Genomic DNA, 111439 nt, shown 5'->3' on the forward strand with positions numbered 1-111439 from the left:
GGTTGACGGTGGCGAGCACGACGGCATCCGCGACGCCGCTGAAGGCGGACACCGGATAGACCGCCATCACGGTCGGCGACGGCACGGGCCGTGACATGATGAAGTCGCTCAGCACGAAGCGGCCGGTTTCCTGCGCCTGCTGAAAGTAGGGTCGGTCGCTGAGGTCGAGGCCGACATACATGTTGTTGGTGGCGCACTGAATGCGCCCGTCCTGGCCGGCGATCAAAAGCGTGCGGATCCACGGCAGGTTCGACGGCAGGCTCGCGCGCAGCACGTCGCAGCTCTTGCTGATGCCGCCGGCGGAGGCGCGGATGAAGGCTTCCGATTTCAGGATGGTCTCGACCGAGGAGATCACCTCGCGCTGTGCATCGGCGCTGTGCCTTGCAATGGTGGTGAATTCGGCCGCAGCCTGCGCGATCTGCTTGGCGCGCGTGTCTTCGAGCGAGCGGATGCGCTCGAACATCAAGGGCGTCACCAGAATCACCGCGAGCAAGGCGAGCCGCGCCCGGATCCCGAGAAGCTGCTTGAGTTTCGCTCGTTTGCGGTTGAAACTGACGTTTGCCATCTTCGCTGCCCACCCCGCGGGCAAGGTAAAGCGAAGGGTTCAAAAACTCTTTCTTGAACTCGGTAAAATTGGACTTACCTCCCGTACGTTCACGGTCAATCGACGTCATGACAGCACACAACGACGCGCCGGTAACCGGCCATTCACCAAGCGCGCTCGCCGCGGTCGAAGCCGAGATTGCACGCGCCTGCAGGGATGCGCAGCGCGATCGCGCCTCGGTGACGCTGATCGCGGTGTCGAAGACGTTCGCCGCGGATGCAATTACACCGGTTATCGACGCCGGACAGCGCGTATTTGGCGAGAATCGCGTGCAGGAGGCCAAGGGCAAGTGGCCCGCGTTAACGTCTGTTTACCCCGATATCGCGCTGCACCTGATCGGACCGCTGCAATCCAACAAGGCGAAAGAGGCCGTTGCGCTGTTCGATGCCATCCATTCGGTTGACCGCCCGAGCATTTGCCAAGCGTTAGCCAAGGAAATCGAATCCCAGAAAAAGCACCCGCAGCTGTTCGTCCAGATCAACACCGGCGAGGAGCCGCAGAAGGCCGGCGTCGCCCCCGGCGAGGCGGACGCCTTCCTCGCGAGCTGCCGCGACACCTATGGGCTGACGATCTCCGGCCTGATGTGCATCCCGCCGGTCGACGAGCCGCCGGCGGCGCATTTCGCGCTCACCGCCAAGATAGCCGCGCGCAATGGGTTGAAGAATCTCTCGATGGGCATGAGCGCGGATTTCGCGACGGCCATCATGTTGGGCGCCACCCATGTTCGCGTGGGCAGCGCGATCTTCGGGCACCGGTGATCGCCGCTGGCGAGGCCTCGCGCAGCAACGGCTCTCGAATTCGTCATTGCGAGCGCAGCGAAGCAATCCAGAATCTTTCCGCGGAGGATTCTGGATTGCTTCGTCGCAAGTGCTCCTCGCAATGACGAGTGGAGAGAGTTGGGCTCGCAATGACGGCAAAGCGTGGAACGCCTACACAAACCCCACCGACACCTTCCCCAGCACACCAAACTCCACCGCAAAATGATCGCCGGCCTGGATCGGCAGCGGCGGATGGCAGGTGCCTGTCGTCACCACCTCCCCTGCCCGCAATGTAAGGCCGAGCGCGCGCAGCTCGTTGGCGAGCCAGGTGAGGGCAACGCGGGGATCGCCGAGTACGTTCTTGCCGTGGCCGGTGTAGTGCTGGCCGCGCAGCGTGATCTGTGGCCGCTCCTCGACGAGATCCATCGCGCGCCAGTTCGCTGACGTCGCCGCGCCCAGCACGAACAGATGCGCGCAGGCATTGTCGGCGATCAGCTGCGCCTCGCCGGCGCTGGCGAAATCGGCAAAGCGCGAATCGGGAATCTCGATCGCAGGATGCAGGGTCTCGACGGCGGCGAGCACCTCGTCGACGCTGTAGGGCGCGGCGCGCGGCGGCAGCTCGCGTCCCATGCGGAAGGCGAATTCCGGCTCGCCGACGCGCATCTCGTTGCCCTTCATCGACGCGGTGCCGCCGTCGGCGATCACCGTGTCGCTCATGATGCGGCCGGCCTGCGGTCCCGCGACGTTGATGTGCTTCTGCCCGGCCTCGCTGGTTGCTGCGATCTTCCAGCCGAACAGCTTTCCGAGCGACTGCGTTTCGAGCGCCGCCTGGATGGCATAGCCGTCAGTGCGGCTCTGTGGCCGCAGGCGCGCCTCCAGCGCGTCGAGCTTGGTGCCGTCGCGCCAATGTCTGACCAGGACCTGTGAAGCGGCGGCGATTTGATCCCTGTCCAGCATGCGTCCTCACCCGATGATGATTTTTGTTTTTGGTCCGAGCCGTCGCAGCAATTGCAGCATCGCCGCCTTGGTCATGGAGACGCAGCCTGCGGTCGGCCCGAAATTGTCGCGCACGAGATGCAGGAAGACGGCGCTGCCGCGGCCGGCGATGCGCGGCCTTGTATTGTGGTCGATCTCGATGATGAAGTCGTAGAGATGGTCGTCCCGCTTGAGCCGGTCGCCACCCTCGCCCTGCCCGCGCCGGATCCATTGGTTGTAATGGCGGTCGCCGGGATCTTCGCACCAGGCGTCCGCGCCGGTGATGGTCCGGGCCGGAAGGAAGGTCTTGGGGCGGCTGTGCCGGTCGGCTCGCCACCACAATTGCCTGGGACGGAAACTGCCCCTGGGGGTGGCGCCGTCGCCCTCGCGCTTGTTGGCGAGAATGCCGCCCCGCCCCAGCGCCACCGGAATGGTCAGCGCGCCGGCGGTCAGCCAGCCCCGGCGCGGATTGCCGGCGGCGGGCCTGACGCGGATCGCAGCCAGCGGTCCGGAGCGCCGATTTCCGGTGTAACTAGCTGACATAGCTTTGTTTTTCCTGTGACCGTGCAATGTCGAATTCATTACAGGACATTCATCAAATCGCCCTGCTATTCTGCGTTAGAGTGGTTCTGGCTTGAGAATCGGTAACAGCCCACTACTTCAACACGAACAACAATAATAACGGCGACCCCCTAACTTTCCCTCGCGGCTGGGTGCAGCATGCATGCGCGTCGAGCCGGACTCCAAAAGGATGACCCCCTATGGCCAATGCCCGCAAGATCCTGATCGTGGATGACGATACCGATCTGCGCGATACGTTGGTGGAGCAATTATCGCTGCACGAAGAATTCGAAGCCTCCGCCGTCGATACCGGCGCCAAGGGTGCGAGCGCCGCAAAGGCCAATTCCCCCGATCTGGTCCTGATGGATGTCGGCCTGCCCGACACCGACGGGCGCGAAGTGGTCCGCTCCTTGCGCAAGGGCGGCTTCAAGGCCCCGATCATCATGCTGACCGGGCATGACACAGATTCCGACACGATTTTGGGGCTGGAATCCGGCGCCAACGACTATGTCGCAAAGCCCTTCCGTTTCGCCGTGCTGCTGGCCCGCATCCGCGCCCAGCTTCGCCAGCACGAGGCCAGCGAGGACGCGGTGTTCTCGGTCGGCCCCTACTCCTTCCGCCCCGGCTCGAAAATGCTCACCGCGGCCAATGCCCGCAAGGTGCGGCTGACGGAAAAGGAAACCGCCATCCTCCGCTTCCTCTATCGGGCCGGCCAGATGCCGGTCTCGCGCGAGACCCTGCTCCAGGAGGTCTGGGGCTACAATTCCGGCGTCACCACGCACACGCTGGAAACCCACATCTACCGCCTGCGCCAGAAGATCGAGAAGGACGCCGCCAACCCGGAGATCCTGGTCACGGAAGCCGGTGGCTACAAACTGGTGCCGTGATACGCTTCGGGGGCGCGCGAATCGTTTTAGATATCGTGCCCTTGAGCCTCGGACCTGAATGTCAATCGACGACGACGTAGCGCTTCTCGAGCGTGTCCCGACCCTGCGCCTGTTGGGAGACGCCTCGTTGCGCATGCTGGCGATCGGCTCCGAGCAGCGCAACTTCGTCCGCGGCGACGTCTTGTTCAATCTCGGCGACGAGGCCGATGCCGGCTTCGTGGTCCAGCGCGGCGCCTTCCGGGTCGATGACGGCGCCGGTGCCGAGATGATCGCAGGCCCCGGCGCGCTGATCGGCGAGCTTGCGCTGGTGGTGCCGATGAAGCGGCCGTCGAGCGCGATCGCGCTCGAGCACGCCTCCGTCATCCGCGTCGCGCGCAGCCTGTTCCAGCGTGTGCTCGAAAGCGATCCGGCTGCGGCCGTCCGCCTGCGCGACGAGTTCGCGGTGCGCTCGAGCCAGATCGCCAGCGACATCCTGATGGCGGGCGCGAAGCTGACATCGTAGCTCTCTCCATCCGTCATTCCGGGGCGCGCGTAGCGCGAGCCCGGAATGACGGTAGGAGTTTACACCTCCAGCGTCACCGTCACCGGGACATGGTCCGACGGACGCTCCCAGCTCCGCGCGTCGCGCAGGATCTTGAAATCACTGACCGCATCCTTCAGCGCGCGCGACACCCAGATGTGGTCGAGCCGGCGGCCGCGGTCGCCGACGGTCCAGTCGGCGGAGCGGTAGCTCCACCACGTATAGACCTTTTCCGACATCGGAATGCGGTCGCGCGCGACGTCGATCCATTCGCCGGCTGCGAGTGCCGCCTTGAGCTTCTCGGTTTCGACAGGCGTGTGCGAGACCACTTTGAGAAGCTGCTTGTGCGACCACACGTCGTTCTCGTGCGGGGCGACGTTGAGATCGCCGACCAGGATGTGCCTGTCATCACCGCGCGGATGCAGCGGCTCGCAGGCCGTCATCTCGTCGAGGAAGCGCAGCTTGTGATCGAACTTCTCGTTCAGCGCCGGATCGGGAATGTCGCCGCCGGCGGGCACGTAGAAATTATGCAGCACCAGCGGCTTTGCGATGTTGGCCTTCTCGCCGAACGACACCGAGATATGACGCGAATCCAACTTGTCACAGAAGGTGCGGATGTCTTTCGACTCGAATGGAAGCTTCGAGACGATGGCGACGCCGTGATAGCCCTTCTGCCCGTTCAGCGCGACATGCTCATAGCCGAGCCGCTTGAAGCGCTTCAGCGGAAAGGCATCGTCGATGCACTTGGTTTCCTGCAGGCACAGCACGTCTGGCCGCGCGCTCTTGAGGAATTTCGCGACCAGGTCGATGCGCAGCCGCACCGAATTGATGTTCCAGGTTGTCAGGGAAAGACGCATGGGAACGATCTAACAAACTCCATCCGTCATGGCCGGGCTTGACCCGGCCATCCACGCCTTTTTGTGGGCCCAAAAACGTGGATGCCCGGGACAAGCCCGGGCATGACGATCATCGGCGCAGCCATCAGGTCTCAGCCCGGCGCGGGGCCGTAATTGGTGAAATCGATCTTGAACATGCCGGGGTCGAGCTTCTTGCTCGAATCCAGATTGTAGACCGCGATGGTGGTGTCGTAGCCCTGCGGGTCGGTGACGGTCCATTGCTTGAGCTGGCCGTCCTTGGCGCCGAACATCAGCAGCAAGCGGCTAGTGCCGACCAGCGCCTGTTTCTCCTCGATGGTCACACTGACGAAGAGGTCGTCGGCCGTGACGTTGACGACATTGGTGTCCTTCATCAGGTCGATGCGGTCGGACAACAGGAAGCGCAGCGGCGTCTGCGACAGCGGATAGACGTCCTGGGTCGCCAGCTTGCGGTCGCGCACCACCAGCGAGGATCCGTCAGCGACGATGTCGATCGGGCTCGGCGCGTCATATTCGAAGCGCACCTTGCCGGGCTTCTGGATGTAGAAGTCGCCTTGCGTCTTGCTGCCGTCGGGGCCAACCTGCACGAAATTCCCGACCAGCGTCTGAAGCGAGGACAGATAGGCGCTGACCTTGGCGGCTTGCGCCTTCTGCCTGTCGTCGAAGGTCTGGAAGATGCTGCTCGGCACGTTGCGGCGCGGATCCGGGATGACCGGATTCGGCGGCGTCTGGGTCGCGCCGGTGACCGCGGGCCCGCCGGCGGATGCTCCGCCATCGCGGCCCTTCGGCGCAGGCTTCGGCACGGGGACGTTCTGCGCGAGCGACGCAGTGGTCACCATCGCGGCGGTGATGAGAAGCGCGCCGGCCATGCGCACGCTTCGCGCGGCGATGCTGGCAGCGAATCGAGTGTCCGGATGTCTGATCAACGCTTCGTCCTGTGTGGCTGGGCGTCTTTTAGCGTGATTTCGGGCAAAAGCAGATATCGATTCTACGTGAAATTTCGTTCAGAGGCGGCTGCCTCACATGTGGCTGTCTTCTTCCTCGACCAGAATCTCGCGCTTTCCGGCGTGGTTGGCGGGTCCGACGATGCCTTCCAGTTCCATGCGCTCCATCAGCGACGCGGCGCGGTTATAGCCGATCTGCAGGCGGCGCTGAATGTAGCTGGTCGAGGCCTTGCGGTCGCGTTTGACGATCGCAACGGCCTGCGCAAACAGGTCGCCGCCGCCGTCTGCGCCCATGCCGGTGGCGTCGAACACCGCGCCATCCTCGTCCTCGGTCGGCTCTTCCGCGGTAACCGCTTCGAGGTATTCCGGCTGGCCCTGCGTCTTGAGGTGACGCACCACCTTCTCGACTTCCTCGTCGGAGGCGAACGGTCCATGCACGCGGCTGATGCGGCCGCCGCCCGCCATGTAGAGCATGTCGCCCTGGCCGAGCAGCTGCTCGGCGCCCATCTCGCCGAGGATGGTGCGGCTGTCGATCTTCGACGTCACCTGGAAGGCGATGCGGGTCGGGAAGTTGGCCTTGATGGTGCCGGTGATGACGTCGACCGACGGGCGCTGCGTCGCCAGGATCACGTGCAGGCCGGCGGCGCGCGCCATCTGCGCGAGGCGCTGCACCGCGCCTTCGATGTCCTTGCCCGCGACCATCATCAGGTCGGCCATTTCGTCGACGATGATGACGATGTAGGGCAGCGGATCGAGCGAGAGCTTCTCTTCCTCGTAGATCGCCTTGCCGGTCTCCTTGTCGAAGCCGGTATGCACCGTGCGCGTCGGCTCCTCGCCCTTGGCTTTCAGCTCGAGCAGGCGCGTGTTGTAGCCGTCGATGTTGCGCACGCCGAGCTTGGCCATGTTCTTGTAGCGCTCTTCCATCTCGCGCACGGCCCATTTCAGCGCGACCACCGCCTTCTTCGGATCGGTCACGACAGGCGTGAGCAGATGGGGAATGCCGTCATAGACGGACAGTTCGAGCATCTTCGGATCGACCATGATCAGGCGGCACTGATCGGGGCGTAGCCGGTAGACCAGGCTGAGGATCATGGTGTTGATCGCGACCGACTTGCCGGAGCCGGTGGTACCGGCGATCAGCATGTGCGGCGTGCGCGCGAGGTCGATGATGACGGGATCGCCGCCGATGGTCTTGCCGAGGCAGAGCGGCAGCTTTGCCACCGTCTCGGTCGCTTCCTTCGCGACCAGCAGTTCGCGCAGGTAAACCTTTTCGCGATGCGCGTTCGGCAGCTCGATGCCGATCGCATTGCGGCCGGGCACGACGGCGACGCGCGCCGACAGCGCGCTCATCGAGCGGGCGATGTCGTCGGCTAGACCAATCACGCGCGAGGACTTGATGCCGGGCGCCGGTTCCAGCTCGTACAGCGTGACGACGGGCCCCGGATTGGCCTTCACGATCTCGCCGCGCACACCGAAATCCTGCAGCACGCCTTCGAGCGAGCGCGAATTGGTTTCCAGCTCGGCCTTGCTGAGCGGCTGGCGATCGCCGGCCTTCGGTGCGGCCAGCATGGAGACGGAGGGAAGATCGAACTTGTCGGAGCTCTTCTTGGCCGCCGCCTTCGGCGCGGCCTTCTTGCGCGGGGCGCGCGCAGCCGGCTCCTCCTCTTCTTCCTCTTCCTCCTCGCCTTCCTCTTCGTCCTCCTCGTGCTCGTCCTCGTCGTCCTCGTCCTCGGACTGCGGCGAGATCGAGGGCGCAGCGCGGCCGCCGCCGAGATTCGGCTCCTGGCGGCTGAACGCGACGGCCTTGGTCTTGGGTCCGCTCGAGACCAGCGAGCGATAGGCTGCGCCAAGCAGCCAGATCAGCCGCGCTTTCGTGCTCATCAGCGCATGGAACAGCCAGCCCAGCGAGACCGAGCCGCGGTCGCTCTCCTCGTCCTCGTCGAGCGGCTTGTCGTCATCCTCGATCTCCGCGAGCTCGTCGTCGTGCTCGCGTGCGCCGAGGCCGCAGGCGATCAGGAAGGTCGCGGTCATGGCTGCGAACAGGATCGTACCAAGGATCATGCGGTAGATCGTGCCGGCGGGTCCGAAAATCACCGCGGGCGCGCGCACCAGCGCGTCGCCGACCACGCCGCCGAGGCCGGTCGGCAGCGGCCAGGCGCCGCCATGCGGCCAGCAGCTGACGAAGCCCGCCGCGATCACGGTGCAAAGGATCCAGGAGCCGAGCCGCAGCGCTTCGCGGTCGAACGGGCGATGCGTCATCATGCGCCAGCCCCAGACCGCGACGGTCAGGATCAGCATGATGGCGCCGAGCCCGAGGATCTGCATCGCAAGGTCGGCGCCGATCGCGCCAGCATAGCCGAGGATGTTGCGGATCGGTCGCGAGGTCGCGTGGCTGAGGCTGGGATCCTGCACCGACCAGGTCATCAGCGCGGCCGAGGCCACGCCCGCGAGCGCGACCATGCCGAGGCCGGTGAGCTCGCGCATGCGCCGTGCCAGACCCTCGCGGATCGAGGGCGGCAGATGGCCGACCAGTGGAATGACACGTTCGATTGCCGACATGCTCATGGGCCCCGCCTAACCCAGAGTCTCGACCAGCCGGTGCAGCGCCTGCGCCGTGGTCTCGCTATCCTGCACCAGCGCCAAGCGAATGTAGCCGGCACCGGGATTGAAGCCGTCAGGTTGAAGCCGCGCCAGATAGGAGCCGGGCACCACGCGCACGCCGGCTTCCTTAAACAGCTTCAGCGTCACCGAGACGTCGTCACCGATCTCGGACGTGTTGAGCCAGACGCAGAAGCCGGCGTCGGGCCGGCGATAGCCGTAGCGATTGCCGATGATCTGGTCGGCGAGATCGAACTTGATCCGGTAGAGCCTGCGGTTCTCCTCGACATGCGCCTCGTCGCCATAGGCAACGGTCGCGACATGCTGCAGCGGCACCGGCACCTGGGGCGCCGCGATGTTGCGCAACTCCAGGAACATGCCGATGAACTTCTTGTCGCCGGCGGCGAAGCCGACGCGCAGGCCGGGCAAATTGGAGCGCTTCGACAGCGACTGGAACGCAGCCACGCGGGTGAAGTCGGCACCCGCGCATTCGAGCGCGCTGCCCGGCGCCTCGCGGGTGTAGATCTCCGAATAGCACTCGTCGCTGAGGATCATGAAGTTGTAGCGGTCGGCGAGTTGCTTCAGCCGCCTGAAATAATCGGGCTTGGCGACCGAACCCTGCGGATTGGCAGGCGACGCCAGATAGAACGCCACGGTGCGCGCCAGCGTCGCTTCGTCGATGGCGTCGAGATCGGGCAGGAAGCCGTTCTCGACGGTGGTCGGCAGATAGACCGGCTCGCAGGCTGCGGCGCCCGCGCCGGCGCCATAGACCGGATAGAACGGGTTCGGCATCAGGATCGCCGGCTTGCCGGGCTTCGGGCCGACATAGCGCGCCGCTGCGATCGCAGCGAGGAACAGCCCTTCCCGGCTGCCATTGAGGACGAGAATTTCGGTCTTGGGGTCGAGCGCGCGCGGCAGCTTGAAGCGCGACGACAGCCAGGCGCTCGCAGCGTTGCGGAACGGCTCGGTGCCCTGGTTCATCGGGTAACGGCCGAAATCGGCGATGTGCTTTGCCAGGACTGGGCCGACGAAGTCAGGCACCGGATGCTGCGGCTCGCCGACCGCGAGCGAAATCAAGGGCTTGCCGGGTTGATGCGGCGCCAGAAGCTCGTTGAGCCGGACGAAGGGCGAGCGTGCGGAATCGGAGCTACCACCGCCCTGCGGCGCACGGGATGAAGCGGTCAGAGCCATTCGTTGGGCGCCAGTACTCTTGGAACAGCCGGTCGCACGAAAGCGCCGACGGGAAGCGGTTCAGTTCACCATAGATAGGGCGAGGTTAAGACGCGATTAACCATCGGCCGCCGCCTCCGTCCAGAGCGGGAATAATGAGACCGGATAACAACGGGATGCATTGCCGGCTCCCAGGCGGTTTTCGGAGCTTGATCATGCTCTTGCCAGGGACGTGAATGTTTCAGCGACGTCATGGCCGGGCCTGTCCCGGCCATCCACGGCCTTTCCGGTGGCGTCCAAGAACGTGGATGCCCGGGACAAGCCCGGGCGTGACGAGCTTTGCGATGTCGGAGCATTTAATGCCCCGGCAGCTTCTCGAATGTCTTCATGCCTGCGGGGATCGCGTGGAACTCCTGCTTGTCGCAGGTGTAGATCGCCATCTGCGGTTGGAACTGGGCGGGCTCGTCCAGGGTGCCGACCTTCAGGACCGCGGCGGGCAGGCCCGGCACGCTGGTCACCAGATGCGTGCCGCATTCGGCGCAGAATTCGCGCGTCACGGCGTGCTCGAGGTCCTTGCGCGTGAACTGCTTGGGCTCTCCGGTGATGTAGTGGAAGCCGGCCGCCGGCATCGCGATGAAGGTGTTGGGCGCCCCGCCCGAGATGTACTGGCACTCGCGGCAATGACATTGGGCCTGCATCATCGGATCGCCCTCGGCCACATAGCGCACTTCGCCGCAATAGCATCCGCCTTCCAAACGCATGACGACCTCCCGGCTTGTTGTTTGTTGTGGTCGATATTTCTGCGCCGGCAATCCGGAATGGCAATCCTTTTCTTTTGCGCGCCTGCCAAAAAGAATGCGCGGAAAGACAAAAAGAAAGGGGCTCCAACTTGCGCTGGAGCCCCTCAACGGTCGGGGCATTGCCGGGTATGTGCCCAAACCGTAGTTGTGGGCGCGGTCCCCGAGGAGGCCGCGCCCGGGAGGAGAGGTTACATGTTGTAGGCGCGCTCGGTGTGCTCGGTGATGTCGAGGCCTTCGCGCTCGCTCTCGACATTGGCGCGGAGGCCAACGATCACGTCGACGACCTTGTAGAGGATCGCCGAACCGACGCCCGACCACACCAGCGTGGTGCAGACGCCCCAGGCCTGCGAGAGCATCTGCGCCGCGAAGTCGTAATCGGCAACCTTCGGCGGGATCGCGGTGTAGTCGATGATGCCGGCGCCGCCGAGAGCGGGGTTGACGAGGATGCCGGTGCCGAGAGCGCCGACGATGCCGCCGATGCAGTGCACGCCGAACACGTCGAGGCTGTCATCGTAGCCGATCGCGTTCTTCACGACGGTGCAGAAGAACAGGCAGACCACGCCGACCACGAGACCGAGGACGATCGCGCCCATGACGCCGGAGTAGCCGGCGGCAGGCGTGACGGCCACGAGGCCCGCGACAGCGCCGGAGATGACGCCGAGCACCGACGGGTGACCCTTCACGATCCACTCCGCGAACATCCACGACAGCGCGGCGGCTGCGGTGGCGACGAAGGAGTTGGTCATGGCGAGGGCGGCGCCGCCGTTGGCTTCGAGGTTGGAGCCGGCGTTGAAGCCGAACCAGCCGACCCAGAGCAGCGAGGCGCCGATCATCGACATGGTCAGCGAGTGCGGAGCCATCAGCTCCTTGCCGTAGCCGACGCGCTTGCCGATCAGGAGAGCGCCGACGAGACCTGCGATGCCCGCGTTGATGTGCACCACGGTGCCGCCCGCGAAGTCGATGGCGCCCTTCTTGAAGATCCAGCCAGCATCGGCGTTGATCTCGTCGAGCTTGGCCTGCGCCGCGGTCTTCGCCGCCGCGTCACCCGCAGCAGCAAGAGCCTTGGCCGCATCCTGGATCGCGTCCGGGCCGGGCCAGTACCAGACCATGTGCGCGATCGGGAAGTAGATCAGCGTGACCCAGAGCGGGATGAAGAGCGCGATCGCCGAGAACTTCATGCGCTCGGCGAAGGCGCCGACGATGAGGGCGGGCGTGATCGCCGCGAAGGTCATCTGGAAGCACATGTAGATGAGCTCCGAGATGTTGGCGTCGACCGAGAAGGTCGCGGCCTTCGAGTCGGTGGTGACACCCATCATGAAGGCCTTGGAGAAGCCGCCGATGAAGTCGGACCCGCCGGTGAAGGCGAGGCTGTAGCCGTACACGGCCCAGATCACGGTGACGACGCAGACGGTGTAGAACACCTGCATCAGCACCGAGAGCATGTTCTTGGAACGGACGAGACCGCCGTAGAACAGCGCGAGGCCGGGGATCGTCATCAACAGCACCAACACTGTCGATGTCAGCATCCAGGCGTTGTCTCCCTTGTTGACCGTTGGCTCGGCGTAGGCTGCGGTCGCAGCGAACAGGCCGACTGCGAGAGCCGCCAATCCCGCGCCATAGGGACGCTTAAACGTCATTTTATTCACTCCTGATTCGATAAGGTTGAGCGCGAAATCAAAGGGCCGCGGCGTCGGCCTCGCCGGTGCGGATGCGAACCGCATGGTCGAGACTGATGACGAAGATCTTGCCGTCGCCGATCTGTCCGGTTTTCGCCGCGGACGTGATGGCGTCGATGGTCTTGTCGACCTGGTCGGACGCGACAGCGACCTCGATCTTGATCTTGGGCAGGAAGCTCACGGCATATTCGGCCCCGCGATAGATTTCCGTATGGCCCTTCTGACGGCCATATCCCTTGACTTCCGTCACCGTGAGTCCGTGAACGCCAATGGCGGTCAGGGCGTCACGGACTTCTTCCAGCTTGAATGGCTTGATAATCGCCATAACAATTTTCATGGGTCCTATCCCCGCTTGAGCCCGGTCCGGACGTGGCCGGGCGTTTCTCGACTGGTTCGCCACGAGGGAGAAGTTTCACTACGCGGGCACAGCCGGGACCCTTAGAATCAAATGCCGTGCCAGATCGGGCGCATTGCCTAACGGACTATGAAAGCGGGTGTTTTCGCGCTCGACGCGTATTGCGCTGCAGTGCGCTATTACGTCGCGCTCAAAACGTGGTCAGGTCTGCTCAAAATGCGAGCACGACAGGCTGCCGACACAATGTTGCTCACGTGTCGGGCAGCCGAAAGGTATCAGCTTAGGGGGTCAGGGGTCGCCCTCGGCCGCAAAATATCGAGCCTTTGGCGCTGGTGCCCACGGGATACGCGTAACCGATCATGCAGTTGAGCGGCCGCGGGCGGAGCGTCAGGCCGCATCGCGCGCTGCAAAAACCCGATCGATCAATCCCCATTCGACGCCTTGCTGCGCGGTCATGAAGTGATCGCGGTCCAGGGTCCGTTCCACCTCCGCCTCGGAGCGTCCACAATGCTGCGCATAGAGCCGGATGAGGCGCCGCTTGGTTTCCTGCATCTCGTTGGCATGGATCAGGACGTCGGACGCCTGGCCCTGAAAGCCGCCGAGCGGCTGATGCACGTGAAGGCTTGCGTTGGGCAAGGCGGCGCGGTGACCGGGTTCGCCGGCCATCAGCAGGAACGAGCCCATCGAGCGCGCGGTGCCCATGCACAGCGTATGGACCGGCGCCTTGATGAACTGCATGGTGTCGTACATCGCAAGTCCAGAGGTGACCACGCCGCCGTAGGAGTTGATGTAGAGATTGATCGGCCGGCTCGGATTCTCCGCCTCCAGGAACAGCAGCTGCGCGCAGACGAGGCCCGACATCGCGTCATTGACCTCGCCGTTGAGGAAGATGATGCGCTCACGCAGCAGCCGCGAATAGATGTCGAAGGATCGTTCGCCGCGCGCGGATTGTTCGACGACCATAGGGACGAGCTGAAGCATGTCGCGCATCGGCGACCTCCGTGTCTGCAGGTGATGAAGTGGTTGTTGGTGTCAGGCCGCCGCGCGCATCAGGCAGCAATTGCTGTTGGCCGGCTGCGGCAGCTTGATGCGATCGTCGCAGGCCTGCTGGATGATGCGAAAGCGGGTGCCGCCGTCCTCGTTCGGTTCGATCCGGAAAATGACGTGGCTTTCGCGAAACGGCGGTTCGGAATCGCGAAGCCGGTAGCGCACCTCTTCGCCAGGGATCGCTGATTCCGGCTCGGCGCCCGCAAGGTCGCAATCCGGCAGCCAGCGCTCGCGCAATTCAGGAATGGTGACGGCGCGCCAGACCTTTGCCGGCGGCGCATCGAAATCATATTCGAGCACGAGCTTTGCGTCGGGACGATCAGGCTTCACGGCGTCGCTCATTGATCCAGGTCCTTATTGATCCAGGTCCTTATTGGTCCAGGTTCTATTGATCCAAGTCTTTATTGATCCATGTCCTTCAAGAGATCGGCGAGTACTTCCATGCGCTTCGGCCAGTAGGCGCGGTAGCGCGCGAGCCATGTCCCGATGGCGGCGATCCCGTCCGGATCGACTTCGTAGTTCACAAAGCGGCCTTGCCGCTGCTCGCGGACGAGCCCTGCCGCACGCAGCACCGAAAGATGCTGCGACATCGCCGGCTGGCTGATCTCCAATCCGTCGCGCAAAGCGCTGGCATTGAGGCTTCCGCCGGCGAGTTTCTCAAAGACCTTGCGGCGGGTCGGGTCGGCCAGCGCCTTGAAGATGTCGGCTTCGATCATGGCAACACATAAGCATTTACTTATGTGTTGCGCAAGCCCGGATTACTGCAAAGCTTCGCCGTGCTGGGTGATGTCGAGACCCTCGAGCTCCTGCTCACGCGACACGCGCAGGGGCACGAACAGGGCGACCAGCTTGAGCAGGACGAAGCTCACGCCGGCCGCCCAGACGAAGGTGACCGCGACGCCGTAGAGCTGGATCAGCAGCTGCTGCGGATGGCCCTCGATCAGGCCGGCGGTGCCGCCGATCGCGCTGGTCGCGAACACGCCGGCGAGCAGAGTGCCGGTCAGTCCGCCGATGCCGTGGACGCCGAACACGTCGAGGGAGTCGTCATAGTTGAAGCGGTGCTTGAGCCAGGTGCAGGCCCAATAGCAAATCGCGCCGGCGGCGATGCCGATGACGATGCCGTGCCACGGCGCGACGAAGCCGGAGGCCGGCGTGATGGTGCCGAGGCCCGCGACCGCGCCAGAGATCATGCCGAGCACTGAGGGCTTGCGCCGGGTCGACCATTCGATCGCGCCCCAGGTCAGCGCGCCGGAGCAGGCAGCAAGATGCGTCGCGATGATCGCCATCACCGCGCGCGAATTGGCTGCGCCCGCCGAGCCGCCGTTGAAACCGAACCAGCCGACCCACAACAGGCCGGTGCCCATCACCGCGAGCGACAGATCGAACGGCGAGAGATTTTCGCTGCCGTAGCCGTGGCGGCGTCCCATCACCTTGGCGGCGACGAGGCCGGCGGTGCCGGCCGACAGATGCACAACGAGGCCGCCGGCGAAATCCAGCACGCCCATGCTGTTGAGGAAGCCGCCGCCCCAGATCCAATGCGCGAGCGGAATGTAGACGAAGATGAACCAGGCAACGGAGAACATCAGATAAGCGGAGAACCGCATGCGGTCGGCGACCGAGCCCGCGACCAGCGCCACCGTGATGATCGCGAACGTCATCTGGTACAGCATGAACAGCGATTCCGGGATCGTCTTTGCGGCTGGATTGACGCTGTCCATGGTCATGCCGGCGAGGAACCAGCGGTCGAGCGAGCCGATCCACGGGCCGTCGCCTACGAAGCACAGCGAATAGCCGAACGCGACCCAGAGAATGGAGATCAGCGTCACCGCGGCGAGGCTCTGCGCCATGGTCGCGAGCACGTTCTTCTTGCGCACCATGCCGGAGTAGAACAGCGCCAGCCCCGGGATCGTCATCATCAGCACCAGCGCGGTGGCGACGATCATCCAGGCGGTGTCGGCGGTGTTGATCTCGGAGCTTGCCGCATGTGCCGGCGCAGCCAAAGCGGACACAAATCCCATCGGCGCAGCCAAAGTGGCTGCGCGGCGCAACAATCCCGCCATGTCATTTCCCCCGGCATCAAATTGGCGTCGCACGCTGTGGCGTCGTTGCCCGGTGCGATCGAAGAAGGTTCAAAGCGTTTTCAAGCGAAGTGGATACCGGTTCGCGTGAAGAAAACGCGTCAAAACAAAAATCTTAAAGCGCGTCGCTGTCGGTCTCGCCGGTGCGGATGCGCAGCGCATGGTCGATCGGCGTGACGAAGATCTTGCCGTCGCCGATCTGACCCGTGCGCGCGGACGCGGTGATGACGCCGACCGCCTTGTCGGCGATGTCGGAGGCGACCGCGATCTCGATCCGCAGCTTCGGCAGGAAGTTCACGACATATTCGGCGCCGCGATAGATCTCGGTGTGGCCTTTCTGGCGGCCGTAGCCCTTCACCTCGGTGACAGTCATGCCGTGGACGCCGATCGCCGTCAGGGCCTGGCGGACCTCATCGAGCTTGAAGGGTTTGATAATCGCGACGACGAGTTTCATGGTCAGGCCTATTCCCCGGGATGCGCCGCGCCGTATGTCCCCGGCGCTGCGTCAATCTGGCATCTTTCCGGGCAAATGGCATAAAAAAGTTGCAGATTGAAGCGGAAAAACGTTTGGCCATGTGAACGGCCGCCTCTGTACAGGGCAGCCGTTCATAATTCACAATGCATTTTGGGCATGGATGCGGTGAACCTGCGCCTGTCGAGCGGTACATAAGTATTTTGGGGGGACGCTTCATGGCGAGTTGGTTTTACGCGGCCGAGGGCAAGCAGCAGGGGCCCTTTCCGGAGGGCCAATTCCGCGATCTGATCGCGCAAGGCGTCGTGCGCCCGGACACGCTGGTTTGGTCCGAGGGCATGGCCGGCTGGCAGAAGGCCGCCGAAATTCCCGGCATCATCGGCGGCGGCGGTGCGCCGCCGATGATGCCGGCCGGCGGACCGCCGATGATGGGTGGCGGAGCTTATGCTGGCGGCGGCGCCGGCGCCGGCGGAGCACTCGCGGTCGATTTCGGCATCCTCGAGTTCACCTGGCGAACGATCGTGATGGTGATCGCCTCGTGCTTCATCATCCCGATCCCGTGGGTGTTCGTCTGGTACACGAAATGGATCGTGTCCTGCGTGAAGGTCCCGGGACGTCCGAACCTCAGCTTCACCGGCAACGCGATGACGCTGGTGCCATGGTTCTTCGGCTTCATCGTGCTGGCGATCGTGATCGGCTACATCGGCAGCCAGCTCTTGAGCAATTTGCTGTTCATCGCGCAGATCGTGCTCTACTGGCTCCTGATCAAATGGATGGTCGCGAACCTCGCCTCCAACGGGCAGCCGCTCGGTCTCAGCTTCTCCGGCTCGGTCTGGGCCTATATCGGCTGGAATCTGCTGTTTGCGATCTCGATCATCACCATCATCGGCTGGGCCTGGGTCGCCGCGGCCCAGATGCGCTGGTTCTGCCGCAGCGTCGAAGGCACGCGCCGCGAGATCGTCTTCAAGGGCAGCGGCCTCGGGATCCTCTGGCGCGGAATCGTGGCAGCGATCCTGTGCAGCCTCATCATCCCGATCCCGTGGGTGTATCGCTGGATCATGAACTGGTTCGCATCGCAGACCGAGCTGGTGCCGCGCGGGTCGCTCGGAGCCTGATCCGAAAAGCTCCAGGCGCGGTTCACCGCGTCTGGAGCTGTCAGCTCCTCCGCTCGCGCACCGAGCCTTCCTGCGCGACGGAGGCCACCAGCGTGCCGTCCGGCTTGAAGATCGAGCCCCGGGTCAGGCCGCGGCCTGATTGCGCGCTCGGCGAATCCTGGGCGTAGAGCAGCCATTCGTCGGCGCGGAACGGGCGGTGAAACCACATCGCGTGATCGAGGCTCGCCGGCATCATGCGTTTGTCGAACAGCGTGCGGCCATAGCGCGCCATGATCGCATCCAGCAGCGAGAAGTCGGACGCATAGGCGAGCGCGCACATGTGCAGCGCCGGATCGTCCGGCAGCTTCGCCGCGGTCCTGATCCAGACGTGGATGCGGCCGTCCTCGATCTTCTGGCCGAAATAACGGCCGAGCTCGACCGGGCGCAGCTCGATCGGACGATCGGATTCGTAGTAGCGGCGGATGAACTCCGGCATCTCGCGGAACATCGGCTGTTTCGCCACCTCCTCCGCCGTGAGCTTCTCCGGCGGCGGCACCTCGGGCATCTTGTCCTGATGATCGAAGGTGGTCTCTTCATCGGTATGGAACGAGACCATGATCGAGAAGATCGCGTTGCCGTGCTGGATCGCGGTGACGCGCCGCGTCGAATAGCTCTTGCCGTCGCGCAGGCGTTCGACCTGGTAGATGATCGGAATCTGCGGGTCGCCCGGCAGGATGAAATAGCAATGCAGCGAGTGCGGCAGCCGCCCCTCGACGGTGCGGCAGGCCGCGACCATCGCCTGCCCGATCACCTGGCCGCCGAACACCCGCTGCCAGCTCGTCTTCGGGCTGTTGCCCCGGAACAGATTTACCTCGAGCTGTTCGAGGTCGAGGATCGAGATCAGGTCGATCAGGCTCTTGGACATGCACACAACTCTCTCAAATCGTCATTCCGGGATGCGCTGGAACGGCGCAGGCCCGGAATCCATAACCCCGGCTCGTGGTTATGGATTCCGGGCTCGCGACTTCGTCGCGCCCCGGAATGACACAGTCGGGCCGTTCCGCCCTCGTTTCACCGCACTGTTTCGCCCAGCTCAAGTCTGCTAGCAAGGCCAAGGTTTAAGCCGGGAATTTCGTATGTCGGTACAGGGTAGCATTGTCATTGGCGGCGGCGCGTTTGCGGGCCTTGCGCTGGCGCTGGCGCTGCGCCAGGGGCTCGGGCCGGAAATCCCCGTCATCGTCGCCGACCCCGCGCTCAGCACGCGGCCGAGCCGCGATCCCCGCGCGACCGCGATCGTGGCGGCCTGCCGCCGCCTGTTCGAGGTGATCGGCGCCTGGGACGACGTCCGGGCCGAGGCCCAGCCGATCCTGGACATGGTGGTCACCGATTCCAAGCTGGAAGACGCCACCCGTCCGGTGTTCCTGAATTTCGTCGGCGATGTCGCGCCGGGCGAGCCGTTTGCGCATATGGTCGAGAACCGCCGGCTGATCGATGCGCTGGTGGTGCGCGCCGAGGCCGAGGGCATTGATCTGCGCGCCACCACGGTGTCGTCCTACGACGCGCGTCCCGATGGCATCGACGTCACGCTCGGCGACGGCAGCGTCATCGCCGCCAGCCTCCTCGTCGCCGCCGATGGCGCAAGATCGAAGTTGCGCGAGCGCGCCGGCATCGCCACCCATGGCTGGGAGTATGACCAGTCCGGCATCGTCGTCACCGTCGGTCACGAGCGCGACCACGAGGGCCGCGCCGAAGAGCACTTCCTGCCCGCGGGCCCCTTCGCGATCCTGCCGCTCTCGGGCAAGCGATCGTCGCTGGTGTGGACCGAGCGCCGAGCTGAGGCTGCGCGCATCATCGCGCTCAGCGATGAGGAATTCCACGCCGAGCTCGAGCAGCGCTTTGGCCTGCATCTCGGCGAGGTCAAGGCGCTCGACAAGCCGCGCGCGTTTCCGCTGTCTTATTTCGTCGCGCGCTCCTTCATCGCCGAGCGCCTCGCGCTGGTCGGCGATTCCGCCCATGTCATCCACCCCATTGCGGGCCAGGGTCTCAACATGGGGCTGAAGGATGTCGCCGCGCTGGCCGAGGTCGTCGTCGATGCCGCACGGCTCGGCATGGATCTCGGCGGCGGTGACGTGCTCGAGCGTTACCAGCGCTGGCGCCGCTTCGACACCATGGCGATGGGCGTTGCCACCAACTCGCTGAACTTCCTGTTCTCCAACCAGTCGACGCTGTTGCGCACCGTGCGCGACATCGGCCTCGGCCTCGTCGATCGCGCTCCGCCGCTGAAGAACCTCTTCATCCGCCAGGCCGCCGGCCTGACGGGCGAGGTGCCGCGGCTGTTGAAGGGCGAGGCGTTGTAGCGGCATGCTCCGCTGTCGTCCCGGACAAGCGAAGCGCAGATCCGGGACCCATACGCCGCAGCATTAGTTTTGCGAAGACCCGGAGTGACCAGTCCGCCCCAAACCACTTCCTGTGGTTATGGGTCCCCGCCTTCGCGGGGACGACACCGAGTGTGTGGCGCGGCCATCGCGCCATCCGAGCCACGCGCGCTACAAAATCTTCAATCGATCTTCCGCGCCTCTTCCGGCAGCATGATCGGGATGCCGTCGCGGATCGGATAAGCGAGCTTGGCGCTGCGCGAGATCAGTTCCTGCTTTGCGGCGTCAAACTCCAGCGGACCCTTGGTCAGCGGGCAGACCAGGATCTCCAGCAATTTGGGATCGACACTGGCTTCGGGGCGTTCGGTGGGCGCGTTCATTTCGGTCTCCGGCGGTCGGTTGCCTCTAGCACAGAAATTCGTCACCGCCCATCGCGTCCGCCAGAGCGTTTTCGACCAAAGTGGGAACCGGTTCGCGTCAAGAAACGCGTCAAAATAACAATCTACGCGGAGACCATCAGCAGCAGCTCGTCGATCAGGACCTGGATCCGCGTCGCCGGCACCGGCGTGCCTGACAGCGCAAAGCCGAGAAAGGTCCAGTACAGGATCTGCGCGCGCGCCTGCGCTGTCGGCGGTGCGAGGGCGCGCTTTCCGAGCAACGCCTCGATGTAGTCGATCCTGCGGCGGTCGATCGCGCGGACCGCGCCTTGTGCCGCCGCATCGAACGCGGCCCAGTTGCGCACGGCGCGCTCCAGGTCGAGCCGTGCGCCAAAGGACCTGCGCAGCAGCGCCTTGAGCGGCTCGTCCGCGGCAGCCTCGACATCGGCGATGATCTGCTCCGCCGCGATCTCGCGCCAGCGCTTCAGAACGGCCGCGTGGAACGCGCCGAGATCGGCAAAATGCCAATAGAAGCTGCCGCGCGACACGCCCATGGCCCGCGCCAGCGGGTCAGCCTTCAGCGCGGTGAAACCGCTCCTGGCCAGCGCCTTGAGGCCCTGATCGATCCAGTCGTCGGCGGAGAGCTGCTCGGTCATGTCTGGGTTCCGAAAAAGCTACCATACACTAGTGTATTGACAGGCGGCGGGCCAGCGCCTAATCAACCATACACGACTGTATGGAGGCATCGATGCGTGATCTCTTGCTCCAGTGTGCCGGCGTCCTGACCATTGCCGTGGCCCTCATTCACGGCTTTCTTGGTGAAGCCAAGGTCTTTCCCCGCGCCCGGATCGAGCCGGAACGGCTGCGCATCCTGATCCGCCTGGTCTGGCAGGCCTCGACCGTCGCCTGGATCGGCGGCGGCGTGCTGTTGATCGCGACGCCCTGGATGGGCTCGGAGTCCGCACGCCACTGGATCGTCGTCACCATGGCCTGCGTGTTCGGCTTTTCGGCTTGCGCCAACGCATGGGCGACGCGCGGCCGGCATTTCGGCTGGATGATGCTCAGCGCGGTCGTCGCGCTGGCGGTTGCGGGCTATTGAGGTGCGCAGCGGATGGAGCTTCAGGCATGACGCTGACACTCGTCACCGGAGGCACCGGCCACCTTGGCCGGGATATCGTCGATCGTCTCGTTCGCGACGGACGCCCTGTCCGGGTGCTTGCGCGATCGCGAGGCACGCGATCTGATGTCGAATGGGCGATCGGCGACCTCGCCACCGGCGCGGGGCTGCGGGAAGCGCTGCATGATGCGGACACCGTGATCAACGCGGCGACCTATTCGCCGATCGCGCGGCGGGGGTGGCGTTCGTCCGATCGACTTCTTCACGTCGCCCTCCGCCGTCGATCTCGAGGGCACCGAGCGTCTGTTGTCGCTCAGCGGTAAGGCTGCGGTGAGGCACTTCCTTCACGTCTCGATCGTCGGCCTCGACGAGGCAACTCTGCCCTATGCACGGGTCAAGCTCGCCGGCGAGCGGCTGGTGCGGGCATCCGCGCTGTCGTGGTCCGTCGTTCGCGCGATGCCGTTCTACTATCTGCTTGAAAAATTGCTCGCAGGCCTTGCCTGGCTCCCGGTGTGGCCGATGCCGGCAACGCTGCTCAATCCCGTCGATACATCTGACGTCGCTGAACACGTGGTGTCCTGTGCGTTTGACGGGCAGTACGGCGACCGCGCGGAGATTGGCGGCCCCGAGGACCTCGATCTCGTCACCCTCGCACGACAGTATCAGGACGCGCGGAGGCTGCGCCGAAAGATACTGCCGATCGGTCTTTCGCAGACGAAGGCGCGCGGCATGGGTTTCGTCGTCAGCCAGGGCGTCCGCGGACGCCTTACCTGGGCCGACTGGCTCCAGCACGACGATCCGGGAATGCGAAATGCGGCCTGACGAAACTGGCGAGGCCGACCATTCATCCTGAAACGTGAGGCGTAAGGCCGCAGCAGCCCGCCGAGCGTGGTCTGGCTACAGAGAGCGCTGATGTTTTTCGGATCGTTAGAATAACTCTAAAGCCGGGACGCCCCGAACCGGATTGACTTCATCATCTCCTTTGCTTCCTTCGGTCCCGCTTCGCGGTCCGCGCAGCGCCCACGACAAAGGAGGAGACGTTCGTGAAGGTCATTCGTGTTGTTGCCATTGCACTGACGGTCGGGATTGGCATGAGCTCGGCGGCGATGGCCGACGGTTTCAAGAACTGCACCAAGATCGACAAGGCGTCGTGGAAGCCGGCCAGCGAAGCCGAAGCCAAGGCCAAGGCGGCCGGCTACGAGGTGCGGCGCTCCAAGGTCGAAGGCTCGTGCTATGAGGTCTACGGCGTCAAGGAAGGCAAGCTCTACGAGCTGTTCTACAGCCCGGAAGATCTCAGCCTGAAGCACACGATCGCCAAGTAAGATCGCCAAGTAATAGGCGTCAAGTAAGGTTTAGGGATAGTCCCGACTTGATCGACGAAGCGGTGCCAAAAACGCGCGGGGCGTCCGACAGGACCCCCGCGGATCGGACTGCATCGCGGACGGTCGCGGTCTGGGACCTCCCGCTTCGCCTCTGGCATTGGGCTTTCGCAGCCAGCATCCTGATCGCGTGGTTCACGCCCACCGTCTACGACAGAGTTCATCGCATTGTCGGCTATACGGTGCTTGGGCTGCTCGCCTTCCGTCTGGTCTGGGGGGTCTGGGGAAGCCGCTATTCGCGCTTCCGCATGGTCGGCGTCAGGCTCCGTGCCGCCCCGCGCTATCTCTGGAATCTGCGCCGCGGCATCACCGGCCGCTATATCGGTCTAAATCCCGCCGGCACCTTGATGCTGGTGGCGCTGCTGCTGTCGCTCGCCGTCTCGACGATCACGGGCGCGATGTCGGTGACGGTCACCTTCTTCGGCGTCTGGTGGGTGGAGGACACCCATCACTATTCATCGGACGCAGTCATCGTGCTGGTCGTGCTCCATGTATTGGGCGTGGTGCTGATGGGCCTCCTCCAACGCGAGAACCTGATCCGCGCGATGTTCACCGGCCGCAAGCGCATCCGGCATCATCAGTGAAGTTGAGTTGGAGCGATCGGGCCGCGGGCTCGCCTCTCCCGCTTGCGGGAGAGGCCGACGCGCTCGAAGAGCGCGGCGGGTGAGGGCTTTCTCCTCTTGGGGGCTCTCGCGTGCGGAGAGACCCTCTCCCCAGCCCTCCCCCGCAGGCGGGGGAGGGAGCGCACCACCTTTGCGGAAGCTCAGCCGCCCCTCACTGCAACGGCGGATCGCCGCTGGTGCGCTTCTTGGCGAGGTCCATCTCGGTGACCGCGATCAAGATCTCGGCACGGGTCTTGAGGTCCGGCGCCTCCAGCATGGCCTGCTTTTCCGCGGGGCCATAGGGCGACATCATCGCCAGCGCGTTGACCAGCGCTTCGTTGGGCGCGCTTTCGACGCCTTCCCAGTCGACCTTGAGGTTGTTGGCTTTCAAGAAATCCGCCAGCACGGACAGCAGCGCCTCGCGGTCGACGTCCTCTTCGCCCATGCGCGCGGTGAAGTCGTCGACGAAGGCGAAGAAATCCACCTTGCATTGCCGGTAGGCGGTCAGCACTTCCAGCTCCGCGACCACCTTGAAGCGCGAGACGCCGGTGAGCTCGAGGATGTAGCGGCCGTCGCCGGATTCGGCGAGCTGGGTGATGCGGCCGACGCAGCCGACGCGGAACAGCGCCGGCTTGTCCGAATTCTTCGGCGAATGTGCGACGTCAGGCTGGATCATGCCGATCAGGCGATGGCCGTCGCGGAACGCATCGTCGACCATCGCGAGATAGCGCGGCTCGAAGATGTTGAGCGGCATCTGGCCGCGGGGCAGCAGCAGCGCGCCCGGCAACGGAAACACCGGAATGATCTCCGGAAGGTCGGCGGGCCCGCGATATTCGATGTTGATCGGCATCTGGTCCCCGCTGATCTCGCTAGAGGATGATCCGGACCCGAAGGACCGCGTCAGCGCGAAGTGTGAAGCGGTTTTCCGACAAGATCATGCTCCAACAATAATCGCGCCTTACGAGAACAGGATCGTCGACAAGCGCTTGCGTCCCTCGACGGTTGCATCATCCGTGCCGCCCCAGGCCTCGAAGAACTGCACCAGCTGCTTGCGGGCGCCGTCATCGTTCCACTTGCGGTCGCGCTTGACGATCTCGAGCAGCTGCTCGGTGGCCGCAGTGCGGTTGCCTTGGGCGTTGAGCGCGGTCGCAAGGTCGAACCGCGCCTGATGATCGAGCGGGTTTGCGGCGACTTTCTGTTCGAGCTCGGCGACCGGGCCGAGCTGCTCCGCCTGTTCGGCGAGCTCGATCGTGGTCTGCACGGCCTTCACCGCGGGGTCGTTGCGCTTGGATTCCGGCACCATGGCCAGCGTCTGCTTGGCCTGCTCCATCGCGCCCGACGTGGCGTAGCATTTGGCGAGACCGGCAAGGGCGGGGATGTTGGTCGAATCGTACTGCAGCACTTCGGCGTAGATCTGCGCGGCCGCTGCGGCGTCGCCCTCGGCGAGCACAGCCTCGGCTTCCTGCAGGATCTCGGCGATGTTGGGCTCGCCCGGCGCAGTGACGCCCTTGGTCAGCTTCTCGATGAAGGCGTTGACCTGGCTTTCCGGCACCGCGCCCATGAAGCCGTCCGCGGGCTGGCCGTTGACGAAGGCGATCACGGCCGGGATCGACTGGATGCCCATCTGGCCCGGAATCGCCGGGTGCTGGTCGATGTTCATCTTGACCAGCTTGACCTTGCCCCTGGCGGCCTTGACCGCCTTTTCCAGCACGGGGGTGAGCTGCTTGCAGGGACCGCACCACTCCGCCCAGAAGTCGATCAGCACCGGCTGGCGCTTCGATTCCTCGATGACGTCCTTCACGAAGGTCTGGGTGGTGGTGTCCTTGATCAGATCGGCCGCAGCCGGGCCCGCCGCTCCGTTACCCTGGTCGATGATCGTCACGGGATTCCCTCGTCTGATGTCTGGAATGGCGGGTCTTTAGCACGTCGCCGATTCTTATGCTGTGGTGTCGGCGCTAAAATTGGGCCGGGACGGCCGAATTTCAATCCATCGCGGTCGATTCGGCGGTTCCGGGCCGTTTTCGGTCGATTTGCCTCACATTCGGCTCCATATGGGGCCTCAAGATAGCAATCTATGCCGCGGGTAGCTGTTGCATTCCCCTCCCGCTTTTGGCATACGACAGCCGTTGCCGGCGCGTCACGCGGCCGACACAGGATGCGGGTGTAGCTCAGTGGTAGAGCACGACCTTGCCAAGGTCGGGGTCGAGGGTTCGAGCCCCTTCGCCCGCTCCAATTTTTCCCAGAGCATCCAGCCAAACCGGGTCGGGACGCGGTTTTCCATGCCGCTGGCGGCTTTATTGGGTCTCACATGACAATTCTGGTTACGGGCAGCGCGGGTCACCTCGGAGAGGCGATCCTCCGGACGCTCCGTGGGCGCGGTTCCTCGGCGCGTGGGATCGATCTGAAGCCATCACCATTCACCGATGCGGTCGGCTCGATCGTCGATCCCGACTTCGCGCGAGAGCAGATGGACGGCGTCACCGCGGTGATCCACGCCGCGACGCTGCACAAGCCGCATGTGGGGACCCACAGCAAGCAGGATTTCATCGATACCAACGTCACCGGCACCCTCAACCTGCTCGAAGCAGCGGCTGCCACCGGCGTGCGCAGCTTCGTCTTCACCAGTACCACCAGCGCGTTCGGCTCACAGCTTCGCCCCGAAGCCGGGCAGGCGGCGGTGTGGGTCACCGAGGATCTGCCGCCGGTGGTGAAGAACATTTACGGCACGACCAAGCTGATGGCCGAGAACCTCTGCGAGTTGTTCTTCCGCGAGCACGGTCTGCCGGTCGTGGTATTGCGGGCCTCGCGCTTCTTTCCGGAGGACGACGACGATCCGGCGCTGCGGTCGGCTTACGCGCTGGACAACGCGCAGGCCAATGAGCTGCTCTATCGCCGGCTGGATATAGCGGACGCGGTGAGTGCCCATCTGCTCGCCGTCGAGCGCACGCCCAAGATCGGCTTTGCCCGCTACATCGTCTCCGCCACGAGCCCGTTCGACGAGCGCCATCTCGCGGCGCTGGCGCGCGACGCGGCCGGCGTCGTGCGCGAGCTCTATCCGGATTGCGCACAGCTCTATGCCGCGCGCGGCTGGCGCCTGCTTCCGCAGATCGACCGCGTCTATGTCAATGAGCGCGCGCGGCGCGAGCTCGGCTGGCGGCCGGAAGTCGACTTTGCCCATATGCTGCGCAGCCTTCGTGATGGCCGCGATTTTCGCAGCGCGCTGGCGCGCGAGGTGGGATCGAAGGGCTATCATGACGTGGTGTTCGACGACGGGCCCTACCCTGTCGCCTCATAAGCGCCGCGTTCGTCATTTTGCCCGATGCATCAAGTGTCTGCACGGCGTCGCCGGCAGCAAGCCGGCCTCAACCGTTCTACTGTGCATGGGGTGGTTTTCGCAGTTTTTGTTTGGTGCCCCTTCGTGCAGTCGGAAGATCGGACGCGCGATCTTGATTCCGCGTTGCAGCGAGAGCGCGGGGGCGCGTTCATTGACATTCCGTCTCAATTTTTATTGAGCACAACCGCAGCAGCCGTAGCGCGCTTCTCAGCGCTGGCAGATGTGCTAACCTTTTTGCGTCTGCCGCTCGGCAGATTCCAAACTTCGCCTCTCGACTAGCCATAACAAAATCAAAGTGCGGCCTCGACGGCTGCCTTAGGGGAGTGACGCGATGACATCGATGTTCCATCGATCCGTGTTGGCGCTTGCGGCCGTGGCCCTTCTTGCGGGGACCAGCGCCGGCAATGCGCAACAGCAGGACAAGAATCGGACGTTGAAGAAATACGAATCCGGCACCAAGGAATTCTGGACCCATCCGCCGGATGACTGGTTCCTGGGCGATGAGACCGAAGCGCAGAAGGGCCTCGCGCCGCCCTCGGGTCCGCCGACCGGCGCCTCCGACGCCGAGCTCGCCAACATCGTCAAGAAGGTCAAGCTGCCGCCGGGCTTCAAGATGGAGGTCTACGCCTCCGGCGTGCTGGCCGCGCGGCAGATGGCCTGGGGCGACAAGGGCACGCTGTTCGTCGGCTCGTTTGGCCTCGGCAACGTCTATGCCATCAAGGACAACAACGGGAAGAAAGAGGTCAAGACCATCCTCAAGGGGCTGAACATGCCCACCGGTCTCGCCGTCAAGGACGGCGCGCTCTACGTCATCGCGGTCGACAAGCTGATCCGCTACGACGACATCGAGAACAAGCTCGACAATCCCGGCGAGGGCAAGGTCGTCTATGACGACATGCCCTCCTATGCGGCGCATGGCTGGAAGTATATCGCGGTCGACAAGGAAGGCTGGTTCTTCCTGCCTTTCGGACCGCCTTTCAACGTCGGCGTTCCCCCGACCAGCGTCTCGCAGATCCGCCGTGTCGATCCCAAGACCGGCAACGCCGAGATCTACGCGCTCGGCGTTCGCAACTCGGTCGGCGGGGACGTTGATCCGCGCACCGGCAAATATTGGTTCACCGAGAACGCCCGCGACTGGATCAGCGATGATCTACCTAGCGACAAGCTGAACATGATCAGCAAGATCGGCGAGCATTTCGGCTATCCCTATTGCCATCAGGGCGACCTGCCCGATCCGAAGTTCGCGATGGGTCACAAATGCTCCGAGTTCACGCCGCCCGTGCTGAATCTCGGCGCGCATGTCGCTCCGCTCGGCATGAAGTTCTACACCGGCGATCAATTCCCGCCGGAGTACAAGAACAACATCCTGATCGCCGAGCACGGCTCCTGGAATCGTCACAAGTACCAGGGCGGCCGCATCATGCGCGTGATCGTCGGGCCCGACGGCAAGAACGCCAAGCAGGAGGTGTTCGCCTCCGGCTGGATCGAGGGCGACCAGGGCTATCTCGGCCGTCCTGATGACATCATCCTCGCCAAGGATGGCTCGATCCTCGTCGCCGACGACTGGGCCGGCGCGATCTATCGCATCAGCTACAGCAAGAAGTAGCGCGACACGAACGGAGGCTGCGGTGGCCGAGAGGCGGCCGCAGCCTTTTTCATTTCAGCCCACGCCGTCGTTCCGGATTGCGCGTCTCTTGCGCGCAAGTCCGGAACCGATAACCCCGAGTCGTGGTTATGGATTCCGGGCTCGTGCTCCGCACGCCCCGGAATGACGAGCTCGATAGATCGGAATCCCCCATCATGCGTCGGCAGTTCATCTCGTACGCAATCAGCGCGGTTGCGATCCTCGTGCTCGGCCTCTTCCGCGCAGGCGCCGCCGACAACGCCGCGATCAAGGAGAAGGCCGCCGTCTGCTCCGGCTGCCATGGCGAGAACGGCATCTCGCAGACGGAGAACATTCCCTCGCTGGCTGGCCAGCCCGATCAGTTCATCCAGTGGCAGCTCGTGTTCTTCCGCGCCGGCTCGCGCAAGAACGACCAGATGCAGCCGATCGTGGAAGAGATCACCAACGAGGACATCCGCAATTTCGGCGCCTACTTCTCGCAAATGACGCCGCCGAAAGCAGCGGAGGACACCGATCCCGATCTGTCGAAGAAGGGCGCGCAAGTCGCTGTCGGCCGCCGCTGCGCCTCATGTCATACGGACAGCTTTGCCGGCACCAAGGCCGTCGCACGGCTCGCGGGCCAGCGCGAGGAATATCTCGTCAAAGCGCTGCACGACTACAAAGCGGGTGCGCGCGTCGGCGGCGGCGTCGCAGCAATGGCCGACGTCGCCTATCACATGAGTGACGAGGAGATCACGGCCGTGTCGCACTATCTCGCGTATTTCAAGTAGCGCGCCGCGATCGCGGCAAACACAGCTCGTCGTCCCGGGGCGCGACGAAGTCGCGAGTCCGGGACCCATAGCCACAGGATCAAGTTTGACAAAGATTCGTAGTGCGAGCTCGCGCCATAACCACTCCCTGTGGTTATGGGTCCCAGGCTCGCGCAGCGCGCGCCCCGGGATGACAGCCTAGTGTGAGGTTAGCTCGCCCGCTGCTTCTCATACGCCTTCAAATGCGTGTATGCGATCCGCAGCTTCGGCACCGGCACCTTGGCGGCGTCGGCGCGCGCGATGAGGTCGCCGATCACGTGATCGGCTTCGACCGGCAGGCCCGCCTTGATGTCGCGGAACATCGAGGCGGTCATCGGCGAGCCTTCGGTCGTCAGATTCCCCTTCACGCGCTCGAAGAACGGGCCGCCCGGCGCGTAGCCTGACGCGGTCGCGATGGCGCTGGTCTCGTCCAGCATGCCGAGCAGAAAGTCCCTGCCGCCGGGCGCGGCCAGGATGTTGCCGACGGAGGTGCGCATCAGGCTGGTGCTGGCGGCGAGCGAGGACAGGAACACCCATTTCTCCCACATGTCCTGCATGATGTTCTGGCTGGCGGCGGCGCCATTGATGCCGCTCTTGAAAGCCTCGTCGATCGCCTTGACGCGATCCGACAGCTTGCCGTCGCGCTCGCCGTAATTGAGCGACTGCATCGGCTGGAGCTGCACCACCTCGCGCTTCTCGTTCAGCGTCGCGGCGATGGCGCAGAGGCCGCCGAGCACGCGCTCCTTGCCGAACTTCGCATCGAGCGTGTCGAGATGCTTCATGCCGTTGAGCATTGGGATGATCGCCGTGTTCGGCCCGACCGCCGGGGCAAACGACTTGATGGCGTCATCGAGGTCGAACGCCTTGCAGCTGAGCAGAACGACGTCGAACTTGTCCTTGAGCGCGTCGGCCTGCACGGTCGGCGGATTTTTCAGGGTCACGTCGCCATTCGGGCTCTTGATGACGAGGCCGGCGCTCGCGAGCTCGCCGGCGCGGCGCGGCCGGACCAGGAAGGTGACGTCGCGGCCGGCCTGCAACAGCCTGCCACCAAAATAGCCGCCGATGGCGCCGGCGCCGACCACGAGAATGCGCATGGGATATTCCTTTTTGTTGCTATTGGCGGTCCATCTATAGTCGTCATTGCGAGCGAAGCGAAGCAATCCAGAATGCTATCGCGATCACATTCTGTCGCCGGAGATTGGGGGGACTACGTCCCCGACACCATCTCCTCGACCTCGCGCAGCTGCTCCTTGCCGAAGAACATTTCGTTGCCGACGAAGAAGGTTGGCGAGCCGAAGGCGCCGCGGGCGACCGCCTCCTCGGTGTTCTTGATCAGCTTGCCCTTGACCTCGGGCTCCTGGGCGCGGGCAAACAGCTTTTGCGCATCGAGACCGGAGGACGCCAGCGCCTTCGCCGCGATTTCAGGATCGTCCATCTTCTTCGGCTCGCGCCACATGTGGTGGAAGGCGGCGTCCACGTATTTCTCGAAGACGCCCTCGAGCTGCGCGGCGATGGCCACGCGCATCAGGTTCAGCGTATTGACCGGGAAGTGCGGATTGAAGACATAGGGCTGGACCTTGAAGCGCTTGACGAAGCGCTCGGTCTCGACCTCTTGGAATTCGCGCTTGTTCTTGATGCCGGCGAGCGTCTCGGCCGGCGACTTGTTGTTGGTCGATTTGAAGATGCCACCGAGCAGGATCGGCACATATTCGAACTTGACGCCGATGCGCTGCTCGATCGCGGGGATGGCGAGGTGGCTGAGATAGGCGTTCGGGCTGCCGAAATCGAACAGGAATTGCGGGGCTGTACGGGTCAAGATCGATCTCCCTGATATCGCTTTTTACCCATTGTGGCGCAGCGCGCGCCACGGGTCCACCGTTTAATGACGGTCATAATACTTTGATGATTAGACCAGTCTGCGGATGGCGCGCCTGCGCCAGACCAGCAGGTAATAGCCCATCTGCAAAACGAGCATGGCGCAGAACACGATCGGATAGGCCGCCCACACGCCCGCAAGGCCGATCGTGCGGCTCAGGATCACCGCCGACGGCAGCTCGATCGCGACAATGGCGAAGATCGAGAGCAGCATCGGTGTCAGCGCCACGCCGGCCGCACGCATCGCACCGGAGAATACGGTGGCGAGGCCGAACGGCACCGAACTCCACAGGGCGATAGTGAGCAGTCCCTTGGCCAGATCGAGCACGGCGCCGTCGGTAATGAAGAGGCCGAGCACGGCGCGCGGCACGAGATAAATCAGCACCACCAGCCCGCCAGTCAGCACGAGGTTGAACGCGAGCCCGGTACGCACGATACCGTCTAGTTCAGCCCTGTCGCCGCGGCCGATCGCCTGCGCGCCCAGGATCGAGACCGCGATCGAGATCGACATCGCCGTGAACTGGGTATAGCCCATCACCTGGTTGACCGCGCCATAGGCGGCTGTGGCGTCGGATCCAAAACCGTTGACGAGGCCGAGCAGCACCAGCTCGGCGATCGCCATCACCACCATGCCGATGGCGCTCGGCAGCCCAATGCCGAGGATTTTTCCGAGCACGGCGCGATTGAGCCGGAGATGACGCAGCAGTCTGCTGTCTGGCGCGAGCGCATGTTTTGTCCGCAGCAGATAGATGGCCAGCGCGATCAGCGTCAGCACGTTGGCGATCGCAGCCGCCCAGGCCGGGCTGGTGATGCCTGCGGCGGGCAATCCGAGCGAGCCGCGGATCAGCATCGGCGTCAGGATCAGGCCGATCGCCGTTGACAACGCCAGCGCCAGCAGCGGCGTGAGCGCATCGCCGACGCCGCGGATCATCGCCGTCATCAGCAGGAAGACGAAGCCGAGCGGCATCGTCAACAGCATGATGCGCGCATAGGCGCTGGCCTGATCGAGAATGTCGGCGGGCGTTGCGAGCGCCATCATCAATTGCCGGCTCAAGAGCCCACCGATCAATGCGACGGAAATCGAGAGCAGGAGCCCGACCGCGAGTGTCGTTCCGACGACGCTTCTGATTTTATTGTGTTCGCCGGCGCCAAAGGCCTGGCCGATCAGAACGGTGGCGCCGGTGCTGAGGCCCATGACGAAGGCGAACAGGAAGAACATCACCGGAAAGAACGTCGACACCGCCGCGAGCGCATCGACGCCGATCAGCTGGCCGAGATAGACGTTGCTGATTGTGCCGAACAGCGATTGCAACGCGTTGCTCAGCATCAGCGGTGCGAGGAAGCGAAGGAAGGTGGTCCAGAGTGGCGTGGGCGTGGACATGGATGTGCCTTTCGTCAGGGCGCGCAAAACCGTTGCCGCGCAATGCGCGGCTCGGCCGTCGATGGGGTTGGGAGGAACGCCGCGCCTTAAGCGCGGTCGCTGTAGGCGAGCTTCACGATGTGGTCGCGGATGTCGGTCGGCCAGTCGGCGATCAGGCCGGTGAAACGTCGCCGGTCATCCGCGAACAGGGCGCGTGAGGCTTCCTCGAACTGCGGCAGATTGCCGGCCATGGTGGACATGAAGTGATAGGCCGCATCGCGTGCCTGCCGCTCGCGGTCCTTGTCGCCGCTCGCGCGCCGTGCCTCATCGACGAGCTTGCGCAACGCGACCGAGGCGCCGCCTGCTTGCGCGTTGAGCCACTCCCAGTGCCGCGGCAACAGCGTCACCTCGCGCGCGACCACGCCGAGCTTTGGCCGGCCGCGCCCGCGCGGCTCGCTTGGTGGTGCGGTCTCCTCAATCGGGGGCGGGATCAGCTTCGCCAACCGCGCCAGCACCTCGCGATCTCCGCCGCGCAGATCGAAGTCGATCGATCGGCCCGTGGCGTCCTCGAAGATGACGATGGGCTCGTCCGGCCGCGGCGCCACGCGCTTGACGACCAGCGCGACCTCTCCGGCCGGCCCGGACACCAGGCGATGCGGGCCCTGGAAAGCGGTGAAAATCTTCTGCATTGGAATCATTGCCATATTTGAGCAGCGTTGGCGACTTAATACCCGGGTAAATTATATCCGTCAATATACCCGGGCGAAAATATCCATACCGACCGCTCGACATTGTGATCCCGGGCTGGCACCAACAGCGCGGCCGATCGACCACGCCTAGCCTGGGGACTCCACCAATGCTGACCGTTCACCACCTCAACAATTCCCGCTCGCAGCGCGTGCTGTGGCTGCTCGAGGAGTTGGGCGTGCCCTACGAGATCGTGCGCTATCAGCGCCAGCCGGACATGCGCGCGCCGAAGGAGCTGCGCGCGATCCATCCGCTTGGCAAGTCGCCTGTGATCACCGACAACGGCAACACCATCGCCGAGTCAGGCGCGATCATCGAATATATCGTCGCGACCTACGGCAACGGCCGTCTGATCCCGCCGCCGAACACGCCGGAGCGGCTGCGCTTCACCTATTGGCTGCACTACGCCGAGGGATCCGCGATGTCGCCGCTGCTGTTAAAACTGCTGTTCACGCTGATGCCGAAGCGCGCGCCTGCGCTGCTTCGCCCGCTGGTGCGAAAGGTCTCGAACCAGGCGCTCACCGCGCTCGTCAATCCGCAGCTCAAGCAGCATATGGATTACTGGGAAGGCGAGCTTGCCAAGAGCGAGTGGTTTGCCGGCAACGAGTTCACTGCGGCCGATATCCAGATGAGCTTCCCGCTCGAAGCTGCGCAAGCGCGCGGCGGACTGGAGCAGGGCCATCCCAAGGCGATGGCGTTCCTGGAGCGCATCCATGCGCGGCCGGCTTACGCGCGCGCGCTGGAGAAGGGCGGGCCGTATCAGGTGGGGCGGTAAGCCACCCTCCCGTCATTCCGGGGCACGCGAAGCGTGAACCCGGAATCTCGAGATCCCGGGTTCGGTGCTGCGCACCGCCCCGGAATGACCAGTCAATCCGCGTGCAGCACGCGCCCGCGCGTCTCGGGCAGCGCAAACGCCGCGATGAAGAACACCACATAGGCCACCACAGCGAAGATCGCGATGGCATTCGCAAGCGACGTCGTCGCCGACAATGCGCCGACGAGGAACGGAAACAGTGCGCCGATGCCGCGGCCGAAATTGTAGCAGAAGCCCTGCCCCGAGCCGCGCAGCCGCGTCGGATAGAGCTCGGTCAGGAACGCGCCGATCCCCGAGAAATAGCCCGAGGCGAAGAAGCCCAGCGGGAAGCCGAGCACCCAGAGGATCTCGTTGGTGAGCGGCAGCTGCGTGTAGAGCAGCACCACGGCCATGGCTCCGATCGAGAAGATCAGGAACAGATTGCGCCGTCCGATCCGGTCGGCGAGCCAGGCGCCGGTGAGATAGCCGATGAAGGAGCCGATGATCAGCGTCGAGAGATAGCCGGTCGAGCCGACGATCGACAGATGCCGCTCCTTGGTCAAAAACTGCGGCACCCAGAAGGTGATGGCGTAGTACCCGCCCTGGCAGCCCGTCGCCATCAGCGACGCCAGGATCGTGGTCTTCAGGATCGGGCCTGAGAAGATCTCCCAGAGCGCCGGCCGATCGCCGCTCGCCGCCTGCCTGGCGCGCGCCTCCGCCGCGATCTCCGGCTCGGTGACGGAGCGGCGGATGTAGAACACCAGCAGCGCCGGCAGCGCGCCGATTACGAACATCCAGCGCCACGCCGTCTCCGCCGGCATCAGCGAGAACAGGATCGCCTGCGACAGCACCGCAAGGCCCCATCCGACCGCCCAGCCCGACTGCACCGAGCCGACCGCGCGTCCGCGATATTGCGGCCGGATCGCCTCGCCCATCAGCACCGCGCCGGCGGCCCATTCGCCGCCGAAGCCGAGGCCGAGCACGGCGCGCGCGATCAGGAGCTGGTCGAAATTCTGCACGACGGCGCAGACCAGCGAGAAGAACGAGAACCAGATGATGGTGATCTGGAGTGTCCTGACCCGGCCGATATGGTCGGAGAGATAGCCGCCGAGCCAGCCGCCGATCGCGGATGCGAGCAACGTCACCGTGCCGGCAAGACCGGCCGAGGCCGCGTCGACCTTCCACAGCGCGATGATGGTGCCGATCACCAGCGGATAGATCATGAAGTCCATGCCGTCGAGCGCCCAGCCCGCCGCGCAGGCCCAGAAGGTCCGGCGTTCGGCGACGTTCATGTCGCGATAGAAGGCGAGTAGGCTGGTGTCCTCGATCTCGGCGCGTTCGATGCGCTGGTTCGGATCGGCGATGGTCATGTGCGTTTCCCGGCAGTTTCTTTGGCCGGGCGGTGGTAGCACGCGCGGCGGCTTGCGCAAGCCGCAGCAGCGCTTTGCGCCATGCAGGGCAGAATTACTGCCCTGCCGCCTCTGCGCCGCGCGTGCGCGGATCGGGTGCGCCGAACGGCCCGTTGGGCGCGACGAGGATGGAGTTGGCCGATGTCTGTCCCATCGGCACGACGATATGGTGATCCATCGCGCTCAGCGCGGACAGCACGTCGTCAGGGAAGCCGCGCTCGACGCGCACCTCGTCCGGCAACCATTGGTGATGCAGCCGCGGGGCTGCAACGGCGGCGGCGACATCCATCTTGTAGTCGAGGACGTTGACGATCACCTGGAGCACGGTCGAGATGATGAAGCTGCCGCCCGGCGATCCCGTCACCAGCACCGGCTTGCCGTCCTTCAGCACGATGGTCGGCGACATCGAGGATAGCGGCCGCTTGCCGGGACCGGGCAGGTTGGCCTCGAAGCCGACGAGGCCATAGGCGTTGGCGGCGCCGACCGCCGCGGTGAAATCGTCGAGCTCGTTGTTGAGCAGCACGCCGGTGCCGTCGGCAACGAGGCCGACGCCGTAGCTGAAGTTCAGCGTATAGGTGTTGCTGACGGCGTTGCCGTAGCTATCGACGACGGAGAAGTGCGTTGTGTTGGTGCCCTCGCGCGGCACGGGTGGCAAGGAGGCGAGATCCTTCGACGGCGTGGCGCGATCGGCAGAGATGCCCGCGCGCAGCTTGGCGGCGTAGTCCTTCGCGATGAGCGTCTCGATTGGCGCGGTGGCGAAGGCGGGATCGCCGAGATGGCGCGCGCGGTCCGCATAGGCGCGCTTCATGGCCTCGATCAACAGATGCAGCGATGCCGCCGAGCCATGCTTCAAACCGGCGAGCTGATAGCCCTCGAGGATGTTGAGTGTCTCCACCAGAACCACGCCACCGGAGGACGGCAGCGGCATCGAGACGATGTCGTAGCCGCGATAGGTGCCGCGCACCGGCGTGCGGATCACCGCCTGATAGGATTTCAGATCCGCCGCCGTCATGATGCCGCCGGCATCGGTGACGGCCTTGGCGAGCTTTTCCGCAACCGGCCCTTCGTAAAAGCCGCGCGGACCCTGCGTCGCGATCGCCGCCAGCGTGTCGGCGAGGTCGCTTTGCACCAGCCTGTCGCCTTCACCGAGCGAGGTGCCGTCGGGGCGCGAGAAGATCTTCGTCGAGGACGGCCAGCGCACGAAACGCCGGTGCCAGCCCGGGAGCGTGTCGGCGAGGTCGTCGGTGATGACGAAGCCGTCGCGCGCGAGCGCGATCGCAGGCTCGAGCAGTTGCGCCAGCGTGAACTTGCCCGAGCCATATTTCTCAAGTGCCAGGGAAAGACCGGCAACGGTACCGGGGACGCCGATGCCCAGTGCGGAGTCACGCGACTTCGTGACATCAGGCTTGCCGTCCGTGCCAAGGAAGATCTGCGGCGTGGTCGCTGCTGGCGCCGTCTCGCGATAGTCGATCGTGACGTCTTCGTTACGCTCGGCCGAATGGATCACCATGAAGCCGCCGCCGCCGATATTGCCGGCGCGGGGATAGGTCACGGCCATTGCAAAGCCGGTGGCGACCGCGGCATCGACCGCATTGCCGCCGCGTCGCAGGATATCGGCGCCGACACGCGCAGAGATATTCTCCTGCGCCACCACCATGCCGTGCTCGGCGGAGATCGCGTGCACGGTGTCGAGCGCCGGAGGAACGTAGGGTTTCCGCGCATCCTGTGCGGTCGCGGGCGCAAGGCCAAACGCCAAGGTGGCGATGACCGCGATAAATGTGCGCCGTGTCGAATATGACGACATCATCAAACTCTCGCTACGCCCCGGAGCCAATTCACATGCGTCCCTGTCATGCTATACGGGTTGCGCCGTGGACGAGGCAAACTGTTCGTGATGGGGATTTGATGATGACGACGATTGCCTCGGATGCGCGTCTGGATGCGCAGCGGACCTACCCGCCGCGCGCCGCCGTCGTCAGCTGGATCTTCTTTGATTGGGCCGCGCAACCTTATTTCACGTTGATCACGACTTTCGTGTTCGCGCCCTATTTCGCCACCAGCGTTGCGCCAACTGCTGCCACGGGCCAATCGCTGTGGGGCTTTGCGATGGCCGCCGCGGGCCTCGCGATCGCGCTGCTGTCGCCGGTGCTGGGCGCCATCGCCGATGCGTCCGGCCGCAGGAAGCCGTGGATTGCGGGATTCGGTGCCGTGCTGGTGCTGGCATCCTGCACGCTGTGGATCGGCAAGCCCGGCGATCCCTCGATCATTCCGCCGCTGCTCACCGCGGTGGCGCTCGCCAGCGTCGGCGCGGAATTCGCCACCGTGTTCAACAATGCGATGATGCCGACCTTGGTGCCGCCGGATCGGATCGGCCGGCTCTCCGGCACCGGCTGGGCTACGGGTTACATCGGCGGCATCGTCAGCCTGATCGTCGTGCTCGGCTTCCTCGCTGCGAATCCCGAGACCGGACTCACGTTGCTCGGCTTCAAGCCGCTGTTCGGGCTTGATCCCGCAACCCACCAGGGCGACCGCGCCGCCGGGCCTTTGACCGGGATATGGTTCATCATCTTCGTGATGCCGATGTTCCTGTTCACGCCGGACTATCCGGCAAAGCGGCCGGTGCGCGAGGCGCTGCGCGAAGGACTATCAGAGCTGAGGCAATCGATCAGGAGCCTGCCGCAACAGAAATCGCTCGCGGCGTTCCTGCTTGCCAACATGATCTACACCGACGGCCTGGTGTCGCTGTTCGCGTTCGGCGGCATCTATGCCGCGGGCACGTTCGGCTGGCACACGATCCAGATCGGCACCTTCGGCATCATGCTCGCGATCGCCGGCACGTTCGGCGCGTGGCTTGGCGGCAAGCTGGATGATCGTCTCGGACCGAAGCGCGTCATCGCCGGCAGCCTGCTGATCCTGCTGCTGGCGGTGGCGGCGATCCTCCTGGTCGACAAGGACAGCGTGCTGTTCGTGAAGGTGACGCCGCCGCAAGCAGGCGCTCCCTTGTTCTCGAGCGCGGCCGAGCGCGCCTATCTCGTGCTGGGCTGTCTCATCGGCGCCGCCGGCGGCCCGCTTCAGGCCGCCTCGCGCACGCTGCTGATCCACCTCGCGCCGAAGGACCGCATCGCGCAGTATTTTGGTCTGTTCGCGCTGACTGGAAAGGTGACGTCCTTCATCGGCCCGCTGCTGATCGGGATGATCACCGCAGCAACGGCGAGCCAGAAGGCCGGCATGGCCGTGCTGGTGGTGTTTTTCGTTACGGGGCTGGGGTTGTTGATGCGGGTGCGGGAGAATTAGCTCCGCTGTCGTCCCGGACAAGCGCAGCGAAGCGGAGCGCAGAGCCGGGACCCATAACCACAGGGCGTGATTTGGCGACGACTCGTAGTTACCAGCTCGCGCTGCGATTTCTCCCTGGGGTTATGGGTCCCCGCGTTCGCGGAGACGACCCGTTGAGAGTTCGGTGCACGACGGCGGGGGCCTCAATGCCTGAAATGCCGGGTCCCCGTGAACACCATGGCGATGCCGTGCTCGTCGGCGGCCCTGATCACCTCGTCGTCGCGCATCGAGCCGCCGGGCTGCACCACGGCGGTGGCGCCGGCTTCGATGCAGGCGAGCATGCCGTCGGCGAACGGGAAGAACGCATCCGACGCCACGACCGACCCCTTGGTAAGCGGCTCGGCGAGCTTCAGCTCGTTCGCGGCATCCTGCGCCTTGCGCGCGGCGATGCGGGCTGAATCGACGCGGCTCATCTGGCCCGCGCCGATGCCGACGGTGGCGAGATCCTTGGCATAGATGATGGTGTTGGACTTGACGTGCTTGGCGACGCGGAACGCGAACTTCAGGTCGCGCATCTCGGCATCGGTCGGCGCGCGCTTGGTCACGACCTTGAACGTCATGTCGTCGACCACGGCGTTGTCGCGGCTCTGGACCAGGAGGCCGCCGGCGACCGTCTTGGCCGTGAGGCCGGGCGCGCGCGGATCGGGCAGGCTGCCGGCGAGCAGCAGGCGCAGGTTCTTCTTCCCGCCGATGATGGCGATCGCCTCCTCGCTCGCATCGGGCGCGATGATCACCTCGGTGAAGATCTTCGTGATCTCACGCGCGGTGTCGGCGTCGAGCGGACGGTTCATCGCGATGATGCCGCCGAACGCCGAGGTGGAATCGCAGGCCAGCGCCCTGCGATAGGCCTCGACGAGATTCGCGCCTTCGGCGACGCCGCAAGGATTGGCGTGCTTGACGATGACGCAGGCCGCGGTGCGCTTGGCGTCGAACTCGCCGATGCATTCATAAGCCGCATCGGTGTCGTTGATGTTGTTGTAGGAGAGCTCCTTGCCCTGCAGCTGCCGCGCGGTCGACACGCCCGGGCGCTTGTCCGGCGTGGCATAGAACGCGGCGGTCTGGTGCGGGTTCTCGCCATAGCGCAGCGACTGGATCAGTCTGCCGCCGAAGGCGCGGAAGTCGGGTGCGTCGATCTCGAGCTGGCGGTTGAACCAGTTCGAGATCGCAGCGTCATAGGCCGCGGTGCGCGCATAGGCCTTTGCGGCCAGCCGCCGGCGCAGCTTCAGCGTGGTCGCGCCCTTGTTGGCGGCGAGCTCGTCGAGCACAGCCTTGTAGTCGTCGGCCTCGACCACGACGGCGACGTCGTCATGGTTCTTGGCCGCGGCGCGGATCATCGCGGGGCCGCCGATGTCGATGTTCTCGATGCAATCCTCGAAGCCCGCACCCTTCTCGACGGTGGCCTCGAACGGATAGAGATTGACGACGAGCAGGTCGATCGGCGCGATGCCATGCGCCTTCATCGCCTCCGCATGCTCCTTGTTGTCGCGGATCGCGAGCAGGCCGCCATGCACCTTCGGATGCAGCGTCTTGACGCGGCCGTCCATCATCTCGGGGAAGCCGGTGAGGTCGGCGACGTCCTTCACCTTGAGGCCGGCCGCGGCGATCGCTTTCGCAGTGCCGCCGGTCGAGACCAGCTCGACATCGTGCGCGGCAAGCGCTTTGGCGAACTCGATCAGGCCGGTCTTGTCGGAAACGGAGAGAAGGGCGCGGGTGACGCGGCGGGGATGGTCAGTCATGAGCAAGATCCTCTGTTCAGGGAGTGTCTATGCCCAGGCGCGCGGCAGATATGTGTCGCGCTTCCCGATGGTGCTCCATCCAAGGTCGCCAGTCGCGCGAGCGAGGGCTCGATAGCAGCTTTTGGCGCGTGTCTCAACGGGTAGAGCCATTTCCGTTCCGATGGAATCGGAACGGGGCTCTACGTTCTTGTTTTGACGCGTTTTCTTTACGCGAACCGGTATCCACTTCGCTCGAAAACGCTTTGGATAGGACCGGATCGCGCCGGTTTACAGCGGAAGTTCCGGCTCCCGGCGAGCGTTGCGGCGGGCATTGGTGACCGTCGGCGAGGCGGTGGAGCGGACAAAGCTCCAACGGATCGAGGGCGCTTGCCGCGCGTCCTGGCGGATCACGATCTGGGCGGTGCGGCGGGGGCCGTCATTGCCGGCCAGGAACACGCTGTCTTCGAGATCGACCTTGTCGTCCAATGCCTCAAAGGTCCAGACGTCGCGGTTCGGCAGCACCAGCATGACGCCGCGCGCATCCGATAGCCGGCTCGCCTTGACGGCCGGATGCAGATGGAAGCGCAGCGCGAAATCGGCGTCCGCGCCCTTGAAGCGCCCGCCCTGCGGCGGCGACAGCGTGTCCTCGCCGTCGATGCGCGCGCCGTCATTGGCGATCATCAGCACGCGGCGATGGATCGCGCCGAATTTAGAGAGATAGCCGTCATGCGAGGTCGTCAGCAGCGTGCCGTTCTGCACCACCTCGCGATAGCTCTCGACCTCGACCGGCCCGCTGGTGACGGGCGAGCCGTGCAGCAGCCGCTTCATCGCCGACATCTCGACGAACTGGCATGAGGACGTGTCGTGATAGGTCAGCGTCGAATGCGCCGCGGTGCCGCGCGCGAACGGTCGCCAATTGTCACGGCCCGTAGTCGGCATGCCGCAATTGGTGACGATGCGGCTGATGCCGGAGGACAATTCGAACGACAGGCAGCCGGCGTGGGCGTCGTGGCTGACGCCGGCCGGCGGCGGCGGGCCGGTGTCGATGATCACAGTGGTCTGGCCGGCATCGAGGCGCTGGAAGCCGGTGTGCGGCATGTTCGCCATCGGCGCGCCGTGGGTGTCGTCATAGGCGAGCAGTGTCGCGAGCAGGTCCGAGGGCGTCGCGCTCATGCCGTTGAACAGCGCGAAATTGCCGTCGCCGTGGCGGAAGAAGCGCAGCATCGGCATCATGCGGTCGATCGCATTGAGCAGCGCCGGCGGCGGCGCAATGTTGCGCGCGGCGAAAGTCTGCCGCAGCGGCAACAGGTCGATCAAGAGCTCGATCAGCGCGCCCGGGTTGCGCGAGATGTGTCCGCCATCGGGCAGGATCTGCCGCTGCAACTCGTCCGAGAGTTTTTTCGAGACGCTGCGGATGTGACGCGCCTGATTGGCGAGGCACAGTGCCGTGTAGCACAGCGCGATCAGCACCTGGAGCTTCGGCACCCCGTCGGGGATGTCGACCATGCTGTAACGCAGCAAGCGGATCTCGCGCGCGAGCGCGCGCAAGTAACGGCGATAGAATTTGTTGTCGGTGTCGCCCAGCACCAGCGGCGCCTGCGACAATAGCGAGATCACGCGCCGCGCCAGCACGTCCGCGCGCCGTGCGACCGGGCGGCGCTTGTTGGCGGGGTTTGCGATCCAGTCCTCGACCAGCGCGCGCGCATTGGCCCGCGTCAGCGCGGTGTCGGCGGCACGCAAATGGCGCAGCCAGCCGAAGCCGAGCAGCGCGACCTCCCAATCCTCCGACGGCGGCTCGAGATCAAAGATCGAGCGGCCATGGCAATTGACGATCTTGCCGGCGAACACAAAGCGGCCGGCATAGATCTCCGCGGCGCGGGTCGCATCCGCGGTACGCAGATCATGCGGCGCGATGATGAGCCGGTCGGTACGGCCGGGCCAGACCCGCGACAGCGCAACGGGGCCGCCGGTCGCGCGCGCGAGCATGTTCCGCGCGAAGCGGTTCATCACCAGCGTCGAGATACGTCTGCGTTGAGCGACCGACACGCCTTGCCTTGGAGGGGAGAGGATTCCGACGAATCCTTATTAATCCCAAAATCGGACGGCTGACACCACCTTGAACGGTCCGAATCAGGATCGTGGTGGCAAAATCCGGTGCAAAATCAGGATTTAACGAGCCGGGCCGCGTAAAATCCGTCGAGCCCGCCGAGCTTGGGATCGGGGTTCGGCAGATGGCTGGGCAGGGTGCGGAGGTCGCCCTCGGAGGTGACGATCTCGCTCAGTCCCGACACCTCGGAAGCTTCGATCGGCACGCGCCGCAGGCCGGACTCGGCCTGGAGCAGGGCAGCGATCGCCTGCTCGCCCTCCTCCGGTTCCAGCGAGCAGGTGCAGTAGACCAGCGTCCCGCCGGGCTTCAGCAGCGAGATGGATTTCTTCAGCAACCGCTGTTGGAGCGCGGCCAGCGTCGCGATATCGGATTCCTGCCGGAGCCACGCGACATCGGGATGACGGCGGATCGTGCCGGTCGAGGTGCAGGGCGCATCGATCAGGATGCCGTCAAAACCTTCTGACGGGCCGGCCCATTCCACGGCGTCGGCGACGATAGTCTCGGCCTGGAGCGACAGCCGCGCCAGATTCTCGCGCAGCCGCGCCACCCGGGCCGGCGAGCGGTCGATCGCGGTGACCTGCGCGCCTGATAGCGCCAGCTGAGCGGTCTTGCCGCCGGGCGCGGCGCAGAGATCGGCAATGGACTTGCCCTTGGTGTCGCCGAACAGCCGCGCCGGCAGCGCGGCGGCGGCATCCTGCACCCACCATTGTCCTTCGGCAAAGCCCGGCAGCATCGTCACCGAGCCGTGCAGCAGCATCCGCACCGTCCCGGTCGGCAGCGTCTCGCCATGCAGCCGGCTCGCCCATTGCGCGGCGTCCGACTTGACGGTGAGATCGAGCGAGGGCTCGTGGCCGAGCGCCAGCGCCATCTCCCTCGCGGTCGCCTCGCCGTAATGCGCGCTCCAGCGCGCGAGCAGCCAGGGCGGCAGATCCAGCGATTGATTGGCGACTTCTTCGACCAGCGCCTTGCCCTCGCGCGCGCAGCGGCGCAGCACGGCATTGACGAGACCTGCATAGCGCGCGGCGCGGCGATCTGATTGCACGAGACGCACGGAGAGATCGACCGCGGCGTGATCGGGCACGTCCATCCAGAGGATCTGTGCGGCGCCGATCAAGAGCGCGCTCTGCGCGCGCGGCGCATCGGAAGGAATGCCCTTGTCGAGCAGGCGGGACAGCACATGGCCGAGTGTGCCGAGCCGGCGCAGCACGGTCGCGACCAGGCGGCGCATCAGCGCGCGGTCGCGGTCGGCCAGTGTCTTCAGTCCAGGGTGAGCGCCGCCGCCGTCGAGCTGGTCGTCAAGCGTGCGATGCTTGTGCAGCACGCCGTCCAGGATGTCGGCGGCAATCCGCCGTGCCGCAAGACCAGGCACTTCGGACGGAGGGGCGAAACGTTGAGATGGCATGCGGAAGCAAGGTTCTGAGCGAGCGGCAGTTCCGCCGCGATGGGCGCATGCCTTAACGAATCCACATCTGGCACGCGAATATGCCAAATGTAAGAATGGCATCTCGCCTTTGCAGCCGGCTATCACCATTTCAGCAATGCGATATTGGACCTCGCGCGTCCTGTGATCCTGCGCTAGGAACCGTCCACGATGAGTGACCAGCCCTCCGCTCCCGATCGCAAGCAGCTTTCGCCGGCCGCCCGGCGCGCGCTGGCCGAAGCCGAAGCGCGCCGGCAGGCTGCGGCTAAGGCGCATGCCGAAGCGGCGCCCAAGGAATTGCAGGGACCGAAGGGGCCTGAACCCACCCGCTACGGCGATTGGGAGCGCAAAGGGATCGCCTCGGATTTTTAAGGCATCTTGCCGGTTCAGCCGACTCAGCCCTAGCGTGCGCAGATGTCGCGCTTCGACCCCAATCATCCCTACCGGCGCTCATACAGCGGCTCGCCGTTCAGCCGCCGCTTCTCCGGATTGCTGCCGTGGATGTTCGTGGTCGGCGTCGTGACGGCGATTGTGCTCGGCTTCCGCCAAGGCACGATCTGGCCCATTCCGCATGCGGATGACGGACAGTCGCGCGATGCCAAAATCATTTTGCAGCAGTCCGGCAATTCCGACACGCGCCTGGCGGTCGATGTCATCAGGACCGTCGACGGCGATACTTTCCTCGCGCGCGTGCATCAGCAGGGTGGCCGCGATCTCGTCGCGCGCGTCCGTCTGCGCGGCATCGACGCGCCCGAGATGAAAGCATCCTGTCAGGACGAGCTGGATAAGGCCGAGGCCGCCAGCGACGCGCTGCGCAACCTGCTCGGCCAGGGCGGTGTGACGATCTACAATCTTGGCCAGGACAAGTACGGTCGCGTGCTTGCCGACGTCGCGACCAGGCGAACCGCCAACGTTTCAGCGGCGCTGCTCGCCGGCGGTTACGCGCGCAGCTACAATGGTGGCCATCGCGACGGCTGGTGCGCCCGCAGCTGGCGCTTCTGGTAGCAAAAAAGCCGCGTCGGATGACGCGGCTTTCTGTGTCCTGTCCTGATCTGTTCGATCAGCGCGTCACGACCACCGTCGTGCCGACCGAGACACGGCCGTAGAGATCGGTGATGTCGTCGTTGAGCATGCGGATGCATCCGTAGGAGACGAAGCCGCCGACCGAGCCCGGCACGTTGGTGCCGTGGATGGCGTATTCGCCGCCGGCCAGCGTCATCGCCGCAACGCCCATCGGATTGCGCGGCGAGCCGCCCGGAATCACGTCCGGCATGTTCGGCTTGTCGCGCTTGACCTCGGCGGGCGGCGACCAGGCCGGATTGCGATACTTTCCGTCGATGCGGGTGGTGCCGGCCCACTGCTTGCCGGACCTGCCGACGCCGACCGGGTAGCGCACGGCGTGGCCGTTATCGAGGATGAGATAGAGCCGCCGCTCGCTGGTTTTGACCACGATGGTGCCCGGCGAATAGTCGGCGAGATGCGCTCCCACCATTTCCGGCCGCGCCTCGGCCGCCGTCGACATCAAGACCCCTGCTCCGATGGTGGCGGCCAACGCCACCGCAATCCTCATCGACATCGAATTTCCCCTTGAACGGATTCGTCGAAATCTACGCACAACCGGCAATCGCCAGCATGCCCAGACAATCTTAACCGCGCGCGTTAACCGGATGGTTTCCACGCGCGGCCGCCAAGGGCCCGCCAGCGGGGGGAACAAAGGAAATGTTCAAAATAAAGTAAATGACAAGAAAACAACACTCGACCGGAAAGATGCGGCCATGCCGGCTCGCGCCCTGACAAGAGCGTGAGCGTGTGAACCGCCGTCACTCCGGGTTCGGTCCTGCGGACCGCCCCGGAATGACGACGTGTTGTGACCTTTACGCCGACTTCTTGTTCTGCCGGTTCTTGACGAGGTCGTCGACCACGGCAGGATCGGCCAGGGTCGAGGTGTCGCCCAAGCTGCCCGGCTCGTCCTCGGCGATCTTGCGCAGGATGCGGCGCATGATCTTGCCCGAGCGCGTCTTGGGCAGGCTTGGCGCGAACTGGATCTGGTCGGGCGAGGCGATCGGGCCGATCTCCTTGCGCACCCAGGTCACGAGTTCCTTGCGCAGGTCGTCGGTCGGCTCGACGCCGGCCATCAGCGTGACATAGGCGTAGATGCCCTGGCCCTTGATGTCGTGCGGGAAGCCGACCACGGCGGCCTCCGAGACCTTGTCATGTGCGACCAGCGCGCTCTCGACTTCCGCGGTGCCCATCCGATGGCCGGAGACGTTGATGACGTCGTCGACACGGCCGGTGATCCAGTAATAGCCGTCGGCATCGCGCCGGCAGCCGTCGCCGGTGAAGTATTTGCCCTTGTAGGTCGAGAAATAGGTCTGCTCGAAGCGGGCGTGGTCGCCATAGACCGTGCGCATCTGGCCGGGCCAGGAGCGCGTCAGGCAGAGATTGCCGGTGGTTTCGCCCTCCAGCACCTTGCCGTCGGCATCGACGATTTCGGGCACGACGCCGAAGAACGGCTGTGTCGCCGAGCCCGGCTTCAGCTTGGTCGCGCCCGGCAGCGGCGTGATCAGGATGCCGCCGGTCTCGGTCTGCCACCAGGTGTCGACGATCGGGCAGCGATCGTCGCCGACGACGCGGTAATACCACTCCCAGGCTTCGGGATTGATGGGCTCGCCGACCGAGCCGAGCAGGCGCAGGCTCGCGCGCGAGGTCTTCTTCACGGGCTCGTCGCCCGACTGCATCAAGGCGCGGATCGCTGTCGGCGCGGTGTAGAAGATGTTGACCTTGTGCTTGTCGATGACGCTCCAGAACCGCGAATTGTCCGGATAGTTCGGCACGCCTTCGAACATCAGCGTGGTCGCGCCGTTGGCCAGCGGTCCATAGAGAATGTAGCTGTGGCCGGTGACCCAGCCGACGTCGGCGGTGCACCAGTAGATGTCGCCGTCGTGATAGTCGAAGACGTATTGATGCGTCATCGAGGCGAACACGAGATAGCCGCCAGTGGTGTGCAGCACGCCCTTGGGCTGGCCGGTCGAACCTGAGGTGTAGAGGATGAACAGCGGGTCCTCGGCGTGCATGTGCTCGGCTGGGCATTCCGTCGTCACCATCTTGGCGGCGTCGTGATACCAGAGATCGCGCGACGGATTCATCTCGACCTGACCGCCGGTGCGCTTGACCACGACGACCCAGTCGACGCCGTCGGCCTTGGTGAGCGCCGCGTCGACATTGGCCTTCAGCGGCACCTTCTTGCCCCCGCGCAGGCCTTCATCGGCGGTGATGATGACCTTGGATTGGCAATCGTTGATGCGCTGGGCGAGTGAGTCCGGCGAGAAGCCTGCGAACACCACCGAGTGGATCGCACCGATCCGCGCGCAGGCCAGCATCGCATAGGCCGCTTCCGGGATCATCGGCAGATAGATGGTGACGCGGTCGCCTTTCTTGACGTTGCGGGTGCGCAGGATGTTGGCCATCCGGCAGACCTCGTCATGCAGCTCCTTGTAGGTGATGTGCCTGGACTGCGAGGGATCGTCGCCTTCCCAGATGATCGCGGTCTGGTTGGCGCGGGTGTGCAGGTGCCGGTCGATGCAGTTCCAGGCGACGTTGAGGACGCCATCCTCGAACCATTTGATCGAGATGTTGCCGGGCGCGAAGGAGACGTTCTCGATTTTCGTCGGCGCCTTCATCCAGTCGATGCGCTTGGCCTGTTCGGCCCAGAATGCGTTCGGGTCCGAGATCGAGCGGGCGTACATCTCCTTGTACTTGGCCTGGTCGACCCAGGCGCGCTTGGCCCACTCCGCCGGGACGTCGTAAATCTTCTCGGACATGTTTCCCTCCACCTACGCCAAGCCGAACGCATGCGACTGGCAAGCCGACCTGATCGTTGAATCGATTATGCGTCGGGCTAACCGGCCCCGACAAGCCGCACAAGCTGGACCTTCGGCGAGCGGCCCGCCATACGGCGGATCAAGCTGCGCGGGCCGGCTGTCGCAAATCTGAAACAGGCCGGAGCGGCGGCTTACGGCTCTTTACCCAAATCTCCGGAATAGGCCCCGCGCAGGGCGCCCATGCGCCTGATGGAGGTATTTAGGAACCGTCTGTCACTGATTCGGGACTCGCAATACGGTTCGGAACACCCTAAGTGGCTAACCCGGGTCCAAAAGAGACCCTAGGGAACAAAAATCAGAACAGCGGCATTGAACGACAACAAACAGGGTCAAGGCATAACACTATGATGGATCAGCAGAATCTCGGGACGATGCGGCCCGCTTCAGCCGATCCTGCCGCTATTGCGCTGGCTAAGGCCCTTGGACAATGGCCGAAACCGGCCGGTTCCGCCCGCCCCAGCCCGAAAAAAGTCTTCGACCAGGCGCCTGCGGCGACGGTCGAGGCCCTCGCGAGGGAGCTGGGCCTGCGGCTCGGCGACCAGAATGAGCTCACCATCCGCCGTATCAGGCGCGGCAAAGGCTATTCCTTCGTCCGTCCCAACGGCGCCCATATCCGCGACGCCCGCACCATCCGCCGTCTGCACGCCATGGCGGTGCCGCCGGCCTATCGCGAAGTGCGCTACTCCGCCGATCCGAACTCGCATCTCCAGGCCGTGGGACGCGATGCCGCGGGGCGGCTGCAATATCGCTATCACGCCGACTGGGAAAAGGTCCGCGAGCACCGCAAGGCGCATCGCCTGGAAAAGCTCGTCGGTGCGCTGCCAAAGATCCGGCGCAAGGTCTCGGCGTTCCTGTCGGGCGAGGAGCCGACGCGCGAATTCGCGCTCTCGGCCGTGATCGAGCTGATCGCGCGCACCGCGATCCGCCCCGGCAATGAATCCTATGCCCGCCTCAACGGCACCCGCGGCGCCACCACCCTGCTGAAGTCCAACGTCACGCTGGAAGACGACTGCTTCGTGCTGACCTTCAAGGCGAAGGGCGGCAAGGCGGTGCGGAAAGAGTGCGACGCGGCCAAGCTGGTCCGCGCCATCGGCATTTTGCAGGGGGTCCCCGGCAAGCGCATGTTCCAGTATCGCGATGCCTACGGCATCGTGCGCGCGGTCAACACCACGCAGGTGAACGCGTTCCTGCGCGAGATCGCCGGTATCAAGATTTCGCTGAAGGATTTTCGCACGCTGATGGCCTCTGCCGTCGTCGTGGAATCGCTCTCGCGGATCACGCCGGCGACCAGCCAGCGCGGCCGCAAGAAGCAGGTGCTGGATGCGATCCGCGCCGCCGCCGACAAGCTCTCCAACACGCCGGCGATCTGCCGCAAGAGCTACGTCCACGACACCATCGTCACGGCCTTCGAGGAGGGCATCCTCGAGCGTTTTGCGGCGACGATGAAAGGCCAGCGTTCGCAGGCGCGGCGCGAGCAGCTGCTGGCGCAGGTGGTGGCGACCGCGGCGGTTTAAGTCGTGCTGCCGCAGCTGTCGTAGGGTGGGCAAAGGCGCAAAGCGCCGTGCCCACCATCTCTCCGTGATCGCAAAAGTGAGCGGGCACGCGGAGCCCGTCATCGGGCGCGCGTTCGCGCGACCCGGTGGCTTTGCCCACCCTACGAGAGCTACGCCTTGGTTGATACACCCATGTCCGGGCCGGGATCGCCGCCCGCGGCCGCAGTGGTGAGCCGTCCCAGATAATGGGCCCACCCCGTCGCGTGCGCGGCCGCCTGCTCCTCGGTCGGCAGGCCGCTATGGGTCATGCGCAGCAGGGTGCCGCCGTCGCGTTCGATCAGGTCGATCTCGATCAGGCTCGAGCCGGGCGGCACTTCCTGTCCGCCCTCCCAGCCGAACGTGTAGGCGAGGCGGTGCACCGGCACGACCTCGCGGAAGGCGCCGCGGCCGACGCCGCCGCGCGGGCCGATGCCCCTCAGCAGATAGAGCCCGCCGGGATGCGGCTCGGTGGTCGCATCCGAGCCCATCCAGCTCAGGATCTTCTCGGGGTCGGTCAAATAGGCAAAGACGGTGGCGCGGGGGGCTGCGATCTGGGTCTCGCGTCGCACTACGAAGGACTCGGTCATCGGCGATCATCCATGGTCTTGCCTTGGGCTGACGATGGGACATGGCGGCGCCACGGGGCTCCGTCAAGGATTGCTCGTGACAAAGTCGGTCTCGCTTCGCCATCATCGGATCATGCAGCTCTCCCCTACCCTCGCCTGGCTCGTCGACGCCGCCTCGGACAGTCCCGGGGCCGACCGCCTGCTGGCGGAACTCGGCGCGCATCTGGTCGCCGACGGCCTGCCGCTTGCGGCCGGCAGCCTGACGCTGGAGGTGCCGGATCCCTTGATCGCGAAACGGACCTGGCTGTGGCGTGCCGACACCGGCCGGGTGATCGAAGCGCTCGGCTTTGCACCCGGCGGCCTCGCGCCCGACCTACCCAACGATGCCGGCCGCCGCTGGCTGCGCGACATCGCGGCCGGCGAGGTGCACGAAGACGTCGTCGGACGGCAAGATGGCCCGCTGCTCGGCTGGATCGGACCGCGGCCGTTCACATCGGGCGAAATCGCGCAATTGCGCGAAGCGGCGCGCTTTGCCGCGACGCCGCTTGCCGTGCTCGCCGCCCGCGCCACCTTGCGCGCGACGCTGGAGGCCTATCTCGGCAAGCGCAGCGCGGCGCGCGTGCTGGCCGCGCCGCTGCGGCGCGATCTCGGCGAGACCATCCAGGCGGCGCTGCTCTATGCGGATCTGCGCAATTTCACAACCTTGTCGGAGACCACACCACCTGCCGATGTCATCGCGGCGCTCGATGCCTGGTTCGATCGCATCGCCGGCGCGGTCCATGCCTTTGGCGGTGAGGTGCTGAAATTCATCGGCGATGGCGTGCTTGCGATCTTTCCGGTGGTCGAGGCGTCACCGCGCCATGCCTGCGATGCCGCGCTGCGTGCCGCAGGCGCGGCCGAAGCCGGCATGGCGTATCTCAACGCGGAGCGCAGCGCGCAAGGACTGCCGCCGCTGTGGTTCGGCGCCGCGCTTCATCTCGGCGAGATCCTGTGGGGGAATATCGGCGCCGCCAACCGGCTCGACTTCACCGCGATTGGTCCCGCCGTCAATCTCGCCAGCAGGCTCGAGGGATTGTGCAAGCCGCTGGGCAGGACCGTGCTGGTGTCGGGCGCGCTTGCGGCGGAGACGGAGATGCAGCTGATCGCGCTCGGACTGCACAAGCTGCGCGGCATTGCCTCGCCGTGCGAGGTGCTCGCGCTGCCGGAGACGCAAGCGCGGATTCCGTAGGGTGGGCATGCTTCGCTTTGCCCACCCTACAATTCGTGGCGGATTAGACCCCGCCCATCTTGCAGACCAGCTTCCACTCCTCCGCCGTGACCGGCTGCACCGACAGGCGCGAATATTTCACCAGTGCCATGTCTGCGAGCTTCTTCTCGGCCTTGATCGCGGCCATCGTCACCGGCGTCTTCAAGGGCTTGTCAGCCTTGATGTCGACGCAGACGAACTTCTCGGTCTTGTCGGTCGGATCAGGGTAGGCCTCCTTGATGATCTCCGCGATGCCGACGATCTCCTTGCCCTCGTTGGAATGATAGAAGAACGCCTTGTCGCCCTTCTTCATGTTCACGAGGTTCTGGCGCGCGGTGTAATTGCGTACGCCGGTCCAGGCTTCGCCCTTGGCGCCCTTCGCGACCTGCTGGTCCCAGGACCACACCGAGGGTTCGGATTTCACCAGCCAGTAGTTCATCGCAATCTGCCCCGTTCCTGGATACGCCGGTGCGATGTTTAGGGCACGCGGATGCCCGCGACAAGCGCGGGCATCCGCGGGTCCATCGCAGCCCTCACTCCTTCAGATATCGATCGAAGAACTTTGCGATGTCGGTGAAGGCTTCCTTCGTCTCGGGCACGTTGATGTTGAACTGGTACTGCGCGTGAGACTGGCCCTCATAGACGTTGAGATCAGCGATCACGCCGGCGCGCCGCAATTTTCGATGCGTGCGAACCGTGTTGCTGAGGAACAGATCGCGCGTGCCCGATGTCAGGATGGTCGGCGGAAAGCCCTTGAAGTCGCCGTAGATCGGCGAGATGTAGGGATTCTTCAGGTCCGTCCCGTTGGCATAGAGCTTTGCGGCGCGGCCGAGCCAGCCGTCCCAGGTCACCAGCACGTTGTCGACCCACTCGTTGCTGGCATAGGTGTCGCCGACCTTGTCGATGTCGGACCACGGCGTGCCCGGCGCGATCGCCGCCGGCCTCGGTAGCTTCTCGTCCCTGGCCCGCAGCACCATCGCGAGCGTCATCGCGCCGCCCGTCGACGTGCCGAAGATCGCCATGCGGCGGGAGTCGTGGTCCCTGGTGACCTCCTTCCAGACCGCCATCGCATCGTCCATCGCGGCGGGATAGGGAAAATCGGGCGGCATACGGTAGTCGACCGAGATGACCTTGAAGCCGCCAAAGCCCGCCATCATGATCGCCTCCGGCAACGCGGCTTCACCCGGCCCGAACACATAACCGCCGCCATGGACGTGGACCAGGAGGCGCCGCCGGTTCTCGGGCGGGATCTTGCTGGGCGTGACGATAAAACAATGCACGCCGGCAATCTTGGTCTCCTCGACCTTGACGCCGAGCTTCTCCTTCATCGTCGGAACGTTCGCGATCGACAGCTTTGCGCGCCGCTCGATCAGCTCCTTCCACTCCGCCGGGGTTTTGGGATCTGCATTGAAGTGCGGCGGAAATGGCGCGCCGATCATGGCCTGCATGTCGGAGCTGACGTCATTGGAGGGATTGGCGATGGATTTGACGGGCGCGACCCGCTTGCCGTTTTCGGCATTGGCGGCCGCCTCGTTCTTGGCGAGCTCGTCATAGGAGATCGCGGCCTCGGTGTAGGCCATGGTCGGTAAGGAAATGGCGGCAAGTGTAACGATGGCGATCGAAACGATCGCGTGCTGCGGTTTGCGCATGCGGTTTCCCCTGGGATCCGTTTGATTATTGTTGGACCGGGATCCTGCGGTGTACCGCCAGGCTAGACCAGCGTGCACAGGCCGTGAAGTGCCACCCGACGCTCGGGTGCTATTCCTCGGCCTTGAAGGGGCGCGTCAGCAATCCCTCGATCGCAGCGTCGATCGTCAATCTGCCGTCCAGGATGGCGGCGACCGCCTGCGAGACCGGCATGTCGACGTTCCGCGCCGCTGCGAGCTCGACCAGCACCGGCGCGGTGAACGCACCTTCCGCCAGCTTGCCCGCCGGCGCGGCCTCGCCGCGGCCGAGCGCGATACCGAGCGCGAAATTGCGCGATTGCGCGGTCGAGCAGCTCAGCAAGAGGTCGCCGAGGCCGGAGAGGCCCGAGAGCGTTTCCGTGCGCGCGCCGCAGGCGCGCCCAAACCGCGCCAACTCGCTGAAGCCGCGCGTAGTCAGCGCGGCGAGTGCGGAAGCGCCGAGGTTGCGGCCGACCACGATGCCGGCGGCAATCGCCAGCACGTTCTTGGCGGCGCCGCCGATCTCGACACCGCGGATGTCGGTGGAGTGATAGGGCCGGAACGTCGGCGAGCCCAGCGCCTGCACCAGCGCGCTCGCCAAGGCTTCGTCCTTCGCTGCAAGCGTCACCGCCGTGGGCAGGCCGCGCGCGACGTCGTCGGCAAAGCTCGGGCCCGACAGGATCGCCGGCTGCGCGTGCGGCGCGGCTTCCGCGATGACATCAGTCATGAATTTGTGGGTGCCGTGCTCGATACCCTTGGCGCAGGCAATGATCGGCGCCGGCTTCGCCAGATGCGAGGCGAGCATGTTGACCGCACCGCGCAGATGCTGAGCCGGAGTTGCGATCAGGATCATGTCGGCACGTGCGGCGCCGGCAAGCTCGTGCGTGACGGCGATCTCAGGCGCCAGCCGTACGCCGGGCAGCCGCGGATTCACGCGGGTCGATGCGATCCGCGCCGCGTGCTCCGCTGTGCGCGCCCACAGCGTCACGTTCCGCCCGGCGCGCGCCGCCACGGTCGCCAGCGCCGTGCCCCAGGCGCCGGCCCCGATCACAGCGACGGACTGGAACGCGGTCATGGCTCGATCTCTCCACTCCCTCTCCCCGCTTGCGGGGAGAGGGCTGGGGTGAGGGGGAGGCTCCGCGGGGACGGTGACAGAGAGACTCGCGGAGAGTCCCCCTCACACGGATTGCATCTGCGATGCAATCCGACCTCTCCCCGCACGCGGGGCGAGGTGAAGCTGAGCTCGTGGCGACACCAGACCATTCAGTATCCCGCCCGCGTCTTGCCGTAGCCCGCCGGCGCCGTCGCGTTGGCATCGAGCAGCCAGCGTGCGCGCGGCTGGGCTTCCATCGTGTCGGTCAGGCCGAGCGCGAGGCGTTCGGCGCCGGCCCAGGCGATCATCGCGCCATTGTCGGTGCAGAGCGCGGGCGGCGGCATGATCAGCTGCGTTCCAGCCTGCCGCGCGACGTCATCCAGCGCGCCGCGGATCGCCTGATTGGCGGCGACGCCGCCGGCCGCCACCAGCGCGCGCGGCGCGCCGAACTGCTCGCGAAAGAGCTTCAGGCCAACACTCAACCGGTCGGCAGTCGAATCGAGCACTGCGGCCTGGAAGCTGGCGCAGAGATCGCTGATGTCCTGCGGCGTGATTTTGCCGAGCCGGCTCGCCTCGGTGCGCACCGCGGTCTTCAATCCCGACAGCGAGAAATTGGCGTCGGGGCGCCCCTGCATCGGCCGCGGAAACGCAAACCGCGTAGCATCGCCGTTCGCCGCCGCGCGCTCGACCTGTGGGCCGCCCGGATAGGGCAGACCCAGCATCTTCGCGACCTTGTCGAAGGCCTCGCCGATCGCATCGTCGACAGTGGTGCCGAGCCGCACATATTGGCCGACGCCGGTGACCGCGACGATCTGGGTATGGCCGCCGGAGGCGAGGAAGAGGCAATAGGGAAATTCGATCCCATCGGTGAGGCGCGGCGTCAGCGCATGCGCCTCCAGATGGTTCACCGCGACCAGCGGCGTGTCATGCACCATCGCGATCGCCTTCGCGGTGGTGAGCCCGACGATGACGCCGCCGATCAGGCCCGGTCCCGCGGCCGCCGCGACACCGTCGAGCTCGGCGAAGCCGATGCCGGCCTCGCTCATGGCGCGGTCGATGATGCCGTCGAGCAGGTCGACATGCGCGCGTGCGGCGATCTCCGGAACGACGCCGCCGAAGCGGGCGTGTTCCTCGACCTGCGACCGCACGATGTTGGACAGGATCCTGCCGGCACCGTCAGGCGCGCGCTCGATCACGGCCGCGGCGGTCTCGTCGCAGGTGGTTTCGATGCCCAATACCAGCATTGGCGAATTGTTATCCAATTTGCGCCCTTGCGCTCATCCGGAAAGCAGAGTTCTGGTAACGCGGTAGCATTCCGGGGTCGGCTTGCGCAATCGTCACGCGCGGCCGTCCTCGTCAATGCGTCGTGCCCGGGAACACCAGCGATGTCCATTCTTGTCACACGGCCGCATCCTGACAATGAGGCGACCGCCGACAATCTGCGTGCGCGGGGCCATGCGGTGCTGCTCGCGCCGGTGCTCAAGTTCGAGCCGGTCGCTTTCCATGACGAGAGCGAGGCGGGCTATGGCGCCATCATCGTGACGTCCGCCAATGCGATCCGCGCCGTGGCGCCGCAGTTGCGGGATCTCGGGCTTGTGGAGCTGCCGCTGTTTGCCGTCGGCGAGCATACGGCCGCTGTTGCGCGCGAGACCGGCTTCACGAATGTGATCGTCGCCGGCGGCGATGCCGCTTCCTTGCGCGACAAGGTGATGCAGAGCGCGCGCGAGAAGCTGCTAGAGGCAAAAAGCACGCTGCTTTATCTCGCGGGTGCGGATCTGTCGCGCGATCTCGGCGGCGAGCTCGGTGCGGAAGGATTCAGCGTGGTGACGCAGACGACCTATCGCATGGCGCCGGTCAAAATTCTTCCGCGCGAGGTCTGCGACGGATTCGCTGCTCAAGGGATCGAGGCGGTGCTGCATTACTCCCGGCGCAGCGCGCGGGCGTTCCTGGATGCGGCGCGCGATGAAGGCGTTGAAATTTCGGCATTGGCGATCCCACAATGCTGCCTGTCCGAGAACGTGGCCGCTGTGCTGCGCGAGGCCGGTGCGTCGCAGGTTCTGGTGGCTGCAACGCCAGACGAAAATGCCTTATTTGATACCTTGGAGCGTGCTTTGAGGACCCGTTTGGCGTAAGAGGTCGGGCCGAATCCGACGCAATCGGGTCCGCTCTGGTATGGAAGTGTGAGGAACCGTCACGATGGCCGACGACAAGCCTGAAGGTACAGGATTGGCCCCCGAGTCCGGCCGTGCCAAGCGGACACCGCCGACCATCGACCTCGAGGCGACTGATGTCTCGACCCAGCCGCAGGAGACGGCGGGTGAGCCTGAAGCTCCGCCGGAGCCCGCCGAGCCCGAGCAGGCAAAATCCGAGCCGGCCACTGCCGAGCCGGAGCACGTCGAGGAGCAGGCCGCGGCCGCGCCCGCTCCCGCCTCGCCACCGGTTTCGCCCTGGGTCATTGCGCCGTTCGCCGGTGCCGTCGCTGCCGCGCTCGTCATCGCCGTCGGCTGGCTGCTGGGCTGGCCTGCCGTGCAGGCGCCGCCTGCCGAGCCGCAAGTGACGAGCGCGACCGTCGATGCGCTCGCCGGTCGCGTCGCCGCGGTCGAAGCCAAGGCGGGCAGGCCCGCCGCCGATCCCGCTATGGCGGCGCGGATCGACGCGCTGGAAAAATCCGCAAGCTCCTTGCGCAGCGACATCGCCAATCTGCGCGCGCAGTCCGACAAGACCGCGAGCGCCCTGAACGACGCGAAACCCGCACCAAGCATTGTCGCGCCCGATCTTGCCGCTCTCAACGAGCGCGTCGCGCAACTCGAGCGCGCCAGCAGGACCGAGAGGGCCGAGCTCGCGCAGCAGGGCGAGAAGATCGCCAATGCCAAGCCAGTGGACGACAAGCCGCTGCGCCATGTGGTGGCAGCGGCCCTGCTCGACGTCGCCGTTCGCCACGGCGATCCCTATCAGTCGCAGCTGTCCGCAGCGCGGTCGTTCGCAGCCAAGCCCGACATGCTCAAGCCGCTCGATGCGTTTGCGGCGGCGGGCATCCCGACGCCGGTCGCGCTGAGCCGCGAGCTGCTCAACATCGTGCCCAAGCTCTCGCCGCCGGCGGAAACGCCGGCCGCGGGTGCCGGCATCGTCGAGCGTCTTCAGGCCGGAGCGTCGAAGCTCGTCCGCATCGAGCGCACCGACGGGGTCGGCAACGATCGCGGCGCGATTGTTGCGCGGGTCACGGCTGCGGCGCTGCGCAACGATTTCGTCGAGGCGCGGCGCGAGCTGAAGACGCTGACGGAAGCCGATCGCGCGCCGGCGCAGGCCTGGCTCGACAAGGCCGATGCGCGCGACGCCGCGCTCGCCGCCTCACGCAAATTCGCAGACGACGCCATGGCGGATCTCGCCAAGCCTGTTCAATAAGGTTCGCGCAATAATCAGCGCGTATAGGGATCGCCATGCTTCGCATCGTCCTCTTCCTTGTCCTGATTGCGCTGGCAGCGGCCGGCGCGGCCTGGGTTGCCGATCAGCCTGGCGATCTCGTCCTGACCGCAGGCGGTTTCCGCGCCTCGACGACGTTGCCGAGGTTCGTGTTCCTGCTTGGCGTCTTTGCCGCTGTTGTCGTGCTGGTCTGGAGCATCGTGACGATGGTCTGGCGCGCACCCGGGCGCTTGCGCCGCCGCAGCCGCGAGAAGCGCCACGCACGCGGCCGCCACGCCATCACCCACGGCCTGCTCGCGATCGGCCATGGCGATATCGGGCTTGCGCGCCGTCATGCCGAATCTGCCCGGCGGCTTGCGCCGAACGATCCGCTGGCGCTGCTGCTGCACGCGCAGTCGGCCCAGCTCGAAGGCAACCGCGACGAGGCCCAGCGCGTCTTCCGCGCCATGGCCGAGCGCGAGGATACCCGCCTGCTCGGCCTGCGCGGCCTGTTCATCGAGGCGCAGCGCGCCGACGATGCGGTCGGTGCCGTCATGATCGCGGAAGAAGCGATCAAGCTGTCGCCGTCCTCGACCTGGGCCTCGCATGCCGTGCTCGGCTTCCGCTGCGCGCGCGGCGACTGGAGCGGCGCGCTCGCGATTCTCGATTCCAATCTCGCCGCGGGCCTGATCGACAAGAAGGCCTATCGGCGGCAGCGCGGCGTGCTGCTCACCGCACGCTCGCTGGAACTGGAGACCATGGACCGCGACGTGGCGCGCGAGAGCGTGATGGAGGCGATCAAGCTCGCGCCGACTTTGGTGCCGGCCGCGGTGCTTGCCGCGAAATTCGAGAGCGAGGCGCATCAGGTGCGCCGTGCCATGAAGCTGGTCGAGGCCGCCTGGCTCGCCAATCCGCATCCCGATCTCGCCGATGCCTATGCGCATGTGAAGCTCGGCGATTCCGCGCGGCAGCGCCTGCAGCGGGTCGAGACGCTCGCAGCCAAGACGCCCGCCGACAAGCCCGGCCATGTCGAGGGCCAGCTCGCGATCGCGCGTGCCGCGATCGATGCGTCCGAATTCGCGCGGGCGCGCGAGGTGCTGGCGCCTTACGTCAACGATCCGACCCAGCGTGTCGCGCTGCTGATGGCCGAGCTCGAGCGCGCCGAGCATGGCGACAGCGGCCGGGCCCGCGCCTGGACATTGCGCGCGGTGCGTGCCCGCCACGATCCGGCCTGGACCGCGGACGGCTATGTCAGCGACCGCTGGCGGCCGGTCTCCCCGGTCACCGGCCGGCTCGACGCCTTCCAGTGGCACACGCCGGTCGCAAGCCTTCCCTCCGACAAGGGCACCACGATCGAATCCTCGGCCTTCGAGGAGGCCATGCTGGCCGCCCCGCCGCCGAAGCGGGTGACGGCGGCGCCGACCGAAACCCCGGTGGAACCGCCCGCGGCCACGCCCGTTCCGGCGCCGGCCGCCCAGGACAATTCGCCTCCCGAGGCCAAGGAGGTCGTCGACGAGCCCATCAAGGAAACCGTCAAGGAAGCTCCCAAGGAGGCTTCCAAGGAAGCTTCGAAGGAAGTCGCCAAGGAGGAGCCGGCCGCCCCGCCCGCCGAGCCGGTCAAATCGGCTGCCGAAATCGCCGAATCATCGCCGGTTGCGGCAACCCCGGTGTTCCGGACCCGCGCCGACCTCGGCATGCCTGCTTCCGTGCCGATCCAGGCCGTCATTCCGATCGTCCGCGCCCCCGACGATCCCGGGATCGACGATGACGGCCCGAGCGATGAATTCACGGAACAAATCGGCACGCCCAAGGGCCACGCCAAGGCCCAGCTCGGCGGCTGGCGCGGATTCTGGTCCCGCTGGGGCGCGTGAGGCGCATTTCGCCTCCCGCTTGTCCTTGCCAATTCGGGCCATGCCCGATATCAGGAGCGCGCGTATCGGGACCGGCATCGCCGAGATCCCGGCAGGGTTCGCCGCAATAGCTCAGTCGGTAGAGCACGTCATTCGTAATGACGGGGTCGGGGGTTCGAATCCCTCTTGCGGCACCAGCGCCTAGTTTGTCCGGCCCGGAGACATAGGTCACGGATCGTACCTAAGAGATGGGTGACAACCTCGTGCCGAACGGGTTGTCGAGGGTTGCAGGGTTTTCTGCTCCAGGTCGAAATATCCCAAATCATAGTGCATGAAGCTGACGAGCCAAATGCCGTCGTCGACCTCCTTGATGCCGGGCTTGACCCGGGCATCCACGTCTTCGGCCTTGCTCCAAGAACGTGGATGGCCGGGACGAGCCCGGCCATGACGCAAGAGATCTGCAGCTGATCGGTCTCGTTACTGCGAAACCGTCTGCACCACGCTCGAGATCGGGCGCGTGTTCGTGCCCGCGGTCGGCACCTTCATGTCCTTCATCAGCGCCTCGTCATATTCCGGCAGCGTCTGAAGCGTCGTCTTGGCTTTCATCTGCACGACCTTGTAGCCGCCGGCCTTCAGCCGCGCGAGCAGCGCCGGCAGCGCTTCGCCGGTATGCTTCTGGAAGTCGTGCATCAGGATGATGCCCTTGCCGAGCTTGTCGAGCCGCGTCATCACCGTCTCGATGATCTTCTCCGGCGTCGCGCCCTTCCGGAAATCGAAGGAGTCGATATCGGTCGAGAACATCGCGACGTTGCGGGTGCCGAAATAGCTCACGATCGCCGGATTGTGCTGAAGCTGCGGGAAGCGGAAGAACGGCGCGGGGTTGGCACCGAGCGCGAATTTCACCGCGCTGATGCCCTTTTCGACCTCGTCCTTGGCCATCTGCTCGGTCATCTTCTTGCCGTTCAGATTGACGTGCGACCAGGTGTGAGTGCCGACCGTATGGCCCTGGGCCAGCACCTGGCGCAGGATTTCGGGATGATAGGTCGCATGCTTGCCGACCGAGAAGAACAGGCCCTTGGTGCATTCATCCGCGAGCGCCTTCAGCACCGCGGGCGTGTTCACCGGCCAGGGACCGTCGTCGAAGGTCAGCACGACCTCCTTGTCGGTGAGGAAGTCGAACTGCTTGAAATGATCGAAGCCGAAGCCGGGGCCGCCGGTGGTGTCGATCTCGACCACGCGGGAGACGCCCAGCGCGTTCGGATTGGCGCAGGCCTGTTTCGGCTGCATCGGCATGGCCGGGGCGGGCGCGGGTGCCTGGGCAAATGCCGTCGGCCTGGCCGCGACCGTGGCGGTGGTCTCGACGTCGTCCCTGGCGGCGAGCCTCGCCGGTGCCGGGAGCGGATCGGCGGCACGGGCGGCAACTGTTTTGGGAGCGCCCTGGTCGGCGCGCGCGGAATAATAAAACCAACCGCCGGCGGCGATCACGACCGCGGCAACTACACTGGCCAGCATCAGGCCCAACGCATTACGCATCGCTACTCTTTCCAATTACGCAACCAAACCGGCGGAATCCCCCGCGCGACGAGCCATTAATGCGAAGGAACAGTTAACGTGACACCAACACGACAGCGGATGCGGTGGAATTTCAGCGGGGTGCGCCAAAGTGACCGATGTCACAGAGGAGGGGGCGCCCGTGACCGTCATCACAGTGGAAACTGTTTTGGCGGAGCATCGTAGTTCCCATCAACAACGGGCCCGCCGTTCGCGGCGCCATTGGGAGCTTCAAATGACCAAGTCCTTCTCGGCCAAGTCCTTGAGTAGCAAGATTCGCGACACCGGCCTGGCGCTGGGCTTTGCCGCCATCGTCTCGATCGTGTCGACGACCTCGAGCTTCGCCTTCTCGGCCGAAGCGCAGCAGATGTGCACGGGCGATGCCTTCCGCCTCTGCTCGTCGGAAATTCCCAACATCCCGAAGATCACCGCATGCATGATGAAGCATCGCTCGGATCTGAGCGCCGGCTGCCGCGCGGTGATGGACAAGGACCTCGCCAAGGGCGCCTCACGCAAGGTCGCTGACGCTCAGGACAGTCATTAAGAGAACTTGCAACGCCGCAAGCGTCGCGATCTGCGAGGTCCCCACGCGATGTGCCCCGGCGTCAAGCCGGAGCCACGCGGCAGCGACGGTGTCTGCTGCCAATAAAGCCGTTGCGGCTGAGAGATCGTCGCACTAGCTTCGCCCCACCTTCTTTCGGGTAAAGGCATTGCGCGATGACCAGATTTCTTTTCACTGTTTCTTTGCTTCTGTGCGCATCGGCTGCGTCCGCGCAACAGCAGCCCGGTCACGATGCCTGTGCGCGTGATGTCAGCCGTCACTGCCGCGCCGTGATGAACAATGGCGATGGCGCCGTGCTCGCCTGCCTGAAGCAGAACCGCTCCCGCCTCAGCAAGGCCTGCGACAAGGTGCTGACCGACCACGGGCAGTGACTGTCATTCCGGGGCGCGCGAAGCGCGAACCCGGAATCCACCGAGTGGCATATGCGTTGGGAAATGGATTCTCTGATGCGCAATTGCGCATCATAGTTCGTGCCTGATGGTCCGTCCCGGAATGACGCGGCTTACGTGCTGCTCCCCGCCGCAGTCGCGACCACCGGCAGCACCTCCTTGCTGCCGCGGTCCGGCGTCTCTTCCTTCCAGCGCACCGAGCCGAACGGCCGTTCCAGCATGCGGCGGACGCGTACCGGCTCGGGGCCGATGTGGAAATCGATCGCCTGTTGATGCAGCGCGCGTTCGGACAGCGTCGAGCGGTTGCGCTGGCGTAGGTAATCGAACCAGGTCGGGCAGTGATAGCGCTCGGTCCACAATTCGGGATCGGCGATGTCGCGCGCGATCGACCAGCCATAGGCGCCGTTGCGCTGCCTCGAGAGCTGCACGTCCTGCATCACATTGTGAAAGGCGCGCGCATTCTCCTGGGACACGCGATATTCGATCTCGACCACCAGCGGCCCGCTGCGCCCGGTGATCGACAGCTTCACCTCGGGATCGGCCAGCACGTCGGCGTCCTCGTTGCGGGCGCCGACGCGCGGCATCGTGAGCCAGATCCCGAGCAGCGGCGAGATCAGCATCAGGCCGGCAGCAACCAGCAGCGCGACCTCGACGCCGGCATAGTCGGTGAGATGGCCCCAGCCCCAGGCGCCGATCGCGATGCCGCCGGAGATCGAGGCCTGGAACGCCGCGAGCGAGCGGCCGGCGACCCAGCGCGGCGCCGAGAGCTGCACGCCGATGTTGAACAGCGCCACCGCCGCCATCCAGACCGCGCCGGCGAGCACCAGCGCGGTTGCGGTCAGCACCGGCTCGGTGCTCACGGCAAGGGCGGCCATCGCGAACGCCATCGAGATGGTGCAGGCGCGGATCGCGGCCTCGCCGCTCATGCGCTTGCGCAATTCGTGGATGTTGAGCGCACCGACCACGGCGCCCATGCCGAACGCGCCGAGCATGATGCCGTAAGTCTGCGCGCCGCCATGCAACAGGTCGCGCGCGACCAGCGGCATCAGCGCCATGATGGCGCCGCCGATCAGGCCCATCACCAGCGTGCGCAGCAGCACGATCTTGATCGGCGGCGAATTGGTGATGTAGCGGAAGCCCGAGACCATGGCGCGGTTGAGCTTCTCCCGCGGCAGGCGCGACGGCTCCACCGAGCGGCGCCAGAGCAGCAGCACCACCAGCAGCGGCAGATAGAGGATCGCATTGCAGGCGAACGCGGCGACGGCGCCGAGTGCGGCGACGATGACGCCGCCGACCGCGGGACCGAAGCTGCGCGCGATGTTGTAGCTGATGCCGTTCAGCGCGACGGCCGAGGGCAATGCTTCGGGCGGCACCTGCTCGCTGACCGAGGATTGCCAGGCCGGCCCGAACAGCGCGTTGCCGCTGCCGACGACGAAGCAGAAGGCGAGCAGCGTCTCCGGCGTGATCAGTTTGAGCCCGGCCAGGATCGTCAGCGCGGACGCGCCGGTCAGCGCGATCGCGAGCGAGACCAGGGTCACGATGCGGCGGTCATACATGTCGGCGATGGCGCCAGCCGGCATCGAGATCAGCATGATCGGCAGCATCAGGGCGGTCTGCACCAGCGCCACCTGGTCGGCGGAAGCCGACATCTGCGTCATCGCCCAGGCCGCGCCCACGCCCTGGATGAGGAGGCCGAGATTGGAGAGCAGGCTGGCGAGCCAGATGCGCCGGAACACGGTGAACCGCAGCGGCGCGGTGATGCCGTCGGCGGCCAATTTCTGACGGTTCGGCTGCTCGGTCATATCCCCTTCCATATGGGCTGGCAGAAGTGGGCTTGGAGTGGTTTTCGGGTGATTCCGGCAAAGTCAGTGATGCCCGCGAAAGTCCTTCGCTGTCCAGTGGTTAGGCCGGTATAAGCGGTGCAAAGATGGTTTTGCCGGGGAGGAACAGATGAGGCTGTCGCGACGGACGATCCTGCTGGGGGCGGGCAGTTTGCCTTTCGCGGTTGCGAGCCTGCGGACGGGCGCGCTGGCACAATCGGCACCGATAGCGGCGCAGCTTCCGGAGATACCTCCGATCCTGTTCGTCCATGGCAATGGCGACTATGACGCGCTCTGGATGACGACGCTTTGGCGGATGGAATCCAACGGCATCGCGCGTGATCGCATGATGGCGATCAATTTCACGGATCCCCTGGCGCGCAGCGACGACACGGTCGAGCAGGCCGGTCGCTCCTCGATCGAGGACCAGCGCCGCGAGCTTGCCGCCGCCATCGCGGACCTGAAGCGCCGAACTGGCGCTCCGCGCGTGGCGCTGGTCGGCAGCTCGCGCGGTGGCAATGCGATCCGCAACGTCATCAGAAGCGGCGGGGCCGGCGACGTCAGCCACGCCGTCTTGTGCGGCACGCCCAATCACGGCGTGTTCGCGACTGACGATCAGCCCAACAACGAGTTCAATGGCCGCGGCCCGTTCCTGCGCGGCCTGAACGAGGGCGAGAGTGAGGTGACGCCGGGCGTTGCCTTCCTGACCTTGCGCAGCGACGGCATGGACAAATATGCGCAAGCCGACGGCCGCTTCATCGGCAAGCCCGGCACGCCGACCAATGTGACCAACGAGGGGCCGGAGCTGAAAGGCGCCACCAATCTCGTGCTCGGCGCGCTCGACCATCGCGAGGTGGCCTTCCACCCGCGCGCCTTCCGGGAGATCTACAAGTTCATCGCGGGACGCGAGCCCGCGCGGATCGCGATCGTGCCGGAGCAGAGCGTCAGGCTGAGCGGCCTCGTCACGGGCACCCCGGGCGGCGCGCCAACCAATCGTCCGGTCGCGGGCGCTACCGTCGATGTCTTCCGCGTCGATCCCCAGACCGGCGAGCGCATTGGCAATGCGGTGCACAGCGCGAAGACCGGAATCGACGGCCGTTGGGGCGTGGTGCAGGTCGATCCTTCATGGTCGCTCGAATTCGTCCTGACATCGTCGGAGGCGCCGACGACGCACATCTACCGCTCGCCGTTCCCGCGCTCGTCCGATCTCGTGCATCTCAGGCCTGCGCGCCCGCTCGGCCCCGCAGACAAGGATGCCGGCGCGGTCGTGATCATGTCGCGCCCGCGCGGCTATTTGGGCCTGCCGCGGGACGTGGTGCTGTTCGACGGCAAGGAGCCGGCCGACGTCAAGCCGGGCGTGCCCACGGATGCGGCGGCAACCTTGCGTCTGCCCGCCAGCGAGGTCGGGCGTAACATCGTGGCCCAGTTCGGCGAAGAACGGATTGTGGCACGGCTCTGGCCTGCCGCCGAGAACAGGATTGCGATTGCCGAGCTGACTTACTAGCTATTGACCTGCGCCATATCTCTCGGGAGGGAGCCATGAATATCGCCAGTGTGCGTCGGCCCATCGTCCCCCCGGCCCCGCCGCGCGCGCCCGACGACATGTCGTTCCTCGGCCGCGTCGCGGTAATCAGGCGCAACATGATCGCAACCTGGGGCCAGCGTGCCTACGAGGAAGAGGTCATCAAGGGCCGCTTCTTCCTCCGCAACAGTTTCATCCTGAACCAGCCGGATGCGATCCGGCACGTGCTGCTCAGCAATTACGAGAATTACACGCGCACGCCGGCCGGCATCCGCATGCTGCGTCCCGTGCTCGGCGACGGCCTTCTGATCGCGGAAGGCCATTCCTGGACGTTTCAGCGCCGCACGCTCGCGCCGGCCTTCACGCCGCGCGCGACCGCGAATCTGGTTCCGCACATGACCGCGGTGCTCGACGAGACCATTGCGAAGCTCGAAACGCGCACGAGCGAGCCGGTCGATCTGCGCGAGATCTTGCAGCGCATGACGCTGGAGATCGCCGGGCGGACGATGTTCTCGTTCGGGATGGATCGGCACGGGCCGACCTTGCGCAATTTCGTCATGGAGTACGGCGAGCGGTTGGGACGGCCGTATTTCCTCGACATGCTGTTGCCGGTGTCCTGGCCGACCCCGATGGATTTCGCCCGCGCCCGCTTCCGCGAGCGCTGGACCGAATTCGTCGCGATGCTGATCGCCGAGCGGCGCAAGATGGGCAAGAAGGACGGCGCGCCGCCGCGCGACCTGTTCGATCTCATGGACGCCGCACGCGATCCCGAGACCGGCAAGGGCTTTTCCGACGAGCAGCTCGTCGACGAGGTCGCGACCATGATCCTCGCTGGTCACGAGACCACCGCGACCGCGCTGTTCTGGGCGCTCTATCTGCTCGCGCTCGATCCGGAGACGCAGGAGGAGGTGGCGCTCGAGACAAGCGGCGAGCATCTCGACAGCATGGCCGACATCGACCGGCAGAAATTCACCCGCGCGGTGATCGAGGAGACGATGCGGCTCTATCCGCCCGCTTTCCTGGTCGCGCGTGCGGCGCGCGAGAAGGACAATGCGGCCGGCGTCGAGATCGGCAAGGGCGACATCATCATGATCGCGCCCTGGCTGCTGCACCGGCACGAGAAGCTGTGGGACCAGCCGAATGCGTTCATTCCAAAACGATTCATGTCGGCGGAGGCGCCCGATCGCTTCACCTATCTGCCGTTCGGCGCGGGGCCGCGCGTCTGCGTCGGCGCGCCGTTCGCACAGGCCGAATCGGTGCTGGCGCTGGCGCGCCTGATCGGCGCGTTCCGCGTCGAGCTCGCCGATACGACGAATCCAGTGATTCCGCTCGGCGTCGTCACGACCCAGCCGGACCACTCACCCATGTTCCGCATCACGCGTCGGTGACAGGCGATGGCCTGGCCGATGGCGTGACCCAAGAGAGATAGAGTTGCGCCATGAGCGACATCCAGGCCCAGTTTTCCGTTCTGAAGCAGACCGCCGACGCCAAGGTGGTCGATGCGATCGCGCGGATGATCGCGGACGGCGAGGATCACGAACTCAACCGCGTCAATGTGCTCGACTTCGCGAGGCACCATGGCGTCGACGAAGAGCACGCGATCTCCACCTTCCTGCACGCGGCGCGGCTCGGATTGTTCGATCTCGGCTGGAACGTGTTGTGCCCCGGCTGCGGCGGCGTGCTGGGCGCCCACACGACGCTGAAGGCGCTCAAGCCGGACGATTACCACTGCGCGCTCTGCGCCTGCGGCTACAAGGCTTCGGTCGACGATCAGGTCGAGGTCTCCTTCACCGTGAATCCGCGTGTCCGGCGCATCGCCGCGCATGACCCCGATACGCTGCCGGTGTGGGAGTATTTCAAGCAGGTGTTCTGGAGCTCGGGCGTCGACTTCAACAAGGAATCGTTTGCGACGCTGGCTAACGAGGTGACGCTGGATACGATGGAGCTGCCGGCCGGCGAGAAGGCGACGATGTCGCTGCAGCTGCCGAACGACTTCATCATCATCTTCGAGCCGGTGACGCACGCCGCCCAGTTCATCGACGTCCAGGGCGAGCCGACCAAGGATCGCCAGCAGCTCGCCATCATGTACAACAAGGTGCAGGCGCCGACCGGGACCACGACGATGCGGCCGGGTCCGCTGCGGCTGTCGCTGGAGAACCAGGCCGGCGTGCGCGTGCTGCCGTCTGTGTTCATCGCGGCCGAGGCGCTTCATCATCTCATCGGCAAGCGCAAGCCGTTCCTCACCGCCAAGCGCATGCTGTCGAACCAGACCTTTCGCGACGTGTTCAAGGCGGACAATCTCAGCCTCGATCAGCGACTCCAGATCACCTCCCTCACCTTCCTGTTCACCGACCTGAAGGGCTCGACCGCGCTCTACGAGCGCGTCGGCGATCTCGCCGCCTTCGATCTCGTGCGCGCGCATTTCCACGCGTTGCTCGAGATCATCTCCTCCGAGAAGGGCGCGGTGGTGAAGACCATCGGCGATGCCGTGATGGCGACCTTCGTCCGTCCCGAGCACGCGATCGTTGCCGGCCTGCGGATGCGCGCGGCGATGGACGAGCTCAACAGGCAGCGCGGCACCGCCGACCTCATCGTCAAGATCGGCATCCACGAAGGGCCGTGTCTCGCGGTGATGCTGAACGAGCGGCAGGATTATTTCGGCCAGACCGTCAACATCGCCGCGCGCGTGCAGAGCCTGTCGACCGCGCAGGAGATCCACATCACGGGCCCGGTGCTCGATGCTCCCGCGGTCGCCGAGGTGCTCGAGCGTCGCGCGATCAAGCCGATCCAGAAGCAGGCCGCGCTGCGCGGCATCGCCGACAAGATGGTGGTGTACGAGATACCGTGAGTGATGGTCGCGGTCCCACACACTCTCCGTCATTGCGAGGAGCACTTGCGACGAAGCAATCCAGAATCTCTCCGTGGCGGCAGTCTGGATTGCTTCGCTACGCTCGCAATGACGACGTGGAGATGGATGCGCACTACACTTTCCTTCGTCATGCCCGGGCTTGATCGGGGCATCCACTTCTTTGCTAGCGGATATACGTGGATGGCCGGGACAAGCCCGGCCATGACGGTGAATGCGGCAGCCCAGATTGCCGAAACGTAATGGCGCGCGCAACTGACGCACATTGCGCCGGTTGGGTTTCCCGCTCATATAATGCTGGTCACGGCCGCGCTTGTTGCGGCGTCATCGATTTCGGTAGGACCTTATATGCTCGACGGCCTGCGCCAGTTCATCGCCGACATTGTCGCCCCGCATGACCAGAATCGCGCCTTCGACGACGGCGATTATCGCCTGGCCGCGACCGCGCTGCTGGTCCACGTGGTGTCGCTGGATGGCCAGCCGACGGCAGCCGAGCAGCGCAAGCTGCACAGCCTGATTGAAAGCCATTTCGGGCTCGATCGCGGCACCGCGGACCGGCTGATCGCGGATGCGACCCAGGTCGAGGGCGAGGCGGTCGATCTGTATCATTTCACCAGCGTCATCATGCGCTCGCTCGACGAAGAGGGCCGCAAGCGCATCGTCCGGATGATGTGGGAGCTGGTCTATGCGGACGGCCAGGTCACCGAGTTCGAGGACAACGTCGTCTGGCGCGCCTCCGATCTGCTCGGGATCTCCCAGCGCGACCGCATCGACTTGAAGCATGCCATTGCCGAGCGCGCCGGTGGCCAAAACGGTAGCCAGGTCAAGGACGACGCCATCGGCGGCTGAGCCGATTCGGCCCGGCGGCCTGCCGGTTGTACCGACCACATGACGAAACTTTAATGTAGCCGCCGCAGCGCCGGTATCGGCTTCACCCGCAAATTCCGCGGTTTTCCTGCGCGCCCTGTCGCCGGTTCAAGCGGCCATGCTGACAGCACCGCTTGCCTGCCACGCATGGCCTATGCTCTCGTTCCGGCATTGCGGGGCAAAAACTTCAATTCAAGAGACGTCGATCGTGACTGAGCGGGTAACGTTGATCACCGGTGCCTCGGCGGGGATAGGTACGGAGCTGGCGCGCGTGTTCGCCGCCAATGGTCACCGTCTCGCATTGACGGCGCGACGGGCGGACCGGCTTGAGGCGCTCGCGAACGAGCTGTCCACCAAGTGCGGCAAGAAGCCGATCGTGATCGCCTGCGATCTTCAGGACACCGACGCCGGCGAGAGGATCGCTGCGGCGCTTGCGGCCGAAGGTGTCGAGCTCGACCATCTTGTCAACAACGCCGGCTTCGGCGTGTTCGGCGATGCCATCGAGCGCGACCGCGACGAGCAGGTCGGCATCGTCGACGTCAACGTCAGGGCGCTGACCGATCTGTCGCTGCGCTTTGCCGATCAGCTGATCCGGAACAAGGGCGGCCTTCTCAATGTCGGGTCGGTCGCGGGTTTCCTGCCCGGCCCCGGCATGGCCGTCTACTACGCCTCCAAAGCCTATGTGATTTCCCTGACCGAAGCGCTGCGGGCGGAGCTTGCGCCGCGCGGCGTTCGCGTCACCGTGCTTTGCCCGGGTCCGGTGCCGACCGAATTCCAGGCACGCGCCGGCGTCGGCTCCGGACATGATACGGCGCTGCTCAATGTGTCGGCCACGGCGGTTGCGCGTGAGGCCTATCGCGGCCTGATGGCCAACAAACGGGCAGTGCTGCCCGGCCTCGGCATCAAGATCGTGCCCTTCGCGCTGCGATTCTTTCCGCGCGGCTTCATCCTGTCCGCCACCAGCCGGTTTCAGCGGCAGCGGCGCTGAATTTGTTGTTTTGACGCGTTTTCGAGCGAACCGGTATCCGCTTCGCTCGAAAACGCTTTGAGCGCCCCCGTAGTGGCCCGGAGCTTGCTTTAATCTCGAGGCGTGTGTGCGCGAACTCACACGATGTTAACCTTCGCTTAGCTATGCTGGCGAACTGAACCGATAGCACTCGCAGAGGCCATGTCGTTCCGGACGGACAGGTTTGGTGGCGCAGAACTGGTACCCTTCCGAAAGAGGGCGCCGGGCGCCGCCGCCTCCGAACCCCTTCTGCCGGTGCTGATCGTCCTGCATCAGGAATCCTCGACACCCGGCCGCGTCGGCAATGCGCTGCGCGCGCTCGGCCATCGTCTCGACATTCGCCGTCCTCGCTTCGGCGATCCCTTGCCTGAAACGCTCGACCGCCATGCCGGCGCCGTGATCTTCGGAGGCCCGATGAGCGCCAACGATCCCGACGATTACATCCGCCGCGAGATCGACTGGATCGAAATTGCGCTCCGCGAACAGCGGCCGCTCCTCGGCATCTGCCTGGGCGCGCAGATGCTGGCGATGCAGCTCGGTGCGCGCGTCGCGCCGCATGCGCAGGCGCTGACCCAGATCGGCTACTATCCGATCCGCCCGACCGCCGCAGGACACGCGCTCTGCCCGGACTGGCCGGCGCAGGTCTATCACTGGCATCGCGAAGGCTTCGAACTGCCGCGGGGTGCCGAATTGCTGGCGGAAGGCGATGATTTTCCGATCCAGGCGTTCCGCGCCGGCAATGCGTTCGGCGTGCAGTTCCATCCCGACGTGACCTACGCGATGATGCATTGCTGGACCACGCGCGGCTATGACGGCCTCAGCGCGCCCGGCGCGCGCGAGCGGCATCATCATTTCGCGGATCGTGCCGTGCACGACGTGGCAGAGCGTGCCTGGCTCGATCATTTCATCGACGGCTGGCTGGCGCGCCGCGTGGTGCTGGCGCAAGCCGCCGAGTGATCGCGTCTTCGCGCAAGTCCTTGCTCTCCCCCTCTGTATGCTAGGCTCGCTGCCAACGAGCATGCGCGAACGCGTGCCGGCAAAGGGAGAGCGCCATGGCCTACGAGCACATTCTCTATGAGGTGAACGACAAGATCGCGACCATCACGCTCAACCGTCCCGATCGCATGAATGCGTGGACGCCGATCATGGAGCGCGATGTGCGCCATGCGATGGAAGCCTCGAGCGCCGACGACAATGTCCGCGTGATCGTGCTGACAGGCGCGGGCCGTGCCTTCTGCGCCGGCGCCGACATGGATGCGCTGAAAGGGCTCGATCCCAACGACGTCAGGCGCGCATCAAATCTGCCGCCGTTCGACATGAACCGCAGGCCGGACTGGCAGACGCGCTACGGCTTCTATCCATCGATCGGTAAGCCCGTCATCGCGATGCTCAACGGCGCGACCGCCGGCATCGGCCTCGTCCACGCGCTCTATTGCGACCTGCGCTTTGCCGCCGACAATACGGTGTTCACGACGGCCTTCGCGCGGCGCGGCCTGATCGCCGAGCACGGCATGTCCTGGATGCTGCCGCGCATCGTCGGCCACGCCAATGCACTGGATCTCTTGCTCTCGGCGAGGCGCGTCTCCAGCGAGGAGGCGCTGCGGATTGGGCTGGTGAACCGGCTGTGCTCGCCGGAAAAGCTGCGCGAGGAGACCTACGCCTATGCGCGCGACCTCGCCGATTTCGTCTCGCCGAGCGCGATGGCCGTGATCAAGCGTCAGCTCTACGAGGTGCCGTTCCAGACCCTGACCGAGGCGACGATCGAGGCCAACAGGGAGATGATGGTGGCGCTGAACGGGAGCGATTTCCGGGAGGGCGTCGCGAGCTTCATGGAGAAGCGGCCGCCAAGGTTTACGGGGAGGTAGGGGGGAGCTGATCGGAGACAGTCCGTCTTCGCCCTGCGGGCTACGCCGGACACCACGCTTCGCCCTTCAGGCTCCGCGCGGCTGCGCCACGCGTAGCCTGAAGGGCGAAGCGTGGTGGAGCCAGGCGGGATCGAACCGCCGACCTCGTCATTGCGAACGACGCGCTCTCCCAGCTGAGCTATGGCCCCTTTGCTGGCCGCTCTGGTAAACGCGGCCGACAACCGGGCGCCATTTAATTCCCCGCCAAGGTCAAGTCAAGGACGGGGTGTAAGGGGGTTTTAGCCATCCGGGCACCGACTTCCCTTGTTTGGGCCGGGGGGAACCGATATCTAGCGAAAGACATCAATCCCACCCGCAGCCAGAGTCTTCAAAAGCCATGCGTGCCGTTCTCGACATCGTCATCATCGTGCTCGACCTCTACGTCTGGCTGCTGATCGCCTCCGCGATCCTGTCCTGGCTGATCGCCTTCAACGTCGTGAACACCCGCAATCAGTTCGTGTCGGCGGTGGCGGAGTTCCTGTACCGGATCACCGAGCCGGTCCTGGCGCCGATTCGCAATTTCCTGCCGAGCCTCGGCGGCCTCGACATCTCGCCGATCATCGTGATTCTGATCATCATGTTCATCGAGCGGGTAATTCTGTACTACATCTACCCCAACGTGATCTGAGCAGGCTGGAGCGCCTTGGTTGCCAACGACGCTTTCAAGGAACCTTGGCGCTACTCTGCCGCAGGGATCAGCATCGCGCTGCGGGTGACGCCGCGCGGCGGCCGCGACAACATCGACGGGATCGAGCAATTGGCCGATGGCCGCAGCGTGCTCAAGGTGCGGGTGCGCGCAATCGCCGATGGCGGCGAGGCCAACAAGGCCGTTCTGGTGCTGCTGGCGAAATCGCTTGGCGTGCCCAAGGCCAATGTAAGACTGCTATCCGGTGCCACCTCCCGGCTGAAGCAGATCGCGGTTGACGGCGATCCGGCGCGGCTCGGCGAAGCTCTGCGCCGGCTGGCCCAAGCCAAATCAGCAGACGCCAAATCGGCAGACGCCAAATCGACAGACTGAGGGAACTGACATGACGGCCAAGATCATCGATGGAAAGGTCATTGCCGCGGAGCTCCGCGCGCGCGTCGCCGATGAGGTCGCCCGGGTCAAGCGCGAGCACAATCTGGTGCCGGGCCTTGCGGTGGTGCTGGTCGGCAACGACCCCGCCAGCGAGGTCTATGTCCGCTCCAAGCACACCCAGACCCAGGCGGCCGGCATGGCTTCGTTCGAGCACAAGCTGCCGGCCGACGTCTCGCAAGGAGATCTGCTCGCGCTCGTCGCAAAGCTCAACCGCGATCCCGCCGTACACGGCATCCTGGTGCAGCTGCCGCTGCCGAAGGGGCTGAACACCGAGGCCGTCATCAATGCGATCGATCCCGCCAAGGACGTGGACGGCCTGCATCCGAACAATGCCGGTCGCCTTGCCGGCGGCTTCGAGGCGCTGTCGCCCTGCACGCCGCTCGGCTGCATCATCCTGACCAAGAGCGTGCACGCCTCGCTCGAAGGCCTGAACGCCATCGTCATCGGCCGCTCCAACCTGGTCGGCCGTCCGCTGGTGCAATTGCTGCTGAACGAGAACGCTACGGTGACGATCGCGCATTCCCGCTCGCGCGATCTGCCCGGCCTCGTGAAGCGCGCCGACCTCGTCTATGCCGCAGTTGGAAAGCCGGAGATGGTGCGCGGCGACTGGCTGAAGCCGGGCGCAACCGTGATCGACGTCGGCATCAACCGCATTCCGAAAGAGGACGGCAAGACCCGTCTCGTCGGCGATGTCGCCTATCAGGAAGCGCTTGGCGTTGCCGGCGCAGTGACGCCGGTGCCCGGCGGCGTCGGCCAGATGACGGTGGCGTGCCTGCTGGTGAATACGCTGCGCGCCGCGTGCGCGATCGCCGGGCTGCCGAAGCCGGCGGTGTAGGGTTTCTTCACCTCGCCCCGCTTGCGGGGAGAGGTCGGATTGCGAAGCAAGCGGGGCGAGGGGGAAAGATCAGCCCTTCTTCTTCTTCTCGCGCTCGATGCCTTCGAGGATCAGCTTGTGGGCTTCGTCCGGGCCGCCCCAGCGCAAGATCTTCACCCACTTGCCCTTCTCGAGATCCTTGTAGTGCTCGAAGAAGTGCTGGATCTGCTGCAGCGTGATGTCGGGCAGGTCGGAATACGACTTCACCTTGTCGTAGCGCTGCGTCAGCTTCGACGACGGCACCGCGAGAATCTTCTCGTCGCCGCCGGCTTCGTCTTCCATGAACAGCACGCCGACAGGGCGCACGCTCATCACGGCGCCGGGGATGATGGCGCGGGTGTTGATGATCAGCACGTCGCAGGGATCGCCGTCGTCGGACAGCGTGTGCGGGATGAAGCCGTAGTTACCGGGGTAACGCATCGGCGTGTACAGGAAGCGGTCGACCACCAGCGTGCCGGCCTCCTTGTCCATCTCGTATTTGATCGGTTCACCGCCCACGGGGACTTCGATGATGACATTGACGTCGTGGGGGACGTTCTTCCCGATCGAGACCGCATCGATACGCATTCAAGGCTCCGTTATTGCCGAGGTTTAAATCGCGCCCGGCAGCGATTTTGGCGCTGTCATACGCGGGCTTGGCCCGCCGATCCATCGTGTTTTTGTGAAATAATGAATCCCGCGATCACCGGCGGAAAAGGCTGGCGGTATCGGCGGAGGGAAAGGCTGCCGGTTAGAGTTTCAGCAGCTTAATTGGTCCAAGCGAAGGCAACCTTGTCGAGCGACTTCGGCCCGAAACGCTCGGAGGAACGCGCCACCATGCGGCCGCCCAGGGCACGGTAGAATTCGGTGGCGGGATCGTTGTCCGAGAGCGCCCACACCACCATGCTCTTCAGGCCGCTCTGCATCAGGTCGCGGCGAGCGGCGGCGAACAGGCGACGGCCGAAGCCGAGGCCCTGGAATTCGGGGCGCAGATAGAGCTCGTAGATCTCGCCGTCGAAGTGCAGGCTGCGCGCGCGGTTGCGACCATAGTTCGCATAGCCCGCGATCTTGTCGCCGAACACGAGCACGCTGACGCGGCTGCCCTTGCGGATCGCGCTGTCCCACCATTGCGGGCCGCGGCGGTTGATCAGCTTCTCCAGCTCGGCGCCGGGAATGATGCCCTGATAGGCGGAACGCCAGGCTTCGTCATGGGTGGACGCCACTGCAGTTGCATCTGCAGCTTTGGCCGGCCGGACCTCGATCAGGGTTGTGCTCATGGACGTGATCAAACCAAGTCGCCGCGCCGGCGGCAAGACCTATCGTTAATTATCGGTTAACGTGTGGACTTTGTGCATCAGTATTTGAACCATGTTGTACCGAAAAAAGACAGGACGCCAGTTCGAATGGCATCGCAGCGCCATGCGTCGGTGCAAAACTGCCTTGCGGCAACGAATGAATGGCAATGGCAGCGCAGAAAGTCCGCCCAGAATGATTCGTTCCTACTAGTCTCGCTGTTGGTTGTCCGTGTTCGCCTTTGGCAATTCATGCGACTCTTCAATGCTCTCGCTCTCCTGCCTGTGCTGGCCTTGCTGACGGCGGCACCGCTGTGTGCAGAGGTCACATTCGGTGCGTCGGGGGAGGAGCGCGAACCGTTTCGCCGCCAACAATGGCGTGTGCCATCGCCCGACGCCGACATTGCCGCGCATGCGCTGTTGTTTCGCCCAGCCGGCGCTGGTCCATTCCGGCTCGCAGTGATTGCGCATGCCTCGACGCAGAACGTCTTGCGTCGCGCGCAAATGCCGCAGCCGGAATACCGCGCGCTCGCGGCCTTTCTCGTCGCACGTGGCTTCGCCGTGCTGGTGCCGGAGCGGCTCGGCCATGGTGCGACCGGCGGCCGCTATGTCGAGGACCAGGGCGGCTGCGACGAAGCGGATTACGCGCGCTCCGGCCGCGCGACGGCGGACGAAATCTTGCGCGCGTTGGAATTCTTGCGAAAGCAGGATTTTATTCGCAAGGACGCAGCCATCGTGATCGGCCATTCCGCCGGCGGCTGGGGCGCGCTGGCGCTGGCCAATGCCGATCCGAACGCCGTCGCTGCGATCGTTGCGTTCGCGCCGGGCCGCGGTGGCCATGCCAATGATGAGCCGAACCGGATCTGCGCGCCGCATACGCTTCTGGCGGCAGTGGCTGAGTTCGGCAAGGCGGCGCGGATTCCCGTCACCTGGCTCGTTGCCGCAAACGACAGCTATTTTGCACCGGCATTGTCGCAGAGAATGGCCGATGCGTTTCGCACCACCGGCGGCAACGCCCTCTTCCACACGCTGCCCGCCGTCGGCAGCGAGGGGCACTGGATGATCGAGACCGAGGCCGGGGTCAAAGCCGCAAGCAGCGAGCTCGCGCGCGCGCTGAACCCGTCGAGGCCTGTGGCGACCAAGAAGCCATGACGCTGTATTTCCTGGTCAAATTCTTTCATGTGCTCGGCGCCGTCATTATCCTCGGCACCGGAACCGGCATTGCCTTCTTCATGCTGATGGCGCATCGGACACGCGATGTCGCGTTCATCGCGCGCACCGCGTCGGTGGTGGTGATCGCGGATGCGATCTTCACGCTTTCGGCCGTGCTGCTCCAGCCGCTCACGGGCGGCCTGCTGATGACGCTGTCGGCGACGCCGATCACCGAGCGCTGGCTGCTGGCCTCGCTCGCGCTCTACGTCTTTGCCGGCCTGTTCTGGGTCCCCGTCGTCTTCATGCAGATCGAGATGCGCGATCTCGCGCGCAAGGCCGCCGAGCAACGCAGCGCGCTGCCGGAGCGCTACTTCTTGCTGTTCCGCCGCTGGTTCGCGTTCGGTTTCCCCGGCTTCGGCGCGACGATGCTGATCCTGTGGCTGATGATCGCCAAACCATTTTGAGAGACGTGATGAGTGAGCGGACCATTTTGGTGCTCGGCGCCTCCGGCCTGATCGGGCGCTTCGTCACCGACGATCTTCGCGCGCGGGGCTTTCGTGTCGTCGGCGTCGCGCGTAGCCTGTCGCCAGCGCAGAAGACGAGCGCGCTGGATCTCGAGCTGCCGATCCTCTCGCTCGATGCGGCCGCGCTGACGCGCCTCTTCAGCGAGCGCGCGGTGGATGTCGTCGTCAACTGTCTCGGCGTGCTCCAGGATGGCCCTGGCAGCGACACCAATGCCGTGCATCGCGATTTCGTCGCGCGTCTGCTTCAGGCCGTCGGTGGCAGCGGCCGTGTGATCCGGCTGGTTCACATCTCGATTCCCGGGACCGCAGAGGCCGATCGCACCGCCTTCGCAACGACCAAGCGCGAGGCCGAACGCCTGATCGCGGCCTCCGGCATTCCCCACGCCATTTTGCGGCCGGGCTTCGTGGTCGCGCCCTCAGCCTATGGCGGCAGCGCCATGCTGCGCGCGCTCGCCGCCTTCCCGCTCGACCTGCCTGCGAAGGAGATGGCGACGCCGTTTCAGCCCGTGGCGATTGAGGATATTTCGGCCACCATCGCCTGGCTCGCCGCACGCGACATCGGCGATGCCGGCGTGAAAGCCGTGACCTGGGACCTGATGCAGCCTGAGCCGATTACCATGGCCGGCGTCATCAAGCAGTTCCGCCACGCCTTCGGCACGGACGGCTGGCCTCGCCTCGCGATGCCCTCGCTCATGCTCGATCTCGGCGCGAGGATCGGCGATCTCGCCAATTATCTCGGCTGGATGCCGCCGATGCGCTCCACCGCCATCGCCGAGCTGCGCCGCGGCGTGAGCGGTGATCCCTCGGCATGGATCGCCGCCACGGGCATCGCGTCGAAGTCGCTCGCCGAGACGATCGGGCGCCATCCCGCCGCCATCCAGGACAAATGGTTCGCGCGGCTGTTCCTGATCAAGGCGCTGATTGTCGCCAGTTTGGTCGCGTTCTGGCTCGTCTCCGGCTTCATCGCGCTATTCGTGTCCTACCGCGCCGCCGTAGGCATCCTGACGGTACACAACTTCCCGCCGGCGCTGGTCGATCCCATCACCATCGGCACCAGCCTGATGGACATGAGCATCGGCATGCTGATCGCCTTCCGCCGCACGGCCGCGATCGGGCTGGTGACGGGCATTGTTGCTTCGCTCGGCTACATGGTGGGCGCAGCGATCCTCACGCCCGACCTCTGGATCGAGCCGCTCGGCGCGCTGGTGAAGACAGGGCCGGCGATCGTGCTGATGCTGGTCGCGCTCTTGATGCTGGATAATCGATAGCGTTTTCGAGCGAAGTGGATCCCGGTTCGCGTGAAGAAAATGCGTGAAAAAGAGAGTCTGATGAGCAAATGGCCCGATGACGACGTGATCCTGTTCGACGGCGTCTGCGTCTTCTGCTCGCGCTGGGTGCGTTTCGTCGCCAAGCGCGACACGGCGAAGCGCTTTCATTTCACGCCGATCCAGTCGGACTATGGTGCCCGGCTGGCGCGCACATTCGGCATCGATCCCAACGACCCTGATACCAATGCCGTCGTCCATGGCGGCGATGTCTTCATGAAGTCGGACGCCGCGCTGACAGTGCTCTCTCAGCTCCCAGGCTGGGGCTGGGTGCGCATGCTGTTCGCCGTGCCGAAGCCGCTGCGGGACCCCGTCTACAGCCTCATCGCGCGCAACCGCTATCGCATTTTAGGGAAGTACGACGCGTGCTTCGTGCCGGATGCGGATCTGCGGGCGCGGGTGATCGAGTAAATTCGTCACGGCTTGGCGAGAGCGGCCAGCACTTCCTTCGCCGCGCGCTCGCCGCTGTCGCGCGCGCCGTGGGCTGTCGAGAAAAAGTGCGGCGATGTCGCCTCGCCCGCAAAGAACAGCCGACCGTCGACCGGCGCGGCCAGCACGGCGCGATCGCCGGCGTGGCCAGGGAGCGCATGCGAGTAAGCGCCGCGAGCGAGGCGGTCGTGGCCCCAGCGCGACTCTGCCAGCGGCTTCAGCTTGCGGCGGATGTCGTTGCCCAAATAGTCCGCGATCTCGTCGATGCTCTGCGCCGCGAAGGCGCCCTCGCCGGCGTCCTCCAATTCGCGCGCGAAGCTGCCGCCGAAAAATCCGTCGATGCAGGGCTGGCCGAACGGGCGGATGTGGTAGGTGCCCATTGCGGTGCGCATGGTGGCGCCGCGCAGATTGCCTTCCTTTGGAAAGGCTTCCGCATCCTGCAGCGCCAGCACCACCTTGTCGTCGACGCCGAGCGGCAGGCCACATGCGGCGTCGACCTTGGCCGGCAGCGGCGGCGAGAAGCGGATTGCTTCATTCGCAATCAGGTTGGTCGGCACTGTGACGATCACCCTGTCCGCGGTGAGCGTGCCCGATGACGTCTCGATCCGGATGCGCTTGCCGGAATGGTCGATCAGCGAGACGTTGCAGTTCAGTGCCACTGGGCAGGAGGCTCCATAGGCCGCGATCAGCGCACCATAGCCGGCGCGGACGCGCCAATTGAAATAGGTGTCCTCGTAGGCGTCCATATCGAGGATCGAGACCCGATCGAGCTCAGAGCCGTTCACATAGGTCGAGACGGCATTGATCATCGGGTTCCAGCGATTGCCCGGCTCGAGATAGCGCTCGGCCGGCGCATCCTCGCCCGCTTCCGCAGCTTCGCTGACGCGCTCGTAGAATTCGTCGATCGTGCGCGCGAACTCATCCCGCTCACGCTCCGGAAACACCTCGCCAAAGGCACGGTCACGCCAGGGCGGCAGATCCGTGTTGACCTCGAAATTCAGGCTCTTGGCGATTGCGACGAACGAGTTCTTGTCGGCCGAGTGCAGCCAGCCGCAGCCGACGTCGAAGATGACTTCGGGCGAGGCCTGCACGGTCCAGGCGCGGCCGCCGAGCCGACCCCGTGCCTCCAGCACGATCACGGAGAGACCCGAGCCATCAAGCGCATGCGCGGCGCCGAGACCAGCGGCACCGGCCCCGATGATCGCGACGTCGACGGAGGAAGGGAGGGAGCTCATGGGTCGGCTCTAGCACGTTCGCTGAAGCGCCACCACAAAACGAACTGTCATCACCCGCGAAGGCGGGTGATCCAGTATTCCAGAGACGATTGTGAAGTACGGAGAGGCCGCGGCGTACTGGATTCCCCGCCTTCGCGGGGAATGACAGTTGGCGGCGTGGCCTTAAGCCACCGCTTCCTTGGCCTTTTCCGCGCGCTTGCGCTCGTTCGGGTCGAGGTGCTTCTTGCGCAGGCGGATCGACTTCGGGGTGACCTCGACGAGCTCGTCGCCCTCGATATAGGCGAGCGCCTTTTCCAGGGTCATGCGGATCGGCGGGGTCAGGCGCACCGCTTCGTCCTTCGACGTCGTGCGGATGTTGGTGAGCTGCTTGCCCTTGAGCACGTTGATCTCGAGATCGTTGTCGCGGGTGTGCTCGCCGACGATCATGCCCTTGTAGACCTTCCAGCCTGGCTCGATCATCATCGGACCGCGGTCTTCCAGCTTGAACATGGCGTAGGCCACCGCCTCGCCCTGGTCGTTGGAGATCAGGACGCCGTTGCGGCGGCCCTGGATCTCGCCCTTGTACGGGGCGTAGCCGTGGAACAGGCGGTTCATGATCGCGGTGCCGCGGGTGTCGGTGAGCAGCTCGCCCTGGTAGCCGATCAGGCCGCGGGTCGGCGCGTAGAACACCAGGCGCTGACGGTTGCCGCCGGACGGCTTCATCTCGATCAGCTCGGACTTGCGCTCGCTCATCTTCTGCACGACGACGCCGGAATGCTCCTCGTCGACGTCGATCACGACCTCCTCGATCGGCTCCATGGTGGCGCCAGTGGCCTCGTCCTTCTGGAACACGACGCGGGGACGCGACACCGAGAGCTCAAAGCCCTCGCGGCGCATGGTCTCGATTAGGATCGCGAGCTGCAATTCGCCGCGGCCCGAGACTTCCATCGCGTCCTTGTCGGCGGATTCGACGACGCGCAGCGCGACGTTGCCCTCGGCCTCGCGCAGCAGACGGTCGCGGATCATGCGGCTCGTCACCTTGTCGCCTTCGGTGCCGGCCAGCGGGGAGTTGTTGACGATGAACGACATCGACACGGTCGGCGGATCGATCGGCTGCGCCGGCAGCGGTACCTCGACGGTCGGATCGCAGAAGGTGTCGGCGACGGTGCCCTTGGTGAGGCCCGCGATGGCGACGATGTCGCCCGCTTCGGCTTCCTCGAGCGGCGTGCGCTCGAGACCGCGGAATGCCAGGATCTTGGTGATGCGGCCGGACTCGACCAGCTTGCCGTCGGCATGCAGCACCTTGACCTGCTGGTTCGGCTTGAGCACGCCGGACGAGATGCGGCCGGTGATGATGCGGCCGAGATAGGGGTTGGCCTCCAGGATGGTGCCGATCATCTTGAACGGACCTTCCTCGACCTTCGGCGGCGCGACGTGGCGCAGCACCAGCTCGAACAGCGGCTCCATGCCCTTGTCCTGCGGACCCTCGGGGCTATCGGCCATCCAGCCCTGCTTGGCCGACCCGTAGAGGATCGGGAAGTCGAGCTGCTCCTCGCTGGCGTCGAGCGCCGCGAACAGGTCGAATACCTCGTTGATGACCTCGGTCGGGCGCGCGTCGGGGCGGTCCACCTTGTTGATGACGACGATCGGCTTGAGGCCGACCTTCAGCGCCTTGGAGACCACGAACTTGGTCTGCGGCAGCGGGCCTTCGGCGGCGTCGACCAGCACCAGGGCGCCGTCCACCATGTTCAGGATGCGCTCGACCTCACCGCCGAAATCGGCGTGGCCGGGGGTGTCGACGATGTTGATGCGGGTGTCCTTCCACTGCACCGAGGCCGCCTTGGCCAGAATGGTGATGCCGCGCTCGCGCTCCAGGTCGTTGGAGTCCATGGCGCGATCGGTCACCTTCTGGTTTTCGCGGAACGTGCCGGACTGCTGGAGGAGCTTGTCGACAAGGGTCGTCTTGCCGTGGTCGACGTGGGCGATGATGGCGACGTTGCGGAGGTTCATGAGTGAGCTTCTTTGCGGTCGAACAATGGGTTAAGCGCGATCTCGCCGGTCGGACCGGGACCTCTTCACGGACAACGCTGGAAACGTGGAAAACGGGGCCTGCTCCGCCCAAAAAGGAAGCCCGGTCAGCTCGACCGGGCACCCTACGCGTTTGCGGCGCAATATATGCAAAAACCGCCAAAAAACAATGTGTTCTTTGCTGGTTGGTTGACTGAATTTTGTCCGGGCATTCCCGGGGCTTAGGGGCGGGTTCCGGGATGGGTGGGGGCCTTCCGCCCCTTGATCGCCGCCCAGATCAGGGCGATGCCTCCGATGCCGACGACCAGGCCCAGGAAGACCAGCGGCGCGATGTCCGAATCGATCTTGCCCCCGTCGATCGCCGAGTCTGCGCCGAACAGCAGGGCGCAGAGGCCCGGCAACAGCAGGACGACCCCCGAGATCACCATGAGCGCGGTCAGGCAGCCGCTTCGTGCCTCGCCGGCCGTCGGAACGGGTGGCAGAACCGGCGGAGGCGTGTCGCTCATCGTGGTGCCTCCTCGCGCTGCCTTGCCTCGCGATAGGTCTGCCCTTCGAGCCCGGCGCGGATGCCGTCGATCTTGCCGTTCCGATAGAACAGATTGTAGGTGTCGAACGGGATGATCGCGCCCTGCTCCGTCACGAAATGGATGCAGCTGCGCTTGACGTTGCCGACGCAGAAATTGAAGCGGTCGAGAAACTGCACGATGGTGACGCGGAAGACGTTCTCGTAACTGAGTCCTTCCGGCACCTGAAAGCTCGGCAGGCAGCACAAGAGATCGCAGACGCGCTCGGAGGTGTTGAGCGGGCCCGACGACAGCGAGAACAGATCCAAGAACTTTTCCTGGAATTTCTCCCGCAGCATCGGATATTTTTCCGGGCTGATGGTGTTGGGCATCACCGCCACCAGCTGCTCCTGCGGGATCAGCGAGGTCAGCGGCAGCACCTTCTCGCCGTTGCGCAGGCCATAGCCGATCGAGATGCTCTCGGGGTTGCAGGGCAGCGGGATCATGTCCTTGTCGCCGAACACACCGGTCTCGACGACGCGGTTGCGGATCTCCGACAGCATGATGCGGTCGGTAGCCTTGTCGAAATTCTCGTTGCGGCCGGCATCCTGCACCGGCTGGAGCGTGACGCCGCGCACGCATTTCCAGGTGAGGGCGTGGCGGACGATGTCGCCGATCTCGGTGTCGTTGACGCCGCGCTTGATGGTCGCGACCAGCGTGGTCGACACGCCGTAATGCTCGAGATTCTCCAGCGCCTGCTGGCGGATTTTCCGCAAATCCGCGCCGCGCAAATTGATCAGCGCATCGCGCTGAAGCGAATCGAACTGGAGATAGACCTCGAGCCCGCGCCTGTTCTCGGCGAGCCGCGCCACGAAATCCTTCTCGCGGGCGATACGCAGGCCGTTGGTGTTGATCATGACATGCCGGATCGGGCGCGCGCGCACCGCGTCCAGGATCTCGAAGAAATCCGGATGCAGTGTCGGCTCGCCGCCGGAAATCTGCACGAGGTCGGGCTCCCCTTCGCTGGCGACCAGCGCGTCGAGCATCTTCTCGATCGTCGCGAGCGGAGTGAATTTCGTTCGGGCCGGCGCGGAGTCTGCAAAGCAGACCGGGCAGGTGAGATTGCAATGCTCGGTGATCTCGATCAGCGCCAGGCAGGAATGCTGCTCGTGGTCGGGACAGAGGCCGCAATCATAGGGACAGCCGTATTCGGTGCGCTGCTGGAATTGCAGCGGCCGGTCGCCCGGCTTGATGAAATCCTTGCACAGGCGCCAATAGGCCGCGTCGGTGGACACGAGCGTCGACTGGACGCCGTGCTCCCGGCAGCGCTTCTCGTACCAGACCTCGTTGTCGAGGATCTGGATCTTGGTCGGCACAAGTTTCAGGCAGGTTTCGCAAAGGGATTGGGTCTGGCCCCAGAAGATGTAAGGGCGCGACTTACGCAGCGGCGCGTTCATGCATAGGCCTCGCTTGGCGCGCCGTCGCCAGCATGACGGCGGCGTAGAGCAGGATGGAGAGCGACAGCAGGTGAAACAGCGTGAAGGGCTCGATCAGCGGGCCGTAAGGCTTGAGGAATTCCCACAGGAAGCGCTGCGCTCCATAAAAAGCGAGAACCAGGTAGAATCCATTGGTGATCACAAACGCATTCCGGTTCACGACCGCCAGCACATAGAGCTGGGCGAACAGGGCCATCGCCGCGCTCTCGTAGAGCTGCACGGGATGGCGCAAAATGCCGTCGCCGAAATCATGGCCCCAGGGCAATGCCGTCGCCGTGCCATAGGTGAAATCGTCAAGGCCCGCGAAATAGCAGCCGAGCCGTCCGATCGCGACGCCGAGGGCCAGCGGCAGGGCAAACCGCGCGCCGGTGCGCACCGCGATCCCTGCGGTCCATTTGTAGAGCTCGATCGCAACGATGCCGCCGGCGAGCGCGCCCTCCACCGAGCGCGCAATGCCGCTCTGCCCCGACAGCCACAGATTGACCGAGCCGAACAGATAGGCGCCAAGGCCGGCGCCGAACACCAGCGCGGCGATGTAAGGCAGCTCGAACGATTGCGCCGGAAACCGCAAACCCTGTCGCGACAGCCAGTAAACGGCGGCTGCGGCCGCCAGCCACGCCGCAATGTCGAAGATCGTGTGAAGAAAAGCCCCGCTCATGCGGGGACAACCATAGCACGATCACGTTGAAGTGCGCGGGGCGCATTTTTGTGCCCTCTCCCCTTGTGGGAGAGGGCAGCTCCGTATCAGCCACAACCTCATTTGGGTGAGGGGTTGTCTCCGCGAATTCAGCCGCCGCGGTGTGCGCGGATAGAGACCCCTCATCCGGCTTCGCTTCGCAAAGCCACCTTCTCCCACAAGGGGAGAAGGAAGAAGCAAGACCCTTAGCTGGCCTCCCGCTCCTCGGTCGGATACACGCCCCGCAGCACCTCCTCGAAATGCATCTTCACCGCGTCGTTGCACAGGCAGGCGCGCAGGCGCAGGCCGTCGCGGTTGCGGACCAGGATTGAGCCGCGCCGTGTGTCGAGCACGCCTTCCGCCTTGAACGATTGAAGCACGCGGCTCGCATAGCTGCGCCCCACCCCGAGTAGCGTCGCGAGCTGTTCGTGGGTCAGCGGCACGCTGCTGTCGTCGCCGGTACGCTCCATCGCCGCTAGAATCCATTTGGCCGTGCGCTGCTCGATCGAGTGGATGGCGTTGCAGGCGGTGGACTGGAAGATCTGCGCCAGCATGCAGTCGGCGTAACGGGCAAAGATGTTGCGCAGCGAAGCCGAGCGTTGCTTGGCCGCTTCGAGCTTGCCGACATGGATGCGCGCAAACGGTCCGCCGAACTTCACGCAGATGCGTGTATAGGCCGGCAGGAATCCCTCGCTGACGATGCCGCCCACCGCGCCCTCGCGGCCGACCAGAATGGTCTCGACATCACGGCCGTCTTCGTTGGGGACGAGAAAAGTCGCAAGCGATGGTCCGCAGGGAAAGTGCACGACCTGGACGTCGTCGCCGGGACTGTAGAGCAGCTCGCTCGCCGCAGCGTTGTCAACGGTGACGTGCGGCGCCAGCAGCGCGTAATCCGCCGCGCTCAAGCGCCGCAACAGATTGTTGAGAGGCCTAGTGTCGATCTCGGTTGTCTTGCTGATGCGCGCGTCCATCGTCGATCCCCTGCTCTCCTTTCAACACTAGCGAGCTCCGCGTCCTGGCTGTGTGCACAAGTGGACAGACGTTAAAACTGTTCTGTGGTGAGTTTCGTTCCGGGAACCCTCCGATGCGCTGGGCGCAGGCGTCGGGCTGAGGCTGTCCTTAAGGCACAAAAACATGCAGCCCTCGATAGCCAGCACCATGATACCTGCCTCCCCGAACGGCTCGGCCGACGTGCCCAGCGATATCCTGATCGTCGAGGACGATCCGATCATCGCGATCGATTTCGAGGATCGCCTGCTTGGATTTGGCGCCAAGAGCGTGCGCACCGTCGGATCGGTGGCGCAGGCGCTGAACGCGATCGCGGCGCGTGCACCGGATTTTGCGCTGCTCGACGTCGAGTTGAGCCGCGAGAAGAGCTTCGCCGTCGCCGAGCGGCTGGCGGCGGCGCAAATCCCGTTCGTGTTCGTGACCGGCTACGGCGCCGAAACCCGGATCCCGGCCGAATTCAAGGCGCGGTCCCGGCTGCAAAAGCCCTGCTCGAGCGAGGCGCTGGAGGCCGCGCTGCGCTCGCGCGGCGCCTGACGTCTCATTTGCCGGAGCGGATGCAGAGCTCGGCGAGTTCGCTCTCGACGCCGCGGAAGTATGTATGCGCAAGCGGCGGCGGCGATGAGCTCCTCTTGATCGCGTCTTGCTGGGCGAGCGCTGCCTGCTCGGACAATTGCAGGAAACGTTTCAGCGCGGACGATTTGGTCTTCGCGACGAATTTTTCCAGTGCGTCTTCGGTCGCCCCGGTCGAATTGCGATCGAGCAATTCCTTGTTGCCGGTCGCGACCGGCGACACCGCGCCGAGCTTGATCCGGCTGAGCAGAACGTAGCGGTCGAAATGCTCGAAGATCAGATCGAGGCTCCGGGCCTGTCGCATCGGCTCCTCGATCGCAAGAAAGCGTTTGACGTCTGCATTGCGCTCGAGGCGTTCCCGCTCGGCTGCGCCGGGAAACGGATTGGCGGCGTTCTGCCGATCGATGAGGGTGCCCGTGCTCTCCAGCATGCGCGTGCCCCATGAAATGACGATGTCGCGGCCGCGCGGCTCAAGCTGATCTGCCGCAAGCCCCTTTTCGGCCAGGCACGCGGGATCCGCGCTCGCGCGCAATGCCTTGCCGAGCTCGACGGTCAGCGCCTTGCCGTAAGGCGATGCGAAGGCCTCGCGCACCAGCGCGGCCCTGTCCTGGGTCTGCGCCCATGCCGGAGACGCTGCGCTCAGCAGGAGCGCGATGACGATGGTTCGGCGGCTGAACAGCACAGATCAACTCGAAAATGGCTCGGACGGCATCAGGCTCGTGAAAATGACGAGCCTGCAATGGTCGTCAGGGCCGACCGGATGGTTCATCGCCATCCGGCTCCACGTTGGGCTTTACGCAAGCTTCGGATCGAGCGTGGTCGACCACAGCGCGACGTCGGCGCGATCGCGCAAGGTCACCGTCATCTGGCCGGAGGCGCCGTCGATCTTGACGTGACCGAAGAACTGCATGCCAGCCGAGGGCGGCAGGTTCTGCTTGTCGGGGCCGGGCGCTTTGACGAAGCGCACCTCGGGTCCAAAGGTGTTGTCGAGCGCGTTCGGACCGAACGTGCCGGCGTGCAGCGGGCCCGAGACGAACTCCCAGAACGGCTCGAACTCCTGGAATTGGGCCTTGTTCGGATCGTAGTAATGCGCCGCGGCGTAGTGCACGTCCGCGGTCAGCCACACCGTGTTGTTGATCGGCGCCATCTTGATGAAGCGCAGGATGTCGGCGATCTCGAATTCGCGGCCGCGCACCGGGCCGTCACCCTGCGCGAAAGCCTCCGAGCCGCCCTTCGGCGTATCAGGCACGACGAGGCTGAGCGGCATGTCGGAGGCGACCACCTTCCAGGTCGCGCGCGAGTTGAGGAGGCCGCGCTTGAGCCAGGCGATCTGGTCCGGGCCAAGGAAGTAGCTGGCCGGGCCATAAGCGGTTTCGAGATTGGCCCCGTTCGGGCCGCGATAGCTGCGCTCGTCGAGCATGAAGACGTCGAGATGCGGACCATAGGAGATCTGGCGGTAGACGCGGCCGGGCTCGACGATGCTCTCGCGCATCGGATACATCTCGTGGAAGGCGCGGCCCGCCCGCGCGGCGAGCAGCGTGATGTCGCGCTCCTTGTAGGTCGCCGGCAGCTCCTTCGACAGCGACCAGTTGTTGGTCACCTCGTGATCGTCCCACTGCACGAAGATCGGCACTTCGGCATTGAAGGCGCGGACATTGTCGTCGGTGAGATTGTATTTGTGCGCGGCGCGGTACTCGTCCAGCGTCTCCGCGACCTTGGCCTTCTCGGGGATGGTGACGTTCTTCCAGATCTTGCCGTCCGCGAGCTTCACCTCGGATTGAATCGGGCCGTCGGCATAGATGGTGTCGCCGGAATGCAGGAAGAAATCCGGACGATGCTTACGCATCGCCGAGAAGGTGAACATGCCGCCGTCGTCGGGATTGATGCCCCAGCCCTGGCCTGCGACGTCGCCGCCCCAGACGAAGCTGACGTCGCGGCGGTCGGCCGGCGCGGTGCGGAAGCGGCCGACCGCCGGCTCGCCCTCGATCGCGGTGTGCGAGAGATCGCGAAAGCGGACACGGTAGAAGATGTCCTGGCCGCCCGGCAGGTTCTCCAGCAGCATCTTGGCGGTGAAGTCGCTTTCGGGAAGGGCCGCGATCGGCGGCAGCGCGCGGGCGTCCTTGAATGACTCGGTCGTTGCCACCTCGACCAGCATCTGCGCGGGCCGATCGGTGCGCGCCCACACCACACCGCCGTCGACGGTGACGTCGCCCGATTGCACGCCCTGCGTCACCGCCGGCCGGTCGGCCGCGCGCGACAGATGGGGCATCGCGATCGCGCCAAGCGCGCCGGCGCTGGTGGTGAGGAAACGGCGGCGGGAGAATTTGATCTTCATGGGCTGGCTCGCAGGCTGGCTGTGTGCGCATCTCGCACCGTCATTCCGGGATGGTGCGGGAGCACCAGACCCGGAATCTCGAGATTTCGGGCGCGATGGTGACGCATCGCCCTGAATGACGGCGCAAGCTATATTGAGACAATGTGACGCAGCAATTACGCGCGCAAGCGTTTACGCGTTGCCGGCGGCCCGGAATTGCGCGCCCGTCCGTTGCAGGTTCTGGGACAGGCTGAGAAGCACGGCCTTGCGGTCGGCGACCGCGGCGTGGAACTGGTCGAGCGCGATATTGAAAGCCGTGAGCGCGGCTTCCTCGATCGCGCCGTGATCGAAGCAGCGCAGCGTGTCGCGCAGGATGTCGTCGGCCTCGGTCTGCATCTGGTCGAGCTCTTCGGCCGTCTCGGACTTGCGCGCCGCCGCGATCATGTCGAGCAGGCGGTCGCGCAGATGGCTGTTGTTGTCGCGCTCGTCCTTCTTCAAATAGCCCGCAAACCAGGCGCCAAGCGAGCCCATGGCCGAAAGCGCCATCAGGCCCCACCAGATGAAATCGCTGTACCTGTCGAGGAAGGTCTTTTCCTCGCCGTCGACGAAGGCGGCGGCGCCGGGATGCACGGGGATCACGGCGTCCTTGTCGGTGTCGGGCGTCTCGATCTTGGCCGCCAGCGGGAATTCCGTCACCAGTTGCTGGCGCACGGCGAACAGCTGGCGGGTGAATGCCGCGATGGTGGTTTCGGAGATGCCTTTGCGCGCCACGATGTGGTGCGAGAAGCTGATGGTCTTGACCTCGTCCTCGGGCCGGTCAGGTGAGCCGCCATAGGTGCCGGCGGGAATCTCCGAGGCTTCATAGACCGGATGGTTCTGCGCGATCGCGTCGGCGGAATCGATCGCGATGAAGGTCGGCGTGCCGCCGTCCCTGGCCGAGGCCGCGATCGCATCCGCCGTGATCTTGCTGTTGACGGGACCGGCGGCGAGATAGGCATCGGCCTTCTGGGCCTTGATCGCCTCGGCGGCTTCATTCGCCGGGAACTGGATGATCTCGACCTTGGCGGGATCGACGCCGTATTGCTGCAGGATCACCTTGAGCAGATTGACGTTGGCCTGGGTGCGGCCGACCACGCCGACGCGATGACCGGCGAGCTGCGCGATCTTGGTGATCTTCGCGCCCTTCTTCTTGCCCTTGCCGGGCACGGACCACAGCACCACGACGTTCTTGCGCAGGGTCGCGACCGCTTGCGCGTTCTTGGGAACGTCGACGTCGCCGCGCACGATGGCGAGATCGACCTTGCTCTCCGCAAGCGCCTCGGCGCTGGCGGTGGCGCCGTCGGTCTGGATCGGCCGCAGCCGCACGTAACTCTTGTTCTGCGAGAAAGCCTGGGTCAGCGCCTGCACGACCTTGACGTCGTCGCTGTTCGCGGGGCCGACCGCGATCTTCAGCGTCACCGGCCGCATCGCGAAATAATAGCCGCCGGTGATTGCGCCGATGATCGCAAGCACCAATGCGAGGGAGACAAGCGCGGTGCGCCGCGCCGCTGATCGCGGCGACGTCGAGTTGGGCGTTTCGGCCAGGTCCGATTCCCCGGTCATCGATCTCCCGAACAGGCGCTTGAGGCTCAGTTTCATCTCGGCCGGCGATTTACGCCCGTAATTATAGCAAAATTCTTGTCCGGACGGGTTACATCTCCGTCATGGTTAGCGGATGGGCCAAATCCCCTGTGAACCTGGGCCATATGCACGGTGTTAGGGTAAAGTTCCCCTGAAGGACGGAGGCGATCATGGCAGAGCGGCTGACGGCGGAAGCACGCAAGCAGGCGCTGGGCGCCATACCGGGCTGGACCGAGGTCCCGGGCCGGGACGCCATCGGGAAAACCTTTGTCTTCAAGGATTTCAACGAGGCGTTCGGCTTCATGACGCGCGCCGCGCTGGTCGCCGAGAAGATGGACCATCACCCCGAATGGCGGAACGTCTACAAGACGGTGGAGGTGGTGCTCTCGACCCATGACGCCGGCGGCGTCACCAGGCTCGATATCGAGCTCGCCCAGAAGATGAACGCCATCGCCGGCTGACACCGGGCTTACATCTTGTCGGCGCCGGCAGCATCCCCATGTTGTGATCAGCAATGGATGCGGCGATCTGCCGCCCTGGCTGAACGGGGAGTTTGCAGGACATGGCTGCCGAACACAGCGTCGGTTTCGAGCCCGCCGATCGGCTCGCGGAGGATCGCGAGAGCGTTCGCCGTCGCTTCTGGCGCAAGCTGAAGCGTGTCGCCGCGCACCTGCCGTTCGCGGAAGATCTGCTCGCGGCCTATTATTGCGCGTTCGACCGGCAGACGCCGCGCCACGTCCAGGCCTCGCTGCTGGGCGCGATCGCCTATTTCATCCTGCCCTTCGACTTCGTTCCCGACGTGATGCCGATCCTCGGCTTCACGGATGATGCCGCCGTGCTCGCCACGGCCATCCGCATGGTCGCGAGCCACATCACCAACGAGCATCGCGAAGCCGCCCGCGCCGCGCTGAAGCGCGGTGTGGATGAGGCGGAGGTGGCGCAGTAGGGGCAGTTCAACCAAGTCCACTGCTGTCATTCCCCGCGAAGGCGGGGAATCCAGTACGCCGCGGCCTCTCGATTCAATCGCTGACGTCCCGGAGTACTGGATCGCCCGGTCAAGCCGGACGATGACGGCTGTATGTGGAGCGACGAGACGCGCCCGCTACTTCTTCCCCGTCTCCGCCCGCGCGTTCTCCGCGTCCCACGCCTGGAATTGCTTGAACAGCGTTTCCTTGTCGGCATCTGACACTTTCGCGGCCGCGGGATTCTGCTTCAGGAATGCCTCGAAGCGCTGGCGCGTCACCGGCTCGACGCCGTGCTTGTCGAGCCATTGCTGCGCCACAGGCAATCTATTCCAGCCGGCGAGCGGGGCGGGGAGCGAGACTTCCTTCCACTTGGGATGGAACGGCGGGTTCTGGAGCGCGGGGAATTTGGTGAAGAACGCGTCCACGAACAGCGCGAGCTTACGGTAACGCTCGGTGTTCGGCGCCCAGTTATAGGCCGCGAGCACCGCGGGCACCGCGATCGTGTCCACGCTCTCGCCCTCCTTGATCAGGTTCGGATAGTCCTTGGCCGTGAGCGTCGCCGGCAGATAGTCGCTCTGCAGCGGTTTTGCGTAATCGACCTTGGCGAGATGGAAGCGGCCGTCATTGCCGAAGGTCGAGACCGATTTGTACGGCTTGCCTCCGACCACGATGACGGCGTCGATCTCGCCGGACTTCAGCTTCTCCATCGCGATGCGCTGCTCGACATAGACGAAGTTCGCCTTGATCCCGAGCCGCTCGAACACCGTCAGTGCGGTGACGAAGGTCCCGCCATTGGGCAGATCGACGCTGACCTTCTTGCCCTCGAGGTCCTTCAGCGTCGCGATCGACTTCGGCGCGATCACCTGCATCTCTTCATTGTAGAGCTTGGTCACGTAAGTGAACTGTTTCTTGATGTCCTTGGCAAAGCCCTTGCGCTCGAGATAGTCGAGCGTGTCGGCGCGCACGACGCCGAGATCGACGCCTTGCAGGAACAGGATGTCGGCGACGCTCTGCACCGAGCCGCGGCCGACGATCGGCAGCACGCGGATCTTGTTGCCGTCGTCGAGCACGGAGGCAAGGTCGGCGCCGAATTGCACATAGGTGCCGCCGATCGTGCCTGTGATCAGCGTGACGGTATTGGCGTTCAGCGCCTGCTTGGTCGAGTTCGAGCCGAACTGGAAGATGGCCTTCAGGCTGTCCGAGACCTTGGCCGGATCATATTCGGTCTGCTCGGCGCGGGCGGTGAAGGCACAGACGGTCATGATGGCGGCGAGCGCCACTCGATAGACGTTACGCATGGTGTCCTCTGAAGAGTTCTAGTTCGAGAGCTGGCCGAGGCGCTGCCGCGCCTCCGCCGATCCGAGGCTTGCGGCGCGCTGGTACCAGTCGCGTGCGGTGGACGCGTCGCCAATGACGGTCCGCGCATCGCTGGTGCCGAGCACCGCAGGATCATAGGTTTGCGCCAGCAGCAGCGCGGCGGTTGCATCCCTCGCGTTGGCCGCGCGCTCGAGCAGCAGGCGCGCCGCGGCGATGTCGCCGACGCCGATCAGGCTCCGCGCGCGCGTCATCAATCCTGCCAGCGTGTCGGCGTCGAGCGTCCTGACGGGTTCGGGCGGTGGTGGTGCCGGCTGCGCCGCGACAGGCGCGGGCGCTTGCACGGGCGTCTGGGCTTGCAGCGCAGTCTGGTAGGCGCTCGCGATCGCTTCGCGGCTCGGCGCCGGCGGCGCCGGAACAGTCTGCGCGTCGGCGCTGGCCAGCACCGCATTGGTGACGCGGGCCGCGTCCTTGACCGGGGTCTGCCGTGCAGCCGGCGGTGGAGGGGCGAGGGTCTGCAGCGTCGAGGCGCCGGCATAGGCGGCGACGAGATCGCGCAGGTCGGATTGAAACACCCCGGCCAGGATCGTGGCCGCGGAAATCGCCAGAACCGTCCCGAGAATGGCCGGGATGAACCTGGTTCTCGAGCGCAGCGCCTGCGGCGCAAATTCCCGCGGGTCCGGCGCCCCGAGCGGGTCGGACAGGAACAGCGGCATTGGATCGTCCTGTGGAAGATCAGCCCGTGCGGCGCGCGCACGGATGTAGTCCGCCGTGGACGATTGTGACACAAATTTATCGGAGTCGAACGCTCGCGACTCCCTGGACTGACGGTACGCCGTCGTCTCCATGGTGATGCTCCCCATTACTGACGCTACTCAGGGGCATCCCGGCTTCAGTCTTCTTATTATTGTCCAGAAGTGCCCCGCGAACTGGAACCGGTAAATCGCCGTCTGAATCAGCCCAAAAAACGACAGCGGTTTGCGCGAATCAGGAAATATTTGGGTTTGATTGCGGCAAGGCCGGGGAATGCACCGCCATTTTGGCGTATTCCGTTGAGGGTAGATTTACCAAGCGGGCCATGTGCGACGTCGCGCGAACAGCCGCGAGCGCCCATGCTGCCTGTCCCATCATCGGTGTCATGCCCCGCCACCGGGTCTCGCCTTCGGCGAGCCCGAGGACAGGCTCCGGCGGGGCAGCCAGCACGCCGCTGCCTCGCGGTTAAGTCACTCGCGTCTCTGGAATACGGAGTCGCCCGGTCAAGCCGGGCGACGACAATGAGTGTGTGAGGATTGCGTAGGTCGCATCCTCACGGATGCAGGATCACCTTGCCCATGGCCTGACGTCCCGCCAGCACCTTCAGAGCGTCGGCGGTCTGCGCCAGCGGGAAGGTGCGGTCGACATGCGATGAAATCTTTCCTTCCGCGGTCCACTTCACGAGCTTTTCGAGATTGGCGCGGTTCTTCTCCGGGTTGAGCCGGGTCCAGGCGCCCCAGAACACGCCGCGGATGTCGCAGCCCTTCAGCAGCGCGAGGTTGAGCGGCATTTTCGGGATGTCGCCGGCGGCAAAGCCGATCACGAGGAAACGGCCTTCCCAGGCGATCGAGCGCAGCGCCTGCTCGGCATACGCACCACCAACCGGATCGAAGATGATGTCGACGCCCTTGCCGCCGGTGAGTTTTTTCAAGCCTTCCTTCAGATCTTCCTTGGCGTAGTTCAGCGTCACCTCGGCGCCGTGCGCCTTGGCGAATTCGAGCTTCTCGTCCGACGAGGCGCAGGCGATCACCTTCAGGCCCATCAGCTTGCCGAGCTCGCAGGCAGCGAGGCCCGTGCCGCCGGCAGCTCCAAGCACCGCGAGCGTCTCGCCCGGCTTCGGGCTCGCGCGATCTTCCAGCGCATGCAGCGCGGTGCCGTAGATGATGATGATGCCGGCCGCGCGGTCATAGTCGAGATTGTCCGGAATCTTCACGATCGACGCCGCCGGCAGCGCGATCTTCTCGCGCGCGCCGTTGTGGCCGCAGGAGGCGACGACGCGATCGCCGACCTTCAGATCGGTCACGCCGGGACCGATGCTCTCGATCACGCCCGCGACTTCCGCGGCCGGCGAGAACGGGAACGGCGGCTTGATCTGGTACTTGCCCTGGATCATCAGAAGGTCGAAGAAATTCAGCGCCGCCGCCTTGATCGCGATCACGGCTTCGCCGGGACCCGCCACCGGATCCGGCACCTCGGCGAGCACGAGATCGTCGGGCTGGCAATATTGCGAGCAGAGGATGGCTTTCATGGCGGCACCTTGGGTCGTTTCGAGTGGAATTATGGTTAGGCCGTTTCTGCCGGATTTAGGCAGTGGCGACAATCCGGATTCTTTGCCGGATGCCATGTTCGGCCTATCCTCGTCATTGCGAGCGAAGCGAAGCAATCCAGACTATTTCCGCAGGACGGATTCTGGATTGCTTCGATTCGCTCGCAATGACGGTGTGTTTGGAGACAAGGATTCAAACGATGTTTGAAACAGGTCTGCTCAGGGACAAGCGCATTCTCGTCACCGGCGGCGGCTCGGGGCTTGGCGCTGCGATGGGGCGCCGCTTCCTCGCGCTCGGCGCTGAGCTCGTGATTTGCGGCCGCAAGCTCGACCGGCTCGAAGCAACCGCGCGCGAGATGCGCGAAGAGACCGGCGGCAGGGTCACGACGATCGCCTGCGACATTCGCGATGGCGCGGCTGTCGACAGCATGATGGACGCGATCTGGCGTGAAGCGCCGCTCGACATCCTCGTCAACAATGCTGCCGCGACCTTCATCGCTCAGAGCGAGCATCTCTCCTTCCGCGCAGCGGATGCCATCCTCGCACCGACGCTGCACGGCGCGATGTATTGCACGCTCGCCGCCGGCAAGCGCTGGATCGAGCGCCAGCACAAGGGCGTCGTGCTCTCGATCCTCTCGACCTCCACCATCACCGGCCGCGCCTTCACCGTTCCCTCGGCGATGGCGAAGTCGGCGGTGCTGGCGATGACCAAGAGCCTTGCGGTGGAATGGCGCCCGAAGGGTATCCGAACCGTCGCGATTGCGCCGGGCTCGTTCCCGACCGCCGGCGCATCGGGGCAGCTCCGCCCCGAGGGCCGCGACGAAGGCTGGACCACGCGCAACCCGCTTGGCCGTACCGGCGAGCACGGCGAGCTCGCCGATCTCGCCAGCTTCCTGGTCTCCGACCGCGCCGGCTACATCAATGGCGAGATGGTGGTGATCGATGGTGGCGCGCATTTGCGCAGTTCCGGCGCCGAGGATTTGTTGCGCTGGACCGACGCGCAATGGGCCGCGCAGCGCGCCGCGCGATCCAGGGTCTAGTTGCCGCGACTTCCGCTAACTGCCTTCCCAAATTGAGCTTTCCCGGCTATCCCTGCGCCGGGGACAACGCGCAGCCGGGCCATCTTCCAGTCACAATATTGAGGGAACCACTCCAGCATGTGGCGGGTGCTGATTTTAGCTTTGATGAGTGGTGTGCTGGCCGGGGGAATCGCCGGTTCCGCACGGGCGCAGACGTCGCAACCCGCGCCCAAGCCTGCACCGGCTGCACCGAAAGCGGCTGCGCCGGCCGCAAAGACGGCGGCAAAGCCCGAGAGCAAACCGGCGGCCCCGCCCGCTGCGGTTGCCGGCGGCGCGGAGCCGACGCTGATCGGCCAGTTCGGCACCTGGGGTGCTTATTCGGCGACGCCCAACGGCAAGAAGGTCTGCTTCGCGCTGGCAAAACCCTCGTCGTCGAAGACCAATCCGCCGAATCGGCCGCGCGATCCGGCCTATGCCTTCGTCTCGACCCGGCCGGCGGAGAAGGTGAACAACGAAGTCTCGGTCATGATCGGCTACGCGCTGAAGCCGGGGTCGGAATCCTCGGTCGAGGTCGGCGGCGCCGCGTTTGCGATGTACACGCAGGGCGATGGCCTCTGGATCAAGAACGCGGCCGAGGAGGAGCGGATGGTCGAGGCCATGCGCAAATCCGCCGATCTCGTGGTCAAGGGCGTCTCGGCCAAGGGGACGGAGACGACCGACACCTTCTCGCTGAAGGGCCTCGCCCAGGCGCTCGACAAGATCGCCCAGGATTGTAGGCGGTAACGCCTAGTCGTTAAGGCTGAGGGCGATAAGGTCGCAATCGGCAGTTCCGGTTGCTATATAGGGGCGGTTCCAGATTTCTTCCGTCATTCCGGGGCGCGCGAAGCGCGAACTACGGTGCCCGGTTGGGCACCTGAGAATCTCGAGGTTCCGGGTTCAGCTCTTCGAGCTGCCCAGAACGACCACAGCAATTAGGCACATAGATGCAACCGACTGCCGAGCCGCACAACGCAACATTGGTGGAGAAGACTCCACTCGAAACCTATGTGCCGCCGGCAAAGCCGTCGCTAATCGGCCTGTCGCGCGGCGAGCTCGCCGATCGCCTCGGCGAGATCGGCGTCGCTCCCGCCCAGCGCAAGATGCGCGTGCAGCAGCTCTGGCACTGGCTCTATTTCCGCGGCGCCCAAAGCTTCGACGAGATGACCTCGATCTCGAAGGGCATCCGCGCCGATCTCGCGCAGCATTTCACCGTCAACCGCCCCGAAGTCGTGGCCGAGCAGATCTCCAACGACGGCACACGCAAATGGCTGCTGCGTCTGCCGAGCGGCGACAATGTCGAGAAGGCGCATGAAGTCGAGTGCGTCTACATCCCCGATACCGATCGCGGCACGCTCTGCGTCTCCTCGCAGGTCGGCTGCACGTTGAATTGCTCGTTCTGTCACACCGGCACGCAGCGCCTGGTGCGCAACCTCACCGCCGGCGAGATCGTCGGCCAGATCATGGTCGCGCGCGATCGTCTGAACGATTGGGCCGATCGCGAGGACGGCACCCGCCGCGTCACCAACATCGTGATGATGGGCATGGGCGAGCCGCTGTACAATTTCGACGCCGTGCGCGATGCGCTGCTCATCGTCGGCGACAATGAAGGTATCGGCATCTCCCGCCGCCGCATCACGCTGTCGACGTCGGGCGTGGTGCCGAACATCGTGCGCGCCGGCGAGGAGATCGGCGTCATGCTCGCGATCTCGCTGCATGCGGTGCGCGACGAGCTGCGCAACGAGCTGGTGCCGCTCAACCGCAAATATCCGATCAAGGAGCTGCTGCAGGCCTGCCGCGATTATCCCGGCGCCTCGAATGCCCGCCGCATCACCTTCGAATATGTGATGCTCAAGGGCGTCAACGATTCGCTCGACGATGCGAAATTGCTGGTGAAGATGCTCAAGGGCATCCCGGCCAAGATCAACCTGATCCCATTCAATCCCTGGCCCGGCACGGCCTATGAATGCTCGGACTGGGACCAGATCGAAAAATTCTCCGAATACATTTTCAACGCCGGCTATTCCTCGCCGGTGCGCACGCCGCGCGGCCGCGACATCCTCGCCGCCTGCGGCCAGCTCAAGTCGGAGACCGAAAAGCTCTCGGCCCGCGAGCGCCAGGCGCTGCGCGCCATGGCGATGACGGATTAGCTAGACATGTGCGTGCTCTCGCCTCCTCGTCATTGCGAGCGAAGCGAAGCAATCCAGACTGTCACCGCGGAAGCAGTCTGGATTGCTTCGTCGCAAGTGCTTCTCGCAATGACGGAAGTGGTGGTTTTGGCATCATGTCCCTGATCGGCCGCCTCATCGTCATCTTCATCGGCTTCCTCGCCGCCTGCTTCGTCGGCGGGATGATCGTCGTCATTGCGCTGCTGTTTCCGGAGTTCGCCGATCTCGGCGCCGGCCCCGTGGATCAGGGCGCCATCGACATCCTGCTCGGCTTCGGCTTCATCTTCGTCTCGGGCTTTGCGCTGGTGCCTGCGGCGGTGATCGTCGCGATCACCGAGGCGCTCTATATCCGCAGCGCGCTCGCTTATGCCGTCGGCGGCGGTCTCGTCGGGCTCGCCTGCTATCTCGGTCTCGTTCCCTTCCACCCCGACACCTTGCAGTTCGAAGGCATCGTGCGGCGGCATCTGGAAATCATGACCGGCGCAGGCATCGTTGCCGGCGCGGTCTATTGGCTGATTGCCGGCCGCAATGCCGGCGCCTGGCGCATCCCGCCGCCCCCGCACAAGCCGCCTCCGCCGCTGCCGTCGAATTCGCGGCCGGATGTGCGGTGACTTTCTCACCCTCCCCTGGAGGAGGAGGATGGGCACTTCCGTTGGGGTTTCCATCCCTGCCCCACTCCGCTAAACCGCGCGCCATGAACCGGACTGGACTCTTCATCGCCCTGGCGCTGTGGCTCGTGATCGGCGTCGTTTTCGGCCTTTATCCCGAGCTCGATCTCAAGCTCGCGTCACTGTTCTTCGACCCCGAGACCAAGACGTTTCCGCTCAAGCTGAATGAATGGGCCGGCGTCGCGCGTGATGCCGCGATGTGGGTCTCCTGGGCGTTCGTGCTGCCGCCGCTGGTCGCGCTCGTGGTCAAGATGATCCGGCCCGACCGTCCCTTGATGGTGTCGGGGCGCGCGATCGTGTTCCTGCTCGTCACCATCATCCTGTCGGCCGTCATCATCACCAACCTCACCTTCAAGACCTATTGGGGCCGGCCGCGCCCGGTGGTGGTGACCGAGTTTGCCGGCGACCAGCAATTCGTGGCGTGGTGGGATCCGCGTGGCGACTGCGCGCGCAACTGCTCTTTTTTCTCGGGTGAGGGCGCGACCGCCTTCTGGACGCTGGCGCCGGCCGCGCTGGCGCCGCCGCCATGGCGGCCGCTCGCCTATACTGGCGCGGTCGTCTTCGGCCTCGTCACCAGTGGCCTGCGCATGGCCTTCGGCGGCCACTTCTTCACCGACGTCTCGACCGCCGGCCTCGTCACCTTCGTGGTGATCTGGCTCTTCTACGCGCTGATTTACCGCTGGCCGCGAACCCGGTTCTCGGACGCGGCGGTCGATGCCGCCCTGACCCGGCTGAACATGCCCGCCTACCGGCTGCGCCAGCGCCTGTTCGCCCGCAGAGCGGGCGCCGAACCCTCGGTTTGAGCCATTAAATGGGTGCCGAGCCCGGCGAAATTTGTTATTCGCGCGGTCAAGTTCGCAACTTCTTCAGCCCTTTGAGACCCGATTGGAAGCCCCATGACCACGATCCTGAAAAGCCTGCCCAAGGGTGAGAAAGTCGGCATCGCGTTTTCCGGCGGTCTCGACACCAGCGCGGCGCTGCTCTGGATGAAGCAGAAGGGCGCGCGCTGCTACGCCTACACCGCCAATCTCGGCCAGCCCGATGAGGCCGACTACAACGAGATCCCGCGCAAGGCCGAAGCGTTCGGCGCCGAGAAGGCCGTGCTGGTCGATTGCCGCACGCAGCTGGTGCACGAAGGCATCGCCGCGATCCAGTCCGGCGCCTTCCACATCTCGACCGGCGGCATCACCTATTTCAACACCACGCCGCTCGGACGCGCGGTGACCGGCACGATGCTGGTCGCGGCGATGAAGGGGGACGGCGTCAACATCTGGGGCGACGGCTCGACCTTCAAGGGCAACGACATCGAGCGCTTCTACCGCTACGGCCTTTTGACCAATCCTGCCTTGCGCATCTACAAGCCCTGGCTCGACCAGCAGTTCATCGACGAGCTCGGCGGCCGCGCCGAGATGTCGGCGTTCATGACGGCGCAGGGCTTTGCCTACAAGATGAGCGCGGAGAAGGCGTATTCGACCGACAGCAATCTGCTCGGTGCCACGCACGAGGCAAAAGATCTCGAGAGCCTCGACAGCGGCATCAAGATCGTCAACCCGATCATGGGCGTGCCGTTCTGGCGTGACGACTGCACTGTGAAGGCCGAGAAGGTCGTGGTGCGGTTCGAGGAGGGACAGCCGGTCGCGCTGAACGGCCAGACCTTCACCGATCCCGTCGCGCTGTTCCTCGAAGCCAACGCGATCGGCGGTCGCCACGGCCTCGGCATGAGCGACCAGATCGAAAACCGCATCATCGAGGCCAAGAGCCGCGGCATTTACGAGGCGCCCGGCATGGCGTTGCTGCACATCGCCTATGAGCGCCTCGTCACCGGCATCCACAACGAGGACACCATCGAGCAGTACCGCATCAGCGGCATGCGTCTTGGCCGTCTGCTGTATCAGGGCCGCTGGTTCGACTCGCAGGCCTTGATGCTGCGCGAGACCGCGCAGCGCTGGGTCGCGCGCGCCGTCACCGGCGAGGTGACGCTGGAGCTGCGCCGTGGCAACGATTATTCTATTTTGAACACGGAAAGTCCGAACCTCACCTATGCGCCTGAAAGGCTCAGCATGGAGAAGGTCGAGGATGCCGCCTTCACGCCGGCCGACCGCATCGGCCAGCTCACCATGCGCAACCTTGATATCGCGGATACGCGTACCAAGCTCGGTCTCTACTCGAAGACCGGCCTGCTCTCGGGCAGCGAAGGCTCGCAGATCTTCAAGCTCGAGAGCGACAAGGGCTGACACTCTCGCTCTCGTAGGGTGGGCAAAGCGCAGCGTGCCCACCACCTTTCCACGAAGGCAGTGATGGTGGGCACGGCGCGTGCGCGCCTTTGCCCACCCTACGAGTTCGCGGCCCGTGTCACCAGGCCGCGCGTAATCGCCCAAAACAAAAATGGCCGGGATCGCTCCCGGCCATTTGCATTTGTATGTGCCGTTACCGCGGCGGCGCGGTGCCGGGCGGGGGCGGCGGCAGCGAGGCCGTGCCGCCATTGAGCAGCGGCGTGATGCGGCGGATGGTGACGCGCCGGTTGATCAGGCTCGGCCCTTGCGTCTGCTCCTTCAGATACTGCTCGCCGTAGCCCTGCGACGTCAGGTTCTCGGCGGGCACGTTGAACTGCTGCGTCAGCAATTCGGCCGCCGCCTGCGCACGGCGGTCCGAGAGCGACAGATTGTCGACCTCGTTGCCGACCGCGTCGGTGTGTCCCTCGATCAGGAACACCTCGCGCGGATTGCGCTGGATCGCCTGGTTGAGGCCGTCGGCAATCACCTGAAGCCGGGCCGCCTGGTCCGGCGGGATGGTCCACGATCCCGTCTCGAAGTTGATCGTGTTGACGTCGATGCTCGGCATCTGCATGCGAACATTGGGGCTGTAGCGGATCTCATCGAGCGAGTAACGCCGATCGATCCGCTGCACCGGCGGTGCCTGCATGGTCGCGTAGATGACGTCCGGCGATGCTTCCTGGGCATCGACGATGTAGCGATCGTAGGGGATGTTCACGACCGGCGGCGGCACGTCGACATAGAAGCCGCCGACCGACCGCGGATCGCGGTAGCTGTTGTCGATGATGACGATCTCGCGCCCGCCAGGGTCCCTGCGGATTCGCCGTAGCAGCGAACCGTCCGGGCCGACCACGGTGATCACCTCGCTGCCATCGGGACGGATCACGACAGTGCGGGTTTCGCCGCCTTCGTTGAAGGTGCGGATGTCGCGGGCACCATAGCGGAAGCGGTAGAGATCGTTGCCGCGGACATAGGACTGCCCGCCCGGATCGCTGATGATGATGCGATCCGGCTCGGTGTAGACGGTACGGCCGCCCTCGATGACCTCGCGCCGCTGGTTGTGCATGTCGGCGATGGTCGCGCCGATCACGGCGCCGGCCACCACGCCAGCACCGATCGCGAGCGGCGTCAGGTCACGCTGCGGCGGACGCGGCGGAGGCGGCAACGGTGCTGCGATCGTCGGCGCGGCCTGGAAGGCCGGGGCGACCGTCGGCGGACGGTATTGGGCCCGGTCGGGCGGAGGCGTAGCAGCCGCGGAGCCGGGGACGACCGTCGGAGCTGCAGCGCCGGCGGGTGCCGCGGGCCGGGACGGGAGACCGCCCGCCTGGGGCGGCGCAGCCGGAGCTCCGGCCGCGGGCGCGCCAGCAGGAGGCGTTCCACCCTGTTGGCCGGGCGTCGGCGTCGGGGCTGGAGCCGCGCCGGGCGCTGGCGTCGGCGTCGGCGTCGGGGTGGGAGCCGCGCCGGGCGCTGGCGCCGCCGCACCGGGGCGTCCGGGCGGGGTCGGGGTGCCAGTGGGAGCCGGCGTGGCCGTGGCTCCCGGAGCCGGCGATCCAGCGGCCGGCGGCGCGCCCGGGCGTCCGCCGCCGGGCGGCGGTCCGCCGGGACGGCCCGCTGGCGTGCTGCCCGGAGCCGGCGTTGCGGTCGGCGCAGGCGTTGCCGCCGGAGCGGGCGTCGCTGTCGGAGTGGGAGTAGGCGCGGGCGCGCCGGGACGGGCCGCAGGCGCAGCCGCTGCAGGCGGGGTCGCGGGTGTCGGCGTCGCCGTCGGCGCAGGTGCAGGCCGCGCTGGGGGAGCCGCAGCCGGAGGCGGCGGCGGAGGCGTCGGGGTCGGCGGGTGAGCTGCGGGCGGCGGGGCGGCCGTCGGGGCATGCTGTTGCGGAGCCGCGGCAGGCGGCGGCGCTGGCGGAGTCGGCGCCGGACGAGCTGCAGGCGGTGGTGGAGGCGGCGGTGTTGGGGCGTGCTGCTGCGGAGCCGCGGCCGGAGGCGGCGACGGCTGCTTCGGAGCGGCAGGCGGTGGAGGCGGGGAGGCGGCGGCGGCGCAGCCGGGCGGGCCGCAGGCGGAGGCGGTGGCGGCGCTGCTGGGCGTGGCGGTGCGGCGGCCGGCGGGTGAGGCGGTGCGGCAGCCGGCGGCGGCGCAGCTGGTGGGTGAGGCGGTGCAGCGGCGGGCGGCGGTGCGGCCGGACGTGCGGGCGCTGCAGGCGGCGCAGCCGCTGGCGGTGCCTTCGGCGGCTGCTTCGGTTTTCCGTCAGGGCCCGTTTCTTGAGTCTGGGCCTGCGCGACCACGAGCGGCGAAGCGCTTTGCGCATGCGATGCGGAGCTTGCCAATTGCATCGCGGTCAGAGCCGTGGTCGCAAGCAGCACGAAACGAAGGTTGGTCATGTGGTGAACTTCCCCGGAAGGTTCTTTGACGAAGTGTTGGGATGAACAGCTACGCGTTAGGCCGCATTGTGGCGAGCGAAGCAGTGGCGGGCCGATTTATTTCTGCATGCAAATCACGTCACTATGGCGACGTTCATTGCGCATTCAGACGCTGGTTGCAATCGCCTCACATGTGATGGTTCGTCTCATGTGTGATCCGCGGCGAAGTTGCATCCGTCGCAGGATTCGGCGTGAGCGGCCCGTTCGGTCCGCGTGGTGGAATCTCTTCAGGGATGCGGCCCGGCAGTTCGTCGGGCCGTGGTGATTCGCCGGGCTCGCGCACAGGCGGCGTGATTTCAGGCTGCGGGTTGCCCGGCGGAATTCCCGGTGGCGGCTCGCTCGGAGTGCCCGGTGTCGACGGCGGAATCTCAGGCGGTTCGATCGGCATCGGCATCATCAAGATCAGTTGTCCGGAGGACGACAACGATGATGCCGCGCCGATGTTCCTCCCGCGACGTCTCGGAATCCGCCTATTCCGGCGCGTGGCAGACGGCTTCGATGTTGTGGCCGTCAGGATCGAGCACGAATGCGCCGTAATAGTTCGCGTGATAGTGCGGGCGGATGCCGGGCGCGCCGTTGTCGCGGCCGCCGGCGGCCATCGCCGCCTTGTAGAAGGCATCGACCGTGGCGCGGTCTTTCGCTGCAATCGCGACATGCACCGGCTTGTTCATCGCGCCCTCGGCACCGAACCAGAAGTCCGGCTTGCCGTCCGCGCCGAAGCCGGCTGCTGCGGCGTGACCGGTCTGCTCGGCCGTGACTTCCATGATCAGGCCGTAGCCGAGTGGCGCCAGCGCCTTGGCATAGAACGCCTTCGCGCGCTCATAGTCGGAGACGGAAAAGCCCAAATGGTCGATCATCGCAAGCTCCGTTGTTCGTTCCTGTCAGCGCGACAGGAAGGTATTGCTCCGCGTCTTGCGCACGATCGCAAAGCCGCGCGCGACCATGTCGGCAATACAATCCTGCTGCCATTCGTTTTGTGACAGATGCTCGATCACCACCGCGCGCGGCCACAGCGATTGCGGCGCGTCGCGGAAGAAGCCGATCAGAACACGGTCCTCAAAGCCCTCGACGTCGATCTTGAGCGAATCGACCTGCGCGACGCCGGCTTCCTCGAGAATGCGCGTGAGCCGCAGCGACGGCACCTTGATCGCCTCGGAGCTGGCGGCGCCCGTGACGACGTGCGTGGCGCCGAGATTGCCGCCGCCGCTCTCGATCATCAGTTCACCGTCGCTATCGCCGGCCGCGGCCTGCACCAGGCGCACCTGCGTTGCGCTCGATGCGGCATGGTTGAACGAGAGCCGTCCGAACGTCAGCGGATGCGGCTCGATCGCGACAACCTTGCCTGATGAGCCAACCTGCCGCGCCATGACCAAGGCAAAGGTGCCGACATTGGCGCCGACATCGACGAAGGTGCCGCCCGCTTGCGTGTGTTGGCGCAGGAAGTCGAGCTCGTCGAGATTGTAGTCGGGATTGAACAGCGCGCCGCGCTCGGTCGCGCTGCCCTGGTGATAGAGCCGGAACGAGGCGCCCTGGTACTGCACGTCGACCGGGCCGCCGCGCAACAGGTTCACCAGCCGCGACATCCACGGCCGGAACGCCCCGCGCTTCAGCCCCGACTGCTGCGTCAGGCGAATGATCGCGGCCTGCGCCGCATTCGGCGCAAACGCGCCGAACGGCGCGGTCGATGGGGCGGTGTTGGGCGTCAAGCAGGCGGTCCTCGTTGCAGGCGGCGCATGCATAGCCGGTTTTGGTGGAGGCCACAATTTCAGTGTCGTCCCGGGGCGCGAAGCGAACCCGGGACCCATAACCACAGGGAGGCGTGTGGCGCGAGACGCCCACTCCGAGTCTTCGCCAAACCTCTCCCTGTGGGTATGGATCCCGGATCTTCGCTCCGCTTCGCTGCGCTTGTCCGGGACGACAGAGAGAGCGAGCCTCACGCTGCTTTCTTCGGCGCCTTGCGCTGCCTCAGGAATCGCCCGAGCAGCCTGCGCTTGCCTTTGCGCGGGATCAAATCCACGTCGCTGACGAGTTTTGCGCCACCCTTGCGGCGCTCCAGCACGATCTTGCGGCTGTGGAAGGCTTCCAGCTCGACGCGATGCGCGACGCTGACGATGGTCGCCTTCGGCAGCTCGTCGGTGACCATTTTCATCATCTTGTCCTGGCTCTTCTCGTCGAGCGCCGAGGTCGCTTCATCGAGCACGACGATGTCGGGGTTGTGCAGCAAGAGCCGCGCGAAGGCGAGGCGCTGCTTCTCGCCGCCCGACAGCGTCTGATCCCACGGTCCCTCTTCCTCGATCTTCTCCTTGAGATGATCGAGGCCGACCTTGTGCAGGGCCTCGCCGATCTCCGCCTCGCTCCAGTTCTCGGCAGCACCTGGATAGGCGACAGCACGGCGCAAGCTACCCGACGGCACGTAGGGCCGCTGCGGCAGCATGAACAACCGCCGGTCGGCATGGAAATTGACGCTGCCGCCGCCCCAGGGCCACAGCCCGGCGATGGCGCGCACCAGCGTGCTCTTGCCGGTGCCGGATTCACCGGCCACGAGCAGGCGCTCGCCGGGCTCGATCACCACTTCGGTCTCGCCGACGACAGCCGTGCCGTCATCGAGCGTGACGGAGAGATCCTTCAGCTCCAGCATGGCGTCGTTATTGGTTTCACCGCGCTTGATGCGGCCGAAGCCGTCGCCCTGTTCGGCGCGTTCGAGACCGTCGAGCGACATCATCAGCGAGGCGATGCGGCGCGCGCAGGCATTCCAGTCGGCGAGCCGCGGATAATTGTCGACCAGCCAGCCGAACGCGCTCTGCACGATGGTGAAGGCGGAAGCCGCCTGCATCACCTGCCCGAGCGTCATGCTGCCGTCGAGGAATTTTGGCGCGCAGAGCAACAGCGGCACGACGGGAGCAACGAGGCTCGAACCCTGCGACACCAGCGTGGTGCGCATGTGCTGGCCTGCAAGCCGCGCCCATTGCCGCAGCACGCTGGTAAAATTGCGGTCGATGCCGTCGCGTTCTTCCTCCTCGCCGCCGAGCAGCGCGATGCTCTCGCCGTTCTCGCGCACGCGCGTGAGCGTGTAGCGAAAATCGGCTTCCGCCTGGTTCTTGTCCTCGGACACCTGCACGAAGCGCCGCCCGATCACCATGATCGAGCCCGAGGCGATCGCGGCGTAGAGGATCGCGGCGATCACGAGAAAGCCGGGTATGGTGATCGCCGAGCCGCCGAGCGTCACGGTGAGCGCGCCGCCGATGGTCCAGAGCACGACGATGAAGGTCGCGGCCGACAGCAGTGCCGAGGTCACGCCGGCGAGGAAGTCGACCGGCGAATCGGTCGCGATGCGCAGATCCTCGGCGATGCGGTATTCCGGATTCTCGTGGTCGCCGCCGACGAGATTGAGCTGATAGTAGCGGCCATTCTTGAGCCAGCGCGTCAGCACGCTTGCAGTCAGCCAGGCGCGCCAGCGTCGCTGGATGCCCATGCGCGCGAACACTTGCGCGACGCCGAGCACGATGCTGCCGATCGCGAGCGGGAAGAACACGGCGGTGAGATGAAACACGCTCGCCGCATCGCGCTTTTCGATGGCGTCGAAGATCGCGCGATTCCAGACATTGATGCCGTACTGGAAGCCGACGGTGAGGACGATCAGCACGACGAGGCCGATCGAGAACGGCCAGGCCAGCCGGTCGCCGTTGCGGCCCCAGAAGCCGCGCGCGCTGATCCAGAAGCGCGTCAGCAGATAATCCTTGCGGACCTGCTCGGCCTCCTCCGGCGACAGCTCGGGGTCGGGCTCGAGGAATTCGGGCGGTGGCGGGGCGACGTCATCGCCACTCTCGCCGGTGATCTCGACGATGGGCGGCTTGTCGCCCTGTTCGCGCTTTGCGGCCGGCTTCTGCATGCGCGGACAACGCAAAGGAAATCAACCGGTTCCCCTCGGTTCCGGAGTACCTGTCATTCCGCGGCGCCGTCGCGCACCCGGCGCAGCCGTGCAGCCCTGTAGAGAACCTGCGACAGCTCCTCGATCGAATAGGGCTTTTGCACGAGGTCGAAGCCGAGGCTGCGCTCCTGCGCGAGCGCCTCGCTGTAGCCGGTCGTCAGCACCACCGGCACGCCGATGCCACGGTCGCCGATTGCGTGCGCGAGGTCGAGCCCGGTCATCCCCGGCATCACCACGTCCGAGAACACCACGTCGAAACGGTCCGCATCGACGACGAGCTCGGCGAGCGCGTCGGTCGCGTTGTCGACCAGCGTGATGCTGTAGCCGAGCTCGGTGAGGCCGTCGGCGGCGAAATTGGCCAGCTCGATATTGTCCTCGACCACCAGCACCGACATGCCGCTGCCGGCCAATGCCGGCGCGGTATTCGGCGCCTGACGCTGCGGCAGCAGGTCCGCCGGCACGCGCGGCAGATAGAGCGAGAAGGTGCTGCCCTGGCCGACCTCGCTGATCACGGTCACCTCGCCGCCGGACTGCCGGGCGAAGCCGAACACCTGCGACAGGCCGAGGCCGGTGCCGTGGCCGACCTGCTTGGTGGTGAAGAACGGCTCGAAGATGCGGCCGAGCCGCGCGGCGGGAATGCCGATGCCGGTGTCGCTGACCGCGATGCTGACGAAGCCGTGGCTGCCGACAAGATGAGCCAGCGAGTCCGGCACGGTCGTCGCCGGCTGCACGGCGAAGGTGATCCTGCCCTTGCCCTGCATGGCGTCGCGCGCATTGGTCGCCATGTTGATCAGCGCGGTTTCGAACTGGCCGGCATCGGCATTGACGAGGCAGGGCTCGGCCGGCAGCCGGATCGCGATCTCGATCGCCGAGCCGAGCAGCGTGGCGAGCATGTCGTGCAGCGATCGAATCCGCGCGCCGACGTCGAACACTTCCGGCTTCAGGGTTTGCCGCCGCGCAAAGGCGAGCAGCTGCGAGGTCAGCTTGGCCGCGCGCGCGACCGCGTCCGCGATGGCAGTGACGTAGCGCTGCCGCCGTTCCTCGGTCAGCTGCGGCCGGTTCAACAGGTCGACCGAGGCGCGGATCACCGTCAGCAGATTGTTGAAGTCGTGCGCGACGCCGCCGGTGAGCTGCCCGAGCGCCTCCAGCCGCTGGCTGTGCTTGAGCGCCTCCTCGGCCTCACGCCGCGCGGCGGCCTCGGCCTGGAGATGCTGGGTGCGGCGGAATGCCAACGCCAGCAGCAGGAACAGCAGCGCGGTGGCGGGGACGCCGAACACCAGATGCTGGCCGATGGTGGCGTACCAACGCGCGCGAATCGCCGAGGTCTCGAGGCCCGCGCTGACATAGATCGGATATTCGGCGACGCGCCGGTAGCCGATGCGCCGCTCGATCCCGTCCGAGGCCCAGTCGATGGTCATGAGGCCGTGGTCCGGGTGAGCTGCGATCTTCTGGCCGACCGGCCCGGCTGGATCGAGCCGGAGATCGCGGTCGAGCCGCGGAAAATGCGCCAGCACCGTGCCGTCGGTGCGCCCGATCGCGAAGAAGCTGCCGGGGTCGGTGCCGATCCTGGCATAGAAGCTCTCGAAATATTCCGGCAGGACGGAAGCCTGGAGCACGCCGATGAAGCGGCCGTCGTCGGAGTCGCGGCGGCGGCTGACGCCGAAGAAGCGCGCGCCCTGATAGGGCGGACGCGGCGTCAGCGGCGTGCCAATGAAAGTGCCGATGCTATGGTCGACATGGGCGAGGAAATAGTCGCGGTCGGCAAACCTCTGCTCCGGCGGCGGCGAGACGAGGCTGTTGACCAGCGACCGTCCATCCGCATCGAAGATCCAGGCCGATTTCAGCTGCGGCAGCGAATCGGTCAGGCGCTTCAGGCGCTGATGCAGCGCCGGCTCGCGCGCGCGGATGGCATCGTCGGGAAGGCCGCGCACGACCTCGTTGATCTCGGCGAGGCTGCGGTCGATGGTCTCGAACACCTTGAGCGCGTGTTCATGGGCGACGTCGAGCGTGCGCTCGATCTCGCGGTCGGCGATGTCGTTGGTCGAGGTGTAGGAGATCCTGGAGGCGAAGACGAACAGCGCAATCGGGAGCGCCAGGGATGCAGCCATCATCCACTGCAATAGTCTCAGCGAGTTGCGTTGTGCGCCCTGCACGGTCGCTCCCGGTCCCTGGCCGGAGAGCTTACTTGAATTTCCCGCCGTGAAGGAAGCGGCTTATGAATGGAACCTTTGGTTGTGTTCCAAGGATTCGCGCGCGACGCGGGCCGTGGTAAATTCTACTCAAACTGACGTCGATCGTGGAATGCCCCGGCCGCGGCGGCCGGGGTCGTGGCATGATTGAGGCCTAGATCTGCCGCTCGACCATCTTGAGCTTGAGCTCGGCGATGGCCTCCGCCGGGTTCAGGCCCTTCGGGCAGGCCTTGGCGCAGTTCATGATGGTGTGGCAGCGGTAGAGGCGGAACGGGTCCTCGAGATTGTCGAGCCGCTCGCCGGTCGCCTCGTCGCGGGAGTCCGAGACCCAGCGGTTGGCCTGGAGCAGCGCAGCGGGCCCGAGATAGCGCTCGCTGTTCCACCAATAGCTCGGGCACGAGGTCGAGCAGCAGGCGCACAGGATGCACTCGTAGAGGCCGTCGAGCTTCTCGCGGTCCTCGTGGCTCTGGCGCCATTCCTTCTGCGGCGTCGGCGAGGTCGTCTTCAGCCACGGCTCGACCGAGGCATACTGCGCGTAGAAGTTGGTGAGGTCGGGGACGAGGTCCTTCACGACAGGCTGATGCGGCAGCGGATTGATCTTGACCGCGCCGTCCTTGACGTCGTGCATCGAGCGGGTGCAGGCCAACGTGTTCTGGCCGTCGATGTTCATGGCGCAGGAGCCGCAGACGCCTTCGCGGCAGGAGCGGCGGAAGGTCAGCGTCGGGTCGATGTGGTTCTTGATCCAGATCAGCCCGTCCAGCACCATCGGACCGCAATCATGGGTGTCGACGTAATAGGTGTCGACGCTCGGATTCTTGCCGTCATCGGGATTCCAGCGATAGACGCGGAACTCGCGCAGCTCGGTCGCGCCCGCGGGCTTCGGCCAGGTCTTGCCGCCGGTAATCTTGGAGTTCTTCGGAAGTGCGAATTCAACCATTAGTCCTGCCTCTGGTTTCTTTCGTCATGCGCGGGCTTGACCCGCGCATCCATCGTTGAAGGATGGATTGCCGGGTCGAGCCCGGCAATGACAAGCAGCAAATCAATACACGCGCGCCTTCGGCGGGATGTACTGCACGTCGTTGGTCATGGTGTAGTCGTGAACCGGGCGGTACTCGATCTTGACCTTGCCGGAATCGTCCAGCCAGGCCAGCGTGTGCTTCATCCAGTTCTTGTCGTCGCGCGCGGAGAAGTCCTCGCGGGCATGGGCGCCGCGGCTCTCGGTGCGGTTGGCGGCCGAGTTCATCGTCACCACCGCCTGCGAGATCAGATTGTCGAACTCCAGCGTCTCGACGAGGTCCGAATTCCACACCAGCGAGCGGTCGGACACGGCGATGTCGGTGATGCCGCTGTGGACCTTCTGGATCAGGTTCTGGCTTTCGCTCAGGACTTCGCCGGTGCGGAACACCGCGCAATTGTTCTGCATCACGTGCTGCATGCCTTCGCGCAGCTTCGCGGTCGGCGTGCCGCCGGAGGCGTAGCGATAATGGTCGAGGCGGCCGAGCGCGAGCTCGGCCGAGTTCGCCGGCAGCTCCGGCTGCTTGGCGTTGGGCGTGAGCTTCTCGGCGAGGCGCAGCGCCGCGGCGCGGCCGAACACCACCAGGTCGATCAGCGAGTTGGAGCCGAGGCGATTGGCGCCGTGCACGGAGACGCAGGCCGCTTCGCCGATCGCCATCAGGCCGGGGATCACCGCGTTATCGTCGCCGTCCTTCTTGGTCAGCACTTCGCCGTGATAGTTGGTGGGGATGCCGCCCATGTTGTAGTGCACCGTCGGCACGATCGGGATCGGCTCGCGCGTCACGTCGACATTGGCGAAGATCTTTGCGGATTCGGAGATGCCCGGCAGCCGCTCGGCGAGCACTGCAGGATCGAGATGGTCGAGATGAAGGAAGATGTGGTCCTTCTTCTTGCCGACGCCGCGGCCTTCGCGGATCTCGATGGTCATCGCGCGCGAGACGACGTCGCGCGAGGCGAGGTCCTTCGCCGACGGCGCATAGCGTTCCATGAAGCGCTCGCCTTCGGAGTTGACGAGATAGCCGCCTTCGCCGCGCGCGCCTTCGGTGACGAGACAGCCCGAGCCGTAGATGCCGGTCGGGTGGAACTGCACGAACTCCATGTCCTGCATCGGCAGGCCGGCGCGCAGCACCATGCCGCCGCCGTCGCCGGTGCAGGTGTGCGCCGAGGTGCACGAGGCGTAGGCGCGGCCGTAGCCGCCGGTCGCGAGGATCACAGTCTGGGCGCGGAAGCGGTGCAGCGTGCCGTCGTCGAGCTTGAGCGCGATGACGCCGCGGCAGGTGCCCTGGTCGTCCATGATCAGGTCGATGGCGAAGAATTCGATGAAGAACTCGGCCGCGTGGCGCAGCGACTGGCCATACATCGTGTGCAGCATGGCGTGGCCGGTGCGGTCGGCAGCGGCGCAGGTACGCTGCGCCTGACCCTTGCCGTAGTCCATGGTCATGCCGCCGAACGGACGCTGATAGATCTTGCCGTCCTCGGTGCGCGAGAACGGCACGCCCCAATGCTCGAGCTCGTAGACCGCGTCGGGCGCGTTGCGCACCATGTATTCGATCGCGTCCTGGTCGCCGAGCCAGTCCGACCC

General features: G+C 65.3%; 106 protein-coding genes, 3 tRNA genes, 1 pseudogene and 1 riboswitch (2 of these 111 cut by a window edge). Of the genes and pseudogenes, 49 read left to right on the forward strand and 61 right to left on the reverse strand.

Annotation, left to right across the window (positions count from 1 at the left end):
- Nucleotides 1–565, reverse strand: the 5' portion of a protein-coding gene (locus QA642_RS01075; RefSeq protein ID WP_283082999.1) for a diguanylate cyclase. Its footprint begins 1139 nt before the window's first position; 565 of the gene's 1704 nt are visible here — the first part of the coding sequence; its start codon is at nt 563–565; its stop codon lies off the left edge, out of view.
- Between the two features lie 107 nt (nt 566–672).
- Here QA642_RS01075 and QA642_RS01080 point away from each other — a divergent pair, with 107 nt between their 5' ends.
- Complete coding sequence (locus tag QA642_RS01080) at nt 673–1362, forward strand: YggS family pyridoxal phosphate-dependent enzyme (protein WP_283087129.1); 690 nt, start codon at nt 673–675, stop codon at nt 1360–1362.
- A gap of 171 nt (nt 1363–1533) precedes the next feature.
- Here QA642_RS01080 and QA642_RS01085 read toward each other — a convergent pair whose 3' ends face one another.
- Together QA642_RS01085 and QA642_RS01090 are read right to left on the reverse strand one after the other, a co-directional pair.
- Nucleotides 1534–2319: a fumarylacetoacetate hydrolase family protein gene (locus QA642_RS01085; RefSeq protein ID WP_283083000.1), complete on the reverse strand. Its 786-nt coding sequence runs from the start codon at nt 2317–2319 to the stop codon at nt 1534–1536.
- A gap of 6 nt (nt 2320–2325) precedes the next feature.
- A complete protein-coding gene (locus tag QA642_RS01090; RefSeq protein WP_283083001.1) occupies nt 2326–2880 on the reverse strand; it encodes a L,D-transpeptidase family protein in 555 nt (184 codons plus the stop codon).
- A gap of 218 nt (nt 2881–3098) precedes the next feature.
- Here QA642_RS01090 and QA642_RS01095 point away from each other — a divergent pair, with 218 nt between their 5' ends.
- Nucleotides 3099–3785 (forward strand): response regulator, encoded by a 687-nt coding sequence (locus QA642_RS01095; protein ID WP_008142830.1) that lies wholly within the window; start codon nt 3099–3101, stop codon nt 3783–3785.
- Between the two features lie 58 nt (nt 3786–3843).
- Nucleotides 3844–4287 carry a cyclic nucleotide-binding domain-containing protein gene (locus QA642_RS01100; protein ID WP_092211606.1) on the forward strand — a complete coding sequence of 148 codons (444 nt, stop codon included), beginning with the start codon at nt 3844–3846 and terminating at the stop codon, nt 4285–4287.
- 59 nt (nt 4288–4346) lie between these two features.
- On the opposite strand, the gene xth is transcribed toward QA642_RS01100, so the two are convergent.
- From xth to QA642_RS01160, 12 genes are all read right to left on the reverse strand, one after another.
- Nucleotides 4347–5162 (reverse strand): exodeoxyribonuclease III, encoded by an 816-nt coding sequence (gene xth / locus QA642_RS01105; protein ID WP_283083002.1) that lies wholly within the window; start codon nt 5160–5162, stop codon nt 4347–4349.
- 131 nt (nt 5163–5293) lie between these two features.
- Nucleotides 5294–6049: an outer membrane lipoprotein carrier protein LolA gene (locus QA642_RS01110; RefSeq protein WP_283083003.1), complete on the reverse strand. Its 756-nt coding sequence runs from the start codon at nt 6047–6049 to the stop codon at nt 5294–5296.
- Nucleotides 6050–6199: 150 nt separating this feature from the next.
- Complete coding sequence (locus QA642_RS01115; protein ID WP_283083004.1) at nt 6200–8689, reverse strand: DNA translocase FtsK; 2490 nt, start codon at nt 8687–8689, stop codon at nt 6200–6202.
- Nucleotides 8690–8698: 9 nt separating this feature from the next.
- Complete coding sequence (locus QA642_RS01120; protein ID WP_283083005.1) at nt 8699–9913, reverse strand: aminotransferase class I/II-fold pyridoxal phosphate-dependent enzyme; 1215 nt, start codon at nt 9911–9913, stop codon at nt 8699–8701.
- Between the two features lie 335 nt (nt 9914–10248).
- A complete protein-coding gene (locus tag QA642_RS01125; RefSeq protein WP_283083006.1) occupies nt 10249–10653 on the reverse strand; it encodes a GFA family protein in 405 nt (134 codons plus the stop codon).
- Nucleotides 10654–10880: 227 nt separating this feature from the next.
- Nucleotides 10881–12329 (reverse strand): ammonium transporter, encoded by a 1449-nt coding sequence (locus QA642_RS01130; RefSeq protein ID WP_283083007.1) that lies wholly within the window; start codon nt 12327–12329, stop codon nt 10881–10883.
- 37 nt (nt 12330–12366) lie between these two features.
- Nucleotides 12367–12705 carry a P-II family nitrogen regulator gene (locus tag QA642_RS01135; protein WP_027525082.1) on the reverse strand — a complete coding sequence of 113 codons (339 nt, stop codon included), beginning with the start codon at nt 12703–12705 and terminating at the stop codon, nt 12367–12369.
- Nucleotides 12706–13110: 405 nt separating this feature from the next.
- The gene (locus tag QA642_RS01140; protein ID WP_092211597.1) at nt 13111–13713 is read right to left on the reverse strand and encodes an ATP-dependent Clp protease proteolytic subunit; all 603 of its coding nucleotides are present in this window, start codon (nt 13711–13713) and stop codon (nt 13111–13113) included.
- 42 nt (nt 13714–13755) lie between these two features.
- The gene (locus QA642_RS01145; RefSeq protein WP_283083008.1) at nt 13756–14112 is read right to left on the reverse strand and encodes an SRPBCC domain-containing protein; all 357 of its coding nucleotides are present in this window, start codon (nt 14110–14112) and stop codon (nt 13756–13758) included.
- Between the two features lie 59 nt (nt 14113–14171).
- On the reverse strand, nt 14172–14486 hold the full coding sequence (locus QA642_RS01150) for a metalloregulator ArsR/SmtB family transcription factor (protein ID WP_283083009.1): 315 nt from the start codon (nt 14484–14486) through the stop codon (nt 14172–14174).
- 42 nt (nt 14487–14528) lie between these two features.
- Complete coding sequence (locus tag QA642_RS01155; protein ID WP_283083010.1) at nt 14529–15830, reverse strand: ammonium transporter; 1302 nt, start codon at nt 15828–15830, stop codon at nt 14529–14531.
- 133 nt (nt 15831–15963) lie between these two features.
- Nucleotides 15964–16302, reverse strand: a complete 339-nt coding sequence (locus tag QA642_RS01160; protein ID WP_027535359.1) for a P-II family nitrogen regulator — start codon at nt 16300–16302, stop codon at nt 15964–15966.
- Nucleotides 16303–16538: 236 nt separating this feature from the next.
- Between QA642_RS01160 and QA642_RS01165 the strand changes: the two genes are divergently transcribed.
- Nucleotides 16539–17435 (forward strand): DUF4339 domain-containing protein, encoded by an 897-nt coding sequence (locus QA642_RS01165; RefSeq protein WP_283083011.1) that lies wholly within the window; start codon nt 16539–16541, stop codon nt 17433–17435.
- Between the two features lie 40 nt (nt 17436–17475).
- On the opposite strand, the gene tesB is transcribed toward QA642_RS01165, so the two are convergent.
- Entirely contained in the window at nt 17476–18339 is an 864-nt protein-coding gene (gene tesB / locus QA642_RS01170) for an acyl-CoA thioesterase II (protein WP_283083012.1), read from the reverse strand.
- Between the two features lie 211 nt (nt 18340–18550).
- Between tesB and QA642_RS01175 the strand changes: the two genes are divergently transcribed.
- Nucleotides 18551–19771 carry a ubiquinone biosynthesis hydroxylase gene (locus QA642_RS01175; protein ID WP_283083013.1) on the forward strand — a complete coding sequence of 407 codons (1221 nt, stop codon included), beginning with the start codon at nt 18551–18553 and terminating at the stop codon, nt 19769–19771.
- 200 nt (nt 19772–19971) lie between these two features.
- On the opposite strand, the gene QA642_RS01180 is transcribed toward QA642_RS01175, so the two are convergent.
- Nucleotides 19972–20169: a Trm112 family protein gene (locus tag QA642_RS01180; protein ID WP_018459670.1), complete on the reverse strand. Its 198-nt coding sequence runs from the start codon at nt 20167–20169 to the stop codon at nt 19972–19974.
- A 122-nt stretch (nt 20170–20291) separates the two neighbouring features.
- Nucleotides 20292–20822 carry a TetR/AcrR family transcriptional regulator gene (locus QA642_RS01185; RefSeq protein ID WP_283083014.1) on the reverse strand — a complete coding sequence of 177 codons (531 nt, stop codon included), beginning with the start codon at nt 20820–20822 and terminating at the stop codon, nt 20292–20294.
- Nucleotides 20823–20914: 92 nt separating this feature from the next.
- Here QA642_RS01185 and QA642_RS01190 point away from each other — a divergent pair, with 92 nt between their 5' ends.
- The 5 genes from QA642_RS01190 to QA642_RS01210 all read left to right on the forward strand — a co-directional run bounded on the left by QA642_RS01190 (nt 20915) and on the right by QA642_RS01210 (nt 23246).
- Nucleotides 20915–21265 (forward strand): hypothetical protein, encoded by a 351-nt coding sequence (locus QA642_RS01190; RefSeq protein ID WP_283083015.1) that lies wholly within the window; start codon nt 20915–20917, stop codon nt 21263–21265.
- Between the two features lie 26 nt (nt 21266–21291).
- Nucleotides 21292–21606, forward strand: coding sequence for an NAD-dependent epimerase/dehydratase family protein (locus tag QA642_RS01195; protein ID WP_283083016.1), 315 nt, complete (start codon nt 21292–21294; stop codon nt 21604–21606).
- Nucleotides 21590–22105, forward strand: coding sequence for a hypothetical protein (locus QA642_RS01200; protein WP_283083017.1), 516 nt, complete (start codon nt 21590–21592; stop codon nt 22103–22105). Before QA642_RS01195 ends, QA642_RS01200 begins: the two co-directional genes overlap by 17 nt.
- Nucleotides 22106–22326: 221 nt before the next feature.
- Nucleotides 22327–22605 carry a PepSY domain-containing protein gene (locus tag QA642_RS01205; RefSeq protein WP_235542043.1) on the forward strand — a complete coding sequence of 93 codons (279 nt, stop codon included), beginning with the start codon at nt 22327–22329 and terminating at the stop codon, nt 22603–22605.
- Nucleotides 22606–22652: 47 nt separating this feature from the next.
- A complete protein-coding gene (locus tag QA642_RS01210) occupies nt 22653–23246 on the forward strand; it encodes a cytochrome b/b6 domain-containing protein (RefSeq protein ID WP_283083018.1) in 594 nt (197 codons plus the stop codon).
- Nucleotides 23247–23436: 190 nt separating this feature from the next.
- On the opposite strand, the gene QA642_RS01215 is transcribed toward QA642_RS01210, so the two are convergent.
- Both QA642_RS01215 and trxA read right to left on the reverse strand, forming a co-directional pair.
- Complete coding sequence (locus QA642_RS01215) at nt 23437–24114, reverse strand: LON peptidase substrate-binding domain-containing protein (protein ID WP_283083019.1); 678 nt, start codon at nt 24112–24114, stop codon at nt 23437–23439.
- Between the two features lie 108 nt (nt 24115–24222).
- Entirely contained in the window at nt 24223–25146 is a 924-nt protein-coding gene (trxA, locus tag QA642_RS01220) for a thioredoxin (protein ID WP_283083020.1), read from the reverse strand.
- Nucleotides 25147–25421: 275 nt separating this feature from the next.
- Here trxA and QA642_RS01225 point away from each other — a divergent pair.
- The 4 genes from QA642_RS01225 to QA642_RS01240 all read left to right on the forward strand — a co-directional run bounded on the left by QA642_RS01225 (nt 25422) and on the right by QA642_RS01240 (nt 28992).
- Nucleotides 25422–25496 (forward strand) — tRNA-Gly (locus QA642_RS01225).
- A gap of 76 nt (nt 25497–25572) precedes the next feature.
- Nucleotides 25573–26559: an NAD(P)-dependent oxidoreductase gene (locus QA642_RS01230; RefSeq protein ID WP_283083021.1), complete on the forward strand. Its 987-nt coding sequence runs from the start codon at nt 25573–25575 to the stop codon at nt 26557–26559.
- Nucleotides 26560–26929: 370 nt separating this feature from the next.
- Nucleotides 26930–28204: a PQQ-dependent sugar dehydrogenase gene (locus tag QA642_RS01235; RefSeq protein WP_283083022.1), complete on the forward strand. Its 1275-nt coding sequence runs from the start codon at nt 26930–26932 to the stop codon at nt 28202–28204.
- Between the two features lie 194 nt (nt 28205–28398).
- Entirely contained in the window at nt 28399–28992 is a 594-nt protein-coding gene (locus tag QA642_RS01240; protein WP_283083023.1) for a c-type cytochrome, read from the forward strand.
- A 188-nt stretch (nt 28993–29180) separates the two neighbouring features.
- On the opposite strand, the gene panE is transcribed toward QA642_RS01240, so the two are convergent.
- From panE to QA642_RS01260, 4 genes are all read right to left on the reverse strand, one after another.
- On the reverse strand, nt 29181–30104 hold the full coding sequence (panE, locus tag QA642_RS01245; RefSeq protein WP_283083024.1) for a 2-dehydropantoate 2-reductase: 924 nt from the start codon (nt 30102–30104) through the stop codon (nt 29181–29183).
- A 113-nt stretch (nt 30105–30217) separates the two neighbouring features.
- On the reverse strand, nt 30218–30826 hold the full coding sequence (locus QA642_RS01250; protein WP_283083025.1) for a 2-hydroxychromene-2-carboxylate isomerase: 609 nt from the start codon (nt 30824–30826) through the stop codon (nt 30218–30220).
- Between the two features lie 90 nt (nt 30827–30916).
- The gene (locus QA642_RS01255) at nt 30917–32266 is read right to left on the reverse strand and encodes an MATE family efflux transporter (RefSeq protein ID WP_283083026.1); all 1350 of its coding nucleotides are present in this window, start codon (nt 32264–32266) and stop codon (nt 30917–30919) included.
- Between the two features lie 86 nt (nt 32267–32352).
- Nucleotides 32353–32949 (reverse strand): DUF2239 family protein, encoded by a 597-nt coding sequence (locus QA642_RS01260; RefSeq protein ID WP_283083027.1) that lies wholly within the window; start codon nt 32947–32949, stop codon nt 32353–32355.
- 152 nt (nt 32950–33101) lie between these two features.
- Here QA642_RS01260 and QA642_RS01265 point away from each other — a divergent pair, with 152 nt between their 5' ends.
- On the forward strand, nt 33102–33767 hold the full coding sequence (locus tag QA642_RS01265; protein WP_283083028.1) for a glutathione S-transferase: 666 nt from the start codon (nt 33102–33104) through the stop codon (nt 33765–33767).
- A gap of 92 nt (nt 33768–33859) precedes the next feature.
- Here the strand turns inward: QA642_RS01265 and QA642_RS01270 are convergent, their stop codons facing one another.
- Nucleotides 33860–35155: an MFS transporter gene (locus tag QA642_RS01270; protein ID WP_283083029.1), complete on the reverse strand. Its 1296-nt coding sequence runs from the start codon at nt 35153–35155 to the stop codon at nt 33860–33862.
- Nucleotides 35156–35249: 94 nt separating this feature from the next.
- Nucleotides 35250–37001 carry a gamma-glutamyltransferase gene (gene ggt / locus QA642_RS01275; protein ID WP_283083030.1) on the reverse strand — a complete coding sequence of 584 codons (1752 nt, stop codon included), beginning with the start codon at nt 36999–37001 and terminating at the stop codon, nt 35250–35252.
- A gap of 101 nt (nt 37002–37102) precedes the next feature.
- Between ggt and QA642_RS01280 the strand changes: the two genes are divergently transcribed.
- A complete protein-coding gene (locus tag QA642_RS01280; RefSeq protein ID WP_283087130.1) occupies nt 37103–38488 on the forward strand; it encodes an MFS transporter in 1386 nt (461 codons plus the stop codon).
- A 182-nt stretch (nt 38489–38670) separates the two neighbouring features.
- Here QA642_RS01280 and purH read toward each other — a convergent pair whose 3' ends face one another.
- The 3 genes from purH to rsmB all read right to left on the reverse strand — a co-directional run bounded on the left by purH (nt 38671) and on the right by rsmB (nt 43751).
- The gene (purH, locus tag QA642_RS01285) at nt 38671–40263 is read right to left on the reverse strand and encodes a bifunctional phosphoribosylaminoimidazolecarboxamide formyltransferase/IMP cyclohydrolase (RefSeq protein ID WP_283083031.1); all 1593 of its coding nucleotides are present in this window, start codon (nt 40261–40263) and stop codon (nt 38671–38673) included.
- A gap of 24 nt (nt 40264–40287) precedes the next feature.
- Nucleotides 40288–40369, reverse strand: a riboswitch (ZMP/ZTP riboswitch).
- Nucleotides 40370–40530: 161 nt separating this feature from the next.
- Nucleotides 40531–42249 carry a heparinase II/III family protein gene (locus tag QA642_RS01290; RefSeq protein ID WP_283087131.1) on the reverse strand — a complete coding sequence of 573 codons (1719 nt, stop codon included), beginning with the start codon at nt 42247–42249 and terminating at the stop codon, nt 40531–40533.
- Nucleotides 42250–42404: 155 nt separating this feature from the next.
- Nucleotides 42405–43751, reverse strand: coding sequence for a 16S rRNA (cytosine(967)-C(5))-methyltransferase RsmB (gene rsmB / locus QA642_RS01295; RefSeq protein WP_283083032.1), 1347 nt, complete (start codon nt 43749–43751; stop codon nt 42405–42407).
- A 189-nt stretch (nt 43752–43940) separates the two neighbouring features.
- Here rsmB and QA642_RS01300 point away from each other — a divergent pair, with 189 nt between their 5' ends.
- On the forward strand, nt 43941–44141 hold the full coding sequence (locus QA642_RS01300) for a succinate dehydrogenase assembly factor 4 (protein WP_283083033.1): 201 nt from the start codon (nt 43941–43943) through the stop codon (nt 44139–44141).
- Between the two features lie 42 nt (nt 44142–44183).
- Complete coding sequence (locus tag QA642_RS01305) at nt 44184–44774, forward strand: thermonuclease family protein (RefSeq protein WP_283083034.1); 591 nt, start codon at nt 44184–44186, stop codon at nt 44772–44774.
- Nucleotides 44775–44829: 55 nt separating this feature from the next.
- Here the strand turns inward: QA642_RS01305 and QA642_RS01310 are convergent, their stop codons facing one another.
- Together QA642_RS01310 and acs are read right to left on the reverse strand one after the other, a co-directional pair.
- Nucleotides 44830–45345: a L,D-transpeptidase gene (locus tag QA642_RS01310; protein ID WP_283083035.1), complete on the reverse strand. Its 516-nt coding sequence runs from the start codon at nt 45343–45345 to the stop codon at nt 44830–44832.
- 298 nt (nt 45346–45643) lie between these two features.
- Nucleotides 45644–47590 (reverse strand): acetate--CoA ligase, encoded by a 1947-nt coding sequence (acs, locus tag QA642_RS01315; RefSeq protein ID WP_283083036.1) that lies wholly within the window; start codon nt 47588–47590, stop codon nt 45644–45646.
- 404 nt (nt 47591–47994) lie between these two features.
- On the opposite strand from acs, the gene QA642_RS01320 reads away from it, so the two are divergent.
- Nucleotides 47995–49164 (forward strand): DNA topoisomerase IB, encoded by a 1170-nt coding sequence (locus tag QA642_RS01320; RefSeq protein ID WP_283083037.1) that lies wholly within the window; start codon nt 47995–47997, stop codon nt 49162–49164.
- Nucleotides 49165–49313: 149 nt separating this feature from the next.
- Here QA642_RS01320 and QA642_RS01325 read toward each other — a convergent pair whose 3' ends face one another.
- The gene (locus QA642_RS01325) at nt 49314–49769 is read right to left on the reverse strand and encodes an SRPBCC family protein (RefSeq protein WP_283083038.1); all 456 of its coding nucleotides are present in this window, start codon (nt 49767–49769) and stop codon (nt 49314–49316) included.
- Nucleotides 49770–49881: 112 nt separating this feature from the next.
- Here QA642_RS01325 and QA642_RS01330 point away from each other — a divergent pair, with 112 nt between their 5' ends.
- Complete coding sequence (locus tag QA642_RS01330; RefSeq protein WP_283087132.1) at nt 49882–50976, forward strand: adenylate/guanylate cyclase domain-containing protein; 1095 nt, start codon at nt 49882–49884, stop codon at nt 50974–50976.
- 43 nt (nt 50977–51019) lie between these two features.
- Here the strand turns inward: QA642_RS01330 and QA642_RS01335 are convergent, their stop codons facing one another.
- The 4 genes from QA642_RS01335 to tsaD form a co-directional block, all read right to left on the reverse strand.
- Nucleotides 51020–51433, reverse strand: coding sequence for an EVE domain-containing protein (locus QA642_RS01335; protein ID WP_283083039.1), 414 nt, complete (start codon nt 51431–51433; stop codon nt 51020–51022).
- Between the two features lie 94 nt (nt 51434–51527).
- Entirely contained in the window at nt 51528–52643 is a 1116-nt protein-coding gene (locus QA642_RS01340; RefSeq protein WP_283083040.1) for an alpha/beta hydrolase, read from the reverse strand.
- Between the two features lie 109 nt (nt 52644–52752).
- A complete protein-coding gene (locus QA642_RS01345; RefSeq protein WP_283083041.1) occupies nt 52753–53733 on the reverse strand; it encodes an NAD(P)H-dependent glycerol-3-phosphate dehydrogenase in 981 nt (326 codons plus the stop codon).
- A 188-nt stretch (nt 53734–53921) separates the two neighbouring features.
- Entirely contained in the window at nt 53922–54995 is a 1074-nt protein-coding gene (gene tsaD / locus QA642_RS01350; protein ID WP_283083042.1) for a tRNA (adenosine(37)-N6)-threonylcarbamoyltransferase complex transferase subunit TsaD, read from the reverse strand.
- 141 nt (nt 54996–55136) lie between these two features.
- Between tsaD and QA642_RS01355 the strand changes: the two genes are divergently transcribed.
- From QA642_RS01355 to QA642_RS01370, 4 genes are all read left to right on the forward strand, one after another.
- Complete coding sequence (locus QA642_RS01355) at nt 55137–55883, forward strand: uroporphyrinogen-III synthase (RefSeq protein WP_283083043.1); 747 nt, start codon at nt 55137–55139, stop codon at nt 55881–55883.
- Nucleotides 55884–55947: 64 nt separating this feature from the next.
- Nucleotides 55948–57153: a hypothetical protein gene (locus tag QA642_RS01360; protein ID WP_283083044.1), complete on the forward strand. Its 1206-nt coding sequence runs from the start codon at nt 55948–55950 to the stop codon at nt 57151–57153.
- A gap of 35 nt (nt 57154–57188) precedes the next feature.
- Complete coding sequence (locus QA642_RS01365; protein WP_283083045.1) at nt 57189–59021, forward strand: heme biosynthesis HemY N-terminal domain-containing protein; 1833 nt, start codon at nt 57189–57191, stop codon at nt 59019–59021.
- A 100-nt stretch (nt 59022–59121) separates the two neighbouring features.
- Nucleotides 59122–59197: transfer RNA gene (locus QA642_RS01370), tRNA-Thr, on the forward strand.
- Between the two features lie 280 nt (nt 59198–59477).
- Here QA642_RS01370 and QA642_RS01375 read toward each other — a convergent pair.
- Nucleotides 59478–60533 (reverse strand): polysaccharide deacetylase family protein, encoded by a 1056-nt coding sequence (locus tag QA642_RS01375; protein WP_283083046.1) that lies wholly within the window; start codon nt 60531–60533, stop codon nt 59478–59480.
- Between the two features lie 253 nt (nt 60534–60786).
- Between QA642_RS01375 and QA642_RS01380 the strand changes: the two genes are divergently transcribed.
- Nucleotides 60787–61095 (forward strand): hypothetical protein, encoded by a 309-nt coding sequence (locus QA642_RS01380; protein WP_283083047.1) that lies wholly within the window; start codon nt 60787–60789, stop codon nt 61093–61095.
- A 173-nt stretch (nt 61096–61268) separates the two neighbouring features.
- A complete protein-coding gene (locus QA642_RS01385; protein WP_027561760.1) occupies nt 61269–61484 on the forward strand; it encodes a cysteine rich repeat-containing protein in 216 nt (71 codons plus the stop codon).
- Between the two features lie 131 nt (nt 61485–61615).
- Here the strand turns inward: QA642_RS01385 and QA642_RS01390 are convergent, their stop codons facing one another.
- Nucleotides 61616–63304, reverse strand: coding sequence for an MFS transporter (locus QA642_RS01390; RefSeq protein ID WP_283083048.1), 1689 nt, complete (start codon nt 63302–63304; stop codon nt 61616–61618).
- A 148-nt stretch (nt 63305–63452) separates the two neighbouring features.
- Between QA642_RS01390 and QA642_RS01395 the strand changes: the two genes are divergently transcribed.
- From QA642_RS01395 to QA642_RS01425, 7 genes are all read left to right on the forward strand, one after another.
- Nucleotides 63453–64826, forward strand: coding sequence for a hydrolase (locus QA642_RS01395; protein WP_283083049.1), 1374 nt, complete (start codon nt 63453–63455; stop codon nt 64824–64826).
- Between the two features lie 35 nt (nt 64827–64861).
- The gene (locus QA642_RS01400) at nt 64862–66232 is read left to right on the forward strand and encodes a cytochrome P450 (protein WP_283083050.1); all 1371 of its coding nucleotides are present in this window, start codon (nt 64862–64864) and stop codon (nt 66230–66232) included.
- 50 nt (nt 66233–66282) lie between these two features.
- On the forward strand, nt 66283–67692 hold the full coding sequence (locus tag QA642_RS01405; protein WP_283083051.1) for an adenylate/guanylate cyclase domain-containing protein: 1410 nt from the start codon (nt 66283–66285) through the stop codon (nt 67690–67692).
- A 366-nt stretch (nt 67693–68058) separates the two neighbouring features.
- On the forward strand, nt 68059–68559 hold the full coding sequence (locus QA642_RS01410; RefSeq protein ID WP_283083052.1) for a TerB family tellurite resistance protein: 501 nt from the start codon (nt 68059–68061) through the stop codon (nt 68557–68559).
- Nucleotides 68560–68785: 226 nt separating this feature from the next.
- Nucleotides 68786–69565 (forward strand): SDR family oxidoreductase, encoded by a 780-nt coding sequence (locus QA642_RS01415; protein WP_283083053.1) that lies wholly within the window; start codon nt 68786–68788, stop codon nt 69563–69565.
- A gap of 180 nt (nt 69566–69745) precedes the next feature.
- Nucleotides 69746–70540 carry a glutamine amidotransferase gene (locus QA642_RS01420; RefSeq protein WP_283083054.1) on the forward strand — a complete coding sequence of 265 codons (795 nt, stop codon included), beginning with the start codon at nt 69746–69748 and terminating at the stop codon, nt 70538–70540.
- A 95-nt stretch (nt 70541–70635) separates the two neighbouring features.
- Nucleotides 70636–71448, forward strand: a complete 813-nt coding sequence (locus QA642_RS01425; protein WP_283083055.1) for an enoyl-CoA hydratase — start codon at nt 70636–70638, stop codon at nt 71446–71448.
- A 112-nt stretch (nt 71449–71560) separates the two neighbouring features.
- Here the strand turns inward: QA642_RS01425 and QA642_RS01430 are convergent.
- Nucleotides 71561–71636, reverse strand: a tRNA-Ala gene (locus QA642_RS01430).
- 188 nt (nt 71637–71824) lie between these two features.
- Here QA642_RS01430 and QA642_RS01435 point away from each other — a divergent pair.
- The 3 genes from QA642_RS01435 to folD are packed head-to-tail and all read left to right on the forward strand — an operon-like array spanning nt 71825 to nt 73400.
- Nucleotides 71825–72115 (forward strand): YggT family protein, encoded by a 291-nt coding sequence (locus QA642_RS01435; RefSeq protein ID WP_283083056.1) that lies wholly within the window; start codon nt 71825–71827, stop codon nt 72113–72115.
- Nucleotides 72116–72130: 15 nt separating this feature from the next.
- Nucleotides 72131–72505 (forward strand): DUF167 domain-containing protein, encoded by a 375-nt coding sequence (locus QA642_RS01440; RefSeq protein WP_283083057.1) that lies wholly within the window; start codon nt 72131–72133, stop codon nt 72503–72505.
- A 10-nt stretch (nt 72506–72515) separates the two neighbouring features.
- The gene (gene folD / locus QA642_RS01445; protein WP_283083058.1) at nt 72516–73400 is read left to right on the forward strand and encodes a bifunctional methylenetetrahydrofolate dehydrogenase/methenyltetrahydrofolate cyclohydrolase FolD; all 885 of its coding nucleotides are present in this window, start codon (nt 72516–72518) and stop codon (nt 73398–73400) included.
- Between the two features lie 69 nt (nt 73401–73469).
- On the opposite strand, the gene ppa is transcribed toward folD, so the two are convergent.
- Nucleotides 73470–74006: an inorganic diphosphatase gene (gene ppa, locus QA642_RS01450; RefSeq protein ID WP_235541995.1), complete on the reverse strand. Its 537-nt coding sequence runs from the start codon at nt 74004–74006 to the stop codon at nt 73470–73472.
- 179 nt (nt 74007–74185) lie between these two features.
- Nucleotides 74186–74695 carry a GNAT family N-acetyltransferase gene (locus QA642_RS01455; protein ID WP_008136728.1) on the reverse strand — a complete coding sequence of 170 codons (510 nt, stop codon included), beginning with the start codon at nt 74693–74695 and terminating at the stop codon, nt 74186–74188.
- A 267-nt stretch (nt 74696–74962) separates the two neighbouring features.
- Between QA642_RS01455 and QA642_RS01460 the strand changes: the two genes are divergently transcribed.
- From QA642_RS01460 to QA642_RS01475, 4 genes are read left to right on the forward strand one after another with little or no spacing between them, the layout of a single operon-like run.
- A complete protein-coding gene (locus QA642_RS01460) occupies nt 74963–75862 on the forward strand; it encodes an alpha/beta fold hydrolase (protein WP_283087133.1) in 900 nt (299 codons plus the stop codon).
- Nucleotides 75859–76326 (forward strand): DUF2269 domain-containing protein, encoded by a 468-nt coding sequence (locus tag QA642_RS01465; RefSeq protein WP_283083059.1) that lies wholly within the window; start codon nt 75859–75861, stop codon nt 76324–76326. The genes QA642_RS01460 and QA642_RS01465 overlap by 4 nt, the downstream gene beginning before the upstream one ends.
- Nucleotides 76327–76334: 8 nt before the next feature.
- Nucleotides 76335–77654, forward strand: coding sequence for an SDR family oxidoreductase (locus QA642_RS01470; protein WP_283083060.1), 1320 nt, complete (start codon nt 76335–76337; stop codon nt 77652–77654).
- A gap of 60 nt (nt 77655–77714) precedes the next feature.
- A complete protein-coding gene (locus QA642_RS01475) occupies nt 77715–78122 on the forward strand; it encodes a DCC1-like thiol-disulfide oxidoreductase family protein (protein ID WP_283083061.1) in 408 nt (135 codons plus the stop codon).
- 5 nt (nt 78123–78127) lie between these two features.
- Here QA642_RS01475 and QA642_RS01480 read toward each other — a convergent pair whose 3' ends face one another.
- From QA642_RS01480 to QA642_RS01505, 6 genes are all read right to left on the reverse strand, one after another.
- A complete protein-coding gene (locus QA642_RS01480) occupies nt 78128–79375 on the reverse strand; it encodes an NAD(P)/FAD-dependent oxidoreductase (protein WP_283083062.1) in 1248 nt (415 codons plus the stop codon).
- A 162-nt stretch (nt 79376–79537) separates the two neighbouring features.
- Entirely contained in the window at nt 79538–81364 is a 1827-nt protein-coding gene (gene typA / locus QA642_RS01485) for a translational GTPase TypA (RefSeq protein ID WP_283083063.1), read from the reverse strand.
- Between the two features lie 239 nt (nt 81365–81603).
- Nucleotides 81604–81888: a hypothetical protein gene (locus QA642_RS01490; protein WP_283083064.1), complete on the reverse strand. Its 285-nt coding sequence runs from the start codon at nt 81886–81888 to the stop codon at nt 81604–81606.
- Nucleotides 81885–83342 carry a radical SAM protein gene (locus QA642_RS01495; protein WP_283083065.1) on the reverse strand — a complete coding sequence of 486 codons (1458 nt, stop codon included), beginning with the start codon at nt 83340–83342 and terminating at the stop codon, nt 81885–81887. The genes QA642_RS01490 and QA642_RS01495 overlap by 4 nt, the downstream gene beginning before the upstream one ends.
- Nucleotides 83323–84039, reverse strand: a complete 717-nt coding sequence (locus tag QA642_RS01500; RefSeq protein ID WP_283083066.1) for a prolipoprotein diacylglyceryl transferase family protein — start codon at nt 84037–84039, stop codon at nt 83323–83325. Before QA642_RS01500 ends, QA642_RS01495 begins: the two co-directional genes overlap by 20 nt.
- Nucleotides 84040–84263: 224 nt before the next feature.
- The gene (locus QA642_RS01505; RefSeq protein ID WP_283083067.1) at nt 84264–85028 is read right to left on the reverse strand and encodes a Crp/Fnr family transcriptional regulator; all 765 of its coding nucleotides are present in this window, start codon (nt 85026–85028) and stop codon (nt 84264–84266) included.
- Nucleotides 85029–85215: 187 nt separating this feature from the next.
- Here QA642_RS01505 and QA642_RS01510 point away from each other — a divergent pair, with 187 nt between their 5' ends.
- Nucleotides 85216–85599, forward strand: coding sequence for a response regulator (locus QA642_RS01510; protein WP_283083068.1), 384 nt, complete (start codon nt 85216–85218; stop codon nt 85597–85599).
- Nucleotides 85600–85603: 4 nt separating this feature from the next.
- On the opposite strand, the gene QA642_RS01515 is transcribed toward QA642_RS01510, so the two are convergent.
- The 3 genes from QA642_RS01515 to QA642_RS01525 all read right to left on the reverse strand — a co-directional run bounded on the left by QA642_RS01515 (nt 85604) and on the right by QA642_RS01525 (nt 89587).
- Nucleotides 85604–86317, reverse strand: coding sequence for a hypothetical protein (locus QA642_RS01515; RefSeq protein ID WP_283083069.1), 714 nt, complete (start codon nt 86315–86317; stop codon nt 85604–85606).
- Nucleotides 86318–86428: 111 nt separating this feature from the next.
- The gene (locus QA642_RS01520; RefSeq protein WP_283083070.1) at nt 86429–87970 is read right to left on the reverse strand and encodes an alkaline phosphatase D family protein; all 1542 of its coding nucleotides are present in this window, start codon (nt 87968–87970) and stop codon (nt 86429–86431) included.
- Nucleotides 87971–88141: 171 nt separating this feature from the next.
- Nucleotides 88142–89587, reverse strand: a complete 1446-nt coding sequence (locus QA642_RS01525) for a TAXI family TRAP transporter solute-binding subunit (protein WP_283083071.1) — start codon at nt 89585–89587, stop codon at nt 88142–88144.
- A 152-nt stretch (nt 89588–89739) separates the two neighbouring features.
- On the opposite strand from QA642_RS01525, the gene QA642_RS01530 reads away from it, so the two are divergent.
- Together QA642_RS01530 and QA642_RS01535 are read left to right on the forward strand one after the other, a co-directional pair.
- Nucleotides 89740–90030 carry a 4a-hydroxytetrahydrobiopterin dehydratase gene (locus QA642_RS01530; RefSeq protein ID WP_283083072.1) on the forward strand — a complete coding sequence of 97 codons (291 nt, stop codon included), beginning with the start codon at nt 89740–89742 and terminating at the stop codon, nt 90028–90030.
- 101 nt (nt 90031–90131) lie between these two features.
- Nucleotides 90132–90515 (forward strand): YkvA family protein, encoded by a 384-nt coding sequence (locus QA642_RS01535; RefSeq protein ID WP_283083073.1) that lies wholly within the window; start codon nt 90132–90134, stop codon nt 90513–90515.
- 156 nt (nt 90516–90671) lie between these two features.
- Here QA642_RS01535 and QA642_RS01540 read toward each other — a convergent pair whose 3' ends face one another.
- The 3 genes from QA642_RS01540 to QA642_RS01550 form a co-directional block, all read right to left on the reverse strand.
- Nucleotides 90672–91832, reverse strand: a complete 1161-nt coding sequence (locus tag QA642_RS01540; RefSeq protein WP_283083074.1) for a TAXI family TRAP transporter solute-binding subunit — start codon at nt 91830–91832, stop codon at nt 90672–90674.
- An 18-nt stretch (nt 91833–91850) separates the two neighbouring features.
- A complete protein-coding gene (locus tag QA642_RS01545) occupies nt 91851–92564 on the reverse strand; it encodes a hypothetical protein (RefSeq protein ID WP_283083075.1) in 714 nt (237 codons plus the stop codon).
- Between the two features lie 590 nt (nt 92565–93154).
- The gene (locus QA642_RS01550) at nt 93155–94129 is read right to left on the reverse strand and encodes an NADPH:quinone oxidoreductase family protein (protein ID WP_283083076.1); all 975 of its coding nucleotides are present in this window, start codon (nt 94127–94129) and stop codon (nt 93155–93157) included.
- A gap of 218 nt (nt 94130–94347) precedes the next feature.
- Here QA642_RS01550 and QA642_RS01555 point away from each other — a divergent pair, with 218 nt between their 5' ends.
- The 6 genes from QA642_RS01555 to argG all read left to right on the forward strand — a co-directional run bounded on the left by QA642_RS01555 (nt 94348) and on the right by argG (nt 100272).
- On the forward strand, nt 94348–95187 hold the full coding sequence (locus QA642_RS01555) for an SDR family oxidoreductase (protein ID WP_283083077.1): 840 nt from the start codon (nt 94348–94350) through the stop codon (nt 95185–95187).
- A gap of 117 nt (nt 95188–95304) precedes the next feature.
- Nucleotides 95305–95949: an invasion associated locus B family protein gene (locus QA642_RS01560; protein WP_283083078.1), complete on the forward strand. Its 645-nt coding sequence runs from the start codon at nt 95305–95307 to the stop codon at nt 95947–95949.
- A gap of 200 nt (nt 95950–96149) precedes the next feature.
- Nucleotides 96150–97352 (forward strand): 23S rRNA (adenine(2503)-C(2))-methyltransferase RlmN, encoded by a 1203-nt coding sequence (gene rlmN, locus QA642_RS01565; protein ID WP_283083079.1) that lies wholly within the window; start codon nt 96150–96152, stop codon nt 97350–97352.
- Nucleotides 97353–97486: 134 nt separating this feature from the next.
- Nucleotides 97487–97981: a hypothetical protein gene (locus tag QA642_RS01570; protein WP_283083080.1), complete on the forward strand. Its 495-nt coding sequence runs from the start codon at nt 97487–97489 to the stop codon at nt 97979–97981.
- Nucleotides 97982–98064: 83 nt separating this feature from the next.
- Nucleotides 98065–98841 carry a phosphatase PAP2 family protein gene (locus QA642_RS01575; protein WP_283083081.1) on the forward strand — a complete coding sequence of 259 codons (777 nt, stop codon included), beginning with the start codon at nt 98065–98067 and terminating at the stop codon, nt 98839–98841.
- Between the two features lie 93 nt (nt 98842–98934).
- A complete protein-coding gene (gene argG, locus QA642_RS01580) occupies nt 98935–100272 on the forward strand; it encodes an argininosuccinate synthase (RefSeq protein WP_283083082.1) in 1338 nt (445 codons plus the stop codon).
- 193 nt (nt 100273–100465) lie between these two features.
- On the opposite strand, the pseudogene QA642_RS01585 reads toward argG, so the two are convergent.
- The 8 genes and pseudogenes from QA642_RS01585 to sdhA all read right to left on the reverse strand — a co-directional run.
- Nucleotides 100466–102687: pseudogene (locus QA642_RS01585) on the reverse strand (OmpA family protein).
- Nucleotides 102688–102853: 166 nt separating this feature from the next.
- Entirely contained in the window at nt 102854–103114 is a 261-nt protein-coding gene (locus QA642_RS01590) for a hypothetical protein (protein WP_283087134.1), read from the reverse strand.
- An 82-nt stretch (nt 103115–103196) separates the two neighbouring features.
- Nucleotides 103197–103583 carry a VOC family protein gene (locus tag QA642_RS01595; protein WP_283083083.1) on the reverse strand — a complete coding sequence of 129 codons (387 nt, stop codon included), beginning with the start codon at nt 103581–103583 and terminating at the stop codon, nt 103197–103199.
- Between the two features lie 24 nt (nt 103584–103607).
- Nucleotides 103608–104432 (reverse strand): FkbM family methyltransferase, encoded by an 825-nt coding sequence (locus QA642_RS01600; RefSeq protein WP_283083084.1) that lies wholly within the window; start codon nt 104430–104432, stop codon nt 103608–103610.
- Between the two features lie 227 nt (nt 104433–104659).
- Nucleotides 104660–106615, reverse strand: coding sequence for an ABC transporter ATP-binding protein/permease (locus QA642_RS01605; protein WP_283083085.1), 1956 nt, complete (start codon nt 106613–106615; stop codon nt 104660–104662).
- A gap of 53 nt (nt 106616–106668) precedes the next feature.
- The gene (locus QA642_RS01610; RefSeq protein WP_283083086.1) at nt 106669–108807 is read right to left on the reverse strand and encodes a hybrid sensor histidine kinase/response regulator; all 2139 of its coding nucleotides are present in this window, start codon (nt 108805–108807) and stop codon (nt 106669–106671) included.
- A 190-nt stretch (nt 108808–108997) separates the two neighbouring features.
- Nucleotides 108998–109780, reverse strand: a complete 783-nt coding sequence (locus QA642_RS01615; RefSeq protein WP_283083087.1) for a succinate dehydrogenase iron-sulfur subunit — start codon at nt 109778–109780, stop codon at nt 108998–109000.
- Nucleotides 109781–109882: 102 nt separating this feature from the next.
- Nucleotides 109883–111439: the 3' portion of a succinate dehydrogenase flavoprotein subunit gene (sdhA, locus tag QA642_RS01620; protein WP_283083088.1), read on the reverse strand. The gene runs 279 nt beyond the window's last position; 1557 of the gene's 1836 nt are visible here — the last part of the coding sequence; its start codon lies off the right edge, out of view; it ends in the stop codon at nt 109883–109885.

Source organism: Bradyrhizobium sp. CB2312 (assembly GCF_029714425.1).
Lineage (GTDB): Bacteria > Pseudomonadota > Alphaproteobacteria > Rhizobiales > Xanthobacteraceae > Bradyrhizobium.

Excerpts from the sequence above, each read along its gene's own strand:
- QA642_RS01120 (WP_283083005.1), bottom strand. The coding sequence starts at position 9,913 with ATGGCTCTGACCGCTTCATCCCGTGCGCCGCAGGGCGGTGGTAGCTCC.
- ggt (WP_283083030.1), bottom strand. The coding sequence starts at position 37,001 with ATGATGTCGTCATATTCGACACGGCGCACATTTATCGCGGTCATCGCC.
- QA642_RS01265 (WP_283083028.1), top strand. The coding sequence starts at position 33,102 with ATGCTGACCGTTCACCACCTCAACAATTCCCGCTCGCAGCGCGTGCTG.
- tsaD (WP_283083042.1), bottom strand. The coding sequence starts at position 54,995 with ATGCTGGTATTGGGCATCGAAACCACCTGCGACGAGACCGCCGCGGCC.
- argG (WP_283083082.1), top strand. The coding sequence starts at position 98,935 with ATGACCACGATCCTGAAAAGCCTGCCCAAGGGTGAGAAAGTCGGCATC.
- QA642_RS01375 (WP_283083046.1), bottom strand. The coding sequence starts at position 60,533 with ATGCGTAATGCGTTGGGCCTGATGCTGGCCAGTGTAGTTGCCGCGGTC.
- QA642_RS01555 (WP_283083077.1), top strand. The coding sequence starts at position 94,348 with ATGTTTGAAACAGGTCTGCTCAGGGACAAGCGCATTCTCGTCACCGGC.
- QA642_RS01255 (WP_283083026.1), bottom strand. The coding sequence starts at position 32,266 with ATGTCCACGCCCACGCCACTCTGGACCACCTTCCTTCGCTTCCTCGCA.
- QA642_RS01420 (WP_283083054.1), top strand. The coding sequence starts at position 69,746 with ATGTCGTTCCGGACGGACAGGTTTGGTGGCGCAGAACTGGTACCCTTC.
- QA642_RS01145 (WP_283083008.1), bottom strand. The coding sequence starts at position 14,112 with ATGAGCGACGCCGTGAAGCCTGATCGTCCCGACGCAAAGCTCGTGCTC.
- xth (WP_283083002.1), bottom strand. The coding sequence starts at position 5,162 with ATGCGTCTTTCCCTGACAACCTGGAACATCAATTCGGTGCGGCTGCGC.
- QA642_RS01575 (WP_283083081.1), top strand. The coding sequence starts at position 98,065 with ATGAACCGGACTGGACTCTTCATCGCCCTGGCGCTGTGGCTCGTGATC.
- QA642_RS01570 (WP_283083080.1), top strand. The coding sequence starts at position 97,487 with ATGTCCCTGATCGGCCGCCTCATCGTCATCTTCATCGGCTTCCTCGCC.
- QA642_RS01165 (WP_283083011.1), top strand. The coding sequence starts at position 16,539 with ATGGCGAGTTGGTTTTACGCGGCCGAGGGCAAGCAGCAGGGGCCCTTT.
- QA642_RS01510 (WP_283083068.1), top strand. The coding sequence starts at position 85,216 with ATGATACCTGCCTCCCCGAACGGCTCGGCCGACGTGCCCAGCGATATC.
- QA642_RS01455 (WP_008136728.1), bottom strand. The coding sequence starts at position 74,695 with ATGAGCACAACCCTGATCGAGGTCCGGCCGGCCAAAGCTGCAGATGCA.
- QA642_RS01605 (WP_283083085.1), bottom strand. The coding sequence starts at position 106,615 with ATGCAGAAGCCGGCCGCAAAGCGCGAACAGGGCGACAAGCCGCCCATC.
- QA642_RS01230 (WP_283083021.1), top strand. The coding sequence starts at position 25,573 with ATGACAATTCTGGTTACGGGCAGCGCGGGTCACCTCGGAGAGGCGATC.
- QA642_RS01400 (WP_283083050.1), top strand. The coding sequence starts at position 64,862 with ATGAATATCGCCAGTGTGCGTCGGCCCATCGTCCCCCCGGCCCCGCCG.
- QA642_RS01410 (WP_283083052.1), top strand. The coding sequence starts at position 68,059 with ATGCTCGACGGCCTGCGCCAGTTCATCGCCGACATTGTCGCCCCGCAT.
- QA642_RS01100 (WP_092211606.1), top strand. The coding sequence starts at position 3,844 with ATGTCAATCGACGACGACGTAGCGCTTCTCGAGCGTGTCCCGACCCTG.
- QA642_RS01615 (WP_283083087.1), bottom strand. The coding sequence starts at position 109,780 with ATGGTTGAATTCGCACTTCCGAAGAACTCCAAGATTACCGGCGGCAAG.
- QA642_RS01500 (WP_283083066.1), bottom strand. The coding sequence starts at position 84,039 with ATGAGCGGGGCTTTTCTTCACACGATCTTCGACATTGCGGCGTGGCTG.
- QA642_RS01425 (WP_283083055.1), top strand. The coding sequence starts at position 70,636 with ATGGCCTACGAGCACATTCTCTATGAGGTGAACGACAAGATCGCGACC.
- QA642_RS01465 (WP_283083059.1), top strand. The coding sequence starts at position 75,859 with ATGACGCTGTATTTCCTGGTCAAATTCTTTCATGTGCTCGGCGCCGTC.
- QA642_RS01080 (WP_283087129.1), top strand. The coding sequence starts at position 673 with ATGACAGCACACAACGACGCGCCGGTAACCGGCCATTCACCAAGCGCG.
- QA642_RS01385 (WP_027561760.1), top strand. The coding sequence starts at position 61,269 with ATGACCAGATTTCTTTTCACTGTTTCTTTGCTTCTGTGCGCATCGGCT.
- QA642_RS01390 (WP_283083048.1), bottom strand. The coding sequence starts at position 63,304 with ATGACCGAGCAGCCGAACCGTCAGAAATTGGCCGCCGACGGCATCACC.
- QA642_RS01505 (WP_283083067.1), bottom strand. The coding sequence starts at position 85,028 with ATGGACGCGCGCATCAGCAAGACAACCGAGATCGACACTAGGCCTCTC.
- QA642_RS01140 (WP_092211597.1), bottom strand. The coding sequence starts at position 13,713 with ATGCGCGACATGCTTCAGCTCGTCCCTATGGTCGTCGAACAATCCGCG.
- QA642_RS01325 (WP_283083038.1), bottom strand. The coding sequence starts at position 49,769 with ATGACCGAGTCCTTCGTAGTGCGACGCGAGACCCAGATCGCAGCCCCC.
- rsmB (WP_283083032.1), bottom strand. The coding sequence starts at position 43,751 with ATGCCATCTCAACGTTTCGCCCCTCCGTCCGAAGTGCCTGGTCTTGCG.
- QA642_RS01195 (WP_283083016.1), top strand. The coding sequence starts at position 21,292 with ATGACGCTGACACTCGTCACCGGAGGCACCGGCCACCTTGGCCGGGAT.
- QA642_RS01330 (WP_283087132.1), top strand. The coding sequence starts at position 49,882 with ATGCAGCTCTCCCCTACCCTCGCCTGGCTCGTCGACGCCGCCTCGGAC.
- QA642_RS01535 (WP_283083073.1), top strand. The coding sequence starts at position 90,132 with ATGGCTGCCGAACACAGCGTCGGTTTCGAGCCCGCCGATCGGCTCGCG.
- QA642_RS01090 (WP_283083001.1), bottom strand. The coding sequence starts at position 2,880 with ATGTCAGCTAGTTACACCGGAAATCGGCGCTCCGGACCGCTGGCTGCG.
- QA642_RS01365 (WP_283083045.1), top strand. The coding sequence starts at position 57,189 with ATGCTTCGCATCGTCCTCTTCCTTGTCCTGATTGCGCTGGCAGCGGCC.
- QA642_RS01110 (WP_283083003.1), bottom strand. The coding sequence starts at position 6,049 with ATGGCCGGCGCGCTTCTCATCACCGCCGCGATGGTGACCACTGCGTCG.
- QA642_RS01395 (WP_283083049.1), top strand. The coding sequence starts at position 63,453 with ATGAGGCTGTCGCGACGGACGATCCTGCTGGGGGCGGGCAGTTTGCCT.
- folD (WP_283083058.1), top strand. The coding sequence starts at position 72,516 with ATGACGGCCAAGATCATCGATGGAAAGGTCATTGCCGCGGAGCTCCGC.
- panE (WP_283083024.1), bottom strand. The coding sequence starts at position 30,104 with ATGCGCATTCTCGTGGTCGGCGCCGGCGCCATCGGCGGCTATTTTGGT.
- QA642_RS01320 (WP_283083037.1), top strand. The coding sequence starts at position 47,995 with ATGATGGATCAGCAGAATCTCGGGACGATGCGGCCCGCTTCAGCCGAT.
- QA642_RS01180 (WP_018459670.1), bottom strand. The coding sequence starts at position 20,169 with ATGAACGCGCCCACCGAACGCCCCGAAGCCAGTGTCGATCCCAAATTG.
- QA642_RS01360 (WP_283083044.1), top strand. The coding sequence starts at position 55,948 with ATGGCCGACGACAAGCCTGAAGGTACAGGATTGGCCCCCGAGTCCGGC.
- rlmN (WP_283083079.1), top strand. The coding sequence starts at position 96,150 with ATGCAACCGACTGCCGAGCCGCACAACGCAACATTGGTGGAGAAGACT.
- QA642_RS01150 (WP_283083009.1), bottom strand. The coding sequence starts at position 14,486 with ATGATCGAAGCCGACATCTTCAAGGCGCTGGCCGACCCGACCCGCCGC.
- QA642_RS01435 (WP_283083056.1), top strand. The coding sequence starts at position 71,825 with ATGCGTGCCGTTCTCGACATCGTCATCATCGTGCTCGACCTCTACGTC.
- QA642_RS01475 (WP_283083061.1), top strand. The coding sequence starts at position 77,715 with ATGAGCAAATGGCCCGATGACGACGTGATCCTGTTCGACGGCGTCTGC.
- QA642_RS01540 (WP_283083074.1), bottom strand. The coding sequence starts at position 91,832 with ATGCGTAACGTCTATCGAGTGGCGCTCGCCGCCATCATGACCGTCTGT.
- QA642_RS01480 (WP_283083062.1), bottom strand. The coding sequence starts at position 79,375 with ATGAGCTCCCTCCCTTCCTCCGTCGACGTCGCGATCATCGGGGCCGGT.
- QA642_RS01155 (WP_283083010.1), bottom strand. The coding sequence starts at position 15,830 with ATGGCGGGATTGTTGCGCCGCGCAGCCACTTTGGCTGCGCCGATGGGA.
- QA642_RS01530 (WP_283083072.1), top strand. The coding sequence starts at position 89,740 with ATGGCAGAGCGGCTGACGGCGGAAGCACGCAAGCAGGCGCTGGGCGCC.
- QA642_RS01460 (WP_283087133.1), top strand. The coding sequence starts at position 74,963 with ATGCGACTCTTCAATGCTCTCGCTCTCCTGCCTGTGCTGGCCTTGCTG.
- QA642_RS01490 (WP_283083064.1), bottom strand. The coding sequence starts at position 81,888 with ATGAGCGACACGCCTCCGCCGGTTCTGCCACCCGTTCCGACGGCCGGC.
- QA642_RS01470 (WP_283083060.1), top strand. The coding sequence starts at position 76,335 with ATGAGTGAGCGGACCATTTTGGTGCTCGGCGCCTCCGGCCTGATCGGG.
- QA642_RS01310 (WP_283083035.1), bottom strand. The coding sequence starts at position 45,345 with ATGTCGATGAGGATTGCGGTGGCGTTGGCCGCCACCATCGGAGCAGGG.
- QA642_RS01290 (WP_283087131.1), bottom strand. The coding sequence starts at position 42,249 with ATGAACCGCTTCGCGCGGAACATGCTCGCGCGCGCGACCGGCGGCCCC.
- QA642_RS01520 (WP_283083070.1), bottom strand. The coding sequence starts at position 87,970 with ATGAAGATCAAATTCTCCCGCCGCCGTTTCCTCACCACCAGCGCCGGC.
- QA642_RS01175 (WP_283083013.1), top strand. The coding sequence starts at position 18,551 with ATGTCGGTACAGGGTAGCATTGTCATTGGCGGCGGCGCGTTTGCGGGC.
- QA642_RS01115 (WP_283083004.1), bottom strand. The coding sequence starts at position 8,689 with ATGAGCATGTCGGCAATCGAACGTGTCATTCCACTGGTCGGCCATCTG.
- QA642_RS01340 (WP_283083040.1), bottom strand. The coding sequence starts at position 52,643 with ATGCGCAAACCGCAGCACGCGATCGTTTCGATCGCCATCGTTACACTT.
- QA642_RS01545 (WP_283083075.1), bottom strand. The coding sequence starts at position 92,564 with ATGCCGCTGTTCCTGTCCGACCCGCTCGGGGCGCCGGACCCGCGGGAA.
- QA642_RS01335 (WP_283083039.1), bottom strand. The coding sequence starts at position 51,433 with ATGAACTACTGGCTGGTGAAATCCGAACCCTCGGTGTGGTCCTGGGAC.
- QA642_RS01215 (WP_283083019.1), bottom strand. The coding sequence starts at position 24,114 with ATGCCGATCAACATCGAATATCGCGGGCCCGCCGACCTTCCGGAGATC.
- acs (WP_283083036.1), bottom strand. The coding sequence starts at position 47,590 with ATGTCCGAGAAGATTTACGACGTCCCGGCGGAGTGGGCCAAGCGCGCC.
- QA642_RS01160 (WP_027535359.1), bottom strand. The coding sequence starts at position 16,302 with ATGAAACTCGTCGTCGCGATTATCAAACCCTTCAAGCTCGATGAGGTC.
- QA642_RS01240 (WP_283083023.1), top strand. The coding sequence starts at position 28,399 with ATGCGTCGGCAGTTCATCTCGTACGCAATCAGCGCGGTTGCGATCCTC.
- QA642_RS01380 (WP_283083047.1), top strand. The coding sequence starts at position 60,787 with ATGACCAAGTCCTTCTCGGCCAAGTCCTTGAGTAGCAAGATTCGCGAC.
- QA642_RS01595 (WP_283083083.1), bottom strand. The coding sequence starts at position 103,583 with ATGATCGACCATTTGGGCTTTTCCGTCTCCGACTATGAGCGCGCGAAG.
- QA642_RS01305 (WP_283083034.1), top strand. The coding sequence starts at position 44,184 with ATGTCGCGCTTCGACCCCAATCATCCCTACCGGCGCTCATACAGCGGC.
- QA642_RS01300 (WP_283083033.1), top strand. The coding sequence starts at position 43,941 with ATGAGTGACCAGCCCTCCGCTCCCGATCGCAAGCAGCTTTCGCCGGCC.
- QA642_RS01095 (WP_008142830.1), top strand. The coding sequence starts at position 3,099 with ATGGCCAATGCCCGCAAGATCCTGATCGTGGATGACGATACCGATCTG.
- QA642_RS01260 (WP_283083027.1), bottom strand. The coding sequence starts at position 32,949 with ATGGCAATGATTCCAATGCAGAAGATTTTCACCGCTTTCCAGGGCCCG.
- QA642_RS01235 (WP_283083022.1), top strand. The coding sequence starts at position 26,930 with ATGACATCGATGTTCCATCGATCCGTGTTGGCGCTTGCGGCCGTGGCC.
- QA642_RS01355 (WP_283083043.1), top strand. The coding sequence starts at position 55,137 with ATGTCCATTCTTGTCACACGGCCGCATCCTGACAATGAGGCGACCGCC.
- QA642_RS01525 (WP_283083071.1), bottom strand. The coding sequence starts at position 89,587 with ATGAAACTGAGCCTCAAGCGCCTGTTCGGGAGATCGATGACCGGGGAA.
- QA642_RS01135 (WP_027525082.1), bottom strand. The coding sequence starts at position 12,705 with ATGAAAATTGTTATGGCGATTATCAAGCCATTCAAGCTGGAAGAAGTC.
- QA642_RS01550 (WP_283083076.1), bottom strand. The coding sequence starts at position 94,129 with ATGAAAGCCATCCTCTGCTCGCAATATTGCCAGCCCGACGATCTCGTG.
- purH (WP_283083031.1), bottom strand. The coding sequence starts at position 40,263 with ATGACTGACCATCCCCGCCGCGTCACCCGCGCCCTTCTCTCCGTTTCC.
- ppa (WP_235541995.1), bottom strand. The coding sequence starts at position 74,006 with ATGCGTATCGATGCGGTCTCGATCGGGAAGAACGTCCCCCACGACGTC.
- QA642_RS01280 (WP_283087130.1), top strand. The coding sequence starts at position 37,103 with ATGACGACGATTGCCTCGGATGCGCGTCTGGATGCGCAGCGGACCTAC.
- QA642_RS01405 (WP_283083051.1), top strand. The coding sequence starts at position 66,283 with ATGAGCGACATCCAGGCCCAGTTTTCCGTTCTGAAGCAGACCGCCGAC.
- QA642_RS01495 (WP_283083065.1), bottom strand. The coding sequence starts at position 83,342 with ATGAACGCGCCGCTGCGTAAGTCGCGCCCTTACATCTTCTGGGGCCAG.
- typA (WP_283083063.1), bottom strand. The coding sequence starts at position 81,364 with ATGAACCTCCGCAACGTCGCCATCATCGCCCACGTCGACCACGGCAAG.
- QA642_RS01270 (WP_283083029.1), bottom strand. The coding sequence starts at position 35,155 with ATGACCATCGCCGATCCGAACCAGCGCATCGAACGCGCCGAGATCGAG.
- QA642_RS01130 (WP_283083007.1), bottom strand. The coding sequence starts at position 12,329 with ATGACGTTTAAGCGTCCCTATGGCGCGGGATTGGCGGCTCTCGCAGTC.
- QA642_RS01185 (WP_283083014.1), bottom strand. The coding sequence starts at position 20,822 with ATGACCGAGCAGCTCTCCGCCGACGACTGGATCGATCAGGGCCTCAAG.
- QA642_RS01560 (WP_283083078.1), top strand. The coding sequence starts at position 95,305 with ATGTGGCGGGTGCTGATTTTAGCTTTGATGAGTGGTGTGCTGGCCGGG.
- tesB (WP_283083012.1), bottom strand. The coding sequence starts at position 18,339 with ATGTCCAAGAGCCTGATCGACCTGATCTCGATCCTCGACCTCGAACAG.
- QA642_RS01085 (WP_283083000.1), bottom strand. The coding sequence starts at position 2,319 with ATGCTGGACAGGGATCAAATCGCCGCCGCTTCACAGGTCCTGGTCAGA.
- QA642_RS01590 (WP_283087134.1), bottom strand. The coding sequence starts at position 103,114 with ATGCCGATCGAACCGCCTGAGATTCCGCCGTCGACACCGGGCACTCCG.
- QA642_RS01125 (WP_283083006.1), bottom strand. The coding sequence starts at position 10,653 with ATGCGTTTGGAAGGCGGATGCTATTGCGGCGAAGTGCGCTATGTGGCC.
- QA642_RS01190 (WP_283083015.1), top strand. The coding sequence starts at position 20,915 with ATGCGTGATCTCTTGCTCCAGTGTGCCGGCGTCCTGACCATTGCCGTG.
- QA642_RS01345 (WP_283083041.1), bottom strand. The coding sequence starts at position 53,733 with ATGACCGCGTTCCAGTCCGTCGCTGTGATCGGGGCCGGCGCCTGGGGC.